Origin of the sequence: Streptomyces sp. NPDC007264, from assembly GCF_042869095.1 — a bacterium.
Classification (GTDB): domain Bacteria; phylum Actinomycetota; class Actinomycetes; order Streptomycetales; family Streptomycetaceae; genus Streptomyces.
This window is the reverse complement of record NZ_JBIAFD010000007.1, coordinates 336676-425771: the sequence shown is the minus strand read 5'-3', so window position 1 is coordinate 425771 and position 89096 is coordinate 336676. Positions and strand designations below refer to the sequence as shown.

The following is an 89096-nucleotide window of genomic DNA, read 5'->3' as shown; positions in this document are numbered from 1 at the left end:
TTTTTTTGTTGTTTCCCCCCCCCCGCGGGGGGCCCCCCCACCCACGGCGCCGCCGCGGGGGGGCGCGGGCGGCTTTAATAATTTCAGGCGGGGGGGGGGGCCCCCCCCACCCCCCCCCCCCCCCCCCGCTGCGAGTTCACCCGCGCCACGTCGTGACGGAGGGTCAGACCTCCACGACCACGGGCAGGATCATCGGCCTGCGCCGGTAGGTGTCCGAGACCCACTTGCCCAGGGTCCGGCGCACCAGCTGCTGCAGCTGGTGGGGCTCCACGACCCCGTCCTGTGCCGAGCGTTCGAGCACCTCCGTGATCCTCGGGATCACTCCGTTGAAGGCCGAGTCCTCGATACCCGAACCCCGGGCGTGGACGTGGGGACCTCCCGTGATCTTGCCGGTCGACGAGTCCATCACCACGAAGACCGAGATGATGCCCTCGTCCCCGAGGATCTTGCGGTCCTTGAGCGCCGGCTCGCCGACGCCGCCGACGGAGAGGCCGTCGACGTACACGTAGCCCGCCTGGACCTTGCCGGAGATCCTCGCCTTGCCCTCGACGAGGTCGACGGCGATGCCGTCCTCGGCGATGACGATCCGGTCGTGCGGCACACCCGTCAGCGCGCCCAGCTCGGCGTTCGCCCTCAGGTGGCGCCACTCGCCGTGGACCGGCATCAGGTTCTTCGGTCGGCAGATGTTGTAGAAGTACAGCAGCTCCCCCGCGGACGCGTGGCCCGAGACGTGCACCTTGGCGTTGCCCTTGTGCACGACGTTCGCGCCCCAGCGGGTGAGGCCGTTGATCACGCGGTACACCGCGTTCTCGTTGCCGGGGATGAGCGACGACGCGAGGATCACGGTGTCGCCCTCGACGATGCGGATCTGGTGGTCCCGGTTCGCCATCCTCGACAGTGCGGCCATCGGCTCGCCCTGTGAGCCCGTGCACACCAGGACGACCTCGCTGTCCGGCAGGTCGTCGAGGGTCTTGACGTCCACCACCAGTCCCGGCGCCACCTTCAGGTAGCCCAGGTCCCGTGCGATGCCCATGTTGCGGACCATGGAGCGGCCGACGAAGGCGACCCGGCGGCCGTACTCGTGCGCCGCGTCGAGAATCTGCTGGATGCGGTGGACGTGGCTGGCGAAGCTCGCCACGATGATCCGCTTGCGGGCGCCCGCGAAGACCTGCCGCAGCACGTTGGAGATGTCGCGTTCGTGCGGGGTGAAGCCCGGGACCTCGGCGTTGGTGGAATCGGCGAGGAGGAGGTCGATGCCTTCCTCGCTCAGCCGTGCGAACGCATGCAGGTCCGTCAGACGGTTGTCCAGCGGCAGCTGGTCCATCTTGAAGTCGCCCGTGTGGACCGCCATGCCGGCCGGGGTGCGGATGGCGACCGCGAGAGCGTCCGGAATGGAGTGGTTGACCGCGACGAACTCGCAGTCGAAGGGGCCGATGCGCTCGCGCCGGCCCTCGGCGACCTCGAGCGCGTACGGGCGGATACGGTGCTCCTGGAGCTTCGCCTCGATCAGGGCGAGGGTCAGCTTGGAGCCGATCAGCGGGATGTCGGGCTTCTCCCGCAGCAGGTAGGGGACACCGCCGATGTGGTCCTCGTGGCCGTGCGTGAGGACGATGCCCTCGATGTCGTCCAGGCGGCCGCGGATGGACGAGAAGTCCGGCAGGATCAGGTCGATTCCGGGCTGCTCCTCTTCGGGGAAGAGCACTCCGCAGTCGACGATCAGCAGGCGGCCCCCGTACTCGAAGACGGTCATGTTCCGGCCGATTTCCCCGAGGCCGCCGAGCGGGGTGACCCTCAGACCGCCTTCGGGGAGCTTCGGCGGCGGGCCGAGTTCAGGATGCGGATGACTCAAAAGACTCTCCTGACCATGCGCGCCACGTACCTGTAGGGCACGTGGCGCGCATGACGTTCGTGCAAAAGCAGTTGTCGGTGTGGGGTGCAGGCGCGTGTGCCCTGCGTATTCAGTTGTGAAGTCCGTGTCAGAGCTGTACCCCGCCGGCGGCAAGATCGATCTTGAGCTGGGCGGTCTCGTCGTCCGTGAGCCCGACCATGGGCAGCCGCAGCGGTCCGGCGGGCAGGCCCTGGAGGCCGAGCGCCGCCTTGGTGGTCATGACGCCCTGGGTGCGGAACATGCCGGTGAAGACCGGGAGCAGCTTCTGGTGGATCTCCAGTGCCTTCTGGATGTCACCGCTCCCATAGGCGTCGGCCATGGCGCGCAGCTCGGGCGTGACGACGTGGCCGACGACCGAGACGAAGCCGACCGCGCCCACGGAGAGCAACGGCAGGTTGAGCATGTCGTCGCCGGAGTACCAGGCGAGGCCCGATCGCACGATGGCCCAGCTGGCGCGGCCGAGGTCGCCCTTGGCGTCCTTGTTGGCGACGATCCGCGGGTGCTCGGCGAGCCGGACGATGGTCTCCGTGTTGATCGGCACGCCGCTGCGGCCCGGGATGTCGTAGAGCATGACCGGCAGGTCGGTGGCGTCGGCGATGGCCTTGAAGTGCCGGTACAGGCCCTCCTGAGGGGGCTTGTTGTAGTACGGCGTGACGGTCAGCAGGCCGTGCGCTCCGGTCTTCTGCGCCGCGCGCGCCAGCTCGACGCTGTGGCGGGTGTCGTTCGTGCTGACCCCGGCCACCACGTGGGCGCGGTCGCCGACGGCTTCCAGGACGGCTCGTACAAGATCCGATTTCTCCGCGTCGCTGGTGGTGGGGGACTCGCCGGTGGTGCCGTTGATGATCAGGCCGTCGTTGCCTGCGTCCACCAGATGGGTGGCGAGCCGCTGCGCGCCGTCGAGGTCGAGTGCGCCGTCCGCCGTGAAGGGCGTGACCATGGCGGTGAGAATCCGCCCGAAGGGGATCTGCGGAGTGGAGATCGGAGCCATGGGTAACACGCTACTCGCTGCTCCGGGCGGGGTCCTCCCTCGGGGCGCGGGAAAAGTCCGGACAAAGGGGGAACCCGGCACTGCCTGCTCGGGGGTTCAAGCAGTGCCGGGTCCGTTTGATCAGGCTAGATGAACTTCTCGAAATGCCGCAATACGGACACTTCACTCGGTGGATCCGCACATCCGTGCTCGGCCGGGGTGCCGACGGGCGCTACGGGGCCACACGCCCGTTGGCGTTGAAGGCGGCGTGGGTGAGCGGCATGAGCCGGGCCCACTCGGCCTCCATCCTCTCGCCCACCATCTCGATCTCCCGCTGCGGGAAGGAGGGCACCCTGGCCAGCTCGTGCTGGGTTCGCAGGCCGAGGAAGTGCATCAGCGAGCGGGCGTTGCAGGTGGCGTACATCGAGGAGAACAGGCCCACCGGCAGGACCGAACGGGCGACCTCGCGGGCGATGCCGGCCGCGAGCATCTCCTGGTAGCGCTCGTACGCCTGGAGGTACGACTCCTGCATCGAGCGCTGCACGATCTCGTGCTGCGCGTCGGTGCCCGACACGAACTCGTACTTGCCCGGGCGCCCCTGCTGGACGAGCCTCCGGTCCTCCCCGGGGATGTAGAAGACCGGCTGGAGCTCGCGGTACCTGCCCGACTCCTCGTTGTAGGACCAGCCCACACGGTGCCTCATGAACTCGCGGAAGACGAAGATCGGGGCGCTGACGAAGAACGTCATCGAGTTGTGCTCGAAGGGGCTGCCGTGCCGGTCCCGCATCAGGTAGTTGATCAGGCCCTTGGAGCGCTCGGGGTCCTTGGTCAGCTCCTCCAGGGACTGCTCGCCGGCGGTGGAGACGCGGGCGGCCCACAGGACGTCGGAGTCGGCCGCGCTGTGCTTGACCAGCTCGACGGTGACGTCGCTGCGGAAGCTGGGCTTGAGGTCGTCGGCGGGGGTGTCGGTCACGGCGGAGAGGGTCCTTCCCATCACAAGCTCGGGCGGCGCCCACTCTACGGCCCGGCACCGACAACGGGGCGATCGGTGCCGGGCCGCGACATTCGTCGGCGAACTTCTGCGAAATCGGTGAAAGGGGGCACCTTTTGCGATTTCCGCGCGTCTGAGTGGACGACGGCCGTCTGTTCGCATCGCCGTTCCGGCCGTACACCGGCCGCACACCGGTCCCACGCCCCCCGAAGGAGAAGCGCTCCCCATGTCCCGTCGGCGCGAGCCCGTACCGTTCGCCTTCCTCACCGAAGCCGACTCGTTCCGCAGCAATGTCGCTCCCCCGCCCCGCCGGCGCCCGTCCGCCGGTGAGACCGCCGGGCGGTGGCTGCTGGGGCTCACCGTCGTCGCGGGGCTCGTGGGCGCCCTCGTGATCGGCCTGCCCTCCATGGCACACCAGTCGCCCGCGGCGACACGGCCCCCCGTGGCCTCGCACGGGCGCTGAGGCGCCCCGCAGCCGGGCCGACGACGGAGACCGGCCCCCTCGGCGTCCGTCGGTACCCCCTTGGACCCCCGAGGGTGGTGACCGGGGACGCGGCTCGATAGCCTCACCGGGCACAGCCCCATGGACCGAGTGAGGATCAGTCGTGCCCCTGCCCTTCCTGACGGCCGACCGTGCTTCCGACCCGGCAGCGGACTATCTCCCGTTGCCCCACGACGACCGCGACCGCTGGCGGCGCCCCTACCGCCCCGGCCCCTGGCGGGTGGGCGCGGCCGCACTGTGGCTGCTCCTCGCCTCCTACGTGCTCTTCGCGGCCGTCATCATCGCGCTCACGGGCACGCCGTCCGGAGCCGGCGCGGTCCTCGGCATCGCCCTCGTGGTGATCGCCTGCGCCCTGCGGCTGCTGCGCATGGGGGTCTGGGTCAGCGCGCGCGGGCTGCGCCGCGTGGGCTTCTTCGGCACGCGTACGGCGCCCTGGGAGCAGGTCGTCTCGGTGCGGACGGTGCAGCAGCCGGTGCGCTGGCTCGGGCTGCCGCGCACGGTGCAGGGCCAGGCCCTGGTTCTGGTGCGCAGGGGCCGTTCCTCCGAGGAGCCGCCACCGCTGCTGACCACGCACGGTGCCGACTTCCTGGCCCGTCCGCACGCCTTCGACCGCGCCGCGGACACGGTCGAGGCGTGGGCGGCGGAGTACCGCAAGAGCTGACCCGTCCGGCGGGAGGGGCGGGACACCGAGGCCACCGGGAGGGGCCGGAGTGCGGACGGCCCGCCCGAGCGCCCCGTACCGCCCGCGGCCCCCGCGCCGTCCGTCCGTGGTCCCCGCGTGGTCCGCGGGCCACGCCGTCCGCGGCCTCGTGCTGCCGCGGCGTCCACGGACCAGGTGCCCGGTCCTTACGACTCCTTACGACTCCTTACGACCTGGTCCGCCACCGGTCATGCCTCGGCCGTCCTGCCGTCGTGCAGGGCGATCGCCCGCTGCATCGCCTTGCGGGCGCGAGGCGTGTCGCGGGCGTCGTGGTAGGCGATCGCCAGCCGGAACCAGCTGCGCCAGTCGTCCGGGGCCGCCTCCGTCTCCGCCTTGCGCCTGGCGAACACCTCGTCGGCCGAGTCGCGGTCGATCCGGCCGCTCGGGGTGCGCCGCAGCTCGTCGGCGGGCAGGCCGCCCTCTGCGTCCAGCTCGGCGGCGAGGCGGTTGGCCTTGCGCACGAACTGGGTGTTCTTCCAGAGGAACCAGACGCCGATGACCGGCAGGATCAGCACCGCGACGCCGAAGGCGACGGTGACCGGCGTGCCGTTCTGGATCAGGAACACGCCGCGGCTGCCGACCAGGACGAAGTAGACGACAAGGACGGCGGCCGTGACGGCGTAGGAGATCTTCGCGCGCATGGTGACTACTTCAGGTCGAGGAAGTGTTCGAGGCCGAAGGTGAGGCCGGGGGTGGTCACGATGCGGCGGACGCCGAGCAGGACGCCCGGCATGAAGCTGCTGTGGTGCAGCGAGTCGTGGCGGATGGTGAGGGTCTCCCCCTCGCCCCCGAGGAGCACCTCCTGGTGGGCGAGCAGACCGCGCAGGCGGACCGCGTGCACCGGGACGCCGTCGACGTCCGCGCCGCGGGCGCCGTCCAGGGCCGTCACCGTGGCATCGGGCTGCGGGGCGCTGCCCGCCCGCTCCCGGGCGGCGGCGATGAGCTGGGCGGTGCGCGTGGCGGTGCCGCTGGGGGCGTCCGCCTTGTTCGGGTGGTGCAGCTCGATGACCTCGACGGACTCGAAGTACGGTGCGGCCGCCTCGGCGAACTTCATGGTCAGCACGGCGCCGATGGAGAAGTTCGGGGCGATCAGCACGCCCGTCTCCGGGGACTGCGCCAGCAGGCCCTTCAGCTGCGCGAGGCGTGCCTCCGTCCAGCCGGTCGTGCCGACCACGGCGTGGATGCCGTGCCGTACGCAGAAGTCGAGGTTGCCCATCACGGAGGCCGGGGTGGTCAGCTCGACCGCCACCCGGGCGCCGGTCTCGACGAGTGTCTCCAGCTTGTCGCCGCTGCCGAGGGCGGCCACCAGTTCCATGTCCTCGGCGGCTTCCACCGCTCGTACCGCCTCCGAGCCGATCCGGCCCTTGGCGCCGAGGACCGCCACACGCAGCTTGCTCATGTCGTTGATTCCTTGGTCGTACTTGTCGAGCCTGTCGACGGCCTACGCGACCGCGTCGTGCAGACGGGCCGCCTGCTTGTCCCTGAGCGGGCCGATGACCGACAGCGAGGGCCGCTGCCCCAGGACGTCCCGGGCCACGGACCGGACGTCGTCCGGGGTGACCGAGGCTATCCGGGCCAGCATGCCGTCCACCGACATCTGGTCGCCCCAGCACAGCTCGCTCTTGCCGATCCGGTTCATCAGCGCGCCCGTGTCCTCCAGTCCGAGGACCGTGGAGCCCCTCAGCTGGCCGATGGCGCGGGCGATCTCGTCATCGGACAGCCCGTGCTCGGCGACGTGGTCCAGCTCGTCCCGGCAGATCTTGAGCACGTCGTGCACCTGACCGGGACGGCAGCCCGCGTAGACGCCGAAGAGACCGCAGTCGGCGAAGCCCGACGTGTACGAGTACACGCTGTAGGCCAGGCCACGCTTCTCCCGGACCTCCTGGAACAGGCGCGACGACATGCCGCCGCCGAGCGCGGTGTTCAGCACGCCGAGGGCCCAGCGGCGCTCGTCGGTGCGGGACAGGCCGGGCATGCCGAGGACGACGTGCGCCTGCTCGGTCCTGCGGGCCAGCAGTTCGACGCGGCCCGCGGTGCGGATGGCGCGGCGCCCGGCGCGCGGGGCGATGGGGGCGGCGTCGCCGCGCGTGAGGGCGCCGGCCTTCTCGAAGGCGGCGCGCACCTGCCGTACGACCTTGTGGTGGTCGATGTTGCCCGCGCACGCGACCACGAGGTGGGTCGGGTCGTAGTGCTTCTTGTAGAAGCGGCGGATGCGGTCGGCGGTCAGGGCGTTGACCGTGTCGACCGTACCCAGGACGGGGCGGCCGAGCGGGGTGTCGCCGAGCATCGTGTGCGCGAACAGGTCGTGCACGCAGTCGCCCGGGTCGTCCTCCGTCATCGCGATCTCCTCCAGGATCGCGCCGCGCTCGACGTCGACGTCCTCTTCGAGGATGAGCGAGCCGGTCAGCATGTCGCAGACGACGTCGATGGCGAGGGGGAGGTCGGCGTCGAGCACGCGCGCGTAGTAGCACGTGTACTCCTTCGCCGTGAACGCGTTCATCTCACCGCCGACCGCGTCGAGCGCGGAGGAGATGTCGAGGGCGCTGCGGCGCTGCGTGCCCTTGAAGAGCAGGTGCTCCAGATAGTGCGTGGCGCCGTTCAGGGCCGGCGACTCGTCGCGGGAGCCGACGTGCGCCCAGATGCCGAAGGTGGCCGAACGCACGGAGGGCAGGGTCTCGGTCACGACGCGCAGACCGCCCGGGAGCGTGGTCTTGCGGACGGTGCCGATGCCGTTCTCACCCTTGATGAGCGTTTGGGTACGGGCGACGGCCCGCGCCTCCGGGGAGGTGCGGGCCGTCGTCTTGAAGACGCGCGACGTCACTTGGCTGCGTCGTCCTTCGCCGCCGCGGCGTCGCCGCTGTCGGACTCCTTGTCCTCGCCCTCGATCACGGGGATGAGGGAGAGCTTGCCGCGGGAGTCGATCTCGGCGATCTCGACCTGGACCTTCTGGCCCACGCCGAGCACGTCCTCGACGTTCTCCACCCGCTTGCCGCCAGCGAGCTTGCGGATCTGCGAGATGTGCAGCAGGCCGTCCTTGCCCGGGAGCAGCGAGACGAACGCGCCGAAGGTGGTCGTCTTGACGACCGTGCCCAGGTAGCGCTCGCCGACCTCCGGCATGGTCGGGTTGGCGATGCCGTTGATCGTGGTGCGGGCGGCCTCGGCGGACGGACCGTCGGCGGCACCGATGTAGATCGTGCCGTCGTCCTCGATCGTGATCTCGGCGCCGGTGTCCTCCTGGATCTGGTTGATCATCTTGCCCTTGGGGCCGATGACCTCGCCGATCTTGTCCACCGGGATCTTGACGGTGATGATCCGCGGGGCGTGCGGGGACATCTCGTCGGGCCGGTCGATGGCCTCCATCATCACGTCGAGGATGTGGAGGCGGGCGTCGCGGGCCTGCTTGAGGGCCGCGGCCAGAACGGAGGCCGGGATGCCGTCCAGCTTGGTGTCGAGCTGGAGGGCGGTCACGAACTCCTTGGTGCCGGCGACCTTGAAGTCCATGTCGCCGAAGGCGTCCTCGGCACCGAGGATGTCGGTCAGGGTCACGTAGTGCGTCTCGCCCTCGATCTCCTGGGAGATCAGGCCCATGGCGATGCCTGCGACCGGCGCCTTCAGCGGCACACCGGCGTTCAGCAGCGACATGGTGGACGCGCAGACCGAGCCCATGGAGGTCGAGCCGTTCGAACCGAGGGCCTCGGAGACCTGGCGGATCGCGTACGGGAACTCCTCGCGCGCCGGCAGGACCGGGATCAGGGCGCGCTCGGCGAGCGCGCCGTGGCCGATCTCGCGGCGCTTCGGGGAGCCGACGCGGCCGGTCTCGCCGGTGGAGTACGGCGGGAAGTTGTAGTTGTGCATGTAGCGCTTGCGCGTCACCGGGGAGAGGGTGTCGAGCTGCTGCTCCATGCGGAGCATGTTCAGCGTGGTGACGCCCAGGATCTGGGTCTCGCCGCGCTCGAAGAGGGCCGAGCCGTGCACCCGCGGAATGGCCTCGACCTCGGCGGCCAGGGTGCGGATGTCGGTGACACCGCGGCCGTCGATGCGCTTCTTCTCCTTGATGACGCGCTCACGGACCAGGGCCTTGGTCAGCGAGCGGTACGCGGCGGAGATCTCCTTCTCGCGCCCCTCGAACTCCGGCAGCAGCTTCTCGGCGGCGAGCTGCTTGACGCGGTCCAGCTCGGCCTCGCGCTCCTGCTTGCCGGCGATGGTGAGCGCCTGGGCCAGCTCGGGGCGGACGGCGGCGGTCAGCGCCTCCAGGACGTCCTGCTCGTGGTCGAGGAAGATCGGGAACTCGGCGGTCGGCTTGGCGGCCTTCGCGGCGAGGTCCGCCTGTGCCTTGCACAGGACCTTGATGAAGGGCTTCGCGGCCTCCAGACCGGCGGCGACGACCTCCTCGGTGGGCGCCTCGGCACCGTCCTGGACGAGCTTGACGGTGCGGTCGGTGGCCTCGGCCTCGACCATCATGATCGCGACGTCGCCGTCCTCCAGGACGCGGCCGGCGACGACCATGTCGAAGACGGCGTCCTCGAGCTCGGTGTGGGTGGGGAAGGCGACCCACTGGCCGTTGATCAGCGCGACGCGGACGCCGCCGATCGGGCCGGAGAAGGGCAGGCCGGCCAGCTGCGTGGACGCGGACGCGGCGTTGATGGCCACGACGTCGTACAGGTGGTCGGGGTTGAGCGCCATGATGGTGGCGACGACCTGGATCTCGTTGCGCAGGCCCTTCTTGAAGGAGGGGCGCAGCGGGCGGTCGATGAGCCGGCAGGTGAGGATGGCGTCCTCGGAGGGACGGCCCTCACGGCGGAAGAAGGAACCGGGGATCTTCCCGGCCGCGTACATCCGCTCTTCGACGTCGACCGTCAGCGGGAAGAAGTCGAGTTGGTCCTTGGGGTTCTTGGACGCGGTGGTGGCCGACAGGACCATCGTGTCGTCGTCCAGATAGGCCACGGCGGAGCCGGCGGCCTGCCGGGCCAGGCGGCCCGTCTCGAAGCGGATCGTACGGGTGCCGAATGAGCCGTTGTCGATGACGGCTTCGGCGTAGTGGGTCTCGTTCTCCACTAGCGTTTTCTCCTCGTCTTCGTCCCTGGCTGCCCGTGTGGCAGGGGGACGGTGGCGGAGAAGCGCTCCATCTGGTGCGGGCCGGTCTTCGATCGAAGCACCCGGGGCTCGCTTCCCCCCGGGGGCCACTACCGAGGACCGGCGGCGGCGAGGTGCGCTCCTCCTCGTTCGGTGTGCGGGACGGCGCCCGGCATGTCCAGGCACTGTCACACTGCGTCGTACGTATTGCGTTCTGCTACCACACTACAAAGCGGCGGTGACAGTCCGCACGTACAGCAAAGGGAGCGGTCCCCTTCGCGTGGGAACCGCTCCCTTCACGGCGTCCTACTTGGCGCCCGCCGCACCGCGACGGATGCCGAGGCGGTCGACCAGCGTACGGAAGCGCTGGATGTCCTTCTTGGCCAGGTACTGCAGCAGGCGGCGGCGCTGGCCGACCAGGATCAGCAGACCACGGCGGGAGTGGTGGTCGTGCTTGTGGGTCTTGAGGTGCTCGGTCAGGTCGGAGATGCGGCGGGACAGCAGCGCGACCTGGACCTCGGGGGTGCCGGTGTCACCCTCCTTGGTGCCGAATTCGGCGATGATCTGCTTCTTCGTAGCGGCGTCGAGCGACACGTGTACTCCTCGTGGGTCTGTCTTCTGAGTGCCACCGAGTGCCCCTGGTCGTCTTCTCAGGGGTGCTTCCGTGACTCGGGAGGCGGGATCCGCTGGGCGCTGCCTCCAGACCCCTGAACACCCCTGCCGCAGGGCTGGGGCCGGGCTCCGGAGGTGCGTACACAAACGGCCGTCCGACAGCGTACCAGCCTGGACGGACGCTTCTGTCCGCGGCCCAGGCGTGACACGAAAAGACGTGACACGAAAAGGCATGGCACGAAAAGGCATGGCATGAACATTGCCACCGGCTGTGACAATCGTGCGACACTCTGTCACGGGACCGTCGTCTCCGTCCACTGGCAGACGGCGTCCGGCGACCACAAGTAATGTGGTCGATCGCTCGGTGGCACATCGCGAAAGGACCACTCCACCATGGCCGATGCGCTGGAGAACGACGTCAGGGAACGGAAAGAGCGGGAGAAGAACGAGCTCTACGCCCTCGACATCTCGGGGGTCCAGTGGCACGGCGCGCCAGGGACCGAGGAGCACGAGGAGCGGGTCGAGATCGCCTACCTGCCGGGCGGCGCCGTGGCCATGAGGTCGTCCCTGGATCCCGACACCGTGCTGCGGTACACGGAGGCGGAGTGGCGGGCCTTCGTGCTGGGGGCACGGGACGGGGAGTTCGATCTGGAGCCCGCGCCGCACAACGGCGGGCTCGCGGCGGAGTGACCGGACCAAGGGGAGGGGCGGCACGTGCCGTCTTTCCCCTCGGTCCGCCGCGGCGTCCGTCAGTGGGCCAGCCCGGCGCTCCCGAGACCGATCGCCGCCTGCGCCTTGTGCCACTTTCCGTCGGCGGTCAGCTCCCGCTTGGCGAAGAAGACCCTGCCCTGCTCGACGACGATGTCGGACCGTTCCGGATCGCTCAGGTTCCCGTCCTCGTCGTCCGGGAGATGGAAGAGCAGGAACGGGGTCTCCTGGTCCGTGCGCGCATCCCAGGTCACCACGGCCGACGGTTCGATGTCGCTGTAGCTCTGCCGGTACACCAGGAGCCGGTCCCCGCTCATCCGCAGCGGCACGACCGGTTCCATGGGACGCCCGTCGAACTTCCGTACCGTCTTCCCGGTCCTGCGGTCGAAGGCCATGATCCAGTTCTCCGGCTGGTCGATCTCGCCGGTCTCTTTGCTCGCGACGTAGACCTGGTTCTCCCCCACGACCATTCCGTCGCAGTGCTCCACCTCGCCGAAGTACCCCGCCCCGAAGTACCGGTCGCCGCACTTGGGGTCGTAGTGCCCGTTGACGGAGATCGTCGCCAGGTGTCTCCCCCGGCGGTCGAGCGTGATCAGATCGGTGACCAGGCTGTCCCCGGCCGCGACGGCGAGCACCGGCGGGTCCGACGAGGGCAGGTAGACGTCCTGGACGCCGCCCGCGACCTTGTACGTCCACTCGGTCCTGCCCGTGCGCGGGTCGAGCTTCTGCACCTCGTAGGTGGTGTCGGGGGACCCTCCGCAGCTTTCCAGGGCGAGCAGCACCCGTCCGCCGGCGAAGCCCTTGTCCTCGCACTTGGAGACGGTGGTGCCGTTCCAGAGCTGCCTGCCGTTCTTCATGTCGTACGCGACCGAGCCGCGCCCCCAGGCCACGGCCACCACGCCGCGGGTCAGGGTCAGGTTCGTGTTCGTCACATAGGCGAAGTCCGCCGATGGCATCTTCTTCTGCCAGAGCTTCTTGCCGGTGTTCAGGTCGAAGAACACCACCTCGTCGCAGACGCCCGCCGCGCTGGTCCCCTTGCGCCTGCCGGGCTGGACGACGACCGCCGTACGGCCGTCGACGGTGACGTGATCGCTGGTGGCGCAGATGTGACCGTCCAGTTTCAGGGTCCACGCCTTCTCGTCGTAGTGGGGCTCGATCTTGAGGCCCACGATGGTGTCGGCGATGCCCTTGGCGAAGACCTTGCCCGTGGCCCAGGTGCCGGGCGCGTACCGCGGTGCGGGGTCGGAGGACTTGGGGAGGCCCTCCTCGGAGTGGTCGATCACCACCTGGCCCTCGGGGCTGACGGGGATCTTCTCGACGGTCTGCCTGATCTCGTCCGGGGCCGCCGCCGTCGCCCTCCCCCCGGCCGGCGCGTCCTCGCCCCGGTCGGACAGCAGGAGCCAGCCGCCCGCGGACACCACGACGAGCAGGACGGCCGCCCCCGCGCCGAACAGCCGCAGGCGGCGCTTCCTGCGCTGGTCGTCCGCCGTCAGCGCGGATTGTGTGTACATCGATGGAGGCGGGCCGAAGCTCACGCAGAGAATCCTTTCTTCGACGACTGCCGCCCTTCGGCAGCCGTCACCGAGCCGTGGAAGCACAGGTGCCGTGGAAGCCCGCGCGCGGTGAGAACGCAGGTGCCGTGCAGGCACGGGTTCTGTACGAGCACACGCGTCGACGTGGTGGCGCGTGGAACGGGCTGGGTCAGCCGGTCATGGACCGGACCGTCGCGTACACGTCGAAGACGGCGAGCGCCAGCGGCACCAGGGTGAGCAGTACGAAGCCCTCGGCGATCTCCAGGAAACGCCCCCAGAAGGGGGTCAGACCGCGGCGCGGGACGATCAGGCCGATCGCGGTGACGAGCGCGGCCGCCGCCGCGATCGCCGCGACGAGCCAGACCGTGCGGACGTCGAGGCCGGTACGGTCGCCCCTGAGCGCCGCGCGGATCAGGGAGTCCGGCGGGTCGAGCGCAAGACCGAGGCCGAGCAGCACGAGGGAGGCGAGGCCCCCGCCCAGGACAGCGGCCACCTGAGCGGTGTAGCGGAAGAGGTGTGCGCGCATCGACAGCGCGACGCCGGTCGCGAAGGCGAGCAGTTGGGCCCGGACGTCGCCGGAGAAGCCGAGGACGGCCGAGGCCGCGACCGCGGTCACCGCGCAGCCCCCGACCAGCCCGACCAGGAGTTCGTGGCCGCGCCGGGCCTGGGCGGCGACGCGCTCGGCGTCGACCGGCTCCTGGGGAGCGGGGCCCGTGCCGTACGCGCTGCGCGGGGCGGTTTCCGGGGTGTCGAAGCCGATCGGCAGACGGGCGAAACGCATCGACAGGCCCGGCAGGAAGGCCAGGGCTCCCACGGCGATCGGCGCGCACAGCGCGGCGGTCTCGGATGCGGTCCAGTGCCGAAGGGTCGCCGCGAACACCACGATCAGGCCGATGGCGGACGCGAAGACGACGGCGACGAACGGGCCGTCCCCGCTCGGCGAGCACAGGGTGAGGAGGACCGAGGCCAGGAGCACCGCCGCACAGGCCAGAAGGAACTGCAGCTTGCCGATGCCCTGCCCGTCGGCGAGCGGCAGGAGCCCGGAGCCCGCCACCCCCATGTTGGGCAGAGCGCCGAGCCCCAGGGCGACGGCCGAGGCACGGTCGTCGTAGATCCGGGCCCGTACGCAGGCGAGCGCGACCAGGAGCACGCCGGCGACCGAGGCGAGGATGCCGGGCAGGCCGTGCATGTCGTGGCGCGGGTCGGCGGTCCAGGCCACGAAGGCCAGCAGCACCGGCAGGACGCCTCCCCCGACGAGGCCCGCGACCCGGGTCAGGTCACCGTCCCACAGGGTGTGGTCCCGTGTGACGGCCGAGGCGACCGCTTCGGACACGTCGTCGAAGACGGCGGGCGGCAACGACTCGGAGAAGGGGCGCAGGGCGAGCAGTTCGCCGTCGAGGACGCGCTGCGCGGCGAAGGACCGGGAACTGTCGAGGACGGTGCCGTCCCGGCGGACGAGGTGGTAGCCGACCGGAGCGCCCTCGGCGGGGCTCTGCCGGGACAGCCGCAGGATCTCCGGACAGACGTCGGCGACCGGGATGTCGTCGGGCAGCGCCACGTCGATCCGGCTGTCGGGCGCCACGATCGTGACCCGGCAGAAACCGAGCCCCGTACCCGCCCCGGCAGTCCCTCCCGTACCGGGCCCCCCTCCGGTGACCGCCGTGGAGGCCGTCATGCTCACCTGCTGCTCCCCCCGTGCTCGTCCCGCGTCTGCGGCGTCGGCGATGTCCGCGACCGGGCCTCCGGCCCAACTCGTGTGTGCGCACGCGAACATCCGGCACCCTACCGCCCCCCTGTCCGCCGTGCAGTCAGTAGGATCACGCGGCGGCCCGCGTCCGCCTGACACGGGGTGGCGGACGAACTCCCGGGGCCCGCCGAGGGAATTGGTGCGCAGTGAGCCACATCGTCGTGAAGCGTCCACCTCGGACGCTGCCGTCCGAAGTGCCCACGGGTGAGATCGTTCTGCAGCCTCCGCCCGAGTTGCCACGGGGCCACCGGGAGAGCGTCCTGATGCAGTTGCTGCCGACGCTCGGCATGGGCGGCTCCGTGGTCTTCTTCTTCACGAACGGACAGCCGTTCATGAAGATCATGGGCATGGTGATGATCGCCTCGACGGTGGCGATGTCGATCGCCATGGTGATCCGCTTCCGGCGTGGTTCGCAGGGGCAGTTGGCAGACATGCGCCGCGACTACCTGAGCTACTTGGCGCAGACCCGGCGCGCGGTCCTGGACACCGCGAGGACGCAGCGCGACGCCCAGTACTACCTGCACCCCTCCCCCGACCAGCTGTGGGCCCTGGTCGCCGAGGGCAGCCGCGTGTGGGAACGGCGCCCGGCCGACGAGGACTTCGGCCAGGTCCGCATCGGCCTCGGCGCGCAGACGCTCGCCACCCCGCTCGTCGCACCCGAGACCGTCCCGGTCGAGCAGCTGGAACCGCTGACGGCAGGCGCCATGCAGCGCTTCCTGGCCGCTCACGGGACCCTGGAGGGCCTGCCGATGGCGGTCTCCCTGCGCGCCTTCTCCCACGTCGCCATCAGCGGTGACGCGCGGTCCGCACGGTCCTCCGCGCGCGCCATGACCGCCTCGCTGGCCGCGCTGCACTCCCCCGAGGACCTGATCGTCGCGGTAGCCGCGGGACGGGAGGCGCTGGCGCACTGGGAGTGGGCCAAGTGGCTGCCGCACGTGCAGGCACCCGATGCCGTGGACGGTGCGGGAAGCCGACGGCTGATCGGCGGCGGAACCCGCGAGTTGGAGAACCTGCTCGCCTCACGGCTGACCGGCCGCCCGCGCTTCCACCCGAACGCCACGCCGCTGCCCGACGAGCCGCACATCGTCGTCGTGCTCGACGGTGTCTCCCCGGGCCCGGACTCGGTCCTGGCCGACCCCGAGGGCCTGCAGGGCGTGACCCTCCTGGAGGTCGCCCCCGGTGAGCCGACCGGCACCCGCGGTGACCTCTCCATGGTCGTGCACCCAGGCGCACTGCATCTGGAGTCGGCGCACGGCGCGGTCTACGAGGGCACTCCCGACGCACTGTCCCACGAGTCGGCCGAGGCCCTGGCCCGTCAACTGGCGCCGCTGCGGGTCGCTTCCGGCGGGGACGACGAACCGCTCCTCGCCAACCTGGAGTTCACCGATCTGCTCAACCTCGGGGACGCGGCGTCGGTCGACACCAAGCGCACGTGGCGGCCGCGTTCACTGGCCGAACGGCTGCGCGTACCGATCGGCGTCGGCGAGGACGGCCGACCCGTCATGCTGGACCTCAAGGAGGCCGCGCAGGAGGGCATGGGCCCGCACGGCCTGTGTGTGGGTGCCACCGGTTCCGGCAAGTCGGAGCTGCTGCGCACCCTGGTGCTCGGTCTCGCGGTCACGCATTCGTCGGAGACCCTGAACTTCGTGCTGGCGGACTTCAAGGGCGGTGCCACCTTCGCCGGCATGGCGGCGATGCCGCACGTGGCCGCGGTCATCACCAACCTGGCCGACGACCTCACGCTGGTCGACCGCATGGGCGACTCCCTCCGCGGCGAGCTCAACCGCCGCCAGGAGATGCTGCGCGACGCGGGCAACTACGCCAACATCCACGACTACGAGAAGGCGCGGGCGGCGGGCGCGCCGCTGCAGCCGATCCCCTCCCTCGTGCTCGTCATCGACGAGTTCAGCGAACTGCTGACGGCGAAGCCGGACTTCATCGAGATGTTCGTGCAGATCGGCCGTATCGGCCGCTCGCTCGGCGTTCACCTCCTCCTGGCGTCCCAACGGCTGGAGGAAGGCCGGCTGCGTGGCCTGGAGACCTATCTGTCGTACCGGATCGGGCTGAGGACCTTCTCGGCTGCGGAGTCACGGGCGGCGCTGGGCGTCCCGGACGCCTACCAGCTGCCGAACGTCCCGGGTTCCGGGTTCCTGAAGTTCGGCACGGACGAAATGCTGCGCTTCAAGGCCGCGTACGTCTCCGGCGTCCACCGCCCGAGTGGGCGGCAAGGGACGCAGGGCGGCGGATCGCTGCCGGTGGACCGGCGGCCGGTGCTGTTCACGGCGGCGGAGGTACCGGTCCAGCACGTGCCGGTGCCGCGGCAGCCTGCGCAGCCGTCGGACGTCGACGAGGCGCTCGCGGAGACGGTGCTCGACGTGATCGTGCGCCGGTTGGAGGCACAGGGCCCGGCGGCGCACCAGGTGTGGCTGCCGCCGCTGGACAGTCCGCCGTCGCTGGACGAACTCCTGCCCGGGCTCACGGCGGTGCAGGGCCGCGGGCTCACACAGCCCGGCTACGACGGCGCCGGCCGCCTGATCGTGCCGGTCGGCCTGGTGGACAAGCCGTACGAGCAGCGCCGCGACGCCCTCTGGGTGGACTTCTCCGGAGCGGCGGGCCACATGCAGATCCTCGGCGGCCCGCGGTCCGGCAAGTCGACGCTGCTGCGCTCGCTCATCTGTTCCTTCGCCCTCACCCATACGCCCCACGAGGTCCAGTTCTACGGCCTCGACTTCGGCGGTGGGGGCATGGCGGCGGTGGCCGGCCTGCCTCACATGGGCGGGGTGGCCTCTCGCCTGGACCCGGAGCGGGTGCGGCGCACGGTGGCCGAGGTGTACGGCGTGCTGACGCGCCGTGAGGAGTACTTCCGCTCGTCCGGCGTCTCCTCCGTCGCGGAGTACCGGGCCCGGCGGGCCCGCGGTGACATCTCGGTCGCCGAACAGCCGTGGGGCGACGTCTTCCTGGTCATCGACGGGTGGGGCAACTTCCGTGCCAAGTACGAGGCGATGGACCAGGTCGTCCTCGACATCGCGGCGCGAGGACTCGGCTACGGCGTCCACCTGATCCTGACGGCTTCGCGTTCCATGGAGATCAGGGCCGCACTCAAGGACCATCTGATGAACCGCCTGGAGCTGCGGCTCGGCGACACGATGGATTCCGAGCTGGACCGGAAGGTGGCCGCCAACGTCCCCGCGGGCGTGCCCGGCCGCGGCCAGTCGCCGCAGAAGCTGCACTTCATGGCGGCGGTCCCGCGCATCGACGGCCTGAGGTCCGACACGGGCCTCGCAGACGCCACGCAGGCACTGGCGACGGAGGTCGCCCGGCACTGGCAGGCGCCCGGCGCGCCCGAAGTCCGTCTGCTGCCCCGCGAGTTCCCGGCCGGGCAGCTGCCCGCGGGCGACCGCTTCCCGCAGCGCGGCGTCGCGTTCGCACTCGACGAGGACGCCCTCGAACCGGTCTTCGTCGACTTCGACCAGGACCCGTTCTTCCTCGTCTTCGGCGAGAGCGAGTCGGGCAAGTCGAACCTGCTGCGGCTGCTGATCAAGCGGCTGACGGAGCGGTACTCGGGCGACGAGTGCAAACTCTTCGTCGTGGACAACCGGCGTTCCCTGCTGGACGTGACGCCGGCGTCCCACCTGGCGGAGTACATCCCCATGTCCAACGCCATGGACCACCACATGACCGCCCTGGCCAACCTGATGCAGCGCCGCACGCCGACCGCGGACGTCACGGCACAGCAGCTGCGGGACCGCAGTTGGTGGCAGGGGCCGACGGTGTTCGTCGTCATCGACGACTACGACCTCGTGTCGACATCGAGCGGCAACCCGCTGGCGGGGCTGACCGACCTGCTGCCGTTCGCCCGGGACGTGGGCGTGCGGTTCGTGCTCGCGCGTTCCACGGCCGGCGCAGGGCGGGCCTCGTACGAGGCGTTCATGCAGCGGATCAAGGAACTGGGCGCCCAGGGCGTGGTGCTGGCGGGCGACCCCGGGGAGGGGGACGTCCTCGGCGGGGTACGACCGCGTCCGATGCCGGCGGGGCGGGGGGTCTTCGTCTCCCGGCGGCGGGGAAGACCGTTGGTTCAGGTGGGATGGGTGGCCGAGGGGGCGTAGGGGGTGTCGTGCTTGGCGTCGGAGGACGTCCTCCGCGTAGCGTTGCGGAGCTGTCGCGTTCGACGGACGGTCTTCACGGGGACACGGGACACGGGACACGGGGACACGGGGAAGGGGTCCACGCATGGCGTGGGAGGAGTGGGAGCGGCTGAAGGCCGAGACGGCCGAGCAGCGGTCCACGCGGATGCAGCTGAACCAGTACCCGGCCGATCAGGGCGGGGACGGTACTCAGGGCGACCTGGTGGCGGGTCATCAGGATCTTGAGGCGGTCGGCAAGGCGGCCCACGACCTCTTCGAGGACTTCACGGCCTACAGCGGGCACGCACGCGTGGCCTCCGCCGCGGCCGCGGGCGGGCTCAGAGGCGAGGGTTTCGCTCTGGGAGCCGCGCTGGAGCATGTGACGGAGCGCTGGAGCGAGCAGTCGAAGACCCTGCTGGACGCCTGTGCCCACATCTCCAACCACCTGCGCTTCACCAGGAACCAGCACGCTGCCGACGACTCGTACATCTCGGGTGCGGTCAGCGGCATCGCCGCACTCGACGAGGGCTTCGACGACAGGAAGGGCCACTGACGCCGATGGACCTCGACGCACTGCGCCACGGCGACTTCTCGAAGCTCGGTGAAGCGGTCACCGACTGGGAACAGATGACGAAGAAGCTCGCGGACCTGCAGAAGGACGCCGAGAAGAACCTCAAGGCGAAGGCGGACAGGGCCAAGTGGGCGGGGGTCAACGCCACCGTCACGCGCGAGTTCATCGCCAAGACCGCCGCCGAGTTCGCCGACGCGCACACCCAGGCCGACTCCATCACCAGGATCCTCAGCGACACCCGTGGGGAACTCATGGGTTACCGCACACAGCTGAACGAAGCGATCGCGCGCGGCGCGCAGCAGAACCTGACCGTGATCGACACCGGCGAGGGCACGTTCACCGTCACCGGGAACACCCGGCCGGACTGGGCGTCCGACCCCAGCGGAAAGACCGGTGCGACGGACCAGAGGACGGTGGACGCCCTCCGCGACGAGATCCAGGACATCCTGAGCAAGGCGACGCAGAGCGACAACAGCGCCGCGAAGATCCTGCGACTTCTCGCCGACCAGGCCAAGTACGGGTTCACCGATGCCTCGTACAGGGACCGGGACGAGGCGGCCAGGGCCCTCGCGGACGCGGAGAAGCTGGCGAGGACGGCCAAGGATCCGGCCGGCATGACCCTCGACGACATCGCCGACTTCAACCGCACGCTGGAGAAGTACCACGACGACTCCCTCTTCGCCGAGCAGTTCGCGACGCATCTGGGAGCCAAGGGGACGCTCCAGTTCTGGACCGAGATGACCTACGCCCATGCCGGCGCGAGGGGCTCGGAACTGGCGACCATGAAGGACCTGCAGACCAGCCTGGGCCTCACCCTGGCGACGGCGTCCTTCTCGGACTCGGACGCGATGGAGGACTGGAAGAAGGAGCTCATCGCCGAGCGCAACACCAACTTCCGTGCAGCGGGCTCACCCAACCCCGTCGGCGCCCTTGGCTCCCAGGTCATCAGCAGTCTTCTGCGCCAAGGCCAGTTCGACACCGAGTTCCTCGACGACTACCGCGAGAAGCTGTTCAAGGCGGACCGAGGAGCGGGGAGCGCGGGCACCCACGACCTGTGGGTCAAGGGGTACGACAGCCTGGACCTCGTCTTCGGTGACGGCAATGGGCGAGACCCGTTGAAGGGCCTGTTCGAGGGCCTCTCCCACAACCCCGAGGCGGCGGTGCACGCGTTCCAGTCCAAGACGGACCTGGACCACATGCTCGGCACCACCGTGTACACGGACCGGGGAGCGTCCCTCGGACATGCGCTGGAAGCCGCCGTCACCGGAGTCGCCGACGGCGACTTCACCTCCGCGGCGCCGCCGCACAGTGCGACGCAGGTGCAGATCATGGCGAACATCATGAAGGCAGTGGCACAGCCCGGCGGAGGCGCCGACCTCGTGGCCAAGGGCCTGGGCGACAGCTTCGGCAACATGGCGGCTTCTTATATGCCGGAGATCAGCCAGAAGCTGGCAGGCGATGGCGCGGAATCCATCTTCCTTACACATAGCGAGGACTCCGGGGGCCTGGGGAAGGTTCGAGATGTGGCGAGATTCCTCTCTTCCGTGTCCGAGAATCCCGAGGGAAGGGCAGGGATCATCCTCGGTGAAGGCATCTACACCAGCGGTCTGATTGAATCACATCTTGCAGATCCTTCCCTTTTTGATGGCCCCCGTGACCAGGTCCTCGAGCGTATCGGCGAGAACGCAGGTGTCATTGAAGGTATCGTCGCTCATTCCGTGGCCGACGGTGAAGTTAGAGCAGCTGTCCAAGGCGAGACGGACTACAACGACGCCTTGAAAGCAAAGGGAGATATTGCCAAGACCTGGATTGCAGTCGGTATGACCTTTGTTCAGGTCCCTGCGGAATACGGAGGGGCAGCCATGGGGGCTGTTGTCGGAGGAGGCATCGGAGCCGTCGCCGGAGCAGCCGTTGACCATTTGATCGACGGCCAGAAATTGAACGGCAGCCGTGACGAAGCCCTGTATCGCAGCGCGGATGATCTGTATGAGGCCCGTAACTCAGTCAGCAAGCAAGCACAGTGGGCGACGGAAGAAAGCATCGATCGATATCGGATCAATCTTCCCAAGCAGGCAACCAAAGACCTGATGCGTGATGCGGTGAACGATGGCTGGGACGCCAGCAGTGAGTTCCTGAGCCATACGAAGGAGCGCCCGAATGGTTAGGACCAGGGAATGGAGTCGATACAATGCTAAAGGGTTCCTTGTCAGCTTGACGGCTCTCTGCCTTGTGGGCATCGCCGCTTGGTTCGGATACGTGCAGTTCTTCACCAAGGGGCTCGAGCACCTGCACGCCAAGATATGCGACGGAGCTGTTGAACGGAACCTGGTTGTCCAGTTGCTGCCGCCAGCACGATCGGCCGAGGAGGGCTCCGAGCACCGCAACTCGGGGGATCGCCTCACCTACTACTGCCACGTCGTCACCAGCAGTGATTCATCACTCTGGGGCGAAGCACGGGTACGCCCCGTCTCCAAGACGGACTGGCTCGACGGTTATCGGGGCAGCGGGGGCGACAACTCGATCATCCGCACCTCGATCGATGGCATCGAGGCCCTGGCCCAACTTGATGGCGAGCAGGCGGCGGTGTACGTGGCCTGTGTACCTCCCGCTGTCCCCTCCTACAACGCCTCTGAGGACTACGCGGTCATCACCAGGGTGGAGGCCAGCGGAGACGTCAAGGCGACCGGCATGGCGCTGCGTCAAGCTCTGACCGACTTCGCCTATCGACTCACCAAGCATGCCTACGGGTTGGCCGAATGCAAGGTTCCCCGCAACTTTCCCGAAGAGCTGCCCCGCTACAAGGGCAGCCGATGACGGGACGAGATCGCAGAGGATCTCGACGGACGCGGGGGTTCCAGTGGCTGACAGTCTGCCTGCCCTCAATCGACACGATGCTTCGTATGTCATCCGCTACGGCGCCAGGGAGCGCGCCAACCCGGTGGCTGAGTGATCAGATCATGGAGCCCACCTGGCAGACCTTCTTCGTCCGGTCTCAGCTCACCCACGCAGTCGAATCCGGATGCGGCTGGTCCGCACGAGTCACGAAGTGCGTGCGCTCGAGAAGCAGGGGGGAGGTCACCCGAGTCGAGATTCGCCGAGGCTTCAATTTTCGTCGGAGTACTCGCGCGAGCCGACCAGCGCTATCACCCACGCAGTGACGATCAAACGTGGCGACAGTGGCCGCCTTGAACTCCGGCTGCCCCCTACCCGGCCGACATGTGCCGCGAACTTGCCGAGCAAGGCTGGACAGCGCAGGGTGGGCACCTCCCGTGCGTGCCCACCCCCGCTTCCGCGACGTACGCGCTTCTACATGAAGTAGCTCGCGCCCTTCAGGTCCCCGCCCCGGTAGTCACCGCCGGCGCTGTGGACCCGCTGCGAGATCTGGACCAGCGCCGAGTGGATCGCCCGGGCGTGGCCGTCCCACACCTGGGCCTTCTTGGCGAACTCGTCGTGCGCGTCGCCGCCCCAGCCCGCGGACACGTGGAGCACGGCCTTCTTCAGGGCTTCGAGGTCCTCCTCGAGCTTCTTGGCCTGGTCGCCGAGCTCGGTGGCGAGCGCGTCCAGGGTGCCGTATTTGACGGCAAGGTCCTCGTAGTGGGCTCCGGACATGTTTCCCTCGTTTCGTTGACGTTTTCAGCCGGACGTGGCGGCCCGAACGACGGTGCGGCTCAGTCCCGCCGATGGCTCGTCAGTAGCTGTTGAGCGCCGACGTCTTCCCACCGAGATCGTCGACCGAGATCTTGGCCATGTCGGCCTGGATCTGGTCCTCGAGGTTGCGCTTGTCGGTCTTGGTCATGTGGATGCCCTCAAGGAAGTCGTCGAGCATCTTGCCGATCCCGACCATGTGGGTGTTGATCTCCGACTGCTTCAAGTTGAACGCGTTGGCGCCCTGACCCGTCCACGCCCGCTCGATCATGTCGATCGTTCCCTGCAGCTTCGCGAGCGACTGTCTGATGCTGTCGTATCGATCGATGACTTCCGTCTGGAGCCTCTGAACCTGACCTTCGTCAAGCTTGCGGCCGTCAGCCATTTCGGCATTCCCTTCGTGAGAGCTGTGGTTCGTCTCCGCGCGTCACCGAGGGGGCGCCGCGCAGCTCACCGCACTTCCGCACAGGTTGGACCCGCCGACGCGAGACCCGTCCTGCGTGACTGGTCAGTTGTGCGTGAGTCATGCGTGGAACGTCATACACCTCGCCGTGAACGGATCACCGCGAACACACCGCCCCCGATCACCAGCGCGGCCGCCACGGCTCCGAGGGCCACCCACATCGTCGTGTTGTCGGAGGTGTCGGAACTTGATCCTGCAGCCGAGGTCTGGCCACCCGCAGGTTTCTTTGCCTCTTGGGACGAGGCCGAGGCGGCGGCAGAAGGTGAGCCGCCCGTGACGCCCGCCGCGTTCTCCTTGGCGAGCGGGTCGGTGGCGGCCGCTCCAGGGCTGAAGTCCCTGCTTTCGAGTACCTTGCGGGGACGGATCAGCCCGTAGCCGAGGTATGTGCTGGGCTTGTCCTCGGGCCAGTCCCGTCCGGCGGTGTCGATCAGGCTGGCGAGTACCTGATTGGCTGTCCAGTCAGGGTGGGCCGACCAGATGAGGGCGGCGGATGCGGAGGCGATGGCTGATGCCTGGCTTGTTCCCTTGCCTGTGCAGTACGAACCGAAGGTCTTGTCGCACCAGCTCGGTATGTTGAGGCCGGGAGAAGCCAGGTCGACGTAGTTGCCGTGATCCGAGAACTTGGCGACGGTGCCATTCTCGTCCGAGGCCGCAACGCCGACAACATAGGGATACGCGGCCGGATAGTCGACAAGGCTCTTCACCTCCCCGTCGTTACCAGCGGCAGCAAACATCAGCTTTCCTTTGGACCAGGCGTACTTGACAGCCGCCTCTTCCTCGGAGTCGTCGCCCGGGCTGCCGAAGGACATGTTGATGATCTTGGCATCGCTGTCAGCAGCGGCTCGGATCGCCTCCGCCGAGCTGGCGGTCTTCTGCCTTTCCCGCTTGTCTTTCAGATCGTCGAACACAATTCGGTAAGGGACAATCTTCACCCCGGGAGCAATACCTTTCAGGCCGTCGCCCGCGCCTGTGCCAGCGATCAGTTCCGCCATAGTCGTCCCATGGCCGGAGTAGTCCTTCGATGCTCCGTACGCCACAGCATGCGGTACCTCGTCAATGAGTACCTGCCCCTTCAAAGAAGGAGTGTCAGGTTTGACGCCCGAGTCGATGACCGCGACCTTGACCCCCTTGCCGGTACTCACCCTCCACATCTCGTCAGCCTTCATCGCCGACAGGTACCACTGCTTGGACTGGACATCGGCGGCCGGCGCGTTCGGAGCCACACCTGCAGACAGGACGGCGAAGGCACCAAGTGCTGAGCAGACCGCGGAGACGCGCAGGGTGTTCCGTCTTACGAAAGGTGTGCTCCAGATGCCGTGTCGACTGTTCTCTGGCACCATGCCTCTGTCTGTCCTCACTCTTGTCCGGTCAGTCCGTCGCCGACGTCTCATCGCGCCGCTCGTCGTGCCGCGAGCGAGCCGCAACTCGGTCCCGGGCTCCCACCCGGCCGGGCGTCACGTCGGCGCCGCCGGGCGTGCGCCCTCCGTCGCGGGCTCCGGGTCGGTCCTTCGGCGTTCCGACCACGCTGGCAGAACCGCTGACAGGTCTGCGAGACGTCTGCCCCTTACCCGTCGTCGATCCGGGCGCCCCGATCACCCCACGCTGACCGGGCCTCTCACCCGTGACGGGCGAGGCGGGTACGTGCTCACCGCCGATGACCGTGCCACGCGGCACTCTGGGCCCCTTGGCACCAGAGCCGTCCCCGGTGACAGGCTTCCCGCCGACGACGCCGTCGGTGGTTCGAGGGATGCCGGCACGCCGGGGGTTCGTGGCGCCAGTGCCCGTTACGGAGCCCCGTGGCGCACCACCAGCGTGTCCGGCTGCTGTTGCCCCAGCCCTCGGCGTCCCCCCTACCACGCCTCGCCCTCCAGGGCCGGCCACACGGTCATCTGCCTGCCCAGGTACGGAAGTACGGCCCATCTGCCCCGTGGGACCGGTTCTTGTGCGTCCTGCCGCGGCGCGGCCCGGCGGGGTGCTGACCCGCCCTTGAGCCGAAGCGGGGGCCTTGGTCCCTGCGGTACCCCCGAACCCGGAGGTGCGCCCCACCGGCCCTCGCACGGCTGGGGGGACGGCAACGGGAGCGAAAGGAGGAACGGTTCCCACTGGCGCCACGTTGGGACCTGTCGTGGACGGTGGAGTGACGAACCCTGGCTTCAGGGTCTCCTGCGGCGGCGATGTGCCGACGCTGTCGACCTTCGTACCCACGTGCCGGTCAGGGCTTGGGACGGAATCGTCCACCCCCGTGGTAGACGGCGATGGGGCATTCGGCTGCGGACGCTCGGCCGAAGTACTCACAGAGCGATGACGCACGCCTTCCGACGTACGTGTACCCGAAGGCAAGTGAGCCTCCCCGGGGGGAGGAGGCTCAACCCCCCTGTCGCCCTTCGGCTCCGGAACCCCCACATCCGGCATCTTCGGGAACACCGGCTCCTCGGCCGCCTGGATCGTCCCGCTCGACACCGTGTAGTACGACGCCAACCGGTACATCTGGTTGATGGCTTCCTGTCGGTGGCTCTCCGCCTTCACCGCCGCCGTGTACTCGTCGTTGGTGTCGACCCGCTTCGCCTCGGGAATGTCGTCGACCGTCCTGGGAGCGGAGCGGGTGTCGCGTGGCGGCATCGACTTGCGTACCGAGGCGAGTCCGGAGCTCGCCGCCATGACCTGCGTGCCCACCACGTCGGCGTAATCGGCGAGCGCGAGGGCCGTGGTGACCAGGTCGTTGCCCCAGGTGGAGAACGCGGTGCGGGCCTCGCCCTCCCAGTCGACGCCTCCCAGGTTGGTGCTCAGTTCGTCGGCGGCCTTGCTGATGGCGTCCCGAGCGTCGACGAGAGCCGTGCCGGCGTTCTCCAGAAGCTCCGGATTCGCGGACTCGACGATGTCGATCATCTCGTTGAGGTCGTAGTCCTCGAAGCTGGTCCGGCCGAAGTGGAAGCCCTGCTTGGGTCCCCAGGGGTTGATCACCCCGGTCATACCCATGACCGTGTCGAGGGTGCCGTTCTGCCGGACGGCTTCCTGGTGTTCCGCCTTGTGGAGGTCCGGCTGCTTCCCGTCGCCGCTCATCAGTACCCCGCGTCGGTGTGGTCGGCGTTGTTGTCGCGCTCGATCCGCTCGTTCAGCATCTCTTCGCGTGCCTGGTTGACCTCGGTGCGGATCTCGTGGAATCGGTACCGAAGGTCTTGTTCGAGGTTGTCGAAGGTGACGTCCACGCCGTGGACGGCGATCTGCATCGCCTCGAGCTGGAGGCCGAGGGACTTGGACAGTGACGTGATGCGCTCATGGACACGCTCGTACTCCCGGTGGAGCGCCTTCGCTTCCGGGAAGTCGCCCATGCCGAACGCGGTCTCCGAGAGTCTGTGAGCCGCGACCTTCGACGAGCCGCCGGCCGAGTTCTCGAAGGCGGTGAGCAGGTCGTCCACGCGCTTCTTGAACGTCGACAGCGCCATCAGACCACGCCGCACATCGGCAGCGCCCCCGCCCGTGTCCGCAGGAAGCACGATGCCTTCCCTCCCCGTTTTCGTCGCCCGCTCCGGGCGACCGCACCGCTCAAACGTTCGCGCCCGCAGCCAGAACACTCTAGTCTCTCGCACTGACAGCCCCAACTGGCTTACCGGACCGGTGTGTCACAACCCGACGGGACGTCAGTTCATCGCCTCGATGTCTCACGGCTCGCCGCGTCACTGCTTTCGCCGCGTCCGCGCGGCCTCTCCGTGCAGCCTCTCCGCCTCTCCTGCACTTGACAGCAGGTCGGTGCCGGTCACCGCTCCCTTAGTACGGGTACTCAGGGAGCGGTGACCCAGGTGCCCGGCTGAGACCGTGTCTCAAGAACGATCCGGCCACGTTTGCTCGTGCACGCGGTGTCCGGCTGCCCTCAGGTGCCGGACGGAGCAGAGGGCGACCGCCGTCGGGCCCTTCTGCGCGCGTCCCGTATCGCCACCGCCCCGCCCGCCAGGCCTGCCACCGACACCGCCGTGCCGACCGCCACGTACGTGGCCAGGCGTGCGTTGCGTTCGTCCGGTGTCTCGCCGAGGCGGAGGGGTGGAACGTCGGGGCCTTCGGCCTCCGTCAGGCCCTCCTGGGCCTGGGGGGACTCCACGGGTTTCGCGGGGTCCACGTCCGTGAGGGCCTTGACCGGATCGATCACGCCCCAGCCGACCAGGGGGTCGTGGCCCGCGATCGAACGTTCCGCCGTCTGCTCGATCTGGGCCACGATCTCGCGGGCCGTCCACTGGGGGTATTTGGACTTCAGGAGGGCGGCCACCGCCGCCACGTAGGGCGCCGAGAAGCTGGTGCCGTTGTTCGGGCAGTGGCCGCCCCCGGGGACCGTGGAGATCACGTCGACGCCGGGGGCCGCCACGCCCACGAAGTCCCCCGACTGGGAGAAGGGCGCTCGTTCGTTGTTGCGGTCCGATGCGGCCACCGCCAGGACACCCCGGTACGAGGCCGGGTAGGTGACCTTGCGGTTGCCGCCCAGGCCGTCGTTGCCCGCCGAGGCCACGACCACGACCTGTCGGCCGAGGGCGTAGTCGACCGCCTGCCGCAGCCGGGGGTCGGGTTCGACGGCGTCGGCCGTGTCCTGGGAGATGTTGATGACGCCTGCGCCCGCCTGGACCGCGTAACGGATGGCGGCCGCCAGGGTGGCGGCCGTGCCGTCGCCCTCCGCGTCGTTCTGTTTGATGGGGATGATCGTCGCGCCGGGCGCCAGGCCCACGAAGCCCGTTCCCTTGGCGGGCCGGGCCGCGATGATGCCGGCCACGCGGGTGCCGTGGCCGACGGTGTCGGTGGTGCCCCGGCTGTCACCGCGGTCGATCTTCTCGCCCTTGGCGTTCTCGGGAGGCAGGTAGTTCCTGCCTTTGGACGCGTCGACGGCCTGGGCGAGTTGAGGGTTCTCGGTGTCGACTCCGGTGTCTATCACGGCCACGCTGACGCCCTTGCCCGTGGACTGGGCCCACAGTTCGTCCAGATTGACGCGTTGCAGCGCCCAGGGGCGGCCTTCGTATCTCTTCGCGGGAACGGTGCACTGGTCACCGCCGTCCGCGCGGGCCTGCACCGGCGGCAGGGCGAGCACCGAAGCCGCCGCCATGAGCGCCGTGGCGGCGGTAGCGACCGCGGCGCGCGTCGTGGCGGTGGGCGGCTGTTGCCCGGTGCCTCTCATGAGGTGGCGCTCCCGCATGGCCCCCTGCTCCCTGCCGGTCGTCGTCTCAGGAACCCTGCGGCTGCCGCGCCGCCGCCTCCGACAGCCGCGGGCCGGTCGGCAGGAACGTCGACCACTCGGCCGGGATCGGCGCCGGGTCCACGTTCGCGTATCCGAGGCGGGTCTGGGCGATCCTGGACTGGTTCAGCTCCTCCTTGCGCTGCTGCCCGGAGGTGCCGATGCCCTGGTCGTCGGTGGCGCTGTCGCTGTTGGACTGGAGGGCGTAGCGCAGGCCCGTGTCGGTGACCAGGAAGACGCTGCCCGCCTTCGTCTCGGTGCCCTTGAACTGGCGGAAGAGCTGGCCCGAACCCGGAGTGACGTACGCACTGGTCGAACCTGCGGCCGGCACGGCCGGGAAGGCGGTTCCCGCCCATGTGCTCAAGGTCGTGGAGCCGTCCTCGTGATCGACGTCGCGCAGGACGTTGCAGACGGTGTTGCGGCCGCCCCCCGTGGCGGAGGCGTCGTTGACGGCGGTGGACTTCTCGGTCGGCCACCTGTGGTCGGTGCCGAAGGCCGCCCCGGGCTCGATCGCGCCCGGGCTCACCTCCTGCGGGTGTCCGGCCTGGCCGAGCCTGACGAGGTCCTCGCCGGCCAGGAGCAGTTCGGCGACGAAGTCGGAGACGGGTGCGACGCGGCCCCGCAGGACCACGTAGTACTGCTCCTTGGTGTTGACCGGTGCCCGGAGGACCATGCCGACACGGTTGGCCCGGGCGTCCAACTGGCCGGGGGCCCCGGCCGCGGCGCCCGGTGCACCGCTGATCGTCGGAAAGGTGATCGGATCGCCGGTGTGGAGGGTCTCGATCCACTCCTGCGTCACCCGCTGGGGTTCACGGTCCGCGCCGACGATGGTGCTGAGCAGCAGCTTGTCCGTAGAACTCACCTGGTAGGCCGTTCCGCGCGCGTCGACGACATAGCGTGTGCCGTCCGGTGCGACCACGTACAGCAGGTCACCGCCGTGCAGCTTCTGCCGGCGGCCCTCGGTCTTGTGCCGGTCGCGGGCGGCGAGGACGAACGCGGCCTTCTGGACGGTCCTGCCGCCGGGACTCGGGCGCTCGCAGACGGCCCAGCGCTTCGCGGCGCCCGCCTCCTCGTCGGAGGGCAGCCGGTCGGGGGCGTACGGAATGCCGATGGTGACGCCGTGCGGGATCCTGCCGTCGTCCAGGACGGACTCGTCGACGGTGACGACGTCGCCCTTGCCGGTGTCGAGGACGAGCTTGGCGGAGGCCATGTTCAGGACCGGGTGGAGCTGGACCGTCCTGCCGGTCTTGAGCACGACGTAGCGCGTGGTGGACTCGCTCGCGATGATCACTTTCTCGCCGGGGACGTCCCAGCCCCGCGGCGCCGTGGGTTCGAACATCCCCCAGGCCCCGAACACGGCCATGACGACCGCGCCCACGACGACGCCGGGCAGCACCGCGCGCAGCGGTCTCGGTGCGCCTTCCTCCGAGCCGTCGGGCGACGGCTGCAGGAAGGCTGCGAGCATGCGGCGCTTCGCGAAGGTGTAGGCGTTGAGCTGGTCCCGCCGAGATGCCATCTGTGCCCGTCTCTCCCCGTGGTTCTCGCGGACGGCGCCCGGGGGTCACCTTCCCCCGCCTCCGTTGTCGGACCCGCCCCCTACTATGCCTGGTACGAGGACGCCTTCCCGGAGCGGGTAGGGTACCTGGGCCCTCAAGGGCCTTTCGCGGTGGTGCGGTTCCGGCGATGTGAGCACAAACGGGGGGATGACGTGATGGCTTCGGGCGTGCGGACGCGATCACGCGACCGGTCCGGTTCGCGTGACGGCGCTCCGTCGGGTCCGGCGCCGCAGCGGCACGCGTCAGCGCCTCAGGGTGCCGCGCAGGGGGCCGTCTCGCTCACCCTCATGTCCGGTCCGGGCCGGGGCGGTTCGTTCCGTCTGCAACGGGTCGTGCTGCTGGAGCTGGCGGCCGCAGTGCTGCTCGTCGGCTGGGCCGTCGGCCCCTTGGCGTTGATCCCGGCGGCCGTGGTGGCGTCGGCGCTGGTGGTGCCCGCCTTCGTGCGTCGCCGCGGTCGCTCGCTCCCCGAATGGCTGGCGACCGTGCAGGCGTTGCGGTCCCGCCGGGGGAAGGCCGTCGCGGCCCCGGCGGGCACCGAGCCGGGCCTGGCACCGGCCGTCGAGTGCGATCCGAGTCTGCGTACGTACGCGTACGGCGGCCGGGACCGGCGGCCCGTCGGGATCACCGGGGACGGGACCTTCGTGACCGCCGTGCTCCAGGTCGAGGCCGACGCGACGGCCCTGCGGGCCGGGCGCAATCGGCAGCCGCTGCCGCTGCGGCTGGTGCGGGACGCCCTGGACGTGGACGGCATCCGTCTGGAGTCCGCGCAGATCGTGCTGCACACCCAGCCCTCACCGGCGACACATCTGCCGCGGCAGTCCGTCGCCGTCAGCAACTACGCACCGCTGCAGGCCGAGACGGGTGCGCCCGCCGTGCGAATCACCTGGATCGCACTGAAGCTCGACCCCGAGCTGTGTCCGCAGGCCGTCGCCGCGCGGGGCGGCGGGCTGGTGGGGGCGCAGAAGTGCGTCGTGCGGGTGGCCGACCACCTGGCCAGTCGGCTCACGGGGGCCGGATTCCGGGTCACGGTGCTGAACGAGGAGGAGCTCGTCGCCGCCGTCGCCACCTCCACCTGCGCCAATCCCCTGGTCACGGCCGAGGCGGGGCGGGCCGATCTGCCGCAGCGGCGGACCGAGGAGTCCAGCCGGAGCTGGCGCTGCGACAACCGTCGGCACACGACGTACTGGATACGGCGCTGGCCCCGGCTCGGCGGCCCCGGGCCCTCGTTGCACCACCTGGTCGCGCTGCTCACGGCCGTTCCGGCACTTGCCACCACGTTCAGTCTCACCCTGGGGCGCGGCGAGCGCGGGGAGGTGTCGCTCGCCGGCCATCTACGGGTGACCGGACGCGGCGACGAGGAACTGGTCGCCGCGCGCAGGGCGTTGGAGGAGGCCGCGCGCCATGCCGGTGCGGGGATCGCCCGGCTCGATCGCGAGCAGTTGCCCGCCCTGCTCGCCACGCTGCCGCTCGGAGGTGCTCGGTGACGGCCGTCAACACGGTTCCGGGGGCGGGCTCGTACGGTGCCCCCGCCGAGGAGCCCCCGGTCGGTGGCCGGTTGCGTGATCGGGTGCGCAGCGGGTTCGGGCTGGTGGGGCCCCGGCACGGGCGGCACGCGCTGTCCGTGGAGGAACTCGACTCCCTGGCGCTGCCCGTCGGTGACGACGGGGTCGTCGTCGGCGTGGACGGCCAGGGGCAGCCCGCCGTGCTGGGCTTCAACCGGCCCACCCCGTACGACGTCGTCCTGATCGGCTCGTTGTGGACCGCCCAGGTGCTCGCCCTGCGGGCGGCGGCGACCGGCGCGCGGGTGGCCGTGGAGACGGGGCGGGCCCAGCAATGGATGCAGATGGTGCACGCCATGGGCGGCGGCCAGAACGGCCTGAGCGTGTACGACGTGGGGCGCGTGCCGCCGCAGGGCGCGTCGGCGGGCCAACCGGTACTGGTGGTGCGGGACTGCGGTATGCGGCCGCCGCGGGGGCGTGTCGTCTCCGGTCCGTGGCAGGCCGTGCTGACGCTGCTGCCCTATCTCAGCCCGGTGGCGCCGCGGCTGATGCGGCAGGCGCGGCTCGTCGGGGTGCAGCGGGTCTCGCCCGACGAGGCCGCGGAGGTGGGGCGCACCATGGGCCTGCCCCGGGCCGATGTCGAGACGCTGCCGACCCTGCACGACGGCGTCACCCTGTGGTGTGGCGCTCGGGACCGGCAGTATGTGGTGACGCGGCCCACGGATGCCGAGACCGGATTGTTGGGTACGCCACGGAGGATGGACTGAACGGGAGCGGCAGCGGATCGGCGGGCCTGACTGCCGCCGGTCCTGCGGTGGTTGCGACCGGTTCGGTCCCGTCTTTCGCCCGGTTTGTGCACCGGCGGCGCCCGGCCGGTGCACGGCCCGCGTCCGAACGTCCGTCAGGTGCGGGCGGGTTGCGGCCCGCCGGGCGGGCACGGAGGGTCGGACAGACCTGCCGTGGGGACGCTCGTGGTGATTAGGCTGGGAGTGGGCGCCCCATCAGAACCCGTGGCGGGCCGTCCGCGCCCCACGGGGGATTGCCGGGCGGAATCGTACGACGTCGTACGACGTCGGACGACGTCGGACGACGTCGGACGACGTCGGACGACGTCGGACGACGTCGGACGGCTTCGTACGACGAGAGCGGTCGCCCCAGCACGGCATGAGGGTGCTCGACCACACCAGGAGGAACTGTGAACAGCGATCGGGACGGGATGCGCGGGGGCTGGGCTTCACCCGACGATGACCAGTCCGACGCCGAGTCCGCCATCGACATGACGGGCGAGTTCACCATCGACTACGCGCCCCCCGCCTGGTACACGCAGAACGCGTCCGGGGGTACGGCGGACACGGCGGCCTCCGCGGACGCTCCGGCCGGAGCGGTTCCGCCCGCGCCGCCGGCACCCGTTCCGCCGGCACCGGTTCCCCTCACGCCGCCGGTTCCTTCCGCGGACGGTGGTGCGGCGGCGCCCGCCGCTCCTCCGGCGGGCGCTTCTCCGGCACCGGCGGGCGGTCCGGCGGGGGCGCCGGACGCCGCGTCAGGCGACGGCTTCCCGGTGTGGGCGCCGCCGGGCGACGCGCCCGAGCCGTCGGGCCGAGACCTGGAGGGTGGCGCCACGATGCGGTTCCCCCCGGCCGCGGTCAAGCAGGAGTTCGAACAGCTCGCCGCGGCGAGCAAGGCCGCCGAGGACATCGGGGCGGACACGCCCGACGCCTCGCAGCAGCAGGCGGAGTCCGGGGACGGCGGCGACTTCGAGTTGACCGCGCCCGCGACGGGCGCCGCCGCCCCCACGCCGGACGAGCGCCGGGAGAGCGGCGCGTCGGCGGCCGAGGACGACACCGGGGTCGCGAGCGGCGCGGGTGCCGGCGTGCCGGACGAGGGCGCCGCGGCCGACGCCACGGGTGACGACGCGGACGACACCGGGCCCGCGGCCCAGGCGGCCCGGACCGCACGAGAAGGTGAGGGTGAGGCCGAAGCCCTCGGTGACGCCGCGCCCCCGGAGGCCGCTGGGGCGGAGACCACGCCCCCGGCCCCCACCGCCGGAGCCCCCGAAACCTCCGGCGAGGCCGCTGAGTCCGGTTCCGCCTCGGACGCCGCGCCCGCCGTACCGCAGGCGGGCCCGGCCGCCGACGCCCCCGCCGTGCCCGCCGTGCCCGCCGTTCCGGACGCCCCCGCCGTGCCCGCGGCTCCGGACGTCCCCGGGAGCGGACAGCCGTCGCAGGGCTGGACCCCGCCGCCGGTGCCGCAGAACACGGTTCCGCCGCTGCCGCCCGCCTATCAGCCGGCCGCACCCGGTCCGGCCGCGCAGTGGCCCGCCGGTCCGCAGGCCGCCGACGCGGTGCCGCCCGCCCCCCAGCCCGCTCCGGCGGCACAGTCCGACGTCCGGCCGCAGCCCCCGGTGCCGCCGCAGCAGCAGCCGTTCCAGCCGCAGGCGCCCGAGGCCGCCCCGGCCGCCTGGCAGCAGGCCGCGCCGGGAGCGCCCGCCGGCGCACCGCCCGCGCAGGCCGGCTACGGCTTCCCCCAGCCCGGAGTTCCTGCTCCCCCGGCCCCCAACGCCCCCGACCAGCAGCCCGGTTACGGCTTCCCGCAGCAGAGCGCCGCGCCTCCGCAGGCCGGTTACGGCTTCCCACAGCAGAGCGCCCCCGCACCGGCCCCGGGTGCCCAGGCACCCGCCCCGCCCGCCCCGACGGCTCCCGCCCCTGCACCGCAGCCTGCCGCCCCCCAGCCCCTGGCCCCCCAGGCCGGTCACGGGTTCCCGCAGCAGGGCGGGCCGGTTCCCCCGCAGGGCGGCTACGGATTCCCCCAGCAGGGGCAGCACGTGGCCCAGCCGCAGCCCCCGGTCGACCCCCGCGCGGGCGCCGCGTGGCCGCAGCCGGTGCAGCACGACCATCGGCAGCCGACCAACCCCGGTGCGGCGCCCCTCGGTTACACGGCCGCGGTGGAGCTGTCCTCCGACCGGCTGCTCAACAACAAGAAGCAGAAGACGAAGAGCAGCCGCCCGGTCGGCGGCGGTGGCCGGTTCAAGCTCGGCGGCAAGAAGGAGGAGGCCGAGCGGCAGCGGAAGCTGGAGCTGATCCGCACGCCGGTGCTGTCGTGCTACCGCATCGCCGTCATCAGCCTCAAGGGCGGCGTCGGCAAGACGACCACGACCACCGCGCTGGGCGCCACGCTCGCCACCGAGCGGCAGGACAAGATCCTCGCGATCGACGCCAACCCGGACGCAGGCACGCTCGGCCGCCGTGTGCGCCGCGAGACCGGCGCCACCATCCGCGACCTGGTCCAGGCGATCCCGTACCTCAACTCGTACATGGACATCCGGCGGTTCACCTCTCAGGCGCCCTCCGGGCTGGAGATCATCGCCAACGACGTGGACCCGGCCGTCTCCACGACCTTCAACGACGAGGACTACCGCCGCGCGATCGACGTGCTCGGCAGGCAGTACCCGATCATTCTGACCGACTCCGGCACGGGGCTGCTGTACAGCGCGATGCGCGGGGTGCTGGACCTGGCCGACCAGCTGATCATCGTCTCGACCCCGTCGGTCGACGGTGCGAGCAGCGCGAGCACGACGCTGGACTGGCTGTCCGCGCACGGGTACGCGGACCTGGTGGCGCGCTCCATCACGGTCATCTCCGGGGTCCGCGAGACCGGCAAGATGATCAAGGTGGAAGACATCGTCTCGCACTTCGAGACGCGCTGCCGCGGTGTCGTGGTGGTGCCGTTCGACGAGCATCTGGCGGCGGGTGCGGAAGTCGACCTCGACATGATGCGACCGAAGGTGCGGGAGGCGTACTTCACGCTGGCCGCGATGGTCGCCGAGGACATCGCGCGCCACCAGCAGTCGCACGGCCTGTGGACGTCGGACGGCAACCCGCCGCCGGTCGCCGCCCCGCCGCTGCCCGGCCAGATGCCCGGCCAGCCCGTCGCGGGTCAGCCCATGCCCGGCCGGATGCCGGGGCAGCAGGTCCCCAATCACCCCGCCCAGGGGTACCCGCAGCCGGGACAGGCCGCACAGCCCCAGCCCGGGCAGCCCTATCCGCCGGTCCAGCAGCCGTACCCGCCCCAGCCGCCGCACCCGGGCCAGACCCCGCCCCCGCCGCCCCAGCAGTAGGCGGCCGGTCTCCCGGGCGGGGAGACGGCGGTGCGGAAAAGGGGGCGGCCCGAGCCTGCAGGCTCGGGCCGCCCCCTTTCTTGCGCGCCCGTCGGGCGAGGCTGTGGCCGGCTCACCCCAGGCCGGGTGACCCGTCGGGCGATCCGCCGGGCGTCCCGTCACGCACCGCGTCGTGCGTCGCCTCACGCACCGCGTCGTGCGCCGCGATCAGCTCCCGGCAGCGCTTCACGTCCTCCGCCATCTGTTCCAGCAGGGCGTCCAGCGACTCGAACCTGGCCTGACCGCGGACGAACGCGAGGAAGTCCACGGCCACGTGCAGCCCGTACAGCTCCAGCCCCACCCGGTCGATGGCGTACGCCTCCACGGTCCGCTCGGTGCCGTCGAACTGCGGGTTCGTGCCGACCGAGATCGCGGCCGGCATCGCCTCGCCCGCGACGTGCAGCCAGCCCGCGTAGACGCCGTCGGCCGGGGTCGCGGTGTGCGGCAGCGTCTCGACGTTGGCGGTCGGGAAACCGAGCTCGCGGCCGCGCTGGGCGCCGCGCACCACCACGCCCTCGACCCGGTGCGGACGCCCGAGGATCTCATGTGCGCCCTCGACGTCGCCCTCGGCGACCAGCCGCCGGGTCAGGGTGGAGGAGAAGGGCTCGCCGCCCCCGGCCTCACCGGTCACGTAGAGGTCCACCACCTCGACCTCGAAGTCGTACGTCTTGCCCAGCTCGGCCAGGAACTCCACGTTTCCGGCGGCCTTGTGGCCGAAGCGGAAGTTGGGGCCCTCGACCACGGCCTTGGCGTGCAGCTTGTCCACCAGGACCTTGACCACGAAGTCGGCCGGCGAGAGCCGGGAGAACTCCGTGGTGAAGGGCAGGATGAGGACCGCGTCGACGCCCAGTCCGGCCATCAGTTCGGCGCGGCGGTGGTGGGGGGCGAGCAGCGGCGGATGGCTGCCCGGGCGCACGACCTCGCTGGGGTGCGGGTCGAAGGTGACGACCACCGAGGGGACGCCCAGTTCGCGGGCGCGCTCCACGGCATGCCGGATGATCAGCTGGTGTCCGCGGTGGACTCCGTCGTAGGAGCCGATGGTGACGACGCTGCGCCCCCAGTCCTGGGGGATGTCCTCCAAGCCACGCCAGCGCTGCACTGTGACCGCTCCTCGTCGAACCCGTGTCCGTCTTTGCCTCTTACGCAGGTCTAAGGGTGCCATGCCCGGGGACCTCGACCCGCATCGGCATGGTGGCTGTGACGGGCGGCACGCGGGACTCCGGAGCGACGGTGATCACATCGGCGCCCGGCGGCCGCGGGATCCTGGGGGCCGGTTCGGGCGGCGCCCCCGCCCGAGCGTAGTGGCAGGCGGCAGGCGGCAGGCGGCAGGCGGCAGGCGGCAGGCGGCAGGCGGCAGGCGGCAGGCGGCAGGCGGCAGGCGGCAGGCGGCAGGCGGACGATGATCAGCGAGAAAAGACCTCGTGCCGAACGCGCCCCCTTCCGCTCCCTCGGTTCACTCCGAGCGCCTGCTCGATGGGGTGAATAGCCCGGTGGGGATGGATACACCTCTGGAGGGGGAACCGAGGGGGACCGTGGAGCGGCGGCTCGACCCCGTGACCGCCGCTCCACGGCAGGCGTCAGCCGAACACGGCCAGGCTCTTCGCCTTGCCCTTCTGCTCCTCCACCAGCGCGACGAAACCGCCCTGCGGGTCGAACACGGCGACGGGCCCGGCCCCCGCGTACTCGTCGGGCATCTCCAGGCGCACACCGTTGGTGAGCAGCCGTGCCCGCCTGGCATCCAGCTCCCAGCGGGGGAAGGCTGCCGTGGCGGCCTCGGCCACCGGCATCACGGTCAGCTCCTGCTGGAGCTGGTCGAGGGTGCGCGCGGAGTCGAGCTTGTAGGGGCCGACGCGAGTGCGCCGCAGCGCGGTGAGGTGTCCGCCGACGCCCAGGTCGGCGCCCAGGTCTCGGGCGAGGGCCCGGATGTAGGTGCCGGACGAGCAGACCACGGACACCAGCAGGTCGAGCACCGGGGTGCCGTTCTCGGCGACGGCGTCCCGCACGTCGTGGACCGCGAAGGAGGAGACGGTGACCGGCCGGGCCGGGATCTCGAAGTCCTCGCCGTCCCGCGCCCGCTTGTACGAGCGCACCCCGCCGATCTTGACGGCGCTGACCTTCGACGGCACCTGCATGATGTCGCCGGTCAGCTTGGCGATGCCGGCGTCGACGGCGTCGCGGGTGAGCCCGGAGGCGTCCGTGGAGGAGGTGATCTCCCCTTCGGCGTCGTCCGTCAAGGTGTTCTGGCCGAGCCGGACGGTGCCGACGTACTCCTTCTCGGTGAGGGCAAGGTGCCCGAGGAGCTTGGTGGCCTTCTCCACGCCGAGGACGAGCACGCCGGTCGCCATCGGGTCGAGGGTGCCGGCGTGGCCGACGCGCCTGGTCTTCGCGATCCCGCGCATCTTGGCGACCACGTCGTGCGACGTGAAGCCCGACGGCTTGTCGACGATGACAAGGCCGTCGGGCGCGGTGTGCTTGCCGGTCATTCGGTGGTGTCGTCCGTCTCGTCGGTGGAGCCGGGCTTGCGGTACGGGTCCGCGTCGCCGGCGTACGAGGCGCCCGTCGCCGCCTCGCGCACCTTCTCGTCGGACGCACGTGCCTTGTCGAGGAGGTCCTCGATGGTCCGGGCGGTGTCCGGGAGTGCGTCGGCGACGAAGGTGAGGGTGGGCGTGAACTTCACACCCGCCGCCCGTCCGACCTCGGAGCGCAGGATGCCCTTGGCGCTCTCCAGGCCGGCCGCGGCGGCCTTCCGTTCCTCCTCGTCCCCGTACACCGTGTAGAAGACGGTCGCCTCCCGCAGATCACCCGTCACCCGGGTGTCCGTGATGGTGACGTGCGAGCCGAGCCGCGGGTCCTTGATCCCGCGCTGCAGCTTCTGGGCCACCACCTCTCGGATGAGGTCCGCCAGCCTCTTCGCCCGCGCGTTGTCGGCCACTGGTCCGTCTCCCGTTCTTTCCTGTCTGTGTTCTCGGTTCAGTCGTCGTCGCCGTGGAAGCGCCGTCTGACGGACAGCAGCTCCACCTCGGGGCGCCCGGCGACCAGCCGCTCGCACCGGTCCAGTACGTCGGTCAGATGCCCGGCGTCGCCGGAGACCGCCGCGAGGCCGATGCAGGCCCGCCGATGGAGGTCCGTGTGATCCACCTCGGCCGCGCTCACCGCGTACTTCCGCTGGAGTTCGGCGACGATCGGGCGGACGACGGAGCGCTTCTCCTTCAGCGACCGTACGTCGCCGAGGAGGAGGTCGAAGGACAGGGTCCCCACGTACATGGATGTATCCGGATGACCCGCCGGCACGGGATCGATGGCCCCGCCGCCGCTATGGGCAGGGACACGAAAACCGTACAACGAACACCGGATCGACTCGACGGGGTTTTCGCGGGCACGCGACGGCCCGGCGGCGCGGGACGAGGCCGTCCCGGCCGCAGCGGCGCCCGAGGGCGGCAGCCCCCGGGACGCCAAGGGGCGGCCGGCGGGGAGAAACCCCCGCCGGCCGACCCTCGCGCATCGGCCTTGCCCGCCGTCAGGCGCGCGGCTTCTCGCGCAGCTCGTACGTCGCGATGACGTCGTCCACCTTGATGTCGTTGAAGTTGCCGAGGTTGATACCGCCCTCGAACCCTTCGCGGATCTCGGTGACGTCGTCCTTGAAGCGACGCAGTCCCTCGATGGTGAGGTTCTCCGCGACCACCTTGCCGTCGCGGATGAGGCGGGCCTTGCTGTTCCGCCTGACCTCGCCGGAGCGGATGAGCACACCCGCGATGTTGCCCAGCTTGGACGACTTGAAGACCTCGCGGATCTCCGCCGTACCGAGCTCGACCTCCTCGAACTCCGGCTTGAGCATGCCCTTGAGGGCCGCCTCGATCTCCTCGATCGCCTGGTAGATGACCGAGTAGTACCGGACATCCACGCCCTCGCGCTCGGCCATCTGCGCCGCGCGGCCCGCCGCGCGCACGTTGAAGCCGATCACGATGGCGTCCGAGCCCATCGCCAGGTCGATGTCCGACTCCGTGACCGCACCGACGCCGCGGTGCAGGACCCGGATGTCGACCTCTTCGCCGACGTCCAGCTGGAGCAGGGAGGACTCCAGCGCCTCGACCGAACCCGAAGCGTCACCCTTGATGATCAGGTTCAGCTGCTGGACCTCGCCGGCCTTCAGCACCTTGTCCAGGTCCTCCAGCGACACACGGCGCGTGCGCTTGGCGAACGCCGCGTTCCGCTCGCGGGCGGCGCGCTTCTCCGCGATCTGACGGGCCGTACGGTCCTCGTCGACCACGATGAAGTTGTCGCCGGCGCCCGGGACGTTGGTCAGGCCCAGTACCTGCACCGGCGTCGACGGGCCGGCCTCGGCCACGTTGGCGCCGTTGTCGTCGAGCATCGCCCGGACCCGGCCGTACGCGTCGCCGACCACCATCGTGTCGCCGACCCGCAGCGTGCCGCGCTGGACGAGGACCGTCGCCACGGCGCCGCGGCCGCGGTCGAGACGGGACTCGATCGCGATGCCCTGCGCGTCCTGGCCCGGGTTGGCCCTCAGGTCCAGGGTGGCGTCGGCGGTGAGGATGACGGCCTCGAGCAGGCTGTCGATGTGCAGGCCCTGCTTGGCGGAGATGTCGACGAACATCGTGTCGCCGCCGTACTCCTCGGCCACCAGGCCGTACTCGGTCAGCTGACCGCGCACCTTGGTCGGGTCCGCGCCCTCGACGTCGATCTTGTTGACCGCGACCACGATCGGCACGTCGGCCGCCTTGGCGTGGTTCAGGGCCTCGACCGTCTGGGGCATCACACCGTCGTTGGCCGCCACCACGAGGATCGCGATGTCGGTCGACTTGGCACCGCGGGCACGCATGGCGGTGAACGCCTCGTGACCCGGGGTGTCGATGAAGGTGATCTTCCGGTCGTCGCCGTTGACCTCGGTCGTGACCTGGTAGGCACCGATGTGCTGGGTGATGCCACCGGCCTCGCCCGCGATGACGTTCGTCTTGCGGATGGCGTCGAGCAGGCGGGTCTTGCCGTGGTCGACGTGACCCATGACGGTCACCACCGGCGGACGGACGACCAGGTCCTCCTCGGAGCCCTCGTCCTCACCGAACTCGATGTCGAAGGACTCGAGCAGCTCGCGGTCCTCCTCCTCGGGGCTGACGATCTGAACCGTGTAGTTCATCTCGCCGGCGAGGAGCTGCAGCGTCTCGTCGGAGACGGACTGCGTGGCCGTGACCATCTCGCCCAGGTTCATCATGACCGCGACGAGGGACGCCGGGTTGGCGTTGATCTTCTCCGCGAAGTCGGTGAGCGACGCACCGCGCGACAGGCGAATGGCCTCGCCGTTGCCGCGAGGCAGCATCACGCCGCCGACCGACGGGGCCTGCATGGCCTCGTACTCCTGACGGCGCTGCCGCTTCGACTTGCGGCCGCGACGCGCCGGACCGCCGGGACGGCCGAACGCACCCTGCGTGCCACCACGGCCACCGGGACCACCGGGACGACCGCCGAAGCCGGGACGGCCACCGCCGCCACCGCCGAAGCCGCCGCCACCACCAGGGCCACCGCCACCGGGACGACCGGCGAAGCCGCCGCCACCGGGACGACCGGCGCCACCACCGCCACCGGGACGGCCGGCGAAGCCGCCGCCACCGGGACGACCGGCGCCACCACCGCCGCCGGGACGACCCGCACCGGCCGGGCCACGGCCGCCGGGGCCGGGACGCGGGCCGGCAGCGGGACGCTGCGGCATCATGCCCGGGTTCGGGCGCGGACCGGCGGGACCGCCGCCGGGACGCGGACCGCCCTGCGGACGGGGCATGGCACCCGGCGTCGGCCGGGGGCCGCCCGGGGCCTGCGGACGCGGACCGCCGGCTGCGCCCTGCGGACGGGGACCGCCCTGGCCGGCACCCTGCGGACGCGGAGCGCCCGGCGCACCGGGGCCACCCGGACGGGGGGCCTGCGGACGGGGCGCCTGCGGACGCGCCATGCCGGTGGAGCCACCGGAGGTGAAGGGGTTGTTGCCCGGACGGGGACCGGCCGGACGGGCACCCGGGCGCGGACCCGAGGTGCTCGGACGACCGGCACCGCCGCGTCCGCCCTGCCCGTGGCCGGACGGAGCCGGACGGGCGCCGGGCTTGGGGGCACCGGGACGGGCGCCGGGACGCGGCGCCGGGGCGGCCGGAGCCGACGGCGGAGCCGTGAACTCGGGCGTGCCCGGGGCCGGGGACGCCGGAGCGGGCCGCGGCGCGGGCTTGGGGCCCGGGGTGGGACGCGGACCCGCGGCCGGAGCCGCGGGCCTCTCGGCCGCGGGCGGCTTGGGCGCCGCCGGGCGAGGGGCAGCCGGACGTGCGGCCTGCGCCGGGGAGGGCGCGGCCGGCCTGGCCGGAGGAGCCTTGCGGGCGGCGGGCCTGGCCCCACCGCCGTTGCCCTGCTGGAGGGCGTCGGTCAGCTTGCGTACTACGGGCGCCTCAATCGTGGACGACGCCGAACGGACGAATTCACCGAGTTCCTGGAGCTTGGCCATGACGACCTTGCTCTCGACACCGAACTCCTTGGCGAGTTCGTAGACCCGGACCTTAGCCACTTCGCTCCTTTGAGGTCCGGGTTGCGTCCGGACCGTCGCTAGTTCATGGGCGTACTCATCGCGTACTCATCGAGTGCTCATCGCAATCTCGACCTGCTTTCGACTCGCGAGGTACCAGGCCGCACGGTCTTCCGTGCGGCATGTCGTGCGGTGTTGCGTGCTCAGCAGGTGCTGTTCAGCAACCTTCTGTCCGCTCCACGTAACGGCGCAACGCCTTTACGTCGAGCCCCGGGACGCGCAGCGCCCGCGGGAGCGCCCGGCGGCGGACCGCCAGGTCGAGACATCCCAGGGCGGGGTGTATGTACGCACCCCGGCCGGGCAGCGTACCGCGAAGATCGGGGACGCAGGCGTCCTCGGTCACCACGATGCGCAATAGTTCGATCTTGGCCGCTCGCTCCCGGCACCCCACACAGGTGCGTTCAGGGCGTGCGCGGGCACGCGTCCGGCCAGACACGGTTCAGTCTACCTCCCCGCGTCGACCTCACCCCTTTGGGGCAAGAATCGAACGGCTGTTGTCGTGATCTCAGCGCCCCGCGGCCCGGATGTATTCCCGGTCCGGGGCCGCCGCCTCAGTCCTGGTTCCCCGCGGGCTGCTCCGTGTCGGGCCGGATGTCGATCCGCCAGCCGGTCAGCCGGGCCGCGAGGCGGGCGTTCTGCCCCTCCTTGCCGATCGCCAGCGACAGCTGGTAGTCGGGGACCGTCACCCGCGCGGAGCGGGCCGCGAGGTCGACGACATCCACCTTGTTGACGCGGGCCGGGGAGAGCGCGTTCGCCACCATCTCGGCCGGGTCGTCCGACCAGTCGACGATGTCGATCTTCTCGCCGTTCAGCTCGCCCATGACGCTGCGCACCCGGCCGCCCATCGGGCCGATGCACGCGCCCTTGGCGTTCAGACCCGATCGGGTGGACCGCACGGCGATCTTCGTACGGTGGCCGGCCTCACGGGCGATCGCGGCGATCTCGACGGAGCCGTCGGCGATCTCCGGCACCTCCAGCGCGAAGAGCTTCTTCACCAGGCCCGGGTGCGTGCGGGACAGCGTGACGGAGGGGCCGCGGACGCCCTTCGCGACCCGGACGACGTACGACCGGATGCGCTTGCCGTGCTCGTAGGTCTCGCCCGGCACCTGCTCCTGCACCGGCAGGATGGCCTCCAGCTTGCCGATGTCCACGAGCACGTTCTTCGGGTCGCGGCCCTGCTGGACCACCCCGGTGACGATGTCGCCCTCGCGGCCCGCGTACTCGCCGAGCGTCGCGTCGTCCTCGGCGTCGCGCAGGCGCTGCAGGATCACCTGCTTGGCGGTGGTGGCGGCGATCCGCCCGAAGCCCGACGGGGTGTCGTCGAACTCGCGCGGCTCCTGCCCCTCCTCCAGGTCCTCGGGGTCCTCCTTCGCCCACACGGTCACATGGCCGGTCTCCCGGTCGAGCTCCACGCGCGCGTGGCGGCGGCTTCCCTCGGTGCGGTGGTAGGCGATGAGGAGGGCCGACTCGATCGCCTCGACCAGCAGGTCGAAGGAGATCTCCTTCTCCCGAACCAAGCCCCTCAGGGCACTCATGTCGATGTCCACGGCTACGCCTCCTCCTCTTCCTTCATGTCCCTGTTGTCCTTGCGGTTGAACTCGACCTGGACGCGCGCCCTGGCGATGTCCGGGAAGGCGAGTCTGCGGGTGGTGGCCTTGCGGCCCTTCACACCGGGCACTTCGAGGTCGACGCCGTCGTCGTCGACCCGCAGAATCCTCGCGACCAGCTCGCCGCCCTCGGCCAGCTGGAACCTCGCCAGCCGGCCGGCGGCCCGTACGTAGTGCCGGTGTTCCTTGAGGAGGCGTTCCGCGCCCGGGGTTCCGACCTCGAGGTCGTAGGCGCCCTGGCCCATCGCGTCCGTCTCGTCGAGCCTCGCCGAGAGCGCACGGCTCACATCGGCGATCTGGTCCAGGTCGGCACCGGCGTCGGAGTCGACGACGACACGGAGCACACGCTTGCGTCCGACGGAGTCCACGGCGATCTCTTCGAGATCAAGGCCCTGGGAGCTGACGAGCGGTTCCAGCAGCTCTCGCAGCCTCTCGCTCTGGGTGGTGCTCATCCGGGTGACTCCTCGGCCGCGTGTGCTGTTGTGGGAAGGTCGCGTGTCAGGTCAAAGGGTATCGGGTCCCGGGTGGTGTTGCCGTCCACCTGGGCGTCCCCTCGGGCGGGTGTGCGATCGGCCGAGCCGATGGCGAGCGCCGGGCCGGCGCACCGGTACGGTGATCGCGGGCGAGGGTCCGTCACGACATCCCCCGGCCGCCCATCCGTTCGCATCCGGTCATCGAGGACGTCTGCCGTGCCGTTCCCCCCGCCCCCGCGCACCCTGGTGCGCAGAAGGAACCTCCTCGCCTCGGCCGCCGGGGCCACGCTGCTCACCGGCTGCTCCGGTACGCCCGACGCGGCCACCACCCCGGTCCGCCTGTCGGCCGCCGACCGGACACGCGCGCGTGCGGCCCGCGACAGCGAGGCGCTGGCCGACCGGTACACGGCCGTGATCGCCGCCCATCCGGCACTGACGGCGCGCCTGCTGCCGCTGCGCGCGGAGGTGCTCCGGCACGCACGGGCCTTCGGCGGCGGCTCCGGCGCCCCGGTGTCGCCGTCGGCCGCGGCGTCCGGGTCCGGGTCCCCCTCGGCGTCGGCCTCCGGGTCCGGGTCCGGATCCCCCTCGGCGTCGGCCTCCGGGTCCGGGTCCGGATCCCCCTCGGCGTCGGCCTCCGGGTCCGCCTCCGTCCCGGCGAGTTCCTCTCCCGTTCCCGCGGACCCCGGGTCGGCCCTCGCCGGACTCGCGGCGGCGGAGCGGGCGCTGGCCGACAGGCGGGCCACGGCACTGCTGGAGGCACCCGGCGAGCTGGCCCGGCTCCTGGCGTCCGTCGCGGCGGCCGGGGCCGTGCACGCGTACCTGCTGACGGAGGGCGGGAGATGACCACCACCGGGACGCCGGAGGAGCGGGGCGGTGAGCTGACGGCCCTGCGCGCCGCCCTGCGCGCCGAGCACGCCGCGGTCTACGGCTACGGCGTCGTCGGCGGCCGGATCGAGCCGTCCCGGCGGGGAGACGCGCGGGCCGCGTACGACGCCCACCGCGCACGGCGGGACGAACTGACCCGGGCGGTACGGGACCTGGGCGGGACACCGGACGCGGCGGCGGCCGCGTACGCGCTGCCGTTCCCCGTGCCCGACTCCGCCGCCGCCGTACGGCTCGCCGGGGAGCTGGAGGAGCGGCTGGCCGGGGTGTACTCCGACCTCGTCCGCGCCTCGACGGGCGAGCGGCGGCGCTCGGCGGCCTCGGCGCTGCGGGAGGCGGCGGTGCGGTCGGTGCGCTGGAGCGGCGAGAGCGTAGCCTTCCCTGGTCTCGCCGAGCGGGCGGCGGCCGCCCCCACCGCGTCGGCGGCACCGCGGACCTGAGGCGTACGCGCACACCGCACGCGTGCGAAGCCGACCTGGAAGGGAACACCTCGCGCATGGCTTTCGAACCGCCGCAGCGCCTCGTACGGGCACTCGGCGAGACGCGGCGGGACGGTGGCGCCGAGTGGCTTCAGGAGCTGCCCGAGCGGGTCCGGCGGGCCGCCGGTCCACGCGAGCTGGCCGTGGAGCGGGTGCAGGCGCCCGGAGGTCGCAGCAGCCTGGTCCTCCTGGTACGACGGGCCGACGGCACCCCTGCCGTGCTGAAGCTGGCGCCGCCGTGGGCCCGTCCGGAGCACGAACGGGTGGCGCTCGCGCACTGGGGCGGAGCCAGCTCCGTACGGCTCCTCGAGGCCGACGCCGAGGAGGGTGTCCTGCTGCTGGAGCGGCTGCACCCGGAGGTGTCCGTGCGCTCGCTCCCGGAGGCGAAGGCCCTGCTGGAGGCGGCCGGCACGCTGCGGCGGCTGTGGGTCGAGCCACCTGCCGGTCACACCTTCGAGACGGTGGCCGCGCGGACCGGGCGGCAGGCCGGGGCGATGCGGGAGGGGGCCGCGACGGACGCCGAGGCGGCGCCGCTGGTCGGGGCGGCGCTTGCGGTCCGTGAGGAGCTGCTCGCCTCGCCGCCGGAGGAGCGGCTGCTGCACGGCACGTTCCGGCAGAGCAAGGTTCTCGCCGGGGAACGGATGCCGTGGCTGGCGGTGGGCCCCGACCCGGTGGTCGGCGAGTGCACCTTCGACCTGGCGCGGCTGGTGCGCGACCGGGTGGAGGACCTGATCGCGGCGCCCTCGGGTGCGGCGAGCACCCGCCGCCGGGTGAAACGGCTCGCGGAGTCGCTCGACCTGGACGAGGAGCGGCTGCGCGGCTGGACGCTGTTCCGGGCGGTGGAGTCCGGCGTGCGGGCCCGCCGGGTGGGCCGCCTGCAGGACGCTGACCTGCTGCTGGAGTTCGCGAGCTGGCTCTGAACCGAGCCCGGGCGCCCAGGCGTCCCCCGCGGCGCGGGAGCCGGCGGCACGGCCACGGCGACCGGCCGCCTCGCTGGACACGCACCTACCGCTGACGTTCGCGAGCCGGCTCCGGACCGGGCACACGCACCCCCTGCGGCACGGGAGCGGGCGGCACGCCCGCAGCGACCGCCGCCGGTGGGCCGCGGGAGGTGTCCACCCGTCGAGCCCGGACCCGGCAGGCCGGGCCCACGTCCGTTCGGCGAGCATCGGCCACGGCACTCCGGCCCGGCCCACCGCGGCACTCCGGTCCGCTCGCCACGGCACTCCGGCCCGCCCCGCCGCGATGGGCCGGGCGGGCCGGAATCGGCCACCGGTGCGGCCGGACGGCCGTCGTGGCGGCGGACGCGGTGGCCGGGAGGTCAGGCCGTGAGGCGGGCGATCGCCTCGTCCACCGTCAGCTCCTCGCGCTCGCCGGTCTTGCGGTCCTTCAGCTCCAGGACGCCCTCGGCGGAGCGGCGGCCCGCCACCAGGATCTGCGGCACGCCGATCAGCTCGGCGTCCGTGAACTTCACGCCCGGCGAGACGCCCGCCCGGTCGTCCACCAGGACGCGGACGCCGGCGTCGGCCAGCTTCTGCGAGACGTCGAGGGCCAGCTCGGTCTGGAGCGCCTTGCCCGCCGCGACGACGTGCACGTCGGCCGGGGCGACCTCCTTGGGCCAGCACAGGCCCTGCTCGTCGGCGTGCTGCTCGGCGAGCGCCGCGACCGCGCGGGAGACCCCGATGCCGTAGGAGCCCATGGTCACGCGGACCGGCTTGCCGTTCTGGCCCAGGACGTCGAGGTGGAAGGTGTCCGCGTACTTGCGGCCCAGCTGGAAGATGTGGCCGATCTCGATCGCGCGGTCCAGCTTGAGGCCCCTGCCGCAGCGGGGGCAGGGGTCGCCCTCCTCGACCACGACGACGTCGAGGTAGTCGTCGACCTCGAAGTCACGGCCGGCGACGACGTTCTTCGCATGCTTGTTGATCTTGTTGGCGCCGGTGATCCAGGCCGTGCCCGGGGCCACCCGCGGGTCGGCGATGTAGCGGACCTTCTCCAGGCCCTGCGGGCCGACGTAGCCGCGCACGAGGTCCTCGCGGCCCTCGAAGTCCTCGGCCGTCACCAGCTCCACGACGGCGGGCGCGAGGTGCTCGCCCAGCTTGCCCAGGTCCACCTCGCGGTCTCCCGGCACGCCCACGGCCACGATCTGACCGTCCACCTTGACCAGGAGGTTCTTGAGGGTGGCGGACGCCGGGACGCCCAACAGCTCGGCGAGCGTCTCGATGGTCGGGGTGTCCGGGGTGTCCAGTTCCTCGAGCGACGGGTGTCCGGCGTCCTCGACCGGCTTCAGCGCGAAGGTGACCGCCTCGGTGTTCGCCGCGTAGTCGCAGCTCGGGCAGTCGACGAAGGTGTCCTCGCCGGCCGCGGCCGGGGCCAGGAACTCCTCGGAGGCCGAGCCGCCCATCGCGCCCGAGACCGCCGACACGATCCGGTAGTCGAGCCCGAGGCGCGCGAAGATCTTCTGGTACGCCTCGCGGTGCAGCCGGTAGGACTCCGCGAGGCCCTCGTCGGTCGTGTCGAAGGAGTACGAGTCCTTCATCTGGAACTCGCGACCCCGCAGGACGCCGGAGCGGGGGCGGGCCTCGTCCCGGTACTTCGTCTGGATCTGGTAGAGGATGATCGGCAGGTCCTTGTAGGAGGCCGCCTGGTCCTTCACGACGAGCGTGAAGATCTCCTCGTGCGTGGGACCGAGCAGGTACTCGGCGCCCTTGCGGTCCTTGAGGCGGAACAGCAGGTCGCCGTACTCCTCCCAGCGCGCCGACGCCTCGTACGGCTCCTTGGGCAGGAGCGCGGGCAGCAGCACCTCCTGGGCGCCGATCGCGTCCATCTCCTCCCGCACGACCCGGGAGATGTTGTCGAGGACCTTCTTGCCGAGCGGCAGCCAGGTCCAGATGCCCGCGGAGTTCCGGCGTACGAAGCCGGCGCGGACGAGCAGCTTGTGGCTGAGCGTCTCGGCGTCCGCCGGGTCGTCACGCAGTGTCTTGACCATCAAACGGGACATGCGCTGGACCTGGGCCATGATTCTCGACTCCTGCTGGGTAAGGGTGATGGCCACGAGGTTAGCCGGGCCGCCAGTGCGGGCGGTAATCGGTTAGGGCCTGTTCCGAGTTCCCCGCCGTCCGCGCGGAGAACTCGGAACAGGCCCTAACGCCTGCGCAGCGGCAGTGGGGCGCCCATCACGGCGTACGGCTTCGGCGCGCTGGGGAAGAGCACCTGCCGCGCGAGGTCCTCGTAGCCGAGGGAGCGGTACAGGCCGCGGGCCGGGCTGTCGGTGTCGATCGCCGACAGGATCGAGCGTGGTGCGTCGGCACTGTCCGTGATGGTGGTGATCAGGGCGCGGCCGATGCCCCGGTTCTGGTAGTGCGGGTGGACGTGCAGTTCGGTGATCACGAAGGAGCCGTCGAGCCAGTCGTCGTGGCCCCGGACGCGCAGATACGGCTCCACGACGGTGGACCACCAGTGGGTGCGGTCGTTGGGCATGCCGTAGACGAAGCCGACGAGCCGTCCGTCGCCGGTGGTGGCGCCGAAGGCGCGGGCTCCCGGGTGGGTCATGTGCCGCTGCACGATCTGGCGGCGTACGGCGATCTCGTCGGCGCTGAGCCCGAAGGCGACGGCCTGCACGGCGAGCGCCTCGTCGACGCGCGCGGACAGGTCCAGGGGGCCGATCACGACGTCGTCGGGGCTGGGGTGACCCTGACCGGGAATGCGCAGCATGCGGGGGAGCCTACCGGGGCGCTTCGGCGGGTGGCGCCCGGTGCTGGGCGGCTCGTCCGGCGGGGCCGGCCCGGCGCGGCACGTGTCAGAACAGCACGCTCATGAACGCGCCGACCTCCGTGAAGCCCACTTTCCGGTACGTCCGCCGGGCGGGTGTGTTGAAGTCGTTGACGTACAGGCTCACCACCGGCGCCACGTCCGCGAGCGCGTAGCGCAGGACGGCCGCCATGCCGGGGGCGGCCAGGCCCTGGCCGCGGTACTCGGGGGCGACCCACACGCCCTGGATCTGGCACGCCTGGGGCGTCGCGGCGCCGATCTCCGCCTTGAAGACGACCTTTCCGTTCTGGTCGAGGCGGGCGAAGGAGCGGCCGGAGCCGACCAGTTCGGCGACGCGTGCCTGGTACAGCAGGCCGCCGTCGCCGGCCAGGGGCGAGACGCCGACCTCCTCGGTGAACATGGCCACGCACGCCGGCATGATCGTGTCCATCTCGTCCTTGCGGATGCGGCGGACGTACGGATCCGGGACGATGCCGGCCGGCATGCGGTCGGCGACCATGAGCGGCTGGTGGGCGCGGACCTCCCGGGCGGGACCCCAACTGGGTTCCAGCAGCCGCCACAGCAGGGCCGTGGGTTCGGCGGGCCCGACGATCGAGGAGCAGCGCCGGCCCGCGCGCCGGGCGCGGTCGGCGAAGGCCCGTACCGCACGGGCGTCGGCGCAGATCGGGACGAGATTGGCGCCGGCGTAGCACAGGGACGTCAGCATGCCGTCCTCGTACCAGCCCCACATCTCACCGCCGAGCCGCCAGGGGTCCAGGCCCGCGACCTGGACCCGGGACGTGACGAAGGCGTTCGTCACCGGCTCGCGGTCGAGGACGGCGAGCGCGGCGTCCAGGTCGCTCGGTTCGAGGACCCGGGTGATTGTCTGCGTCAACACGTGCGGGGAGCCTTCACCCTGGAGTCTGCTGATCTCCGCACTGTACCTGGCCGACAACGGCCGCGCCGCCCGGTGCCCGGGCATCGGACCGCCCCCGGCGAACCCGTGGGCCCGCCGTGGTCCCCGGGGCCCCTGTGACCGTCTTCGCCCTCGCGTCACGCGGCATGACCGGGCGGTGACCCACCGGCATCCCGCCGCATGACCGGGCGGTCGCTCGCCGGCACCGGTGCCCCGCCCGGCCGGCCCGCGGCGCCCCACGCGAACGCCCCGTCACACTCCGCGTGACGGGGCGTCGTAGGCGTAGGGGATTCGCCGGGGTCAGCCGGCCACCGACACCGAGGGCTCGCCCGAGGCCGCGCCGTCCTTCTCCATCTGCTCGGCGATCTTCATGGCCTCCTCGATCAGGGTCTCCACGATCTGCGACTCGGGGACGGTCTTGATGACCTGGCCCTTGACGAAGATCTGGCCCTTGCCGTTGCCGGAGGCCACTCCCAGGTCGGCCTCGCGGGCCTCGCCGGGGCCGTTGACGACGCAGCCCATGACGGCGACCCGCAGCGGGACCTCCATGCCGGTCAGGCCCGCCGTGACCTCCTCGGCCAGCTTGTAGACGTCGACCTGGGCGCGGCCGCACGAGGGGCAGGAGACGATCTCCAGGCCGCGCTCGCGCAGGCCGAGGGACTCCAGGATCCGGGTGCCGACCTTGACCTCTTCCACGGGAGGCGCGGACAGCGAGACGCGGATCGTGTCGCCGATGCCCTGCGACAGCAGCGCGCCGAAGGCGACGGCCGACTTGATCGTGCCCTGGAAGGCGGGTCCGGCCTCGGTGACGCCGAGGTGCAGCGGGTAGTCGCACCGGGCGGCCAGCTGCCGGTACGCCTCGATCATCACGACCGGGTCGTTGTGCTTGACGGAGATCTTGATGTCCCGGAAGTCGTGCTCCTCGAACAGCGACGCCTCCCACAGGGCGGACTCGACGAGCGCCTCCGGGGTGGCCCTGCCGTACTTCTGCAGCAGCCGCCTGTCGAGCGAACCCGCGTTGACCCCGATCCGGATCGGAGTGCCGTGGTCCTTCGCCGCCTTCGCGATCTCCCTGACCTTGTCGTCGAACTGCTTGATGTTGCCCGGGTTGACGCGGACGGCCGCACAGCCCGCCTCGATCGCCGCGAACACGTACTTCGGCTGGAAGTGGATGTCGGCGATCACCGGGATCTGCGACTTGCGCGCGATCGTCGCGAGGGCGTCCGCGTCGTCCTGCGTGGGGCACGCCACCCGGACGATCTGGCAGCCCGATGCCGTCAGCTCCGCGATCTGCTGGAGCGTCGCGCCGATGTCCGACGTGCGCGTCGTCGTCATCGACTGCACCGACACCGGGGCGTCTCCGCCCACCGCCACGGACCCGACCTGGATCTGCCGGCTCTTGCGGCGCTCGGCGAGTTTGGTCGGAACGGACGGCATGCCGAGTGAAATCGCAGTCATCTGCTGTGCAACCCCAAGTTGTGGATCAAGGTCCGGTCCCGGAACGACGGGCTCCCGGGGTTTGAGATTACGGCACGGGTGTGGCCGCAGGCACATCACCGGTCCGTCGCCCCCGCCGCGGGGCGGCGGCCGGGAAGGAAGTCTCCCCGGCCGCCGCGAACTCCGCGTGACTAAGAGATTTTCACCGGGTTGACGACGTCCGCGATCAGCACCAGGAGGGTGAAGCAGACGAAGATCCCGGCCACCACGTACGCCACCGGCATCAGCTTCGCCACGTCGAAGGGGCCCGGGTCGGGGCGGCGCAGCACCTTGGCCACGGCGCGGCGCAGCGACTCCCACAGGGCACCCGCGATGTGCCCGCCGTCCAGCGGCAGCAGCGGCAGCATGTTGAACAGGAACAGGGACAGGTTGAAGCCCGCGACGAGCAGCAGCATCATCGCGATCTGCTGGGACGGCGGGATGTCGAGGGTGAAGACCTCGCCGCCGACGCGGGCCGCGCCGACCACGCCCATCGGGGAGTCCGGCTCGCGCGGGCCGTCACCGAAGGCCGCGTCCCACAGCGCCGGGATCTTGCCCGGCAGGGAGACCAGCGACTCGATGCCGTTCTGCATCATGTCGCCCATGCGCTGCACGGACTGGTCGAAGGACTGCTGGACGATGCCGGTGGCGGGCGTGAAGCCGAGGAAGCCGGCGTACACGTACTTGCCCTCGACGTAGCCGCCCCTGCCGTCCGTCTTGCTCACCTGATTCCTGATCAGGTGGGTCCGCAGATCGATGGACCGCCCCTTGCGCTCGACCGTGATCGTGACGTCCTTGCCGGGGTTGGCGCGGATGTCGGACTGGAGGGCGGACCAGTCCGCCACCCGCTTGCCGTCGAACGCGACGATCGTGTCGCCCGGCTTGAGCCCGGCGGCCTGGGCGGGCGCGGCCGGGTCGCCCTTCGCGCACTTCGTGCGGTTCTCGCTCTGCTGGATGACGCAGTCGGAGACCTTGCCGACCGTGGTGGTCTGGGTCTGGACGCCGAAGGTCATCATCACGCCGAGGAAGATCGCCACGGCGAGGACCAGGTTCATGAACGGGCCCGCGAACATGACGATGACCCGCTTCCACGGCTTGCGCGTGTAGAAGAGGCGGCTCTCGTCGCCGGGCTGCAACTCCTCGAAGGACTGCGCCCGGGCGTCCTCGATCATCCCTCGCCACGGCGAGGTGGAACGGGCCTCGATCCGGCCGTCCGGGCCCGGCGGGAACATGCCGATCATGCGGATGTAGCCGCCGAGCGGGATCGCCTTGAATCCGTACTCGGTCTCGCCCTTCTTCCGCGACCAGACGGTCGGGCCGAAGCCGACCATGTACTGCGGCACCCGGATGCCGAAGAGCTTGGCCGTCGACAGATGCCCCAGCTCGTGCCAGGCGATCGAGACCAGCAGGCCGACCGCGAAGACCACTATGCCGAGGATCATCATCAGGGTCGTCATGCACGAGCCTCCGCGGTTGCCGTCTGTGCCGTCAGTTCCCTGGCCCGGGCGCGTGCCCAGGTCTCCGCTTCGAGGACGTCCGCGACGGTCAGGGAAGTTCCCGTCCGAGGGGTGCCGTGCTCCTCCACCACCCGGGTGACCGTCTCCATGATCCCGTTGAACGGCAGGGCGCCGTTCAGGAACGCGTCGACGCACTCCTCGTTGGCGGCATTGAACACCGCCGGGGCCGTGCCTGCGAGCTGCCCCACGTGCCGGGCGAGTCCGACCGACGGGAACGCCTCGTCGTCGAGCGGGAAGAACTCCCAGGTCGACGCCGTGCTCCAGTCGAAGGCGGGGGCCGCGTCGGGCACCCGCTCGGGCCAGCCGAGACCGATGGCGATCGGCCCCCGCATGTCGGGGGGCGTCGCCTGCGCCAGGGTCGATCCGTCCGTGAACTCCACCATCGAATGAACATACGACTGCGGGTGCACGACAACCTCAATGCGATCGAAGGGAATGTCGTACAGCAGATGCGCCTCGATCACCTCCAGCCCCTTGTTGACCAAGGTCGCGGAGTTGATCGTGATGACGGGTCCCATGGCCCAGGTGGGGTGGGCGAGGGCCTCCTTCGGGGTGACACCCGCGAGTTCCGCTCTGGTCCGGCCGCGGAACGGGCCCCCGGAGGCGGTGACGACGAGCTTGCGCACGTCTGCGCGGGTTCCCGAGGCGAGGGCCTGGAAGAGGGCGGCGTGCTCGGAGTCCACGGGGATGATCTGGCCGGGCTTGGCCAGGTCCTTCACCAGCGGGCCGCCGACGATGAGCGACTCCTTGTTGGCGAGCGCGAGCGTACGGCCCGCCTCCAGGGCGGCGAGGGTGGGCGCGAGTCCGATGGAACCGGTGATGCCGTTCAGGACGGTGTGGCAGTCGGAGGCGGCGAGCCGGGTGGCGGCGTCGGGTCCTGCGAGTATCTCGGGAAGGGGTTCTCCGGGCCCGTGGCGCGCGGTGAGCGCCTCACGCAGGGCCGGTACGACGTCCTCGCGGGCGACCGCGACCGTGCGCACCCGCAGGCGGTGGGCCTGCTCGGCGAGCAGTCCGACCCGGCCGCCGTTGGCGGAGAGCCCGGTGACCCGGAATCGGTCGGGGTTGCGCAGCACGAGGTCGATGGCCTGGGTGCCGATCGAGCCGGTGGAGCCGAGGATCACGACGTCCCGCACTCCGTCCACGGGGTCGAAGACGAGATGGGGGTCGGCGAGGGGGGCTGGACTGTCGCTCATCCCTCCATTGTGGCCGCACCGCGGCACCGGAAGGACAGGGTCCTCGGGGTGTGCCGTATCGGTCCTCACCGCCGGGTGCAGAGGAATCGACCGTTGTGAAGACCAAGTGAAGATCATGTGATAACACTTCAGTCCTGACCGGCGAACGACCGACCGCCGGACGACATCCCTGGGGGGATCTCCATGCGCAGACGCGCTGTCCTGCCCGCGCTCGCGGGCGCCGCGGCCCTGACCGCCACCGCGTTCCTGGCCACTCCCGCGCAGGCCGCCGGCGGGGTGACCATCTACCACGTCTGGTTCGACAGTCCCGGCAAGGACGACCGCTCGAACAAGAACCTCAACGCCGAGTGGGTGCAGATCAAGAACAACGGCTCCTCGGCGGTCTCGCTGAAGGGCTGGGTCCTCAAGGACGCCTCGAACCACAAGTACACGTTTCCCAATGTCACCCTCGGGGCGCACAAGACGATGAAGGTGCACACCGGCCGGGGCGGCGACACCTCGGCGGACAAGTACCAGAACCGCCGGGCCTACGTCTGGAACAACACCAGCGACACGGCGACGCTCACCAAGGCCGGTGGGAGCAAGGCCGACTCCTGCTCCTGGACGACGCGAGACCCCAGCGACACGTACTGCTGACGCCCCGGGTCGGTCCCGCGGCGCAGCCGGACGGGGAGCAGCCCCGTGCCCCGCGCGGGGCACGGGGCACGGGACGGCGAGGAGGGGGAGGTCAGCGGATGGGGCGGTGGACGTTCTCCCGCCTGGTCGGCCCCGGGGTCGCGTCCGCGATCCACGGTCCGTCGCCGGACGGGTCGTGGACGCCCTGCTCCAGCCACTCGTAGGTGCCGGACAGCACGCCCTTGACCACCCTGCGGTCCAGGTCGTCGGTGTTGCTCCACAGCCGGCCGAACAGTTCCTCGACGCGGATGCGGGACTGCCGGCAGAAGGCGTCGGCGAGCTGGTACGCCTCGCGCCCGTGCTCCCCGCTCCTGCGCAGGTGCTCGGCGCGGACGCACGCCGCGCTCATCGCGAACAGCTCGGCGCCGATGTCCACGATCCGGCCCAGGAAGCCCTGCTTGGTCTCCATGCGGCCCTGCCAGCGGGACATCCCGTAGAAGGTCGAGCGGGCGAGCTTGCGCGCGCTGCGCTCGACGTACCGCAGATGCGGGGAGAGGTCGATCTGCTGGTGGAACGCGCCGTAGGCGCCGGGGACCCGGCCCTGGCCGACGACCAGCCTCGGCAGCCACTTGGCGTAGAAGACGCCGGCGTTCGCGCCCGCCTTCGCCTTGTCGGCCAGGGACTTGTCGGGGTCGATCAGGTCCCCGGCCACGGACAGATGGGCGTCCACCGCCTCGCGTGCGATCAGCAGGTGCATGATCTCCGTGGAGCCCTCGAAGATGCGGTTGATGCGCAGGTCGCGCAGCATCTGCTCGGCCGGTACCGCCCGCTCGCCACGGGCCCTGAGGGACTCCGCCGTCTCGAAGCCGCGGCCGCCGCGGATCTGGACCAGTTCGTCGGCCATCAGCCAGGCCATCTCCGAGCCGTACAGCTTGGCGAGGGCGGCCTCGATGCGGATGTCGTTGCGGTCCTCGTCGGCCATCTGCGAGCACAGGTCGACCACGGCCTCCAGGGCGAAGGTCGTCGCCGCGATGAAGGAGATCTTCGAACCGACCGCCTCGTGCAACGCGACCGGCTTGCCCCACTGCTCCCGGGCCCCCGTCCATTCGCGGGCGATCTTCAGACACCACTTGCCCGCGCCCACGCACATCGCGGGCAGTGAGAGCCGGCCCGTGTTCAGCGTCGTCAACGCGATCTTCAGGCCCGTGCCCTCCGGGCCGATGCGGTTGGCGGCCGGGACGCGGACGCGGTGGAAGCGGGTGACGCCGTTCTCGAGGCCGCGCAGGCCCATGAACGCGTTGCGGTTCTCGACGGTGATGCCCTCCGAGGCCGCCTCCACGACGAACGCCGTGATGCCGCCCTTGTGACCCTCGGACCTCGGGACGCGCGCCATGACGACGAGCAGGTCGGCGACCACGCCGTTGGTGGTCCACAGCTTCACCCCGTCGAGGACGTAGTCGTCCCCGTCCGGTACGGCCGTGGTGGCCAGCCGTGCCGGGTCGGAGCCCACGTCCGGCTCGGTCAGCAGGAACGCCGAGATGTCGGTGCGGGCGCAGCGCGGCAGGAACGTGTCCTTCTGCTCCTGGGTGCCGAAAATCTTCAGCGGCTGCGGTACGCCGATCGACTGATGCGCGGACAGCAGCGCGCCGATCGCCGGGCTCGCGGTGCCGACCAGGGCCAGCGCCTTGTTGTAGTACACCTGGGTGAGGCCGAGACCGCCGTATTTCGTGTCGATCTTCATGCCGAAGGCGCCGAGTTCCTTGAGCCCGTTGACGGTCTCGTCCGGGATCCGCGCCTCGCGCTCGATGCGGGCGGCGTCGATCTGCGTCTCGGTGAAGTCGCGCAGCTTCGCCAGGAACTCCTCGCCGCGCTGGACGTGCTCGTCGGCGGGCAGCGGGTGGGGGTGGATCAGATCGAGCCGGAAGCGCCCGAGGAAGAGCTCCTTGGCGAAGCTGGGCTTGCGCCAGTCCTGCTCGCGCGCGGCCTCGGCGACCTGACGGGCCTCACGCTCGGTGACGGTGGGCTTGGGGGGCGGTGCTTTTGGGGCGGACATGAGGCTCACCTCGCCGCGAATCGGGGTCTTGGTGGACGGACACCGATCAATCTGCCGTACAACGATCAAGAGTGCCGTACGGCGATCTTGCGGACGTACGTTACTGACCGGTGCTACTCGATCGTTGGTACCCGATTCCGGGCGAGGCCACCAGTCCTGGCGCAGCCACCGGACCGGGAAATGCCCACGGTTCGCGTCCCCCGGGTGCGCCCCCCTGTCAAGCCGGCCGCTCCCGTCGGGCCGGCCCCGCGCACGGCGACGGCCGGAGCCCCCCGCAGGGCGGGCTCCGGCCGTCGGGTCTCAGAGGGCGAGGCCCGTCAGCACGAGCACCCGCTCGTAGGTGTAGTCCTCCATGGCGAACTTCACGCCCTCGCGCCCGACGCCTGACCGCTTGGCGCCGCCGTACGGCATCTGGTCGGCGCGGTAGGAGGGCACGTCGCCGATGACGACGCCGCCCACCTCCAGTGCGCGGTGCGCGCGGAACGCCACCTGGAGGTCGTGTGTGAACACGCCCGCCTGGAGGCCGTACTTGGAGTCGTTGACGGCGGCGAACGCCTCGGCCTCGCCGTTCACCTTCTGCACGGTGAGGACGGGCCCGAAGACCTCCTCGCAGGAGAGGGTCACCCCGGCCGGGACGTCGGTGAGGACGGTCGGCGCGTACGCCGCCCCGTCCCGCTTGCCGCCGGTCAGCAGCGTGGCGCCCGCGCTCACGGCCTCGTCCACCCACGACTCCACGCGCCGCGCGGCGTCCTCGCTGACCAGCGGGCCGACGTCCGTCGCGGCGTCCGAGGGGTCGCCGGTGACCTGGGCCTCGACGGCGGCGACGAGACGCGGCAGCAGCCGGTCGTAGAGGGACGCGTCGACGATCACACGCTGCACGGAGATGCAGGACTGGCCGCCCTGGTAGTTGGAGAAGGTGGCCATGCGGTTCGCCGCCCAGTCCAGGTCCTCGTCGCCTGCGTAGTCGGCCAGCACGACGGCCGCGCCGTTGCCGCCCAGCTCCAGGGTGCAGTGCTTGTGCGGCACCGACTCCATGATCGCGTAGCCGACCTTGTCGGAGCCGGTGAAGGAGATGACCGGCAGCCGCTCGTCCTGGACGAGGGCCGGCATCCGGTCGTTGGGGACCGGGAGGATCGACCAGGAGCCCGCGGGCAGCTCGGTCTCCGCCAGCAGCTCGCCGATGACCAGGCCGGACAGCGGGGTGGCGGGCGCCGGCTTCAGGATGATCGGGGCGCCGGCCGCGAGGGCCGGGGCGACCTTGTGGGCGCACAGGTTCAGCGGGAAGTTGAACGGCGCGATGCCGAGGACGACGCCCTTCGGGAAGCGGCGGGTCAGCGCCAGGCGGCCCTGGCCGCCGAGGTCGGTGTCCAGGCGCTGTGCCTCGCCGCCGTTGAAGCGGCGGGCCTCCTCGGCCGCGAACCGGAACACGGAGACGGCTCGGCCTACCTCGCCGCGGGCCCACTTGACGGGCTTGCCGTTCTCGGCGGAGATGAGCTGCGCGATCTCCTCGCCGCGCTCGGCGAGCCGCTTCGAGACATGGTCGAGGGCGGCGGCGCGGACATGGGCCGGGGTGGCGGCGAACTCGTCCCGCACCGCGTACGCGGCGGCCACGGCCTCCTCGACCTGGGCCTCGGTCGGCACGCCGACCGTGCCGACGTGCCGGCCGTCCCAGGGGGACGTGACGTCGAAGGTGGTCTCGCCGGTGGCCTGGCGGCCGGCGAGCCAGAAGGCGTGGGTGGAGGTCATGGTCGGGTCCCGGCCCTTCGTTGGGTGTTCCTCGGAGTTCGGGGTCCACGGTAGGGCCGGGGTGGCGAGGGGTCGTTTGTCCGGTGAGTAGCAGTGCGGAGCGGGAGCAGGACGGGATGTACAGCCGGCAGAGGGACCGGAGCGGGACGGCGCCCGTGGCCCCCTTCCCTCACTCGCCCGCCGCTGCCGTGGCCTTGAGCGCCAGCCACAGCTCCATCCGTACGTCCGGGTCGTCCAGCGAGCGCCCGAGGATCTCCTCGACCCGCCGCATCCGGTAGCGCAGGGTGTGCCGGTGCACCCCGAGGTCCGCGGCCGCGGCGTCCCACTGGCCGTGCCGCGACAGCCAGGCCCGCAGCGAGGCCACCAGGTCCCCCCGGCCCGTCGCGTCGTGCTCGCGCAGTGCGCGGAGCAGGCCGTCCGCGAAGGCGCGCACCGCGTCGTCCGCCAGCAGCGGAAGGACCGAGCCGGCCGCCAGCTCCTCGTGCTCGACCAGCGACCGGCCGCGCCGCCGGGCCACCGACAGCGCCTGTTCCGCCTGCTTGTACGCCGCGGCCGCGGCGATCGGCCCGGCGGGCGCCGACATTCCCACCACCAGTTCGTCCTCGTCCGCGGGGGACCGCTCGCGGGTCGCGCCCCGCGTCGCCTGCACCGCGAACGCGTACTCCTGGCACGCGCCGACGGCCGCGCCCCCGTCCACGGTGAGCACCACCAGCCGCTCGCCCTCCGGCACGACGAGGACGGCCTCGCCGGCGCGCGCCGCGGCGGACTCCACGGTCTCGGCGAGCCCTTCGAGCGGATCGCCGTCCGTGTCCGCCGCGGCGAGCTTCGCGGCGGCCGGCGGTGCGGGCGCCACGCGCGCGTGCCCTTCGGCGTGCGCCCGGGCCGCGGAGGCGGACGCCGACTCGGCGAGGATCAGCCGGAAGGGCGCGTCGAGCAGGTTGCCGTACAGGTCTCCGGCCACCGCCCGCGCGTGGTCCGGCTCACCGGCGAGCAGCATGCGCAGCACGGCCGCCCCGATCCGCTGCTCGGCGGCGTGCAGGGACCGCGACCGCTCGGTGGTGAGCGTCAGCAGGGCGACGGCGGAGTGGACCGCGTACCGCTCGGCGGTGCCCGGCGCGGCGGCCGTCCCCACGGCGAGCGCGGCGCGCCGGCGCCGCCCGGTGCCCAGGGAGTGCAGCTCGACCCGGTCCTCGCCGCTCGGCCCGCCGACCACGCAGCTCGCCGGCGCGGTCCGCTCGCGCAGCCGTTCCACGTCCGGGGTGAGGCGCCCGGCGCGCCGCGCCGCCCACTCCGGCGCCGCCGCGACGACGGCGCCGGACGCGTCGTACAGCGCCGCCCAGCCGTCGACCTGTGCGGCGAGCGCGGCGAGCAGCCCCTCGGGGCCGTCGCTCAGTGCCTGCCTGGTCAGCTCGCGCTGGGCGGCGAAACCCGCGGTCACGGCCCGGTACTGGTCGGCGGCGATGGCGGCGGAGACGGCCTTGCTGATGGCGAGGAACGGCGTGCGCCGGGGCACCTCCAGCAGCGGCAGCCTCTCCCCCCGCGCCGCGTCCACGAGCGCCTTCGGGATCTCCTCGTAGTTGACGCCGACGGCGAACCCGAGGCCGACCACGCCCGCGCCCACCAGCCGCTTCACATAGCGCCGCATGGCCGCCGGGTCCTCGGCGTCCAGCTTCAGCGCGGTGATCAGCAGCAGTTCGCCGCCCTCCATGTAGGGCACGGGGTCGGCGAGCTCGCTGACGTGCGCCCAGCGGACGGGGACGTCCAGGCGGTCCTCGCCCGCGCGCACGGTCAGCTTGAGCGCCGAGTGGTGGACGAGCGAGGCGAGCGTGGGAGGCATGGGGCCTTCAGGTCTGCACGGACAGGGTGATCGCTGTGATCCTTTGGCCGCCGCGTATGAACAGCCACTGTCGATTCTGCCTCACCGTACGGTCACCTCGTGCTCCTTGTGCCCGGACCCCCCGCCCACCTGGGTCCGGACATCCCGCCCGTCCGTGTCCGGAGGCCCCGCCCACCCTGGGTCCGGAGGCCCCGCCCACCTGTGTCCGGACGTCTCGCCCGCCGCCCCTCAGCCGCGCAGTTTCACCAGCAGCGGCGGCGCGTGCTCGCCCCGCACGCCGGTCAGCGAGAGCACCGCGTGCCCCGGTGGCACCGCGTGCGCCAGCTCGGACGCGGACCACCGCTCACGCTCGACCTGGCGGACGGTCACGGCGCGCGCGGTCGGCGCATGCCCGGTGATCACCCGGCGCAGCATGTGCAGGGCCTTGCCCGCCGGGGTCTCCGCGATGATCTGCCGGTCGGTGACGTCCCGCGTCTCGGTCCACTCCTTGCCCCACACCTCGGCGAAGTCCTGCCCGTCCCAGGGGGTGAGCCCGGACAGCGCCATCCGGCACCCGGTGGCGCCGAGCAGGGGTCCGCGCAGCGGCCGCGGCACATCGTCGAGGGTGCGCAGGGTGAGGACGGCCCCGGCGTTCGCGGAGCGCAGCCGCTGGATGGCCCGGACGGCCTCCGGGGTCACCACTCCGGTCGCGTCGTCGAGCAGCAGACAGGCGAACAGCGACCGGTCCTCGCGGGCCGCGACACTCGCCGTGAACTGGGCGAGCACCAGCCGGGCGAGGATGCGTGAGGCGTCGGCGTGACCGCGCTCGGGCAGGTCGACACGGACCCGCACGGGGTGGTCGAGGGCGCGCAGCGAGAAGGGCCGGGACCTACCGGAGGTGTCGAAGAAGGGGGCGAAGGCGGGCCGGTCGAGCAGCGCGACCCGGTCGGCGAGGACGCCGCCCACGTCTCCGGGGTGCGCCGACTGCCGTGCCCGTGCGTCGAGTTCACGCAGCAGGGAGTCCTGCCCCGAGTCCTCCAGGGCCTTGCGCAGCGCGGCGAGCGGGCCGGGCGCGCCGTCGAGGAGCTGCCGCAGCTCCGGCACGGACGGGAAGCGGCCGTGGACCGCCCGGTAGGGCCCGAGGAGCTGGGCGAGCACGGTGGTGGAGCGTCGGCTGTCCCCGCCGGGGTGCGGGTCGGCGAGGTCGCCCACGAGCGCCTCGGCGAGCACGGCCGCCGCCTCGTCGGGGTCGGTGGTCCCGCCGTACAGGTCCAGGTCGTACACCGACTCGGGGTGCCCGATGCGCACGACGACGTCGTAGGCGTCCGCCGGGCCGAGACCGGCGCCGGCCGCGCCGACGACGACCACGGCGGCCCGCCCGGCGAGCGCGTGCAGGCACAGGGACTCGGTGAGCGGCCACACCACCGTGCTGGTCTTGCCGGAGCCGGCGGGACCGACGGCGACCAAGGAGGTGCCGAGCAGGTCGGGGTCGACCCCGAGGCCGGTGCCGCGGTAGGCGTAGGGGTTGCGGGGATCGTCGACGGTGGTGCCGAGCCGTACCTGCCCGGTGATCAGGTCGTGCCGGGCGAGCCGGGCGGGCAGGTCGCGCTTCCCCGAGGGGTGCAGGCAGGCGGCGGCGCCGTCCTCGAGGACCGCGCCGGTGAAGGTGGCGAGGCTGTGCCGACCGCTGAGGACGCCCTGCCAGGCACGGGCGATCCGGGCGTGGTCGACGTCCCGCATGAGCCCGGACCGGGCCTCGGCGGCGAGCCGGTCGGCCACCTCGTGGGCGCCCGCGGCGCGCAGCTCGTTCCACTGCGCGGGGTCGGCCTCGGGGTCCGGGGGCCGCTCGGTCACCGGGGCGGCGGGGCGCCAGGCGGGCGGTCCGAAGCGCCGCCAGACCTCGCCCCAGCGGCCGAGCCTGCCGACGGCGATCATGATGGCGAGGGCGATGACCGTGTAGTAGCCGTACCAGAGGAAGGCGTTCTGGACACGGTCGTTGTCGTGCAGCCACGAGTCGGGGGTGAACAGCTCCAGGGGCAGCACCCACCAGCCGCCGAGGTAGCCGTTCCACAGCAGCGACCAGATCAGCCAGCCCACCAGGAACGAGATCAGCGCCCCGCCGAGCAGCTGGCGTGTCGGTGTCCGCTCGGGCTCCTGCTCCGGCCGCGGCCGGTGCCCGAAGCGCCACACGCCGGGCACCGCCGGTGGCCGCGGCGCCCGCAGCCAGGTCAGGAAGGCCGAGCCGTCCGGCGGCGGCGGCAACCCGGGTGCGTTCGCCGGCCGGGGCGGGATCCGGGGCGGCCCGGCCGGACGAGGTACCGGATCCGCCCGTGTGACCCGCGCGTCCTGCGTCCCGTCGCTGTCCATCGCCGCTGCCCCCTGACCAGCCGTTCCGTCACCGTCAGCGAGTCAATCTAACGCCCCCGCAAGGGGAGTTCACCGCATACGCGGCCGGGCGCGCGCCGACGCGTCCCGCTCCGCTATGTCCACGGCGGACAAGCGGGCGCGCCCGAGGCGCCCACATGGAGCATGCCCACCCTTCGCGACCCGCTCTAGCCTGCGAGAAAAGAAGGCAAGCGTCCGAAAAGCACCCCGCCCGGAACACCCGGTCCGCCGGAACACCCGGTCCGCTCGAAACCCGGTCCGCCGGAAACCCGGTCCGCCGGAACGGCCACTCCACCGAGACGGCCGGTCCCCCGGAACGCCGGGGCCGGGACCTCTCGGTCCGCACGATCATCAGGGAGCCCCCATGACCGCACTTCCCCAGGAGCGCCGCGTCGTCACCGCCATCCCCGGCCCGAAGTCGCAGGAGCTGCAGGCCCGCCGCGCCGCCGTGGTCGCCCAGGGCGTGGGCTCCGTGCTGCCGGTGTTCACGGCGCGCGCGGGCGGCGGAATCATCGAGGACGTCGACGGCAACCGGCTGATCGACTTCGGCTCCGGCATCGCGGTGACGTCCGTGGGCGCCTCCGCCGAGGCCGTCGTACGCCGGGCCTCGGCCCAGCTGCAGGACTTCACGCACACCTGTTTCATGGTCACGCCGTACGAGGGCTACGTGGCCGTCGCCGAGGCGCTGGCCGAGCTCACTCCGGGTGATCACGCCAAGAAGTCGGCGCTGTTCAACTCGGGCGCCGAGGCCGTCGAGAACGCCGTCAAGATCGCCCGCGCCTACACCCGGCGGCAGGCGGTCGTGGTGTTCGACCACGGCTACCACGGCCGGACGAACCTGACGATGGCGCTCACCGCCAAGAACATGCCCTACAAGCACGGCTTCGGCCCGTTCGCGCCCGAGGTCTACCGGATGCCGATGGCCTACGCCTACCGCTGGCCGACCGGCCCGGAGAACTGCGGCCCCGAGGCCGCCGCCATGGCCGTCGACCAGATCACCAAGCAGGTCGGCCCGGACAACGTGGCCGCGATCATCATCGAGCCGGTGCTCGGCGAGGGCGGCTTCATCGAGCCGGCGAAGGGCTTCCTGCCCGCGCTGCGGAAGTTCGCCACGGACAACGGCATCGTCTTCGTCGCCGACGAGATCCAGTCCGGCTTCTGCCGCACCGGCCAGTGGTTCGCCTGCGAGGACGAGGGCATCGTCCCGGACCTGATCACCACCGCCAAGGGCATCGCCGGCGGTCTGCCGCTGGCCGCCGTGACCGGCCGCGCCGAGATCATGGACGCGGCGCACGCGGGCGGTCTGGGCGGCACCTACGGCGGCAACCCGGTCGCCTGCGCGGGCGCGCTCGGCGCGATCGAGACGATGAAGGAGCTCGACCTGGTCGCCCGGGCGAAGGAGATCGAGGAGACCATGAAGGCCCGCCTGACGGCGATGGCCGAGAAGTTCGAGGTCATCGGCGACATCCGGGGCCGCGGCGCGATGATCGCGATCGAGCTGGTCAAGGACCGCGCCACCAAGGAGCCGAACCCCGAGGCGACCGCGGCGCTCGCCAAGGCGTGCCATCAGGAGGGGCTGCTGGTCCTGACCTGTGGCACCTACGGCAACGTGCTGCGTTTCCTGCCGCCGCTGGTGATCGGCCAGGACCTGCTGAACGAGGGCCTCGACATCATCGAGCAGGCGTTCACCCGCGTCTGAACCGGCCGGCAGCACCGGGATTCCGGCCCGGGGCGGCGGGCGTCAGAGGGTGTGAAGAAGGTGTGCGAGGTGGATGGCGGGACCTGTTTCCGGCTGTCGGAGCGGTTTTTCCTGTCGTAGGTTCTACCCAGATGAGAGATACACCCCGCCCACAGGGGACTGTGGGCGGCTCCTGGCCGCGGCATCCCCAGCCTCGACCTGGTCGTGCCCTCGCGCACACACCCGGAGCTTCCGGCTCCGGATCTCCTCACCGATCGGACGGCCGCACGCCCCAAACCCCCCGGGGCGGGCGGCACACCGATCCGGATGGCCGCCTCGGAACCGCCCCCCTGTTCCGGGGCGGCCGACGTGCGTCACGGACCGCCACGGACCCAGGACACGACCGGACGGGCCGTGGTCCACGTGATCTCCCGGCCGTTCTCCTGCCAAGCTGGTCGGCGTGACGACCTCCCCGGACCCGGACATCCGGCAGCCGCCGGCCGCGCGGACCGGAACGCACCCCGTTCCCGCGCGGCCGGCCCGCGTCGTGGCCGGCGCGGCCCTCCTGCTCCTCCTGATCACCTGGCAGGTCGCCGCCCGCGGTCCGCTCGCACGGGTGGACGAGCGGCTGAGCGGGGACGTGGTCGGGCCCGGCCGGCTCTCCGGGCTGCTCGCCGACCTGGGAAGCATCCCGGTCGCCGTGCCCGTCCTGGCCCTGGTCCTGGTCCACGCCGCCTCGCGGGCACGGCGCTCCGGTGCGGACCGGTGGTGGCTGCCGTCCCTCGCCGCCGCGGTCTGCATGGCGGCCGTACCGGCGCTGGTCATCCCCTTCAAGGAGCTGATCGCCCGCCCGGGCCCCGCGGTGGCGGGCCCGGGCACCGGCTACTACCCCTCGGGGCACACGGCGACGGCGGCGGTCGCGTACGGCGCCGCGGCCGTGGTCCTGTGGCCCTGGCTGCGCTCGCCGTACGCCCGCCGCGAACTCCTCGTCGTGTGCGCGGTGCTGAATCTGGGCGTCGGCCTCGGTCTGGTCCGCCAGGGCTACCACTGGCTCCTGGACGTGCTGGCCAGTTGGTGCCTGTGCGCGATGCTGCTGACCGGGCTCGTGGTGCTCCTCGACCGGAGCAGCCGGACGCCTCCGGGCGCTCCCGGCTCCCGGACCGGTCCCGGCTGACCGGTGGCGCCGCCGTCGCCTCCCCGGCTGCCGGCGCGCCCCGCGCCCTGTGCCCCGCGCCCCGCGCCCCGCGTCAGCTGTCGAAGCCCAGCCCCAGCCTGTCCATCGTCCTCAGCCAGAGGTTGCGCCGCCCGCCGTGCGCGTCGGCCCGGGCCAGCGACCACCTGGTCAGTGCGATGCCCGTCCAGGCGAAGGGCTCCGGCGGGAACGGCAGCGGCTTCCTGCGGACCATCTCCAGCTCGGTCAGCTCGGTGCGCTCCCCCGCCAGCAGGTCCAGCATCACCTCCGCGCCGAAGCGGGTGGCACCGACGCCCAGCCCCGTGTAACCGGCCGCGTAGGCCACCCTCCCCCGGTGCGCCGTCCCGAAGAAGGCGGAGAAGCGCGAGCACGTGTCGATCGCACCGCCCCACGCGTGCGTGAAACGCAGGCCCTCCAGTTGCGGGAAGCACCTGAAGAAGTGCCCGGCGAGCTTGGCGTACGTCTCCGGGCGGTCGTCGTACTCGGCGCGCACCCGGCCGCCGTACGGGTAGACCGCGTCGTAACCGCCCCACAGGATGCGGTTGTCGGCCGAAAGACGGAAGTAGTGGAACTGGTTCGCCGAGTCCCCGAGGCCCTGGCGGTTCTTCCAGCCGACCGACGCGAGCCGGTCGGCCGTCAGCGGCTCGGTCATCAGCGCGTAGTCGTAGACGGGAACGGTGTACGGGCGCACGCGCCGGACCAGGTTCGGGAAGATGTTCGTGCCGAGCGCGACCTGCCGGGCCCGGACCGAGCCGTAGGGGGTGCGTACGGCCATGCCGGCGCCGTACGGCTTCAGGGTGAGGGCGGGCGTGTGCTCGTAGACCCGGACACCGAGCCGGAGGCAGGCCCGCTTGAGCCCCCAGGCGAGCCTGGCCGGGTTGAGCATGGCCACCCCCCGGCGGTCGTGCAGACCGGCGAGGAAGGTCGGTGAGTCGACCTGCTCCCTGACCGCCTCCGTGTCCAGGAACTCGGTGCCCTCCGCCAGGCCCCGGCGCTGTGTCTCCGCGTACCACTCGCGCAGTTCCCGCGCCTGGTACGGCTCGGTGGCGACGTCGATCTCGCCGGTGCGCTCGAAGTCGCAGTCGAGCAAGTGGCGGGCGACCGCCTTCTCGATCTCGTCGAGATTGCGGGCGCCCAGTTCCTGCAGCTTGTGGATCTCGCCCGGCCAGCGGGCGAGCCCGTTGGCCGGGCCATGGGTGAGGGAGGCGGCGCAGAAGCCGCCGTTGCGGCCGGAGGCGGCCCAGCCCGCCTCGCGGCCCTCCACCAGCACCACGTCCCGCTGCGGATCGCGTTCCTTGGCGATGAGCGCGGTCCACAGTCCGCTGTAGCCGCCGCCGACGACCAGCAGGTCGCAGGTCTCGGCGCCGGTGAGGGCGGGCTCGGGTCGGGGCTTGGCCGGGTCGTCCAGCCAGTACGGGACCGGCCGGACTTCGGAAAGGGACTTCGTCCAGGTGGTGCCACGGCTCATGGCGCTTGGGGCCATGACTGTCAACTCCCTACCGGTGCGTCATGCCTTGGGGCGGTTGCGGCGATTGCCGACGGCCATCGAGGTCAGGACCAGCAGCACGGCGACGATGAACATCGTCGTGCCGATGACATTGATCTGTACGGGCGTGCCGCGCTGTGCCGAGCCCCACACGAACATGGGGAAGGTGACGGTCGAGCCCGCGTTGAAGTTGGTGATGATGAAATCGTCGAAGGAGAGCGCGAAGGCGAGCAGCGCGCCCGCGGCGATCCCGGGTGCCGCGATCGGCAGGGTGACCCGGACGAAGGTCTGGAACGGTCCGGCGTACAGGTCCTGTGCCGCCTGCTCCAGCCTCGGGTCCATCGACATGACGCGTGCCTTGACGGCCGTGACGACGAAGCTGAGGCAGAACATGATGTGGGCGATCAGGATCGTCCAGAAGCCGAGCTGGGCACCCATGTTGAGGAACAGGGTGAGCAGTGAGGCCGCCATGACGACCTCGGGCATCGCCATGGGCAGGAAGATCAGCGAATTGACCGCGCCGCGTGCGCGGAAGCGGTAGCGGACCAGCGCGAAGGCGATCATCGTGCCGAGGACCGTGGCACCGATCGTCGCCCACACGGCGAGCTGCAGGCTGATCGACAGGGAGCCGCACATGTCGGCGACGCCGCACGGGTCCTTCCAGGCGCTCAGCGAGAACCGCTGCCACTCGTAGTTGAAGCGGCCCTTCGGCTGGTTGAAGGAGAACACCGTGACGACGACGTTCGGCAGCAGGAGATATGCGAGCGTCAGCAGTCCCGCGATGACGACGAGATGGCGCTTGAGCCAGTTGACGAAGGCCATTTAAACCAGATCCTCCGTGCCGGACCTGCGGATGTAGACGGTGACCATGATGAGGATCGCGGCCATCAGGATGAACGAGAGCGCCGCGGCCGTCGGGTAGTCGAGGATCCGCAGGAACTGCGTCTGGATGACGTTGCCGACCATGCGGGTGTCGGTGGAGCCGAGCAGATCGGCGTTCACGTAGTCGCCCGCGGCCGGGATGAAGGTGAGCAGCGTGCCGGAGACCACGCCCGGCATCGACAGCGGGAAGGTGACCTTCCGGAAGGTCGTGAGGGGCTTGGCGTACAGGTCGCCCGCCGCCTCGTGGAGGCGTCCGTCGATGCGCTCCAGCGAGGTGTACAGCGGCAGGATCATGAACGGCAGGAAGTTGTACGTCAGACCGGTGACCACCGCGAGCGGTGTGGCCAGGACCCGGTCGCCGGCCGTCCAGCCGAGCCAGCTGGTGACATCCAGGACGTGCAGCGTGTTGAGGGCGCCCACGACCGGGCCGCCGTCCGCGAGGATCGTCTTCCAGGCGAGCGTGCGGATCAGGAAGCTGGTGAAGAACGGCGCGATCACCAGGATCATGATGAGGTTGCGCCAGCGGCCCGCGCGGAACGCGATGAGGTACGCGAGCGGATAGCCGAGGACCAGGCACAGGAGCGTCGCGGCGGCCGCGTACAGGACGGAGCGCAAGAACTGCGGCCAGTACTCGGACAGCGCGTCCCAGTAGGTCGCGAAGTGCCAGGTGACCTTGTAGCCCTGCTCCAGGGACCCGGTCTGCACCGACGTGGACGCCTGGTAGACCATCGGCAGCGCGAAGAAGACCAGCAGCCACAGGATGCCGGGCAGCAGCAGCCAGTACGGGGTCATGCGGCCCCGCCTGCGCGGCGCTTTGCGCTCCGCTGCGGCGGGGGCGAGAGGCGGTGGAGCCTCGGTGAGCGTCGACATCAGGCCGCCTCTTCCTCGACGGTCTCCACGCCGGCGTCGATGTCCTGCGCCGCGTCCAGGCCGAAGGTGTGGGCCGGGTTCCAGTGCAGGACCACCTCGGCGCCGGGCACCAGCCGCGGGTCGCGGTCGATGTTCTGGACGTAGACCTCGAACTCGGGACAGGCCGGGCTGTCGATGACGTACTGCGTGGAGACGCCGATGAAGCTGGAGTCGGCGATCGTGCCGGTGATGCGGTTGCGGCCCCCGGGGATCTCGCCCGCGTCGTCGGTGTGGGTGAGGGATATCTTCTCCGGGCGGACGCCGACCAGCACCTTGCCGCCTGCCGTCGTCGGTGCGGAGCAGCGCGCCTCGGGGAGCGTGAGCTTGCCGCCGCCGGCCGCGAGGACGATGTCGCCGCCGTTCTTGGTGTCGACCTCGGCCTCGATGAGGTTGGAGGTGCCGAGGAAGTTGGCGACGAACGTGGTCTGCGGGTTCTCGTAGAGGTCGGTGGGCGAACCGAGCTGCTCGACCCGGCCCGCGTTCATCACGGCGACCGTGTCGGCCATCGTCATGGCCTCCTCCTGGTCGTGCGTGACATGGATGAACGTGATGCCGACCTCGGTCTGGATGCGCTTGAGCTCCAACTGCATCTGCCGGCGCAGCTTGAGGTCGAGGGCGCCGAGCGGCTCGTCGAGGAGGAGCACCTTGGGGTGGTTGATCAGGGCGCGGGCGACGGCGACGCGCTGCTGCTGGCCGCCGGAGAGCTGGTGCGGTTTCTTGCGCGCCTGCTCACCGAGCTGCACCAGGTCGAGCATCTCCTCGACCTGCTTCTTCACCGACTTGATGCCGCGCCGGCGCAGGCCGAAGGCGACGTTCTCGAAGACGTCGAGGTGCGGGAAGAGGGCGTACGACTGGAAGACCGTGTTCACCGGCCGCTTGTAGGGCGGCAGGTGGGTCACCTCCTGGTCGCCGAGGCGGACGCTGCCGGAGGAGGGTTCCTCCAGGCCGGCGATCATGCGCAGGGTGGTGGTCTTGCCGCAGCCGGAGGCGCCGAGCAGGGCGAAGAAGGAGCCCTGCGGCACGGTCAGGTCGAGCGGGTGCACGGCGGTGAAGGAGCCGTAGGTCTTGCTGATCCCGGAGAGGCGGACGTCGCCGCTGGTTTCTGTCGTCATCTTCGTCACGCCCCTGTCAGCTTTGCGAACTTCTCTTCGTAGGCCGTCTCTTCCTTCTGCGTCAGCGCGCGGAAGGCGTGGGACTTGGCGGCCATGGCCTTGTCGGGAAGGATCAGCGGGTTGTTCGCCGCGTCCTTGTCGATCTTCTCGAGGTAGGGCTTCACTCCGTCGGCGGGGCTGACGTAGTTGACGTAGGCGGCGAGCGCGGCGGCCTGCTCCGGCTCGTAGTAGAAGTCGATGAGCCGCTCGGCGTTGGTCTTGTGACGTGCCTTGTTCGGGATCAGCATGTTGTCCGTCGACGTCATGTAGCCGCTGTCGGGGATGATGAAGTCGACGTCCGGGCTGTCCGCCTTGAGCTGGACGATGTCGCCGCCCCAGGCCACGCAGGCGGCCAGGTCGCCCTTGGTGAGATCGGACGTGTAGTCGTTGCCGGTGAAGCGGCGGATCTGGCCCTTGTCGACGGCCTTCTGGAGGCGGGCGATCACCGCGTCGTAGTCGTCGTCGGTGAACTTCGCCGGGTCCTTGCCCATGTCGAGCAGGGTCATGCCGACGCTGTCGCGCATCTCCGACAGGAAGCCGACCCGGCCCTTGAGCTTGGGGTTGTCGAGCAGGTCGGAGATCGACCTGACCTCGATGCCGTCGAGCGCCTTCCTGTTGAAGGCGATGACGGTGGAGATGCCCTGCCAGGGGTAGGAGTACGCCCGGCCCGGGTCCCAGTCGGGGCTGCGGAACTGGCTCGACAGGTTGGCGTAGGCGTGCGGGAGGTTCGCGGGGTCCAGTTTCTGGGCCCATCCCAGGCGGATCACCCGGGCGGCCAGCCAGTCCGTGAGGACGATGAGGTCCCGTCCGGTGTCCTGGCCCGCGGCGAGCTGTGGCTTGACCTTGCCGAAGAACTCGTTGTTGTCGTTGATGTCCTCGGTGTACTTGACCTGGATGCCGGTCCGCTTGGTGAAGGCCTCGAGCGTCGGGCGGTGTTTGCCGCTGTCGTCGACGTCGATGTACTCGGGCCAGTTGGAGAAGTTGACGGTCTTCTCCTTCGCCGAGTGGTCCTCGGCGGCCGTGCCGCCCTGCGTCTTGCCTGCCGCGGGGATCCCGCAGGCGCTCAGCGCCCCGAGTCCACCCACCGCGAGCACGCCGCCCGCGGAGGCGCGCAGCAGCGAACGGCGGGTGAGGGATGCCCTGCCGTTCCGGAGGCTGCGCCGCACGGCGGCCGTTTGGGCCGGGGTCAGGCGGTCGGGCTCGTACTGCTCCATGCGCGTGGTGCCCTTTCGGGAGGGTGTGGCCGCGGGTCGGGCGGCCTGTCTGCTATCGGTCCCCGAAGACGGTGCGGTGCCAGTCCTTCCCGGCCACCGCCGTGTTGTCGAACATGACGTGCTTGATCTGTGTGTACTCCTCGAACGAATAGGCGGACATGTCCTTGCCGAAGCCGGACTGCTTGAATCCGCCGTGCGGCATCTCGCTGATGATCGGGATGTGGTCGTTGACCCATACGCAGCCCGCCCTGATCTCGCGGGTCGCGCGGCCCGCCCGGTAGACGTCGCGGCTCCAGGCGGACGCGGCGAGCCCGTACGGGGTGTCGTTGGCGAGCCGGATGCCGTCGTCGTCGCCGTCGAAGGGCAGCACGACGAGCACCGGCCCGAAGATCTCCGACTGGACGATCTCGCTGTCCTGGGGCGCGTCGGCCACGAGGGTGGGGCGATAGTACGCCCCGTGCTCGAGATCCCCCCCGGGAGTCTCCCCGCCGGTCACCACCCGCGCGTAGGCACGCGCCCGGTCGACGAAACCGGCCACGCGGTCGCGCTGGGCGTGCGAGATCAGCGGACCCAGGTCGGTGCCCGAGGCGAACGGGTCGCCGAGCCGGACGGTCTCCATGAGGGCGGCGGTCCTCGCCACGAACTCCTCGTAGAGGGAGCGTTGCACATACGCGCGGGTGGCGGCCGTGCAGTCCTGGCCGGTGTTGATGAGCGCGCCCGCGACCGCGCCGTTGACGGCGGCCTCCAGGTCGGCGTCGTCGAAGACGACGAAGGGCGCCTTGCCGCCGAGCTCCAGATGGATCCGCTTGACGCCTGCGGTGGCGATCTCGGCGACGCGCCTGCCGACGGCGGTGGAGCCGGTGAACGAGGTCATGACCACGTCGGGATGACCGACCAGGTGCTCGCCCGCCTCCTTGCCGGCGCCGGTGACGACATTGATCACACCGTCCGGGATGCCCGCCTCGGTGGCCGCCCGGGCGAACAGCAGCGAGGTCAGCGGGGTGAGCTCGGCGGGCTTGAGGACGATGGTGTTGCCCGCGGCGATCGCCGGGAGGATCTTCCAGGCCGCCATCTGGAGGGGGTAGTTCCAGGGCGCGACGGAACCGACGACGCCGATGGGTTCGCGGCGCACGTACGACGTGTGGTCGCCGGAGTACTCACCGGCGGCCTGCCCCGTCAGGTGCCGGGCGGCCCCCGCGAAGAAGGCGGTGTTGTCGATCGTGCCCGGCACGTCGAACTCCCGCGTGAGCTTGAGGGGTTTGCCGCACTGCAGGGACTCGAGGCGGGCGAGGTCCTCGGCGTGCCCGGCGAGGACGGCGGCGAAGCGGTGCAGCGCGTCGGAGCGCTCGGCGGGGGTGGCGCCCGACCAGTCGGGGAACGCTGCGCGGGCGGCCGCCACGGCGCGGTCGACGTCCTCGGTTCCGGCCAGCTCGTAGCTGAACACCTCGGCGCCGGTGGACGGGTCGACCACCATGTGCGTGCGGCCCGACGTGCCCCTGGCCGGCCTGCCCGCGATGTACTGCGCTCCGTCCGCGAAGCGTTCGCGCAGCTCGGCCTGTGTCCGGAAGCGGATGTCGGTCTCGCCGGTGTTGCCCGGGATGTCCATGTCGCTCTCCTCCGCCGCCGACCCGCGTCCAACGCGGGGGCTGACGTAGCTCCAGCTCGATTTGAGTGCCGATCCTGACAGAGGAGAAGGACGTCAACAAGGGATTCCGTTGTTGCCTTTTGGTTACGCGACGGAATCTGTCGACCAGGTGTCGAGTCACATCCGAAAAGCCGAGACGCAGTGTCAGTGGCGCATGCCACACTCGCCGCCATGGGGAAGATCGATTCTTGGGAGTCCCTCGTCGGGGAGCTCCAGGCGGGGGCGAGAGTCAAGTACCTGCACTTCTGGGGGCACCGCCCGCGGCCGGACGGGCGGATCGGGGCGAGCTGCCTGAGCCAGTGGTGGCCGTCGCCCTTCACCGCGGACGGCGTGGAGTACGCGACGGCCGAGCACTGGATGATGGCATCGAAGGCACGGCTGTTCCGCGACGCGGAGGCCGAGCGCCAGGCCGTCACGGCGCCGAACCCGGCGCTCGCCAAGAAGGCGGGACGGCTGGTGCGCGGCTTCGACGAGGCGATATGGGAGCGCGAGCGCTTCGGGATCGTCGTCGAGGGCAGCGTCCACAAGTTCGCCGCCCATCCCGGTCTGCGCGCCTTCCTGCTGGGTACGGGCGACCGTGTGCTCGTCGAGGCGAGCCCGGTCGACCGGGTGTGGGGCATCGGCCTCGCGGCGGACGACGAGCGGGCGGCGGACCCCCAGCGATGGCGCGGCCCGAACCTTCTGGGGTTCGCGCTGATGGCGGCACGGGAGCGGTTGGCGGCGGGCCGGGCCTGGAGGGCGTGTTGCGAAAGTCCCGTCTGCCCCGCGACGCCTGGCACGGCGCCTCGCCGCGTTGTCGGGATCGCCCGCGTACGCCCAGTACGCGGGTGATGCGACAACGCGGCGGTGGGGGCCCCTCCCGCGCGAGCGCAGCCGAGCGTGGGGGAGCCGTGCCGGGCGTCGCGAGCCGGTGAACCTTCCCGGCCACAGCACTAGCCGAGCCGGTGGGCCGTCAGGGACATCGAGTAGCCGTCCTCCGGGGCGAACCAGGGATCGTCATTGTTGTTCGGGGCGGTCAGGATCACGGCGAAAAGCCCGATGCCGAGGGCGACGCCGACCGCTCCGCAGATCAGGCCGGCCAGGGCCATGCCCCCGTTCGTCGCCTCGCCGCGGCGGGCCTTGCGGCGGCCGATGATGCCGAAGATCACGGCGAGCACGCCCACGACGATGGCCACCGGCCACAGGCAGAACACCGCGGCGGAGACGATCCCCAGGACCATCGAGGCGGTGCCCAAGCCGTTGCTCGGCATGAACGGCGTCCCCGGCCAGCCGTAGCCGACAGCGCCTCCCCCGGGGCCGTACCCCGGATAGCCGGGGTGAGCGGGGTAGGCGTACGGCGGCTGCCCGGGGCCTTCGGGGCCGATGGGCGGTGGCGGCACGGGCTCACCGGCGGCGGGCGGGGCGAAGGGGTCGGCAAGGGCGCCGGGCGTGGGCCCGCCGAACGGCGGGAGCGCGCCCACCGCGGGGCCGCCCGGCGTGGAGGGGGCGGGGCCCGGCGGGGCGAACGGAGCGCTCCATGGCCCCGCCGGGGCCTCGGAGCCGGGCAGGGAGACGACCGTGTGCTGGTCGTGCACGGACGGCGCGCCGCCGAGGGCCGCGGTGTCCGGGGGGCCCGCGGAGACCGGCCCGCCCGGAGTGGCGGTGCCCGCGCCGGGCGCCTGGCCGGCGGGCGGCGCCCACGGGTCCGGCGCGGGACGCGGGGCGGCGGCGGGCTTGTCGAGGGAGACCTCGGCCGGTGCCGGTGCCGTGTCGTCACCCGGGGAAGCCCACGGGCCCGGGGCGGCGTTCTGCGGCGATCCCGGCTGCGCCTGCGCGTCGTCGGACATGCGTGGGGTCCCCTCCGTCGTACGCCTGTCGTACGTCCCGTCATGCTACGGTCCACGCCTCCCCGGCATCGCCGCGCTCTACGATGATCCCCGAGTCACCGATCAGCCGATCACCCGCGTCCCGCCCGAACCCGGTGCGGGGACGCCGTTCCCGGGGAGGGACCTTGACCGACCACCGCGACCCCGCCGCCGCGCGCGATCTCAGCGCCTTCATCGCCGGGCTGCCCAAGGCCGAACTCCATGTGCACCACGTCGGCTCCGCCTCCCCCCGCATCGTCTCGGAACTGGCCGCCCGCCACCCCGACTCCAGGGTGCCCACCGACCCCGAGGCCCTCGTCGACTACTTCTCCTTCACGGACTTCGCCCACTTCATCGAGGTGTACCTGTCGGTCGTCGACCTCATCCGGACTCCCGAGGACGTGCGGCTGCTGACGTACGAGGTCGCCCGCGACATGGCCCGGCAGCAGGTCCGCTACGCCGAGCTGACCGTCACCCCCTTCTCCTCCACCCGTCGTGGCATCGACGAACGCGCCTTCATGGACGCCATCGAGGACGCCCGCAAGGCGGCGGAGGCCGAGTTCGGCACCGTTCTGCGCTGGTGCTTCGACATACCGGGCGAGGCCGGCCTCGAGTCCGCGGAGGAGACGATCCGGCTCGCCACCGACGACCGGCTGCGCCCCGAGGGGCTCGTCTCCTTCGGGCTCGGCGGACCCGAGATCGGCGTTCCGCGGCCGCAGTTCAAGCCGTACTTCGACCGGGCCAGGGCCGCCGGACTGCGGTCCGTGCCGCACGCGGGCGAGACGACCGGGCCCGAGACGGTCTGGGACGCCCTCGGCGAGCTGCGGGCCGAGCGCATCGGGCACGGCACCACGTCCGCCCAGGACCCGAAGCTGCTGGCGCACCTGGCCGAGCACCGCATCCCGCTGGAGGTCTGCCCGACCTCCAACGTCGCGACCCGCGCCGTCCGCACCCTCGACGAGCACCCCCTCAAGGAGTTCGTGCGTGCGGGCGTCCTCGTCACCATCAACTCCGACGACCCGCCGATGTTCGGCACCGACCTCAACAACGAGTACGCGGTCGCCGCACGGCTGCTCGACCTCGACGAGCGGGGTCTGGCGGACCTGGCCAAGAACGCGGTCGAGTCGTCCTTCCTCGACGCCGAGGGCAAGGCGACGCTGACGGCCGAGATCGACGCCTACACCGCGGCCCGGCTCGCACCCTGACCGCCCCCGCCGTCCCGGCACCCCCGGCGGGGCGCCGTGCGGCGTCCCGCCGCCACAATGGGCCCATGCGAACCGTGACCGCCGTGGCCCATCGCGGCGACCCCTACCGCCACCGCGAGAACACGATCGACTCGGTGCGTTCCGCGCTCCACCGGGGCGCGGACGCGGTCGAGATCGACGTACGGCTCACCCGTGACGGCGTCCCCGTGCTCCTGCACGACGAGACGCTGAAGCGGCTGTGGGCGCGGGACCGGCCGCTCACCGCCCTCTCCTCCGCCGAGGTGGCGGGGCTGACGGCGGGCCGGGTGCCGACGCTGGCGGACGCCCTGGCGGCGACCCACGGGAGCCGCGTCATGATCGACCTGCCCGGCACGCCCTCGGTCCGCGCCGTCCGCCGGGTCGTGGGTGTCGTCCGGGAGTGCGGGGCCGAGGAGCGGGTGTACTACTGCGCGGGGGCGCAGACCATGCTGGCCGTCCGGGCCGCCGCTCCCTCGGCGGAGATCGCCCTGACCTGGACGACCCTCGCCCCGCCGCGGCCCGCCCTGCTCGACGCGGTGCGCCCGCGCTGGCTCAACTACCGCTTCGGCCTCCTCAGCAAGGAGCTGACCGCCCGGACGCAGCGCGCGGGCTACCTGGTGTCGGCCTGGACGCCCGACACCAGGCGCTCCATGCGCCGCCTCCTCGCCATGGGCGTGGACTCGATCACGACGAACCGCCTCGACGCGCTGCGCGCGGTGCGCGGCGGCGAGGCGCGTCACCACACGGCCGCCCGGACGGTCACCCGCTGACGGCCCCGGCCGGAGCGGCGGGCGGTGCCGGTGCCGGTGCCGGTGCCGGTGCCGGTGCCGTCAGAGCCTCCAGCCGCTTGATCTTCCTGCGGAGCACGTACAGCGGGATCACGCCGAAGACCCCGAAGGACATGTCGATCAGCGACCACCAGAAGGGGATCCCGCGGATCGGCCCGCAGATGAGGGCCAGCGGGATGACGCCCGCGCAGGCGATCATCGCGAACTCCACCACCCAGATGTTGCGGACGGGGTCGCGGTAGGACCCGTAGAAGGCCACCGCGATCACGAGGTGCGCGAACGCCAGCCAGTCCGTTCCGTACAGGACGAAGGGCTGTTCGGCATCGGTGGCGTCGAGTCCGCGGCGCACCCGCTCGATCCAGTCCGTGAGGGCGGGGAGGTGCTGCGGCACCGACAGGGAGGTGAGCAGATCCTCGGCCCAGTGCAGCTCGTGCACGAGGGGGAAGGCGGTGGCGCCACTGAGCACCAGACACACGACGAAGAGAACCAACCAGACGCGGATGCCCTTCAGCAGGGCGGCTCTGTCGCTCATGCGAGGAGCGTACGCCTTGAATTGAACACGTTCAAAAATGCCCCCTCGCCTTGGGACGTGATCAGCAGGCGCTTGAGAGGGGGCGGACGGAGGGAAGGTCTGCCGTGGACACCGCGGAGATCGTCGTGGTGGTTCTGGCCGCCGTGCCGATCGGCGCCCTGGGCTGGTTCTTCTTCGGCCCGTGCCGCGCTCGCGGCGCACGCCTGGAGGGCGGGGTGCAGCGGGCCGAGGTGACCGTGCGGGGCGGCTACCGTCCCGCGGTGATCCGGGTGCGGCAGGGCGTGCCGGTGGAGCTCGTCTTCGACCGGCAGGAGTCCGGTGAGTGCACCGACCGCGTCGTCTTCCCCGGCCTACGGGTCAGTGCGGGGCTGCCCGCCTTCCAGCGCACCACCGTGCGCCTGCGCCCCGAGTGGTCACCCCGGTGATGTTCTACACCGGGTGGCCGATCCACCGCATCGGCCGACTGACCCTGCGCCACCGCGACGCCGACATGAACTCCCTTATCACGCTGGGCACTTAGGCGGCGTACGGCTACAGCGTGCTGGTCACCCTGGCGCCGCGACCGCTGCCGGCGGACCTGCGCGAGGTCTACTTCGAGGGGGTCGGGCCGACGCCTCGGGCACCCCCACGGAGTGAACACGGTCCCGCTCCCACCCGTACAGCCGTACAGCCGTATGCGCGGGGGCTCGTCACCGGGCATCCGCTCCCTTCCGCCTAGGATGATCCCGATGCAGAGTCGTGAGCAGCACCAGCCACCGCGACCGCCCGTGCGGCGGTGGACGGCGCTGCTCGTGCTGGGCCTGCTGGCCGGGCTCCTGGGCATGCACGCCCTCGCCCCCGGAGGCATCGCCCCGCACCACGCCCACGCCCGGCCCGTGCCGGCCGCCGCGGCCGTGGACGGCGACTGCGCCGACGGTCACTGCGGTGGAAGCCATGCGCAGCACGCGGACACCACCTGCGCGGCGGCCGCCGTCGGCGAGGCCCCGCAGCCGCCCGCGCTCACGCCCGATCCGACGGTCCGTCCCGCGCCCACCGGTGCCGTGCGCGCCCACCCGGCCGCGGCTCCTGACGGCGGACGCGCGCCACCGTCTCTGGCCGAACTCCAACTCCTGCGGATCTAGAGGCCGCCACGGCACCGGGTCGCACTCCCGCCCGGCGCCCACGCACGCCCGGATCCACTTTCCTTTCACACCGCAGGAGTTCCAGCATGACCGTGTCACGTGTCCTCGTCCGTCGCGCCGCCCTGGCCACGGCCACCGCCACCGCCGCGGTGGTCCTCGCCGCCTGCGGCGGCGACAGCGACGGCAGCCACTCCGGCGGCGGCTCGGCGTCGTCGTCCGCGAGCACCGGTACCCACGCCGGAGCGCACACCACCCAGGACGTGTCCTTCGCGCAGGGCATGATCCCGCACCACCGGCAGGCCCTGGAGATGGCGCGGCTCGCCGCCGGCCGGGCGTCCTCCGCCCAGGTCAAGGACCTGGCCTCGCGCATCGAGAAGGCGCAGGACCCGGAGATCACCGCCATGACGGGCTGGCTGAGGTCCTGGGGCGAGGACGTGCCGGCGTCCGACGGCTCCATGGGATCCATGCCCGGCATGGACCACTCCGGCCACTCGGGCATGCCCGGGATGATGACCGTCCAGGACATGGACCGGCTGAAGAAGGCGTCCGGCAAGGACTTCGACACCATGTTCCTGACCATGATGGTCGAGCACCACAAGGGCGCGGTCGCGATGGCCACCACCGAGCAGGACAAGGGCGCGTACGGGCCCGCCACCTCCATGGCCGGCGGGATCATCACCTCGCAGACCGCCGAGATCACCGAGATGGACAAGCTGCTCGGCAAGGGCTGACGGCGACGGCCGTACGCGACGCGTGCCGTGCCCCGGGCCCGCCGCACGCGTACGGCCGGTGAGCGGGTGCCGCGGTCCCGGACGGAGTGTCCGCCGCCGTGCCGCGGGACGCCGCGGCCCCGGACGGGAGGAGTCCCGTCCGGGGCCGCGGTGAGGGCGGGGTGGCGCCTACGCGTCCAGCGACGTCATCACGTGCTTGACCCGCGTGTAGTCGTCGAAGCCGTAGGCCGACAGGTCCTTGCCGTAGCCGGACTTCTTGAAGCCGCCGTGCGGCATCTCGGCCACCAGCGGGATGTGCGTGTTGATCCACACGCAGCCGAAGTCGAGGGCCTTGGACAGGCGCATGGCGCGCGCGTGGTCCTTCGTCCACACCGAGGAGGCGAGGGCGTAGTCGACGCCGTTCGCGTACTCGACGGCCTGCGCCTCGTCCGTGAAGGACTGGACGGTGATGACCGGCCCGAAGACCTCGTTCTGGATGATCTCGTCGTCCTGCTTGAGGCCCGAGACCACGGTCGGCGCGAAGAAGTAGCCCTTGTCGCCGACCCGCTGGCCGCCGGCCTCGACCTTGGCGTGCGCGGGCAGGCGCTCGATGAAGCCGGAGACCTGCGCCAGCTGGTTCGGGTTGTTGAGGGGCCCGTAGAGCACGTCCTCGTCGTCCGGCAGGCCGGTCTTCGTCTCGGCGGCGGCCTTCGCGAGCGCGGCCACGAACTCGTCGTGGATGGACTCGTGGACCAGGACACGGCAGGCGGCCGTGCAGTCCTGGCCGGCGTTGAAGAAGCCGGCCACGGAGATGTCCTCGACGGCCTTGGCGATGTCGGTGTCCTCGAAGACGACGACCGGCGCCTTGCCGCCCAGCTCCAGGTGGACGCGCTTGAGGTCCTTGGACGCGGACTCGGCGACGTTCATACCGGCGCGCACCGAGCCGGTGATCGAGGCCATCGCCGGGGTCGGGTGCTCCACCATCATGCGGCCCGTCTCACGGTCGCCGCAGATGACGTTGAAGACGCCCTTGGGCAGGATCGAGCCGATGATGTCGGCGATCAGGACCGTGGACGCCGGCGTGGTGTCCGACGGCTTCAGGACGACCGTGTTGCCCGCCGCGATCGCCGGGGCGAACTTCCACACCGCCATCATCATCGGGTAGTTCCACGGCGCCACCTGCGCGCAGACGCCCACGGGCTCGCGGCGGATCATGGAGGTCATCCCCTCCATGTACTCGCCGGCCGAACGGCCTTCGAGCATGCGGGCCGCACCCGCGAAGAAGCGGATCTGGTCGACCATCGGCGGGATCTCCTCCGACCGGGTCAGCCCGGTCGGCTTGCCCGTGTTCTCGACCTCGGCCGCGATCAGCTCCTCGGCCCGCTCCTCGAACGCGTCCGCGATCTTGAGGAGAGCCTTCTGGCGCTCGGCGGGCGTGGTGTCCCGCCAGGCGGGGAAGGCCGCAGCGGCGGCCGCCATCGCGGCGTCGACGTCCGCCTGCCCGGACAGCGGCGCGGTCGCGTACGCCTCGCCGGTCACGGGGTTGACCACCTCGGTGGTCCGTCCGTCGGCGGCGTCACGGAATTCGCCGTCGATGTAGTTGCGCAGACGACGCAGCTCGGTGCTCACTGCGGGCCCTCCCAGCTCAGTTTCGGGTGTCCAATCGCTGAGACACCCACCCTAGTGCGTGGTCCCACGTTTTCAACACCCCCAATCCCATGGAAGCTGCGAAATCCGCAGGCTTGCCGCACACAGACAACGAATTTCATCGATCGAGCCTTGCGAAACTGCCGAGACGTCGTGCACAGTGAGGTGGTGGCCAGTCGAAACGCAGACCAGAAGGACTCCCGCGAGTCCAGGAGCGGCGGCACCCCCCAGTTGGACGCCGTCTCCCTCGCCATCATCGAGCAGCTCCAGGAGGACGGCCGCCGGCCGTACGCCGCGATCGGGAAGGCCGTCGGCCTCTCCGAGGCGGCCGTGCGCCAGCGCGTCCAGAAGCTGCTCGACCAGGGCGTGATGCAGATCGTCGCCGTCACGGACCCGCTCACCGTGGGGTTCCGCCGACAGGCGATGGTCGGCATCAACGTCGAGGGCGACGTGGAGTCCGTCGCCGACGCGCTGGCCGCCATGTCCGAATGCGAGTACGTGGTGATGACCGCAGGCTCGTTCGACCTGATGGTGGAGATCGTCTGCGAGGACGACGACCACCTGCTGGACGTCATCAGCAAGGGCATCCGGGCCCTCCCCGGAGTGCGCTCCACCGAGAGCTTCGTCTACCTCAGGCTCAAGAAGCAGACCTACATGTGGGGAACCCGATAGCCGTGAGCACCAAGGACCTCAGCAAGACCGCGTACGACCACCTGTGGATGCACTTCACCCGCATGTCCTCGTACGAGAACGCGCCCGTTCCCACCATCGTCCGGGGCGAAGGCGTCTCCATCTACGACGACAAGGGCAAGCGCTACATCGACGGTCTGTCCGGCCTGTTCGTGACCCAGGTGGGCCACGGCCGCACCGAGCTGGCCGAGACGGCGTTGAAGCAGGCGCAGGAGCTGGCGTTCTTCCCCGTGTGGTCCTACGCCCACCCCAAGGCCGTCGAGCTGGCGGAGCGCCTCGCCGGCTACGCGCCGGGCGATCTGAACAAGGTCTTCTTCACCACGGGCGGCGGCGAGGCGGTCGAGACCGCCTGGAAGCTCGCCAAGCAGTACTTCAAGCTGGTCGGCAAGCCCACCAAGCACAAGGTCATATCCCGCGCGGTCGCCTACCACGGCACCCCGCAGGGCGCCCTGTCCATCACCGGCCTGCCGGCCCTGAAGGCCCCCTTCGAGCCGCTGGTGCCGGGCGCGCACAAGGTCCCGAACACCAACATCTACCGCGCCCCGATCTTCGGCGACGACCCGGAGGCGTTCGGCCGCTGGGCCGCCGACCAGATCGAGCAGCAGATCCTCTTCGAGGGCCCGGACACGGTGGCCGCGGTCTTCCTGGAGCCGGTGCAGAACGCCGGCGGCTGCTTCCCGCCCCCGCCCGGCTACTTCCGGCGGGTGCGCGAGATCTGCGACCGGTACGACGTACTGCTCGTGTCGGACGAGGTGATCTGCGCCTTCGGCCGCCTGGGCACGATGTTCGCCTGCGACAAGTTCGACTACGTCCCGGACATGATCACCTGCGCCAAGGGTATGACGTCGGGCTACTCCCCGATCGGCGCGTGCATCATCTCCGACCGCCTGGCCGAGCCGTTCTACCAGGGCGACAACACCTTCCTGCACGGCTACACCTTCGGCGGCCACCCGGTGTCGGCCGCGGTGGGTCTCGCCAACCTCGACATCTTCGAGCGTGAGGGCCTCAACCAGCACGTGCTCGACCACGAGGCCGCCTTCTTCTCGACCCTGCAGAAGCTGCACGACCTGCCGATCGTCGGCGACGTCCGCGGCAACGGCTTCTTCTACGGCATCGAACTGGTCAAGGACAAGGCGACCAAGGAGAGCTTCAACGAGGAGGAGACCGAGCGCGTCCTGTACGGCTTCCTCTCCAAGGCCCTGTACGACAACGGCCTGTACTGCCGGGCCGACGACCGCGGCGACCCGGTCGTCCAGCTCGCCCCGCCGCTGATCTCCGACCAGGGGACGTTCGACGAGATCGAGGCGATCCTGCGCGCGACGCTGACGGAGGCGTGGACGAAGCTGTGAGCCGGCGGACGCCCGGCGTCCATGGTTCCGGTCTGCCTTCCGGATGATCAGAAACGGCCCCGAGCCGACCGTTGGAGTGAGAAACGGCGGTCCGGGGCCGTTTGCTGTCCGGGCTCGCGGCGCGCGCTGCCTAGCGTGCCCTTGAGTGATCGGCCCTGCCTTCGTCCCCCGAACGGCTCCCCCGGACGGGGGACCGCGCGGGCCGACGGAACCGAACCGAGGTGTACGCGATGGTGGCCCCGCCGGACAACGACGTGCTCTGGGCACGCGCCCTGCACATCCAGCACAACGGCTCACCCGCGCTCTGCGGCGTCTCGCTGGAGGTGCGCGAGGGCGAGATCCTGGCCGTCACGGGTCCCCGCGGCAGCGGCAAGACGACCCTGCTCCAGTGCCTCGCCGGGCTGCTCCCCGCCCAGGAGGGCGAGGTCTGGTTCAACAGCACACCGGTGCACACCCTGGGACCGGCGGCCCGCGAACGGCTGCGGCGCGACCGCTTCGGCTGGATCGACACGACGCCCCTCCTCGTACCCGGTCTGAACGCCTGGGAGAACACGGCCCTGCCGCTGATGCTGCGCGGCACGAGCCGCCGCCGGGCCAAGGCCGTCGCGCTGGAGTGGCTGGAGCGCCTCGACATCGGCGAGCACGCCCGCACGCGCCCGCACCGGCTCGTCCAGGCCCAGCGGCAACGGGTCGCCGTCGCCCGGGCACTCGCCACCTGCCCGACCGTGCTCTTCGCGGACGAGCCGACCGCCGCGCTGCACCAGGGCGACGGGGCGCAGGTGCTGCGCACCCTCACCACGGCGGCCCGCTCGCACGGCATCACCGTCGTCCTCACCACCCACCAGGCGCAGGAGGCGGCCCTGGCCGACCGCACGGTGTCCCTGCTCGACGGACGCCGCGTCAGCACCGTGCACCTGCCCCCGGTGGCCGAGGCAGAAGGCCGGGCCGCGTGCTCGCTCTCCGCCTAGCCCGGGGGGCCCACCCCCTCCTCCAGCTCCGCCGGCTCCTGGTCGCAGCGGCCTCGGCGGGCACGGGCTTCCTGCTGCTGTGCACCCTCGGACACGCGATGGGGCACCCCGACGCGCCGGGCGGCTCGGCGCTGCGGCTGGCCTGGTGCGCCGCCCCCGGGGCCGCCACGGTGTACTTCGCGGTGGCGGTCGCCCGTACCGATCCGGGCACCCGCCCGCGCTCCGGCCTCGCGGCGATCGGCCTCGGCCCGGCCCGGCTGACGGCCCTCTCCGCGGTGACCACGGCCCTGTCGACCCTGCTCGGCTCGCTGCTGGCACTGCTGGTCTTCCTGCATCTGCGAGGTGATCTGCCGGGCCTGCCGTTCGGCGGCGCCGCGGCGGGGTTCCTCGCCGCGGACCGGCCGCTGCCGCTGCCCGCGGCGCTGACGCTGCTGTCGCTGGTGCCGATCGCGGCGTCCACGGCCGCGGCGCTGGCCCTGCGCCCCGGGAACGGCGGTCCGCGCCCGGCCGGGCGGCGCGGCCGGGCACGGACCGCGCCCGGCGGCGACGGCACCCCGGACGCACCACCCTCCGGCCCGGACGAGACCCCGGTACCGGATCCGCCCACCGCGCCCCGGCCCGCTCCGGGCGGCCTGCCGTGGGGCGTGGCCGCCCTGGCCGCCGGACTCGCCGTGGAGGCCTACGCGAGCCGCCCGGGTCCGGCCCTCCACCTGTCCGGCGGGCTGCCGAGCGGACAGGTGGGGGTGTCGGCGGGCTGGGCGCTGACCGCGCTGGGGCTCGTGCTGGCCGCGCCCGCGGTCGCGCATCTGTGCGGCCGGCTGCTGCAGGCCGTGCGTCCCGGTGCGCTGCGGCTGCTGGCCGGGCGCGGCCTCCAGGAGGACGCGCGGCGGATCGGGCGGCCGCTCGGTGTGGTGTGCGCCGTGGCGTCGGGGACGTACGCGATGGCGGCGTACGCCGACGCCCGCCCCTCGTTCGGGCCGCTCACCACGCTGGGCGCGGTGCTCGTGGCGGGCTGCACGCTCGCCACGCTGGCGACGGCGAGCGTCGAGGCGCGGCAGACACACGCCGACACGGTGGCCGCGCTGGTGCGGCTGGGTGCGCCGGCGACGGTGCTGCGCACCGCGGCGCTGCTGCGCGCGGGCGTGCTCGTCGCGGTGTTCGCCCCCCTGACCTGGGTGGTCGCCGAGTTGGCGGCCGTGCCGCTCGCGAGCTGAGCGCGCCCTCTCAGGGCCGGGAGCCTTCCGGCCGGAAGAATTTCCGCGGCCACCGATGAGTTCCGCACCGCCGCGCGGTCCATCTCTGCGTACGACCCACCACACCTCGGGAGAGACCGCTCATGTACCAGCAGATGATCTTCGTTAACCTTCCGGTCGCCGACGTCGACGCCTCGAAGAAGTTCTTCACGGAGCTGGGCTACTCGCTCAACCCGCAGTTCACGACGGACGACTGCGCCTGCGTCGTCATCAGCGACACGATCGTCGCGATGCTGCTGAGCAGGCAGCGCTACGCCGACTTCACGGCCAAGGAGATCGCGGACGCCACCAAGACCAGTGAGGTGCTGGTCTGTCTGAGCGCCGAGAGCCGCGAGAAGGTCGACGAACTGGTCGACACGGCGATCGCGGCGGGCGGCACGAGCAGCCGGGAGGCGACGGACCACGGCTTCATGTACGGCCGCACGTTCGACGATCTGGACGGCCACACCTGGGAGATCGTGTGGATGGACCCGGCGGCGGTCCAGGGCTGAGCCCGGCCGGGTGAACGGCGCGGCGACGGCGGGAAGTCGAGGGCAGGCCCGGACAGCGTTCAAACGCGGCCATGGTTAATGAGAGGGCAAAGGCGACCGTCATGCCGGACATCGGCGTTGACAGCACTTAGCCGACGCTTATAGACCTGTGATTCTCCTGGGGACGCTGTTGCAGCAGCAACGGTCCCCCCACCCCCCGCAGTTGCGCATCCCGCGAAGGGCCATCGTGACCATATCCTCCCGCACCGCACGATCGGTGCGCATTCTCGGCGTCGCCTCCGCCACCGCCGCGCTCGCGCTCGGTGTGGCCGGCAACGCACTCGCCTGCAACATCCGTGACTTCTCGGCCGCTGCGTCCTGCGACGGCAACGGGAAGGGCGTCATCACCGTCACCGACAAGGACGCCTCCGGCAAGGAGGCGACCGTGACGGTCTACCTGGAGTCGAACGGCGCGGACGCCAAGAAGGTCGGCGAGCAGACCGTCACCGGCACCCGCGAGGGCGCCACCGTCACCTTCTCCGAGGACTGGGCGCCGAACGCGCAGTACCGCATCCACATCAAGGCCGGCAACATCGTCGACGAGGACGTCAAGTCGGGCCTGACCACGCCGTCCGAGGCGTGCAAGAGCGAGACCACCCCGCCGGCCACCCAGACCCCGAAGCCGTCGGAGACGCCGTCGTCGTCCACGACCCCGTCGGCCACGCCGTCGCAGTCCGGCAGCACGGCCCCCGCCACCACCGTGGACAACTCCCCCTCGCCCGCGGCCGGCAGCTCCAACCTGGCCGAGACCGGCGCCAGCTCCAGCACGCCCCTGATCGCCGGTGTCGCCGGTGGCCTGGTCGTCATCGGCGGTGGCGCGGTGTTCTTCGGCATGCGCCGTCGCGGCGCCACGAAGGCCGACTGACGCCCCATCGGTTTCCAGCGGCCGACGGCCCGTCCCCTGCCCGGGGCGGGCCGTCGTGCTGAGCGGTCACCCGGATCCGCCGGTTGCGAGCACCACGGTCTCGGCCGCCTCGAACACCACTCCGACCTCGTCCCCGGCCTCCGGCGCCTCCCGCAGGGCACAGGCCGCCTCCAGCTCCGGCGCCTCGCCGGGCAGCAGCCGCACGGTGACATGGGTGCCGCGGAAGGTGCGCGCGGCGACGGTGCAGCGCAGGCCCTCGGCCGCGTCCACCAGCCGTACGCCGGCGGGCCGGACCAGCAGTGCGCCCGCCCCCTGCGGGGAGCCCTCGGGGACCGGGAGTCTGCCCCACGGCGTGTCCGCCACCCGGCCGGAGACGGTCGCCGGCACCACGTTGTCGAAGCCGAGGAACCGCGCCACGAACTCGTCCGCGGGCCGCTGCCACACATCGAGGGGCGTACCGGACTGGGCGATCCGTCCGTCACGCATCACGACGACCCGGTCGGCGAGCGCGAACGCCTCGCCCTGGTCGTGGGTGACGGCGAGCACCGTGGTGCCCAACCGCCCGAACAGATCACGCAGTTCGACGACCAGGCGTTCGCGCAGGGACCGGTCGAGCTGGCCCAGCGGTTCGTCCAGCATGAGCAGCCGCGGCCGGGGCGCGAGGGCGCGGGCGAGCGCGACACGCTGCTGTTCGCCTCCGGAGAGCGAGGCGACGGCCCTGCGCGCGGCCCCCGGCAGCCCGACCAGGCGCAGCAGCTCACCGACGCGCGCGTCCCGTTCGGCGCGCGCCACACCGTGCATACGGAGCCCGAAGGCGACGTTGCCGCCCACGTCACGCTGCGGGAACAGCTGGTGGTCCTGGAACATCAGCCCGACCCCGCGCCGGTGCGCGGGCACCCCGTCCAGGGCCCGGCCGTCCAGGATCACCCGTCCCGCGTCGAGGAGTTGCAGCCCGGCCACCGTGCGCAGCAGCGTCGACTTGCCGCTGCCGCTCGGCCCCAGCACACACACCACCTCGTGCTCGGCGACGTCGAGGCCGACTCCGTCGAGGACGGCGCGCCCCGCGAGACGCACGGTCGCCCGCTCGAGCCTGAGCATCGTCACCACTCCCCCGCCCGGTCGGTGCGCAGCCGTTCCAGGACCAGCAACGCCATCGCGCACACCACCATCAAGATCGTCGAGAGGGCCATGGCCTGGCCGTAGTTGAGATCACCCGGCCGTGCGAGCAGACGCGCGACGGCCACCGGCAGGGTCGGGTTGCCCGGCCGTGCGATGAAGACGGTCGCCCCGAACTCGCCCAGGGACACGGCGAACGCGAACCCGGCCGCGATCAGCAGCGCCCGCCGCACGATCGGCAGGTCGACCTCCCGCCACACCCGCCACGGCGAGGCCCCGAGCACGGCCGCCGCCTCCCGCAGCCGCTCGTCCACGGCCCGCAGCACGGGCAGCATGGTGCGCACCACGAAGGGGGCGCCCACCAGCGCCTGCGCGAGCGGCACCAGGATCCATGAGCCGCGCAGGTCGAGCGGCGGCCGGTCGAGGGCGATCAGGAACCCGAAGCCGACGGTGACGGCGGACACGCCGAGCGGCAGCATCAGCAGCGCGTCGAGGCCGCGGACCAGACGCCCGGCGTCCCTGCGGGCGAGGGCCGCGGCGGCCAGGCTCCCGATCAGCACGGCGATGAGCGTGGCGGCGACGGCGTACCGCAGCGAGGTGCCGACCGCGTCGAGGGGCGGGACGAGGAAGGTTCCGCCGTCCGTGCGGGTCAGCGCCGCGTAGTAGCCGAGACCGGGGGCGTCGAACGACCGCAGGACGAGGACGGCCGGCGGCAGCACCAGCAGCACGCCCACGGTGAGCAGGACGGAGGCGAGCAGCGCCCACTGGCCCGCCCCGTGCGGCCTGCGCGCGGTGCGGGAGGCATCGACCAGGCGCAGCGCGCTCTCGCGGCGGCGCACGGTCCACGCGTGCGCGAGGAGGATCGCGCCCACCGCCGCGAACTG

73 protein-coding genes and 1 pseudogene (1 of these 74 running past the window's edge) are annotated in these 89096 nt (G+C 71.5%); 28 read left to right on the top strand and 46 right to left on the bottom strand.

Translation table 11 applies throughout. The features are described 5' to 3' along the window. Positions 1-163: 163 nt before the first annotated feature. The 3 genes from ACFYMU_RS15360 to thyX form a co-directional block, all read right to left on the bottom strand. A complete protein-coding gene (locus ACFYMU_RS15360; protein WP_388372891.1) occupies positions 164-1849 on the bottom strand; it encodes a ribonuclease J in 1686 nt (561 codons plus the stop codon). Positions 1850-1976: 127 nt separating this feature from the next. Further along, positions 1977-2876 carry a 4-hydroxy-tetrahydrodipicolinate synthase gene (gene dapA, locus ACFYMU_RS15355; RefSeq protein WP_388372889.1) on the bottom strand — a complete coding sequence of 300 codons (900 nt, stop codon included), beginning with the start codon at positions 2874-2876 and terminating at the stop codon, positions 1977-1979. A gap of 211 nt (positions 2877-3087) precedes the next feature. Continuing rightward, positions 3088-3828 (bottom strand): FAD-dependent thymidylate synthase, encoded by a 741-nt coding sequence (gene thyX / locus ACFYMU_RS15350; RefSeq protein ID WP_388372887.1) that lies wholly within the window; start codon positions 3826-3828, stop codon positions 3088-3090. 244 nt (positions 3829-4072) lie between these two features. On the opposite strand from thyX, the gene ACFYMU_RS15345 reads away from it, so the two are divergent. Next, on the top strand, positions 4073-4309 hold the full coding sequence (locus ACFYMU_RS15345; RefSeq protein ID WP_388372885.1) for a hypothetical protein: 237 nt from the start codon (positions 4073-4075) through the stop codon (positions 4307-4309). 142 nt (positions 4310-4451) lie between these two features. Further along, positions 4452-5009 (top strand): PH domain-containing protein, encoded by a 558-nt coding sequence (locus ACFYMU_RS15340; protein WP_388372883.1) that lies wholly within the window; start codon positions 4452-4454, stop codon positions 5007-5009. 227 nt (positions 5010-5236) lie between these two features. Here ACFYMU_RS15340 and ACFYMU_RS15335 read toward each other — a convergent pair whose 3' ends face one another. The 5 genes from ACFYMU_RS15335 to rpsO form a co-directional block, all read right to left on the bottom strand. Continuing rightward, complete coding sequence (locus ACFYMU_RS15335; protein WP_388372881.1) at positions 5237-5689, bottom strand: hypothetical protein; 453 nt, start codon at positions 5687-5689, stop codon at positions 5237-5239. 5 nt (positions 5690-5694) lie between these two features. After that, positions 5695-6447 (bottom strand): 4-hydroxy-tetrahydrodipicolinate reductase, encoded by a 753-nt coding sequence (gene dapB / locus ACFYMU_RS15330; RefSeq protein WP_388372879.1) that lies wholly within the window; start codon positions 6445-6447, stop codon positions 5695-5697. A gap of 42 nt (positions 6448-6489) precedes the next feature. Beyond that, on the bottom strand, positions 6490-7869 hold the full coding sequence (locus tag ACFYMU_RS15325) for a M16 family metallopeptidase (protein ID WP_388372877.1): 1380 nt from the start codon (positions 7867-7869) through the stop codon (positions 6490-6492). Continuing rightward, positions 7866-10103 carry a polyribonucleotide nucleotidyltransferase gene (locus ACFYMU_RS15320; protein ID WP_388372875.1) on the bottom strand — a complete coding sequence of 746 codons (2238 nt, stop codon included), beginning with the start codon at positions 10101-10103 and terminating at the stop codon, positions 7866-7868. Before ACFYMU_RS15320 ends, ACFYMU_RS15325 begins: the two co-directional genes overlap by 4 nt. 324 nt (positions 10104-10427) lie before the next feature. Further along, the gene (gene rpsO, locus ACFYMU_RS15315; protein WP_388372873.1) at positions 10428-10715 is read right to left on the bottom strand and encodes a 30S ribosomal protein S15; all 288 of its coding nucleotides are present in this window, start codon (positions 10713-10715) and stop codon (positions 10428-10430) included. A 411-nt stretch (positions 10716-11126) separates the two neighbouring features. Between rpsO and ACFYMU_RS15310 the strand changes: the two genes are divergently transcribed. After that, a complete protein-coding gene (locus ACFYMU_RS15310) occupies positions 11127-11423 on the top strand; it encodes a DUF397 domain-containing protein (protein WP_388372871.1) in 297 nt (98 codons plus the stop codon). Positions 11424-11482: 59 nt separating this feature from the next. Here the strand turns inward: ACFYMU_RS15310 and ACFYMU_RS15305 are convergent, their stop codons facing one another. Both ACFYMU_RS15305 and eccD read right to left on the bottom strand, forming a co-directional pair. Beyond that, positions 11483-12952 (bottom strand): PQQ-binding-like beta-propeller repeat protein, encoded by a 1470-nt coding sequence (locus tag ACFYMU_RS15305; protein WP_388372869.1) that lies wholly within the window; start codon positions 12950-12952, stop codon positions 11483-11485. Positions 12953-13142: 190 nt separating this feature from the next. Continuing rightward, complete coding sequence (eccD, locus tag ACFYMU_RS15300; RefSeq protein WP_388372926.1) at positions 13143-14648, bottom strand: type VII secretion integral membrane protein EccD; 1506 nt, start codon at positions 14646-14648, stop codon at positions 13143-13145. A gap of 218 nt (positions 14649-14866) precedes the next feature. Here eccD and eccCa point away from each other — a divergent pair, with 218 nt between their 5' ends. From eccCa to ACFYMU_RS15280, 4 genes are all read left to right on the top strand, one after another. Further along, positions 14867-18826: a type VII secretion protein EccCa gene (gene eccCa / locus ACFYMU_RS15295; protein WP_388372867.1), complete on the top strand. Its 3960-nt coding sequence runs from the start codon at positions 14867-14869 to the stop codon at positions 18824-18826. 124 nt (positions 18827-18950) lie between these two features. Next, positions 18951-19397 (top strand): hypothetical protein, encoded by a 447-nt coding sequence (locus ACFYMU_RS15290; RefSeq protein ID WP_388372865.1) that lies wholly within the window; start codon positions 18951-18953, stop codon positions 19395-19397. 5 nt (positions 19398-19402) lie between these two features. Further along, positions 19403-21580 carry a hypothetical protein gene (locus ACFYMU_RS15285; protein WP_388372863.1) on the top strand — a complete coding sequence of 726 codons (2178 nt, stop codon included), beginning with the start codon at positions 19403-19405 and terminating at the stop codon, positions 21578-21580. Between the two features lie 91 nt (positions 21581-21671). Continuing rightward, the gene (locus tag ACFYMU_RS15280) at positions 21672-22229 is read left to right on the top strand and encodes a hypothetical protein (RefSeq protein WP_388372861.1); all 558 of its coding nucleotides are present in this window, start codon (positions 21672-21674) and stop codon (positions 22227-22229) included. Positions 22230-22721: 492 nt separating this feature from the next. On the opposite strand, the gene ACFYMU_RS15275 is transcribed toward ACFYMU_RS15280, so the two are convergent. The 7 genes from ACFYMU_RS15275 to eccB form a co-directional block, all read right to left on the bottom strand. Further along, positions 22722-23024 carry a WXG100 family type VII secretion target gene (locus ACFYMU_RS15275; protein WP_388372859.1) on the bottom strand — a complete coding sequence of 101 codons (303 nt, stop codon included), beginning with the start codon at positions 23022-23024 and terminating at the stop codon, positions 22722-22724. Between the two features lie 79 nt (positions 23025-23103). Next, the gene (locus tag ACFYMU_RS15270; RefSeq protein WP_388372858.1) at positions 23104-23445 is read right to left on the bottom strand and encodes a WXG100 family type VII secretion target; all 342 of its coding nucleotides are present in this window, start codon (positions 23443-23445) and stop codon (positions 23104-23106) included. Between the two features lie 152 nt (positions 23446-23597). Further along, positions 23598-24863, bottom strand: coding sequence for a S8 family serine peptidase (locus ACFYMU_RS15265; protein ID WP_388372857.1), 1266 nt, complete (start codon positions 24861-24863; stop codon positions 23598-23600). 28 nt (positions 24864-24891) lie between these two features. Further along, entirely contained in the window at positions 24892-26583 is a 1692-nt protein-coding gene (locus ACFYMU_RS15260; RefSeq protein WP_388372855.1) for a hypothetical protein, read from the bottom strand. After that, the gene (locus ACFYMU_RS15255; protein WP_388372853.1) at positions 26583-27017 is read right to left on the bottom strand and encodes a hypothetical protein; all 435 of its coding nucleotides are present in this window, start codon (positions 27015-27017) and stop codon (positions 26583-26585) included. Before ACFYMU_RS15255 ends, ACFYMU_RS15260 begins: the two co-directional genes overlap by 1 nt. A gap of 374 nt (positions 27018-27391) precedes the next feature. Then, the gene (mycP, locus tag ACFYMU_RS15250; protein ID WP_388372851.1) at positions 27392-28675 is read right to left on the bottom strand and encodes a type VII secretion-associated serine protease mycosin; all 1284 of its coding nucleotides are present in this window, start codon (positions 28673-28675) and stop codon (positions 27392-27394) included. Positions 28676-28721: 46 nt separating this feature from the next. Further along, positions 28722-30248, bottom strand: coding sequence for a type VII secretion protein EccB (gene eccB / locus ACFYMU_RS15245; RefSeq protein WP_388372849.1), 1527 nt, complete (start codon positions 30246-30248; stop codon positions 28722-28724). 195 nt (positions 30249-30443) lie between these two features. On the opposite strand from eccB, the gene eccE reads away from it, so the two are divergent. From eccE to ACFYMU_RS15230, 3 genes are all read left to right on the top strand, one after another. Beyond that, positions 30444-31772, top strand: a complete 1329-nt coding sequence (gene eccE, locus ACFYMU_RS15240) for a type VII secretion protein EccE (protein ID WP_388372847.1) — start codon at positions 30444-30446, stop codon at positions 31770-31772. Then, positions 31769-32554, top strand: a complete 786-nt coding sequence (locus tag ACFYMU_RS15235) for a hypothetical protein (protein ID WP_388372845.1) — start codon at positions 31769-31771, stop codon at positions 32552-32554. Before eccE ends, ACFYMU_RS15235 begins: the two co-directional genes overlap by 4 nt. Positions 32555-32982: 428 nt before the next feature. After that, positions 32983-35901: an SCO5717 family growth-regulating ATPase gene (locus ACFYMU_RS15230; protein ID WP_388372843.1), complete on the top strand. Its 2919-nt coding sequence runs from the start codon at positions 32983-32985 to the stop codon at positions 35899-35901. 112 nt (positions 35902-36013) lie between these two features. Here the strand turns inward: ACFYMU_RS15230 and ACFYMU_RS15225 are convergent, their stop codons facing one another. The 8 genes from ACFYMU_RS15225 to rimP all read right to left on the bottom strand — a co-directional run bounded on the left by ACFYMU_RS15225 (position 36014) and on the right by rimP (position 44573). Then, the gene (locus ACFYMU_RS15225; protein ID WP_388372841.1) at positions 36014-37039 is read right to left on the bottom strand and encodes a bifunctional riboflavin kinase/FAD synthetase; all 1026 of its coding nucleotides are present in this window, start codon (positions 37037-37039) and stop codon (positions 36014-36016) included. A gap of 478 nt (positions 37040-37517) precedes the next feature. Then, complete coding sequence (gene truB, locus ACFYMU_RS15220; protein ID WP_388372839.1) at positions 37518-38423, bottom strand: tRNA pseudouridine(55) synthase TruB; 906 nt, start codon at positions 38421-38423, stop codon at positions 37518-37520. Continuing rightward, complete coding sequence (rbfA, locus tag ACFYMU_RS15215) at positions 38420-38872, bottom strand: 30S ribosome-binding factor RbfA (protein ID WP_388372837.1); 453 nt, start codon at positions 38870-38872, stop codon at positions 38420-38422. The genes truB and rbfA overlap by 4 nt, the downstream gene beginning before the upstream one ends. A gap of 38 nt (positions 38873-38910) precedes the next feature. After that, complete coding sequence (locus tag ACFYMU_RS15210) at positions 38911-39204, bottom strand: DUF503 domain-containing protein (RefSeq protein ID WP_388372835.1); 294 nt, start codon at positions 39202-39204, stop codon at positions 38911-38913. 253 nt (positions 39205-39457) lie between these two features. After that, a complete protein-coding gene (infB, locus tag ACFYMU_RS15205; RefSeq protein ID WP_388372833.1) occupies positions 39458-42496 on the bottom strand; it encodes a translation initiation factor IF-2 in 3039 nt (1012 codons plus the stop codon). A 175-nt stretch (positions 42497-42671) separates the two neighbouring features. Beyond that, complete coding sequence (locus ACFYMU_RS15200; protein ID WP_388372831.1) at positions 42672-42950, bottom strand: YlxR family protein; 279 nt, start codon at positions 42948-42950, stop codon at positions 42672-42674. 115 nt (positions 42951-43065) lie between these two features. Next, positions 43066-44061 carry a transcription termination factor NusA gene (gene nusA / locus ACFYMU_RS15195; RefSeq protein ID WP_388372829.1) on the bottom strand — a complete coding sequence of 332 codons (996 nt, stop codon included), beginning with the start codon at positions 44059-44061 and terminating at the stop codon, positions 43066-43068. Between the two features lie 2 nt (positions 44062-44063). Next, the gene (gene rimP / locus ACFYMU_RS15190; RefSeq protein WP_388372828.1) at positions 44064-44573 is read right to left on the bottom strand and encodes a ribosome maturation factor RimP; all 510 of its coding nucleotides are present in this window, start codon (positions 44571-44573) and stop codon (positions 44064-44066) included. 237 nt (positions 44574-44810) lie between these two features. Here rimP and ACFYMU_RS15185 point away from each other — a divergent pair, with 237 nt between their 5' ends. The 3 genes from ACFYMU_RS15185 to ACFYMU_RS15175 are packed head-to-tail and all read left to right on the top strand — an operon-like array spanning position 44811 to position 46875. Continuing rightward, entirely contained in the window at positions 44811-45437 is a 627-nt protein-coding gene (locus ACFYMU_RS15185) for a hypothetical protein (RefSeq protein WP_388372826.1), read from the top strand. Next, complete coding sequence (locus ACFYMU_RS15180) at positions 45434-45916, top strand: ferritin-like domain-containing protein (protein ID WP_388372824.1); 483 nt, start codon at positions 45434-45436, stop codon at positions 45914-45916. The genes ACFYMU_RS15185 and ACFYMU_RS15180 overlap by 4 nt, the downstream gene beginning before the upstream one ends. A 56-nt stretch (positions 45917-45972) precedes the next feature. Next, a complete protein-coding gene (locus ACFYMU_RS15175; RefSeq protein WP_388372823.1) occupies positions 45973-46875 on the top strand; it encodes an aminoglycoside phosphotransferase family protein in 903 nt (300 codons plus the stop codon). Positions 46876-47276: 401 nt separating this feature from the next. Here the strand turns inward: ACFYMU_RS15175 and ACFYMU_RS15170 are convergent, their stop codons facing one another. The 6 genes from ACFYMU_RS15170 to dxr form a co-directional block, all read right to left on the bottom strand. After that, positions 47277-48971, bottom strand: a complete 1695-nt coding sequence (locus tag ACFYMU_RS15170) for a proline--tRNA ligase (protein WP_388372924.1) — start codon at positions 48969-48971, stop codon at positions 47277-47279. A gap of 125 nt (positions 48972-49096) precedes the next feature. Beyond that, complete coding sequence (locus ACFYMU_RS15165) at positions 49097-49666, bottom strand: GNAT family N-acetyltransferase (RefSeq protein ID WP_388372822.1); 570 nt, start codon at positions 49664-49666, stop codon at positions 49097-49099. Between the two features lie 85 nt (positions 49667-49751). Beyond that, entirely contained in the window at positions 49752-50600 is an 849-nt protein-coding gene (locus ACFYMU_RS15160) for a GNAT family N-acetyltransferase (RefSeq protein WP_388372821.1), read from the bottom strand. Positions 50601-50918: 318 nt separating this feature from the next. Next, entirely contained in the window at positions 50919-52076 is a 1158-nt protein-coding gene (ispG, locus tag ACFYMU_RS15155) for a flavodoxin-dependent (E)-4-hydroxy-3-methylbut-2-enyl-diphosphate synthase (protein ID WP_388372819.1), read from the bottom strand. Between the two features lie 170 nt (positions 52077-52246). Beyond that, positions 52247-53551, bottom strand: a complete 1305-nt coding sequence (locus tag ACFYMU_RS15150; protein WP_388372818.1) for a M50 family metallopeptidase — start codon at positions 53549-53551, stop codon at positions 52247-52249. After that, complete coding sequence (gene dxr / locus ACFYMU_RS15145) at positions 53548-54804, bottom strand: 1-deoxy-D-xylulose-5-phosphate reductoisomerase (RefSeq protein WP_388372816.1); 1257 nt, start codon at positions 54802-54804, stop codon at positions 53548-53550. The genes ACFYMU_RS15150 and dxr overlap by 4 nt, the downstream gene beginning before the upstream one ends. A 183-nt stretch (positions 54805-54987) precedes the next feature. Here dxr and ACFYMU_RS15140 point away from each other — a divergent pair, with 183 nt between their 5' ends. Then, entirely contained in the window at positions 54988-55440 is a 453-nt protein-coding gene (locus ACFYMU_RS15140; protein ID WP_388372814.1) for a lamin tail domain-containing protein, read from the top strand. Between the two features lie 91 nt (positions 55441-55531). On the opposite strand, the gene ACFYMU_RS15135 is transcribed toward ACFYMU_RS15140, so the two are convergent. From ACFYMU_RS15135 to ACFYMU_RS15120, 4 genes are all read right to left on the bottom strand, one after another. Further along, positions 55532-57472, bottom strand: a complete 1941-nt coding sequence (locus ACFYMU_RS15135; protein ID WP_388372812.1) for an acyl-CoA dehydrogenase family protein — start codon at positions 57470-57472, stop codon at positions 55532-55534. Between the two features lie 300 nt (positions 57473-57772). Then, on the bottom strand, positions 57773-59218 hold the full coding sequence (locus ACFYMU_RS15130; RefSeq protein ID WP_388372810.1) for an aldehyde dehydrogenase family protein: 1446 nt from the start codon (positions 59216-59218) through the stop codon (positions 57773-57775). A 169-nt stretch (positions 59219-59387) separates the two neighbouring features. Then, complete coding sequence (locus ACFYMU_RS15125) at positions 59388-61055, bottom strand: PucR family transcriptional regulator (protein WP_388372808.1); 1668 nt, start codon at positions 61053-61055, stop codon at positions 59388-59390. A gap of 228 nt (positions 61056-61283) precedes the next feature. Then, positions 61284-63401 carry an ATP-binding protein gene (locus ACFYMU_RS15120; RefSeq protein ID WP_388372806.1) on the bottom strand — a complete coding sequence of 706 codons (2118 nt, stop codon included), beginning with the start codon at positions 63399-63401 and terminating at the stop codon, positions 61284-61286. A 382-nt stretch (positions 63402-63783) separates the two neighbouring features. Between ACFYMU_RS15120 and gabT the strand changes: the two genes are divergently transcribed. Both gabT and ACFYMU_RS15110 read left to right on the top strand, forming a co-directional pair. Next, the gene (gabT, locus tag ACFYMU_RS15115) at positions 63784-65118 is read left to right on the top strand and encodes a 4-aminobutyrate--2-oxoglutarate transaminase (protein WP_388372805.1); all 1335 of its coding nucleotides are present in this window, start codon (positions 63784-63786) and stop codon (positions 65116-65118) included. 439 nt (positions 65119-65557) lie between these two features. Beyond that, the gene (locus ACFYMU_RS15110; protein ID WP_388372803.1) at positions 65558-66271 is read left to right on the top strand and encodes a phosphatase PAP2 family protein; all 714 of its coding nucleotides are present in this window, start codon (positions 65558-65560) and stop codon (positions 66269-66271) included. A 73-nt stretch (positions 66272-66344) separates the two neighbouring features. On the opposite strand, the gene ACFYMU_RS15105 is transcribed toward ACFYMU_RS15110, so the two are convergent. Genes ACFYMU_RS15105 through ACFYMU_RS15080 form a run of 6 tightly spaced genes read right to left on the bottom strand, consistent with a single transcriptional unit; the run spans position 66345 to position 73537 of the window. Next, complete coding sequence (locus ACFYMU_RS15105; RefSeq protein ID WP_388372801.1) at positions 66345-67772, bottom strand: NAD(P)/FAD-dependent oxidoreductase; 1428 nt, start codon at positions 67770-67772, stop codon at positions 66345-66347. 24 nt (positions 67773-67796) lie between these two features. Then, the gene (locus ACFYMU_RS15100; protein ID WP_388372799.1) at positions 67797-68597 is read right to left on the bottom strand and encodes an ABC transporter permease; all 801 of its coding nucleotides are present in this window, start codon (positions 68595-68597) and stop codon (positions 67797-67799) included. After that, positions 68598-69527: an ABC transporter permease gene (locus tag ACFYMU_RS15095; protein WP_388372798.1), complete on the bottom strand. Its 930-nt coding sequence runs from the start codon at positions 69525-69527 to the stop codon at positions 68598-68600. Beyond that, positions 69527-70678: an ABC transporter ATP-binding protein gene (locus tag ACFYMU_RS15090; RefSeq protein ID WP_388372796.1), complete on the bottom strand. Its 1152-nt coding sequence runs from the start codon at positions 70676-70678 to the stop codon at positions 69527-69529. The genes ACFYMU_RS15095 and ACFYMU_RS15090 overlap by 1 nt, the downstream gene beginning before the upstream one ends. 5 nt (positions 70679-70683) lie before the next feature. Continuing rightward, complete coding sequence (locus tag ACFYMU_RS15085; protein ID WP_388372794.1) at positions 70684-71931, bottom strand: PotD/PotF family extracellular solute-binding protein; 1248 nt, start codon at positions 71929-71931, stop codon at positions 70684-70686. 52 nt (positions 71932-71983) lie between these two features. Then, positions 71984-73537: a gamma-aminobutyraldehyde dehydrogenase gene (locus tag ACFYMU_RS15080; protein WP_388372792.1), complete on the bottom strand. Its 1554-nt coding sequence runs from the start codon at positions 73535-73537 to the stop codon at positions 71984-71986. A 210-nt stretch (positions 73538-73747) separates the two neighbouring features. Between ACFYMU_RS15080 and ACFYMU_RS15075 the strand changes: the two are divergent. Beyond that, positions 73748-74302 (top strand): annotated as a pseudogene (locus ACFYMU_RS15075) (NADAR family protein); the annotation flags it as partial. Between the two features lie 206 nt (positions 74303-74508). Here the strand turns inward: ACFYMU_RS15075 and ACFYMU_RS15070 are convergent. Then, on the bottom strand, positions 74509-75402 hold the full coding sequence (locus ACFYMU_RS15070) for a DUF4190 domain-containing protein (RefSeq protein WP_388372790.1): 894 nt from the start codon (positions 75400-75402) through the stop codon (positions 74509-74511). 164 nt (positions 75403-75566) lie between these two features. Between ACFYMU_RS15070 and ACFYMU_RS15065 the strand changes: the two genes are divergently transcribed. Both ACFYMU_RS15065 and ACFYMU_RS15060 read left to right on the top strand, forming a co-directional pair. Next, complete coding sequence (locus ACFYMU_RS15065; RefSeq protein ID WP_388372788.1) at positions 75567-76625, top strand: adenosine deaminase; 1059 nt, start codon at positions 75567-75569, stop codon at positions 76623-76625. Positions 76626-76690: 65 nt separating this feature from the next. Then, positions 76691-77413 carry a glycerophosphodiester phosphodiesterase gene (locus tag ACFYMU_RS15060; protein WP_388372786.1) on the top strand — a complete coding sequence of 241 codons (723 nt, stop codon included), beginning with the start codon at positions 76691-76693 and terminating at the stop codon, positions 77411-77413. Here the strand turns inward: ACFYMU_RS15060 and ACFYMU_RS15055 are convergent. Further along, the gene (locus tag ACFYMU_RS15055; RefSeq protein WP_388372784.1) at positions 77403-77963 is read right to left on the bottom strand and encodes a hypothetical protein; all 561 of its coding nucleotides are present in this window, start codon (positions 77961-77963) and stop codon (positions 77403-77405) included. The genes ACFYMU_RS15060 and ACFYMU_RS15055 overlap by 11 nt on opposite strands. A gap of 104 nt (positions 77964-78067) precedes the next feature. On the opposite strand from ACFYMU_RS15055, the gene ACFYMU_RS15050 reads away from it, so the two are divergent. The 3 genes from ACFYMU_RS15050 to ACFYMU_RS15040 all read left to right on the top strand — a co-directional run bounded on the left by ACFYMU_RS15050 (position 78068) and on the right by ACFYMU_RS15040 (position 79815). After that, the gene (locus ACFYMU_RS15050; RefSeq protein WP_388372782.1) at positions 78068-78388 is read left to right on the top strand and encodes a cupredoxin domain-containing protein; all 321 of its coding nucleotides are present in this window, start codon (positions 78068-78070) and stop codon (positions 78386-78388) included. 303 nt (positions 78389-78691) lie between these two features. Beyond that, on the top strand, positions 78692-79084 hold the full coding sequence (locus ACFYMU_RS15045; RefSeq protein ID WP_388372780.1) for a DUF6153 family protein: 393 nt from the start codon (positions 78692-78694) through the stop codon (positions 79082-79084). Positions 79085-79170: 86 nt separating this feature from the next. Further along, on the top strand, positions 79171-79815 hold the full coding sequence (locus ACFYMU_RS15040; RefSeq protein ID WP_388372778.1) for a DUF305 domain-containing protein: 645 nt from the start codon (positions 79171-79173) through the stop codon (positions 79813-79815). A 168-nt stretch (positions 79816-79983) separates the two neighbouring features. Here the strand turns inward: ACFYMU_RS15040 and ACFYMU_RS15035 are convergent, their stop codons facing one another. Continuing rightward, on the bottom strand, positions 79984-81423 hold the full coding sequence (locus ACFYMU_RS15035; RefSeq protein WP_388372776.1) for a gamma-aminobutyraldehyde dehydrogenase: 1440 nt from the start codon (positions 81421-81423) through the stop codon (positions 79984-79986). Positions 81424-81594: 171 nt separating this feature from the next. Here ACFYMU_RS15035 and ACFYMU_RS15030 point away from each other — a divergent pair, with 171 nt between their 5' ends. From ACFYMU_RS15030 to ACFYMU_RS15005, 6 genes are all read left to right on the top strand, one after another. Further along, positions 81595-82113 (top strand): Lrp/AsnC family transcriptional regulator, encoded by a 519-nt coding sequence (locus tag ACFYMU_RS15030; RefSeq protein ID WP_388372922.1) that lies wholly within the window; start codon positions 81595-81597, stop codon positions 82111-82113. Beyond that, positions 82098-83480, top strand: coding sequence for an aspartate aminotransferase family protein (locus ACFYMU_RS15025; RefSeq protein ID WP_388372774.1), 1383 nt, complete (start codon positions 82098-82100; stop codon positions 83478-83480). Before ACFYMU_RS15030 ends, ACFYMU_RS15025 begins: the two co-directional genes overlap by 16 nt. Positions 83481-83710: 230 nt before the next feature. Further along, the gene (locus tag ACFYMU_RS15020; RefSeq protein ID WP_388372772.1) at positions 83711-84448 is read left to right on the top strand and encodes an ABC transporter ATP-binding protein; all 738 of its coding nucleotides are present in this window, start codon (positions 83711-83713) and stop codon (positions 84446-84448) included. After that, complete coding sequence (locus ACFYMU_RS15015) at positions 84430-85662, top strand: hypothetical protein (RefSeq protein WP_388372771.1); 1233 nt, start codon at positions 84430-84432, stop codon at positions 85660-85662. Before ACFYMU_RS15020 ends, ACFYMU_RS15015 begins: the two co-directional genes overlap by 19 nt. Positions 85663-85784: 122 nt before the next feature. Then, the gene (locus tag ACFYMU_RS15010; RefSeq protein WP_388372769.1) at positions 85785-86192 is read left to right on the top strand and encodes a VOC family protein; all 408 of its coding nucleotides are present in this window, start codon (positions 85785-85787) and stop codon (positions 86190-86192) included. A gap of 226 nt (positions 86193-86418) precedes the next feature. Next, positions 86419-87096 (top strand): LAETG motif-containing sortase-dependent surface protein, encoded by a 678-nt coding sequence (locus tag ACFYMU_RS15005; RefSeq protein WP_388372767.1) that lies wholly within the window; start codon positions 86419-86421, stop codon positions 87094-87096. Between the two features lie 66 nt (positions 87097-87162). Here the strand turns inward: ACFYMU_RS15005 and ACFYMU_RS15000 are convergent, their stop codons facing one another. Together ACFYMU_RS15000 and ACFYMU_RS14995 are read right to left on the bottom strand one after the other, a co-directional pair. Then, entirely contained in the window at positions 87163-88194 is a 1032-nt protein-coding gene (locus ACFYMU_RS15000) for an ABC transporter ATP-binding protein (RefSeq protein WP_388372766.1), read from the bottom strand. A 2-nt stretch (positions 88195-88196) separates the two neighbouring features. Further along, a protein-coding gene (locus ACFYMU_RS14995; protein ID WP_388372764.1) for an ABC transporter permease crosses the window boundary here: on the bottom strand, positions 88197-89096 show its 3' portion. The gene runs 780 nt beyond the window's last position; the window shows 900 of its 1680 coding nt (coding positions 781-1680); its start codon lies beyond the right edge, outside the window; the stop codon is at positions 88197-88199.

What these genes read in the sequence shown, in the direction of transcription:
- ACFYMU_RS15105 (WP_388372801.1), bottom strand. Translation starts at nt 67,772, where the DNA reads ATGGCCCCAAGCGCCATGAGCCGTGGCACCACCTGGACGAAGTCCCTT.
- eccB (WP_388372849.1), bottom strand. Translation starts at nt 30,248, where the DNA reads ATGGCATCTCGGCGGGACCAGCTCAACGCCTACACCTTCGCGAAGCGC.
- ACFYMU_RS15290 (WP_388372865.1), top strand. Translation starts at nt 18,951, where the DNA reads ATGGCGTGGGAGGAGTGGGAGCGGCTGAAGGCCGAGACGGCCGAGCAG.
- dapB (WP_388372879.1), bottom strand. Translation starts at nt 6,447, where the DNA reads ATGAGCAAGCTGCGTGTGGCGGTCCTCGGCGCCAAGGGCCGGATCGGC.
- ACFYMU_RS15310 (WP_388372871.1), top strand. Translation starts at nt 11,127, where the DNA reads ATGGCCGATGCGCTGGAGAACGACGTCAGGGAACGGAAAGAGCGGGAG.
- ACFYMU_RS15090 (WP_388372796.1), bottom strand. Translation starts at nt 70,678, where the DNA reads ATGACGACAGAAACCAGCGGCGACGTCCGCCTCTCCGGGATCAGCAAG.
- ACFYMU_RS15000 (WP_388372766.1), bottom strand. Translation starts at nt 88,194, where the DNA reads ATGCTCAGGCTCGAGCGGGCGACCGTGCGTCTCGCGGGGCGCGCCGTC.
- ACFYMU_RS15125 (WP_388372808.1), bottom strand. Translation starts at nt 61,055, where the DNA reads ATGCCTCCCACGCTCGCCTCGCTCGTCCACCACTCGGCGCTCAAGCTG.
- eccD (WP_388372926.1), bottom strand. Translation starts at nt 14,648, where the DNA reads ATGACGGCCTCCACGGCGGTCACCGGAGGGGGGCCCGGTACGGGAGGG.
- gabT (WP_388372805.1), top strand. Translation starts at nt 63,784, where the DNA reads ATGACCGCACTTCCCCAGGAGCGCCGCGTCGTCACCGCCATCCCCGGC.
- ACFYMU_RS15165 (WP_388372822.1), bottom strand. Translation starts at nt 49,666, where the DNA reads ATGCTGCGCATTCCCGGTCAGGGTCACCCCAGCCCCGACGACGTCGTG.
- ACFYMU_RS15345 (WP_388372885.1), top strand. Translation starts at nt 4,073, where the DNA reads ATGTCCCGTCGGCGCGAGCCCGTACCGTTCGCCTTCCTCACCGAAGCC.
- ACFYMU_RS15095 (WP_388372798.1), bottom strand. Translation starts at nt 69,527, where the DNA reads ATGTCGACGCTCACCGAGGCTCCACCGCCTCTCGCCCCCGCCGCAGCG.
- ACFYMU_RS15060 (WP_388372786.1), top strand. Translation starts at nt 76,691, where the DNA reads ATGCGAACCGTGACCGCCGTGGCCCATCGCGGCGACCCCTACCGCCAC.
- dapA (WP_388372889.1), bottom strand. Translation starts at nt 2,876, where the DNA reads ATGGCTCCGATCTCCACTCCGCAGATCCCCTTCGGGCGGATTCTCACC.
- ACFYMU_RS15080 (WP_388372792.1), bottom strand. Translation starts at nt 73,537, where the DNA reads ATGGACATCCCGGGCAACACCGGCGAGACCGACATCCGCTTCCGGACA.
- ACFYMU_RS15210 (WP_388372835.1), bottom strand. Translation starts at nt 39,204, where the DNA reads ATGTACGTGGGGACCCTGTCCTTCGACCTCCTCCTCGGCGACGTACGG.
- ACFYMU_RS15020 (WP_388372772.1), top strand. Translation starts at nt 83,711, where the DNA reads ATGGTGGCCCCGCCGGACAACGACGTGCTCTGGGCACGCGCCCTGCAC.
- ACFYMU_RS15055 (WP_388372784.1), bottom strand. Translation starts at nt 77,963, where the DNA reads ATGAGCGACAGAGCCGCCCTGCTGAAGGGCATCCGCGTCTGGTTGGTT.
- ACFYMU_RS15180 (WP_388372824.1), top strand. Translation starts at nt 45,434, where the DNA reads ATGACCACCACCGGGACGCCGGAGGAGCGGGGCGGTGAGCTGACGGCC.
- ACFYMU_RS15135 (WP_388372812.1), bottom strand. Translation starts at nt 57,472, where the DNA reads ATGTCCGCCCCAAAAGCACCGCCCCCCAAGCCCACCGTCACCGAGCGT.
- mycP (WP_388372851.1), bottom strand. Translation starts at nt 28,675, where the DNA reads ATGAGAGGCACCGGGCAACAGCCGCCCACCGCCACGACGCGCGCCGCG.
- ACFYMU_RS15040 (WP_388372778.1), top strand. Translation starts at nt 79,171, where the DNA reads ATGACCGTGTCACGTGTCCTCGTCCGTCGCGCCGCCCTGGCCACGGCC.
- ACFYMU_RS15270 (WP_388372858.1), bottom strand. Translation starts at nt 23,445, where the DNA reads ATGGCTGACGGCCGCAAGCTTGACGAAGGTCAGGTTCAGAGGCTCCAG.
- ACFYMU_RS15175 (WP_388372823.1), top strand. Translation starts at nt 45,973, where the DNA reads ATGGCTTTCGAACCGCCGCAGCGCCTCGTACGGGCACTCGGCGAGACG.
- ACFYMU_RS15100 (WP_388372799.1), bottom strand. Translation starts at nt 68,597, where the DNA reads ATGGCCTTCGTCAACTGGCTCAAGCGCCATCTCGTCGTCATCGCGGGA.
- ACFYMU_RS15285 (WP_388372863.1), top strand. Translation starts at nt 19,403, where the DNA reads ATGGACCTCGACGCACTGCGCCACGGCGACTTCTCGAAGCTCGGTGAA.
- ispG (WP_388372819.1), bottom strand. Translation starts at nt 52,076, where the DNA reads ATGACTGCGATTTCACTCGGCATGCCGTCCGTTCCGACCAAACTCGCC.
- rimP (WP_388372828.1), bottom strand. Translation starts at nt 44,573, where the DNA reads ATGAGCACCACCCAGAGCGAGAGGCTGCGAGAGCTGCTGGAACCGCTC.
- ACFYMU_RS15150 (WP_388372818.1), bottom strand. Translation starts at nt 53,551, where the DNA reads ATGACGACCCTGATGATGATCCTCGGCATAGTGGTCTTCGCGGTCGGC.
- ACFYMU_RS15130 (WP_388372810.1), bottom strand. Translation starts at nt 59,218, where the DNA reads ATGACCTCCACCCACGCCTTCTGGCTCGCCGGCCGCCAGGCCACCGGC.
- dxr (WP_388372816.1), bottom strand. Translation starts at nt 54,804, where the DNA reads ATGAGCGACAGTCCAGCCCCCCTCGCCGACCCCCATCTCGTCTTCGAC.
- ACFYMU_RS15120 (WP_388372806.1), bottom strand. Translation starts at nt 63,401, where the DNA reads ATGGACAGCGACGGGACGCAGGACGCGCGGGTCACACGGGCGGATCCG.
- ACFYMU_RS15260 (WP_388372855.1), bottom strand. Translation starts at nt 26,583, where the DNA reads ATGAGCGGCGACGGGAAGCAGCCGGACCTCCACAAGGCGGAACACCAG.
- ACFYMU_RS15275 (WP_388372859.1), bottom strand. Translation starts at nt 23,024, where the DNA reads ATGTCCGGAGCCCACTACGAGGACCTTGCCGTCAAATACGGCACCCTG.
- ACFYMU_RS15140 (WP_388372814.1), top strand. Translation starts at nt 54,988, where the DNA reads ATGCGCAGACGCGCTGTCCTGCCCGCGCTCGCGGGCGCCGCGGCCCTG.
- ACFYMU_RS15265 (WP_388372857.1), bottom strand. Translation starts at nt 24,863, where the DNA reads ATGGTGCCAGAGAACAGTCGACACGGCATCTGGAGCACACCTTTCGTA.
- ACFYMU_RS15085 (WP_388372794.1), bottom strand. Translation starts at nt 71,931, where the DNA reads ATGGAGCAGTACGAGCCCGACCGCCTGACCCCGGCCCAAACGGCCGCC.
- ACFYMU_RS15045 (WP_388372780.1), top strand. Translation starts at nt 78,692, where the DNA reads ATGCAGAGTCGTGAGCAGCACCAGCCACCGCGACCGCCCGTGCGGCGG.
- ACFYMU_RS15010 (WP_388372769.1), top strand. Translation starts at nt 85,785, where the DNA reads ATGTACCAGCAGATGATCTTCGTTAACCTTCCGGTCGCCGACGTCGAC.
- eccE (WP_388372847.1), top strand. Translation starts at nt 30,444, where the DNA reads ATGGCTTCGGGCGTGCGGACGCGATCACGCGACCGGTCCGGTTCGCGT.
- ACFYMU_RS15335 (WP_388372881.1), bottom strand. Translation starts at nt 5,689, where the DNA reads ATGCGCGCGAAGATCTCCTACGCCGTCACGGCCGCCGTCCTTGTCGTC.
- ACFYMU_RS15070 (WP_388372790.1), bottom strand. Translation starts at nt 75,402, where the DNA reads ATGTCCGACGACGCGCAGGCGCAGCCGGGATCGCCGCAGAACGCCGCC.
- truB (WP_388372839.1), bottom strand. Translation starts at nt 38,423, where the DNA reads ATGACCGGCAAGCACACCGCGCCCGACGGCCTTGTCATCGTCGACAAG.
- ACFYMU_RS15305 (WP_388372869.1), bottom strand. Translation starts at nt 12,952, where the DNA reads ATGTACACACAATCCGCGCTGACGGCGGACGACCAGCGCAGGAAGCGC.
- ACFYMU_RS15170 (WP_388372924.1), bottom strand. Translation starts at nt 48,971, where the DNA reads ATGGCCCAGGTCCAGCGCATGTCCCGTTTGATGGTCAAGACACTGCGT.